This window comes from Ferrimonas sediminum (assembly GCF_900100175.1).
In the GTDB taxonomy this organism is placed as follows: domain Bacteria; phylum Pseudomonadota; class Gammaproteobacteria; order Enterobacterales; family Shewanellaceae; genus Ferrimonas; species Ferrimonas sediminum.
Genome location: NZ_FNEM01000002.1, coordinates 57,672 through 173,014 on the forward strand (window position 1 = coordinate 57,672; position 115,343 = coordinate 173,014).

Here is a 115,343-nt window from a genome sequence, read left to right on the forward strand (position 1 = left end):
AGGCCCATCAGGCCTTCGATCCACAGGGGCGCCTCAACGACCCCAAACTGGTGGAGTTGGTGCAAAGCCAGATGCGCAGCCTCAAGCAGATGGTCCATATCTGAGACACGAAAAGCGGGGGCGCCCCCGCTTACTGGCCCTGTCGGCCGGTTGACTGATTAAAGCTCAGGTGCAGGGAGCCGATGACGCCCACCTGTTGCTGCAGACTCTGGCTGCAGGCCTCCACCTGTTCAGTGGCTTCCAGGTTGCCGACGGTCAGCTCCTGAATCTCCGACAGACTGGTGGAGATCTCAGTCACCGCCTGGCGCTGCTGCACCGCCGCCGTGGCGTTTTGCCCGGCCAGGTTGTAAACCAGGTCGATATGGCGGTTAATCTGCTCTATCCCCGCGGCACTGGCGTCCGCGGCTTTGGCACAGCTGTCCGCCAGTTGATGATTGTGCTGCATCTTTTCCACCCACTGTCTCAGGGTCGAGTGCATCCCCTCAATGTTGCTGGTGATCCGGGTGGTGGCTTGCTGAGTGCGGTTGGACAACGCCCGCACCTCATCGGCCACCACCGCAAAGCCCCGCCCCTGCTCTCCGGCCCGGGCGGCCTCGATGGCTGCATTCAGGGCCAACAGATTGGTTTGCTCTGCAATGCCGTCGATCTCATTCATGGCGATGGCCACCCTCTCCGCTTCGCCATGCAAGGCCGAGGCGTGGGTTGCCGCCGCTTCCACCTCCCGGGCCAGATCGACAATCTTGTCACGACTATCGACCATGCCGGTCTGAGCCGCCCGGCAATACTGCCGTGACAGCTCGGTGCTGGCCGCCGATTCCTCGGCACAGGCGGCGATCTCGGTGACCGACACATTCATCTGCTCCACCGCCGTGGCGATCTGATCCAGGCGGGTGTGTTCCTGCTGCACCCCGCCTTTGGCCTGCTCGCTCAGGGCCACCAGGGTATTGGACATGGCATCCAGCTGCCCGGCGGCATCACGGGTTCGCCCCAGTACGCCGGTCATCCTGGCTTGGGTGATCTGCAACTGAAAATCCAGAATGCTGCTGCTGCCATGACCGCAAAACAGGTAACGGCTGATGCTGTCGTACTCCTGTTTCAGCGCCTCCAGCTGAGCCGGGACCCGAAACGCTTCATCAAAAAACAGCGCCAGCATCGACACCACCATCAGCAGGCCACACAGCACCACCCAGGGCTGGAACAACCAGGCCACACCGGCAAACCCCAGGGTCAGAATGACACCGCTGAGCCAGCGTTTCTGAGTCAGAGTCAGGTGGCGCGAAAGGGGTTTGCCCGCCGACAGGCGTCGATACAGGGCCGTAGCACGCTTCTTGAGGTTGGTGCTGGTAGCCCGTCGTACCGACTGATACCCCACCACCTGGCCATGCTCAAAGATCGGCGTTACAAAGGCATCGACCCAGTAGTAGCGACCATCTTTGGTACGGTTTTTAACTATCCCCCGCCAAGGCTGCTTGGCTTTCAGTTTGTCCCACAGCTCCCGAAACGCCTGCGGCGGCATGTCCGGATGGCGAACCAGATTATGATTGTGACCGATGAGCTCCTGCTCACTGAAGCCACTAATGTCGATAAAGGACTGATTAGCGTATGTAATAACACCACGTAAATCTGTGGTGGAGACCAACTCCTCTCCCTGAGGAACCACGACTTCTTGATTGACGACGGAACACTCTCGCCTCATGTGACCTACATCCTGTAGTTAATTATCCAATTTCCACTTAAGTCACACTTTACTCATTGCCAATCGATATCGCCATCTGTTAGGGCGGAAATCTTTTCCCGCCCAAGTATAAAAAGACATATTTATCAGTAATTTTATTCGGCTTTTTGGTGAAGGGAGTTCAAATCGTATGGGGTTTGCTGGTAGACGCAGTAATTGAGCCAGTTACTGATCAACAGGGCGCCGTGCGCGTGCCAGCGGGCATGGGGCGGCTGAGTCGGATCATCCTTGGGGTAGTAGTTTTTCGGTACCTGTGGTGTTCCGCCGCCGGCCCGGTCACGACGATACTCATCCTGCAACGTGGTGCGGGTGTACTCGGGATGGCCGGTAACAAACAGGTTGCGGTTGTCTTCACTGACAATCAGGTAGGCGCCGGCTTCATCGGACTCCGCCAGCACCCGCAACCGCTCGTGGGCCTTGAGTCTGTCCAGACTGACCTGAGCATAGCGCGAGTGTGGCACCCAAAACTCATCATCGAACCCCCTCAGCAACGGCACATGGCTGTGCACTCGCCGATGACGGAAGACTCCGGAGATCTTATCGTCCCGCAGATAGCGCTTTATGCCATACAGGTGATACAGGGCCGCGTGGGCCGCCCAGCACAAAAACAGCACCGAGGTGGCCCGCTGCTGCGACCACTGAATGATTTCACAGATCTCACTCCAGTAACTGACCTGCTCAAATTCGATGTTTCCCAGCGGCGCCCCGGTGATGATCAGACCATCGTAGTTGTTGTCCCGCACTTCATCGAAGTCACGGTAAAAGTCGTCCATGTGATCAATGGAGGTGTGCTTGGAAGGCTTGCGGTGAATCCGTAGCAACTCCACATCAACCTGCAGTGGCGAATTTCCCAGCAGCCGCAGTAACTGGGTTTCGGTTTCAATCTTATTGGGCATCAGGTTAAGGATCAGCAGCTTCAGCGGCCGAATATCCTGGGATTCGGCCCGCTCATCGGACATAACAAAGATATTCTCGCTGCGCAAAATCTCCGATGCAGGCAAACGACTGGGTATTCTGACTGGCATGGCACCTCTCCTCACTTGATACCCTGTTATACCAAGACATCTAGACGGCTACAACTCCAGACAGCCAAAAATTCGGTGCCGCTCCCCTTGCTGCCCGGTTTAGCCGCAGAAGCGGAAAGCAATAACTGCTATCATTCCGCTACTTAGATTGAAATGAAGGTCGCTATGAGCCAACTCTCCGCCATTATCGTCGGCGCCAACGCCGGCCTCAGCCAGATGCTGGCCCACAAACTGGCCAGTGAAGGGGTTCGATTGGGGCTGCTGGCCGCCGATCTCGATGCGCTGGCCCCGACACTGGACAAGCTGCCGGACAACACCCTGGCCAGGGAGATTAACATCTTCGATGCTGACGCCAGCCGGGCGGCACTGCAAAGCCTGTGGCAGCAGTTTGACGGGGTTCAACTGGTGATCATCAATACCGCCGCCTCCCATCAGGAGCTGGATCTGCCCTGGGCCGCCGACCGACAGGTACTGGAGGTCAACGTCACCGGCTTTACCGCCCTGGCCAACGCCGCCTTTGCCGAGTTCCGGGAGCAGAAATATGGCCAATTGGCTGCCATTACCTCCATCGCCGGTGAGCGGGGCGGTGCCAGCAGTGCTTTCCATGCCAGCAAGGCGTTTCAACAAAACTACCTGCAGGGGCTCAGGCTGCATGCCCAACGGCTCAAGCTGCCGATCACCATCAGTGATCTGCGCCTGGGGTTCATGGAGAAGATGCAAGCCCGGGGCAGTAAGGCCTGGGGCTCAAACCTCAACACCATGGCCACCCAGATCCTCAAAGATCTGAAGCGGGCCAGGCACACCAGCTACATCACCCGCCGCTGGCGACTGATCGCCTGGCTGGGACGATGGCTGCCGGAGTTCATCTACAATAAGCGCAAATACAAGTAACCCCCCCCAAAAAAAACGCCGGCACAGGCCGGCGTTGTTTATGGGGGGAAAGTGAAATCAGAACTTGTAACCCACGGACACCATGTAGACCCAGGGGTCGATATCGGTCTTGATCTTCACCGGGGCTCCTTCAAGCTTAAACTTCACGTCGGTCTGAATATCGATATACCAGACAGAGGCGTTCACCAGCCAGTTATTGTTGATTTCGTAATCGATTCCCACCTGTGCCGCCAGGCCCCAGGAGCTGGACAGATCCAGATCGGTCAGATCACCACCCAGATCGTTGGTGAACTCCTCATCCCAGAAGTAGGTGTAGTTGATACCGGCACCGATGTAGGGGCGGAGCTTGTCGCTGCCGAAGTAGTACTGGGCCATCACCGTCGGTGGCAGGTGAGTCACCTCGGCAATCTTGCCCAGTGGAGCCAGGCCAACATCATGCTTGAAGGGGCTGGCCGCCAGCACTTCGATGGCCCAGGCGTCGGTCAGCATGTAGGTGAAGTTCAGGCCCAGCTGATTGCTTTCATCAACTGTGAACTCACCTAAGTTGCCAGCGTAATCACCGGTGTCAACGTCCTGTGAGGACTCATTGGGATTTACTTGGGCCCAGCCGGCGCGAACAATAAAGTCGCCGGCTTCGCGGGCGGCAAAGGCGGGGGCAGACAGAGAAGCCAGAACCAGGGCGGCTACGAGGGTGTGTTTCATCATTATTCTCACTCCATGAAAACTCGGAAACCAAATTCATGCGGTTTCCCAACAAGTTGCGAAGGAATGTAACAACTAAGAGGTATAGATTTTTTGATCTAAAACAGACTTTGAACGGCTAATTTCTCCCTACCACTTTTTTTTGATCATGAAAAGCGACCGTTATCACCACGCAGCAACAAAAAAGGCACCGAAAGGTGCCTTGACGCAAAATTTGCGAATGTGGAAAACTCGCCTTGAACCGCAATCAGCGCAGCGCCTCCATGGTCACCGTGGCCACCTCTTCGCCATTGGTGATGACCGGATAGCGCTGATAAGTCTGCAGAACCAACTTGTCTTTAATTTTTAACATCGCCACCACCACATAATCGGCATCGTCATCGATGCTCTCTCTGGGCAGCTGAAACTTAAACAGCGCCGGCAGCTTGGCAACACTGAAGCGCTTTTGCGCCAGAATACTGCCAGGCACCTTGGCATCAATAATGGCCACGGTAATCACCGCTTCCTGTGGCAGAGTGCTTACCCCATTGGCCCCGGCCAGGCCCGCCACGCTCACCATCTCCCGGTGCTCCAGCTCAGGTCCGCTCACGGTAACGCAGCCATTCAACAGCAGCAGCAACACCGCAGTCAGCAAGGATTTATACATAAAAAAAGCTCCAGTTATCTGGAGCCTTTATACCAAATCTGCGCCACGGCGAACAGTCACCGGCGCCAGTCAAATCCCCTAGCCGGGCTGGCGGGCGCCGGCCACAGGCTGACGGGAGGCGAAGTAGGCCATGGTATCCACCACCACCTCTTTACGCAGCAACAGCAGCGCAATCAGGTTCGGCACCGCCATCAGGCCGTTAACCACGTCCGCCAGTAACCAGATCATATCCAGCTGCAACAGCCCCCCCACGGCCACCAGCGCCACAAAGCACCAGCGGTAGGGCAGCCGGGCGCGTTCGCCCCACAGGAACAGTACCGCCCGCTCGCCATAGTAGTTCCAGCCAAGAATGGTGGTAAAGGCGAAGAACAACAGCGCCAGGGTGATCACCTGCTGACCCACGGTGGCCGACAGACCGGAGGTAAAGGCCGATGAGGTCATGGCCGCTCCGGCCAGCTCCCCCTGCCAGGCGCCGGTCACGATCAGCGCCAGACCGGTCAGGGTACAGATGATAATGGTGTCGAAGAAGGTGCCGGTCATCGACACCAGTCCCTGCTCCACCGGCGAGTTGGTGCGGGCCGCCGCCGCGGCCATCGGCGCACTGCCCAGGCCGGATTCATTGGAAAAGACACCGCGGGCAATACCAAACTGGATCGCCATCATCACCGTGGCACCGGCAAAGCCGCCGCCCGCCGCCTGGGGGGTAAAGGCCGCTTCCACCACCAACGCCGCCGCCGCCGGCACCGCCTCCCAGTTCAATCCCAGCAGCATCACACAGGCGATGACGTAAAACACCGCCATGGAGGGCACCAGCGCGGTGGCCACCTTGGCAATGCGCTTCACGCCGCCGAGCGTCACCAGGGCCACCAGGATTGCCAACGCCGCCATGGAGAACCAGTCGGGAACGCTAAAGGCGATGCGGGCTCCGTCAACGATGGCGTTGACCTGCGGGAAAGTGCCGATACCGAAGAACGCCACCCCCAGGGTAAAGAAGGCAAACAGCTTTGCCAGCCAGACTTTTCCGGTGCCGTGGAGGATGTAATACATCGGTCCTCCCACCTGCTGGCCGCGCTCATCCTGACGACGGTATTTTACCGCCAGCATACACTCGGCGTACTTGGTGGCCATGCCGGCAAAACCGGCCATCCACATCCAGAACAGGGCGCCCGGGCCGCCGAGTTTGATGGCGGTGGCCACCCCGACGATGTTACCGGTACCTATGGTGGCGGCCAGGGCTGTACACAGGGCCGAGAAGCTGCTGATGTCGCCCTGGGCCTGATTCGGCTTCAGCATCAGTGAGATCGCCAGTGGCAGTTTTCGCACCTGCATCAACCGCAACTGGTAGGTAAAATAGCAGCCGGTTCCCACCAGCAGGATCAGCAAAGGCGGTCCCCATACCCAACTGCTTAGGGTGGACAGTGCGTGTTCGATTGTGTTCATTGATTGTCTTCCTCAGTGTGACATCTTAACTACACAGAGGAGAACCATGCCGGACAGACAGATCCGAAGATCCATCCTTTTGAAAGGAAAAAAATTGAGCAATGTCACCCTGTCCTTTTGCCTGAGCGTTTGACTCGCCACTACCCTAAGGGGTGTCGAGCTTGCGCCTTCGGCGTCCAAGTCAATGGATCTCTCCAGAGGCCCGTCCAGTAACAGTCCATATCGGCAGAAGCCGACGCCTGAAAGATTTACTTCTTCGGCGGACGCAGTGCGTCACTCTCCTATTACCTTCATCCGGGTTTCCACCCGCGAAGGTGGAACCGCATACGTTAGCAAAAAGCGCGCCGTTTAGGCGCGCTTTTTTGGTGATAACTGTCACACTATCAGGATTTTCGGTGCATCTGTCTAAGCAGCCCTTCCTGGGCCGAGGATGCCACCAGCTGCCCCTGCTGGTTGAAGATCTGGCCACGAACAAAGCCCCGGGAATTCATGGCGTTGGGGGAGTCGACGGCGTACAACAACCACTGATCGAACGCCACCGGGCGGTGGAACCACATCGAGTGATCAATGGTAGCCATCTTCAGTCCCGGGGTCAGATAGGACACCCCATGGGGCTGCGCCGCAGTCACCAGGAAATTCAGATCCGAGGCATACGCCAACAGGTGCTGGTGCAGGGACTGGCCGGCCGGCAACGGGCCATTGGCTTTCATCCACACATAGCGAACCGGCTCCCGGGGCTCCGGCTTCAGCGGATTGATGGGCTCCACCAATCGTATCTCGATGGCGGTATTGTTGAGATAGATCTCCAGCAACTGGTCCGGCACCTTACCCCGCATCGCCTCGGCCAGCTGAAACTGGTTCGGCAGCCCGTCGGGGCCCGCCACATCGGGCATGCCCGCCTGATGCTCAAACCCAGGCTCACTGTGATGAAAGGAGCCGGTCAGGTGGAAAATCGGCCGCCCATGCTGAATGGCGCTAACCCGACGGGTGCTGATGCTGCCGCCGTCGCGCATGTTTTCCACTTCGTAGATCACCGGCCGCTGCAGATCGCCGGCCCGAAGAAAATAGGAGTGAAACGAGTGCACCTGACGATCGTCGGCCACGGTCTGAGTGGCAGCCGCCAGAGCTTGCCCCAGCACCTGGCCACCAAACAGGTGACCAAACCCCAGATCCTGACTCTGACCTCGAAACAGGCCCTGCTCCAACTGCTCGAGGGTCATGATCTCCAGCAGGGTCTCCAGTGAATTGGACATTAATGCGTCTCTATTTTACCAATCAGCCGCCCATGGTACCCAAGGCTCAGGCCTTGGGCAACGGCGGTACAGAGACGTTTGAGGGTCTACCAGTTGAACAGATTGCGGATCCGATCCCGGAACGACGAGTAGGGGTTCACTACGGATTCACTCTTGAGCTCATCCCAGGCCAGACACAGCTCCTCCGGACGTTGGTTTTCCGGTCTCAGCTTGATGCCATGGGTTTCAACAGTCTTAGCCAGGGTAAAGTGACCGGCTGCCGCCGTGAGAGTCACCCCGTTCGGCGCCTGCGGGGACAGCAGATACAACAACCCGGGCACCACGGCACTGCTTTGCAACTGCTTCAGTTGGTCGGCGTCGTAGAAGGAGGACGCCATGCGGGTGGCGGCCGAGGTACACAGAGCGTTACAGCGAATGCCGTACTCCGTTGCCAAGTGAGACAGGGACAACATAAAGCCCCGGTTGGCCATCATGCTGGCACCAAATCCTCCCAGCTCGCGATCGCCATAGAGACCGGAAAAACCGCACCCCACGACAATGGCTCCTTTGGCCTTGATCAGTTCATCCATGGCCGCGTGAACCAAATTGACGGTACCAAAGTGATTCACCTCCATCATTCGCCGATAATCGCTGAGTTGGCTCTGTATCGATTGCTGAATCAAAATGCCCGCATTGGCCACCACCGCATTGACCCGGCCAAAATGCTTGACCGCCGCCTCTACCACCCCTTCCATGGCCTGATAGTCGGTGACATCGGCACAGATCGGCAGAGCCTCACCATCGAGGCTGTCGACCAGTGCCGCCACCTCCTCCACATAACTGGCGTCAACACCGGTACCATCGGCATCGCAGCCGTTGTCCACCAACACCAGCTTGGCGCCCCGTTCGGCCAGGGCGATGGCAAATGCCCGTCCCAACCCTCGGCCAGCCCCGGAGAGAATCACCACTTGTTCATCAAAACGGATTGAATTCATACACTTTCCATCCCTGAATTTCCAATCAACCCAAGTAACTCTCCTCGCCGGTTCTTAGTCGCTAAAGAAAGCACTCTCCATTTTAAAACAATGGTTTAATCCATATTTAATTGCCAGTATTAACTCCGCTTCGTTGCCCAATTCTTAACCCGGATCACAACCGAATAGGTTGAAAAGTGAAACTCCTCTCTTTCGCGGTACAATAATCGAGTCCTAACCATTTCCAGAGAAACAATGAACCTACAATATTGGATTTTGGCCATTCGGCCCCGTACCCTGCCGGCAGCCATCGGCCCCCTGCTGGTGGGCAATGTTCTGGCGGTGTACCACCAGGATTTTTCCTGGCTGGTGGCCATCGCGTCCATGGCCTGCGCGGTGCTGCTGCAGATCGGCGTCAACCTGGCCAACGACTATTTCGATTTTAAATCCGGCGTCGACACCGACGAACGCCTGGGCCCCACCCGGGTGACCCAACAGGGGCTGCTGTCTGCCACCTCGGTGCGCAATGGCATGATCCTGTCGCTGTCGCTGGCCACCCTCATCGGCCAATACCTGATTTTTGTCGGCGGCTGGCCCATCGCCGGGCTGGCGCTGTTCGCCCTGGCCGGTGCCCTGTGCTACTCCGGCGGACCCTATCCCCTGGCCTCCCACGGCCTCGGCGAGATTGCCGCCTACATCTACTTTGGCCTGGTGGCCGTGGTCGGCAGTTACTTCATTCAGACCGGTACCACCGACTCCAGCGCCTGGCTGTTAGCCAGCGCCGTCGGCCTGCTCAATGCCGCCATTATGCTGGTGAACAACACCCGCGATCGCAGCACCGACATCAAAGCCGGCAAGCGTACCCTGGCGGTACGACTGGGACTGGAGCGATCACAACTGCTGTACCAGATGCTGATTGCCAGCCCCTACCTGATGGTGACCCTGGGATGGCTGATGGGACTGCTGCCCGGAGCCACCGTGGCCGCCTGTGCCATCTCCATCCCCATGGCCAAGGCTCTGGCCTCCGAGTTTGCCCACACCCAGGGCGCTGCACTCAACCCCCTGCTGGGGCGCACGGCCAAACTGACAATGTTTTTCAGTGGCCTGGCGTCCGGTGGCCTGCTGATGGCACTGTAGCTCTCCACCACAGAAACGGAAAAAGCGGACCTCGAGTCCGCTTTTTTATTGCTGAGCATCAGTGATGAGTGTCACACTCAGGCCAGTTGCTGATACACTACGGGGGTCTAAAACCACAAATAAAAACATGCTGATGGAAGATATTAAACGCCCCCTGTACATCCCCTATGCCGGCCCGGTGCTGCTCGAAACCTCCCTGCTGAACAAAGGCTCCGCCTTTTCCGAGGAGGAGAGAGTGGCGTTCAACCTGGCAGGTCTGTTACCTGAAGCAATTGAAACCATTGAAGAACAAGCAGAGCGCGCCTACCTTCAGTTTCAGAGTTTCAGCAACGACATGGACAAACACATCTACCTGAGAAACATTCAGGACACCAATGAAACCCTGTTCTATCGATTGGTGAATAACCACATCACCGAGATGATGCCCATCATCTACACCCCAACGGTCGGCCAGGCTTGCGAGCAGTTTTCCAACATCTACCGCCGCGCCCGCGGCCTGATGGTCAGCTACCCCAACCGTCACCGCATCGATGACATCCTCAACAACGCCACCCGCCACAACGTTCGGGTGATCGTCATTACCGATGGCGAACGGATCCTGGGTCTGGGGGATCAGGGGATCGGCGGCATGGGAATCCCCATCGGCAAACTGTCGCTGTACACCTCCTGTGGCGGCATCAGTCCGGCCTACACCCTGCCTATCGTGCTGGACGTGGGTACCGACAACCCACAGCGCCTCAACGACCCCATGTACATGGGCTGGCGCAACAAACGCATCTCCGGCGACGAATACAACGAGTTTGTCGACGACGTCCTCAGTGCCGTTCAGCGACGCTGGCCCAACGCCCTGGTGCAGTTTGAGGATTTTGCCCAGAAAAACGCCATGCCGCTGCTGGAGCGCTACAAGGACAGACTGTGCTGCTTCAACGACGACATTCAGGGCACCGCGGCGGTGACCGTTGGGTCGCTGCTGGCCGCCTGCAAAGCCGCCGGCACCCAGCTCAAAGAACAGACCATCGCCTTTTTGGGCGCCGGATCCGCCGGTTGCGGCATCGCCGAGGCGATCATCGCCCAGATGGTATCCGAGGGACTGGAGGATCATCAGGCTCGGGAGAAGGTGCATATGGTCGACCGTTGGGGCCTGTTGCAGGACGGGATGCAAAACCTGCTGCCGTTCCAGCAGAAACTGACCCAGTGTCTGGAGAAGACCCAGTCCTGGTGCGGTGACAACGGTGCCGTGTCCCTGCTGGAGGTGATGGAGCATGCCAAGCCCACGGTGCTGATCGGCGTCAGCGGCGCCCCGGGCCTGTTCACCGAAGAGGTGATCAAAACCATGCACAAGCACTACCCCCGCCCCATCGTATTTCCGCTCTCCAACCCCACCAGCCGGGTGGAAGCGATTCCCGAGGACATTCTGCGCTGGACGCGGGGCCAGGCGCTGGTCGCCACCGGCAGCCCCTTCAACCCGGTAGAACTGGAGGGGGAAGTGTTCCCCATCGCCCAGTGCAACAACAGCTACATCTTCCCGGGCATCGGCCTGGGGGTACTGGCCTGCAACGCCGACCGGGTCACCGACGGCATGCTGATGGCCTCCAGCCGGGCCCTGGCCGAGTGCTCGCCTCTGGCCATCGACGGGGAAGGTGCGCTGCTGCCACCATTGGAGCAGATTCAGGAGGTCAGCAAACAGATCGCCTTTGCCGTCGCCCGTGCCGCCATGACCGACGGCGTCGCCAAGATGATCAAGAACGTCGACCTTAAGGACGCCATCGAACGTCAATTCTGGCAGCCTGAGTATCGCGACTACAAGCGCACCAGTTTCTGATCGACACGACCCAAAAAAGGGGCTCCCAGGAGCCCCTTTTTCATGCCTTCATCCGGTCAGGAAAGATCCAACACCGGCTGATGGGCGGTGGTCAGCCCCATCTGTGCCAACGCCTGGCCGATGACATTGAGGCTGTCCGGATCTTCAATGGTGGCTGGCGGCACCACGGTTTCGCCGTTGGCCAGCTTGCGCATGGTCCCCCTCAGAATCTTACCGGAGCGGGTCTTGGGCAGCTTCTCCACCACCGCCACCAGTTTAAAGGCCGCCACCGCGCCCACCTCGGCCCGGACCAGGGCCACCAGTTCGGTCTTGATACGCTCCAGATCGGTGTCCATCCCCTGTTTCAGCACCACCAGTCCCAGTGGCAACTGTCCCTTGAGAGTGTCCTTGACGCCAATCACCGCAGCCTCGGCGACGGCCCGGTGCTGTGCCAACACCTCCTCGAACCGGCCGGTGGAGAGTCGGTGTCCGGCAACATTGATGATGTCGTCCACCCGCCCCATCACATACAGATAGCCCTCCTCATCCATGTAGCCGGCATCGCCGGTCAGATAGTAGCCGGGGTACCGGCCCAGATAACCATCCCGGTACCGGTCATCGTTGTTCCACAGGGTCATCAAGGTACCCGGAGGCAGCGGCAACTTGATGGTCACCGCCCCGCTTTGACCGGCAGCCACAGGCTGACCCTGCTCATCCAGCACCTCCACCTGATAGCCGGGCACCGCCAGCGCCGGCGACCCCGGTTTGATTGGCAGTGGTGCCATTCCCAGCGGATTGGCACAGATCGGCCAGCCGGTCTCGGTTTGCCACCAGTGATCCACCACCGGCACCCGTAGCATCTCCGAGGCCCAGGTCAGGGTATCCGGATCGCAGCGCTCGCCGGCCAGGAACAGTGCCTGCAGGCTACCGATGTCTACTCCTTGCAGAAGACTGGCGGTCGCATCCACCCGCTTGATGGCCCGAATCGCCGTGGGCGCGGTGAAAAATGTCTTGACCCGGTATTGCTCGATCACTCGCCAGAAGGCGCCGGCATCCGGCGTCCCCACCGGCTTGCCTTCATACAGCAGCGTGGTCGCCCGGGCCAGCAGGGGTCCATAGACGATGTAGGAGTGACCCACCACCCAGCCCACATCCGAGGCCGCCCAGAACACATCACCGGCATCAATGTTGTAGATCTGCTTCATCGACCAGGCCAGGGCCACCGCGTGGCCGCCATTGTCCCGAACCACCCCCTTGGGTCGCCCCGTGGTGCCAGAGGTATAGAGAATGTAGAGCGGATCGCTGGCCGCCACCTCGACGCAAGGTGCCGGCTCGGCCTGCTCAACCAGTTGCTGCCAGTCCCTGTCCCCCTGTCGCTCCAGATCCGCCGGGCACTGAGGCCGCTGGAATACCACCGCGTACTCCACCCGGTGCTCGCACAGATCCAGTGCCTTGTCCAGCAGCGGCTTATAGGGAATCACCCCTGACGGTTCAATGCCACAGGAGGCCGACAGCACCAGCTTAGGCTTGGCATCGTCGATTCGGCTGGCCAGCTCCGGCGGCGCAAATCCGCCAAACACCACCGAATGCACCGCCCCCAGACGGGCACAGGCCAGCATGGCGTAGGCGGTTTCCGGAATCATCGGCATGTAGATCACCACCCGGTCGCCCTTGCCCACCCCGAGGTTGGCCATGGCCCCGGCCAGGGTGGCCACCCGCTGCTGCAGTTGCTCGTAGCTGATCGCCTCCTCGGTACCCGTTACCGGGCTGACGTACTGAATCGCCACCTGCTGACCGTGTCCCGCCTGCACGTGGCGATCGACGGCGTTGTAGCAGGTATTGAGACTGGCACCGGGAAACCAGCGATAGAGGGGGGCATCACGATCATCCAGCACCTGCTCCACCGGTTGCATCCATTCGATCTGAGTGGCCGCGTCAGCCCAGAACCCCTGAGGGTTCTGCCACGCTTGCTGCTGCATCTGCTTGACCTTATTTAACGGCATAGCGCCTCCATGGTCGGGATTGACTGGGTCAGGCTTTCAGTTGTAGCAGATGACGGCCCGTGGCCCCATTCGACCATCGGCTAACTTACGCTGAGACCGCAACCCAAACTTTACCTTTACGTAAACTTCCTATATGGTGACTTTAAGCTAGAAGAGACCGATATCAAGATGACAGAAACTACTGACGTGACCTATTCCATCAGCGAGCTGGCTCGTGAATTTGACATCACCACCCGCAGCATCCGTTTCTACGAAGATCAGGGGCTGATCAGCCCCCGGCGCCGTGGCCAGACCCGCATCTACAGCCTGCAGGACAAAGTCCGGCTAAAGCTGATCCTGCGAGGCAAACGTCTGGGTTTCTCCCTGGCGGAAACCGGCCGGCTGTTCGATCTGTACGACGCCGACAAGAACAGCGGCACTCAACTGCACACCATGCTGGAGCTGATCGAAACCAAGAAAGCGGATCTTCAACAGCAGATGGATGACATTAAGGTGGTGATGATGGAACTCAGCTCCGCCGAACAGCAATGCAAGCAAGCACTGCAAGAGCTCACCGCCGAACTACAATAACAGGCGGGCTCTCTTTTGTGGCCGGAGTGCCACCAGTCTTGCTGCCCAAAAGGAACCAAGGGGAGAAGATATGAGCCTTTACCAATCCAGCTTCAATTATGGCTTGGGAGAAACACTGGAGATGCTGCGGGATTCGGTCCGGGATTTTGCCCAGGCCGAGATTGCACCGCTGGCCGCAGACATCGACCGCAACAACAGCTTTCCCAATGAGCTGTGGTCCAAAATGGGCGACATGGGACTGCTGGGAATCACCGTGGCCGAAGAGTATGGCGGCGTCAACATGGGCTACCTGGCCCACGCCATTGCCATGGAGGAGATCTCCCGGGCCAGTGCCTCGGTCGGCCTCTCCTACGGCGCCCACTCCAACCTGTGCGTGAACCAGATCCACTGCAACGGCAGCCACGAACAGAAAGCCAAATACCTGCCGAAACTGGTCAGCGGCGAACACATCGGCGCCCTGGCCATGAGCGAACCCAATGCCGGCTCCGACGTGGTGTCCATGAAGCTCAGCGCCCGCCTCGAGGGCGATCACTACCTCCTCAATGGCACCAAAATGTGGATCACCAACGGTCCCGACGCCGATACCTACGTGATCTACGCCAAAACCGACACCAGCGCCGGCGCCAAAGGCATGACCGCCTTTATCGTCGAACGTGGCTTTGCCGGCTTCAGCCAGGCCCAGAAACTGGACAAGCTGGGCATGCGCGGCTCCAACACCTGTGAACTGGTGTTTCAGGACACTCCGGTTCCGATAGAGAACGTCCTTGGCGGAGTCGGCAATGGCGCCAAAGTACTGATGAGCGGACTGGACTACGAACGGGTAGTGCTGGCCGCCGGCCCGCTGGGGATCATGGCCGCCTGCCTGGATCAGGTGGTGCCCTACATCCATCAGCGCGAGCAGTTTGGCCAGGCCATCGGCCAGTTTCAGCTGGTGCAGGGCAAGGTCGCCGACATGTACACCCGCAGCAACGCCGCCCGCGCCTACGTCTACAGCGTCGCCCAGGCCTGCGACCGCGGCGAGACCACCCGCAAAGACGCTGCCGGAGCCATTCTCTATAGCGCCGAGTTGGCTACCCAGCTGGCTCTGGATGCCATTCAGTTGCTCGGGGGCAACGGCTACATCAACGAGTACGCCACCGGGCGCCTGCTTCGGGATGCCAAGCTGTATGAGATAGGTGCCGGTACCTCCGAGATTCGCCGCTTCCTGATCGGCCGTGAACTGTTTACCGAAACCGCCTAACGCACGCTCAGGCGGGGCCCGCCCCGCCCGTTAAAGGACTGACAACCGTGACCATACTCCGTTCCAGCATTAACCGGCAGGAGCCGGGCTTTATGGCCCGGCGCGATGCCATGGCCGACTTGGTGGCCGACCTGACCGCCACACTCGACGCCATCGTTCCCGGCGGCAACGACCGGGCCCGCAGCAAACACCTGGCCCAGGGTAAACTGCTGCCACGGCAGCGGGTCGAGCTGCTGCTCGATCCCGGCGCCCCGTTCCTGGAGCTCAGCCAGCTGGCCGCCCACCAATGCTACGACGACGTCGTGCCCGCCGCCGGCGTCATTGCCGGCATCGGCCGGGTCAGCGGCATCGAATGCATGATCGTCGCCAACGACGCCACCGTAAAAGGAGGCACCTACTACCCGCTGACGGTAAAAAAACACCTTCGGGCACAGGAGATTGCCGAGAAATGCCATCTGCCCTGCATCTACCTGGTGGAATCCGGCGGCGCCTTCCTGCCGCGACAGGATGAGGTGTTCCCGGACAAAGACCACTTTGGCCGCATCTTCTTTAATCAGGCCAACATGTCTGCCAAGGGGATTCCACAGATCGCCGTGGTACTGGGCCTGTGTACCGCCGGTGGCGCCTACATGCCGGCCATGGCGGATGAGTCGATCATCGTCAAGGAACAGGGCACCATCTTCCTCGGTGGACCGCCACTGGTCAAAGCCGCCACCGGCGAAGAGGTCAGCGCCGAAGAGCTGGGCGGCGGCGCCGTCCACACCCAGATCTCCGGAGTGGCTGACCACCTGGCCGATAACGACGAGCACGCCCTGCAGCTGGCCCGCCAGGCGGTGGCCCGCCTTAATCACCACCGCGCGCAGCCGCTGGTGGACGCCGATATTCGCCCGCCCCGCTATCCCGCCGACGACCTGTACGGCATCGTCGGCAGTAACTTGAAGCAGCCGTTCGAGGTACGCGAAGTGATCGCCCGGCTGGTGGACGACTCCGATTTCGACGAATTTAAAGCCGGTTACGGCGCCACCCTGGTGTGCGGTTTTGCCCGCTTCTATGGCCAGCCGGTGGGAATTTTGGCCAACAACGGCATCCTGTTCTCGGAATCGGCGCTCAAAGGCGCCCACTTCATTGAGCTGTGCTGCCAGCGCAACATCCCGTTGCTGTTTCTGCAGAACATCACCGGCTTCATGGTGGGCAAAAAATACGAACACGAAGGCATTGCCAAGCACGGCGCCAAGCTGGTGACCGCCGTCTCCTGCGCTCGGGTACCGAAGTTTACCGTGGTGATCGGCGGCAGTTATGGTGCCGGTAACTATGGCATGTGCGGCCGCGCCTACGACCCGACCATGATGTGGATGTGGCCCAACTCCCGCATTTCGGTGATGGGCGGCGAGCAGGCGGCCAACGTGCTGGCCCAGGTCAAAACCGACGCCCTGGCCCGCAAAGGCCAGAGCTGGAGTGAAGATGAGCAGCAGAGGTTCAAACACCCCATCGTCGAGCAGTATGAACAGCAGGGGCACCCCTATTACGCCAGCGCCCGGCTGTGGGACGACGGCATCATCGACCCAGCCCAAACCCGCGAGGTGGTGGGGCTGGCCCTGACTGCGGCGATGAATGCGCCCACCGAAGCGACCCGCTTCGGCGTCTTCCGCATGTAAGGAGAATGAAATGACCTTTCAATTCATTACCCTGACCCAGAGCGACGGCGTTGCCCGCCTGACCCTGAACCGGCCGGACAAGCACAATGCCTTCGGCGACACCATGATTGGTGAAATCAATCAGGCGCTGGCCGAGCTGACCCGCCAGCCGCCCACCCTGCTGGTGCTGGCCGCCAACGGCAAGCACTTCTCCGCCGGCGCCGACCTGGCGTGGATGAAAAGCCAGGCGGCCATGGATCAGGCCAGTAACCTCAGCGACGCCCGTGAACTGGCCAGACTGATGCATACCCTGGATCGCTTTCCGGCACCGACCCTGGCACTGGTTGACGGGGCCGCCTTCGGTGGCGCCCTCGGCCTTATCGCCTGCTGCGACATCGCCCTGGCCAGTCCCCGAGCCCGCTTCTGCCTGTCGGAGGTCAAGCTCGGGCTGATCCCGGCGGTGATCAGCCCGTTCGTGGCCCGGGCCATTGGCCAGCGTCAGTCGCGGCGCTACATGTTGTCCGCCGAAACCTTCGATGCCAACACCGCCCGGCAGATCGGGCTGGTGCATGAGGTGTGTGAAGAGTTGACCAGCAGCAGCGAGCACCTGATCGCCACCCTGACCGGCAACGGCCCCAAGGCGATGCAAGCCTGTAAGTCCCTGCTGCACACCATAGAGCAGCACCCTTTTGACGACGCGTTGCTGTCATTGACCGCCGACGCCATTGCCCAAATCCGGGTGTCCCCGGAAGGCCAGGAAGGCCTGCAGGCGTTTTTCGACAAGCGCCCGCCCCTCTGGCAAGGAGAATCCTAATGTTAACCAAGGTCCTGATCGCCAACCGCGGCGAGATCGCCTGCCGCATCATTCGAACCTGCCAGGCTCTGGGCATCCGCACCGTCGCCGTCTACTCCGACGCCGACCGCAACGCCCAGCATGTCAAGATGGCCGATGAGGCGTTTCTGCTCGGCCCGGCGGCGGCCACCGAGTCTTACCTGCTGGGCGACAAGATTGTCGCCCTCGCCAACCTGGCGGGCGTCGATGGCATTCACCCCGGCTACGGCTTCCTGTCCGAGAACCCGGGGTTTGCCCGCGCCTGCGCCGACGCCGGCATCGCCTTTATCGGCCCCAATACCGAGGCCATCGAGCAGATGGGCTCCAAAAGCGCCGCCAAGGTGATCATGGAGCGGGCCGGTGTGCCGATGCTGCCGGGTTACCATGGTGACGACCAGAGTGATCAGAGGCTGATCGCAGAGGCAACCAAAATCGGCTATCCGCTGCTGGTCAAGGCCGCCTTCGGCGGCGGCGGCAAAGGGATGCGCATCGTCGAACAGGCCGATCAGCTGACCGCCGCCCTGGCCACCGCCCGCCGTGAAGCCCAAAGCGCCTTTGGCAATGACATGCTGCTGCTGGAGCGCTTCCTGGCATCGCCGAGGCACGTGGAGGTACAGGTGTTTGCCGATGGCCACGGCCACTGCGTCTACCTGTCGGACCGGGACTGCTCCATTCAGCGGCGCCACCAGAAAGTGGTGGAAGAGGCGCCGGCCCCCGGGCTGTCCGATGCCCTGCGCCGGCAGATGGGTGAGGCCGCTGTGAAAGCCGCCGAGGCCATCGACTACCTGGGTGCCGGCACGGTGGAGTTCCTACTCGACAACCAGGGGCGTTTCTACTTCATGGAGATGAACACCCGCCTGCAGGTGGAACACCCGGTGACGGAGATGGTCACCGGCCAGGATCTGGTGCACTGGCAGTTGCTGGTGGCATCGGGCCAACCGCTACCGCTGACCCAGCAGCAGATTGAGATTCGAGGCCACAGTCTGGAGGTTCGACTCTATGCCGAGGATCCGCAGCGGGAATTTCTTCCGGCCACCGGCACCCTGACCCGGTTTGCGGTGCCGGACGCACTGCGTTTGGACAGCGGGGTGGTGGAGGGCGACGAGATCAGCCCTCACTATGACCCGATGATCGCCAAGCTGATCACCTTCGGCGACACCCGCACCCAGGCGATTCAGCAGATGAGCCGCGGCCTGCAGCAAACCCAGGTAGCCGGAGTGATCAGCAACCTGGCGTTTCTGGGACGCATCATCAACCATCCCCAGTTTCAGGCGGCCGACCTCGACACCCGCTTTATCGATACCCACTACGCTCAGTTGACCGGTGCCGATGATCTGCGCCACGTGGCGGCCATCGCCGCGGCACTGGTGATCGGTCAGCCCGGCTGCCGCCGCACTCCCTGGCACTCCGCTGCCGGCTTCAGGCTCAACCAGAGCCCGGTAATGCACCATCACCTCGAGGACGATCACGGCGAACGCTACCCACTGCTGATCAAAGGCCACTGGCCGGCATTGACCGTTCAGCTCAACGACGTCGAGTACCAGGCGGTCATCGGCATCGATGACGGTCAACTGAGTCTGGAGCTGGACGGCCACCTGTGCCACTGGCCGTTTCAGCGCTGCGGCGAGTCGGTGACCCTGTTCCTGCCACAAGGCCCGCTGAGGTTCGATGCCGTCAGTCATCAGGGCAGTGACGGCGAAGACAGCGGTGAAGACGCCTTGAAAGCCCCCATGAACGGTACCGTAGTCACCCTGCTGTGCGAGCTGGAGCAAACCGTCGAGGCCGGTCAGCCGCTGCTGGTGATGGAAGCGATGAAGATGGAATACACCATCACCGCCCCCTACGCCGGCCAGGTACTGGCACTGCCCTATGGGCCGGGACAACAGGTGAATGACGGCACTGCCCTGGTGACACTGGAAGCCCTGGAGGAGTCATGAGCCAAGCCACCATCGTCGAAGTCGGGCCCCGGGATGGCCTGCAGAATGAAACCAGCGTCACCCTGGCACAGCGCATCGCCCTGGTCGATGCCCTGTCCGGTACCGGCCTCAGCCAGATAGAAGCCGGCAGTTTTGTCTCCCCTAAGTGGGTACCTCAGATGGCCGACGCCGATCAGCTGTTTGCCCGGATCCAGCGGCGCCCCGGGGTTCGCTACAGCGCCCTGACCCCAAACCTTAAAGGGTTTGACGCGGCGCAGCAGGCGGGCGTAGACGGCGTGGCAGTGTTTGGTGCTGCCTCGGAGAGCTTCAGCCAACGCAACATCAACTGCTCCGTGACCGAGTCGCTGCTACGCTTCGAGCCGGTGTTTGCCGCTGCCCGCGCCGCCGGACTGCCGGTCCGCGGCTACGTCTCCTGCGTGCTGGGGTGCCCCTACGAGGGCGACATCGACGTCGCCAAGGTGGCCGACGTAGCCGAGTCGCTCTACCAGATGGGCTGCTACGAGATCTCCTTGGGCGACACCATCGGCGTCGGCACTCCGGCCAAAGCCAAAGCCATGGTGAAGGCAGTGGCCGAACGGGTACCACCGTCGGCTCTGGCACTGCATTTCCATGACACCTACGGCCAGGCCCTGGCCAACGTCCTTGCCTGCCTGGATCTCGGCATCACCACCTTCGACAGCGCCGTAGCGGGGCTGGGCGGTTGCCCCTATGCCAAAGGCGCCAGCGGCAACCTGGCCACCGAGGATCTCCTCTACATGCTGCACGGACTCGGCATGGACACCGGCGTTAACCTGGGTGCGGTCATTGCCGCCGGTGCCACCATCTGCCGCCAATTGAACAAGGTCCCCTCCAGCAAGGTCGCCCAGGCCTGGCTCGCCAACCATGAGGAGCAACCGGTATGAGCACCGCAACCCCAATCTGGCAACCCAGCCAGAGCCAAATCGATGCCAGCCAGATGGAACGGTTTCGCCACTACGTCAATGACAGCCTGGCGCTGACCCTGAGCGATTACGAGCAGTTGCATCGCTGGAGTACCGACCACCCGGATCAGTTCTGGCAGACGTTCTGGCAGTTCGCCGAGGTGATCGGCACCCCAGGGCAACGCCTGCTGCTAAACGGTGATAAGATGCCGGGCGCCCGCTTTTTCCCGGACGCCCGGCTCAATTTTACCGAAAACCTACTCCGCTACCGGGACGACCGCATCGCCCTGGTGTTTCGCGACGAGGCCGCCAACCGGGTCGCCCTGTCCTACAACGAGCTGTATCACGAAGTGGCCCGTCTGGCCCACCACCTGCGCCATCTGGGCGTGGTAGCCGGCGACCGGGTGGCCGCCTTTATGCCCAACCGCATCGAAACTGTGGTCACCATGCTGGCCGCTGCCAGTCTGGGCGCCACCTTCAGCTCCTGTTCACCAGACTTCGGCTTCAACGGCGTCCTCGACCGCTTCGGTCAGATTCAACCCAAGGTGCTGGTGGCCGCCAATGGCTACCGCTACAACGGCAAGGTCATCGACTGCAGCGATAAGATCGCCCAGATCGCCGACGCCATCGATTCGCTGCAACAGGTGGTGGTGGTTCCGGCCTTTGATGCGGTTGCCCAGGTTCACCACTCACTGGCCATTGGCTGGCAACAGGCCCTGGATAACCCGGCCCGAAGCCTCTCATTTACCCCGCTGCCGTTTGACCACCCCCTGTACGTGTTGTACTCCTCCGGCACCACCGGCCAACCCAAATGCATCGTCCACGGTGCCGGCGGCACCCTGTTACAGCACCTCAAGGAGCTGCGGCTGCATACCGACATTCAGCGCCACGATGTGCTGTTCTATTTCACCACCTGTGGCTGGATGATGTGGAACTGGCTGGTCTCCGGATTGGCCACCGGCGCCACCCTGGTGCTGTATGATGGCAGCCCGTTTGCCCCCGGCCCCGAGGTGCTGTGGCAGCTGGCCGAGCAGGAGGAGGTATCGGTATTCGGAACCAGCGCCAAGTACATCGCCGCCTTGGAGAAAGCCGGCTACCGGCCTGCGGAACACCATCGCCTTGCCCAGATCAAGGGGCTGCTGTCCACCGGATCGCCCCTGGCCCACGAAGGCTTTGATTTTGTGTATCGACACATCAATCCGGATCTGTGCCTGAGTTCGATCTCCGGTGGCACCGACATCGTCTCCTGCTTTGCCCTGGGCAACCCCATTAAGCCGGTCTACCGCGGCCAGTTGCAATGCCCCGGACTGGGAATGAAGGTGGAGGTCTTTAACGAACAGGGCCAGCCGTTGCAACAACAAAAAGGAGAGCTGGTGTGTACCGCCCCCTTCGTGTCCATGCCCATCGGCTTCTGGGGCGATGACGACGGCAGCAAATACCACAACGCCTATTTTGACCGCTTCGACAACGTCTGGGCTCATGGTGACTACGCCGAAACCACCGCCGAAGGCGGGCTGATCATCCATGGCCGCAGCGATGCGGTACTCAACCCGGGCGGGGTGCGGATCGGCACCGCCGAGATCTACCGTCAGGTCGAAAAGGTGACGGCGGTGCAGGAGAGCCTGGCGATCGGTCAACAGTGGCAGGATGACGTGCGAGTGGTGCTGTTCGTGGTACTGAAACCCGGTAGTGAGCTGACCGAAGCGCTGCGTCAGCAGATTCGCACCACCATTCGCGCCAACACCACGCCGAGACACGTACCGGCCAAAATCATTCAGGTCCAGGATCTGCCAAAAACCCTGTCCGGCAAACTGGTGGAACTGGCGGTGAGAAAAGTGATTCACGGTCAGGCCGTCACCAATACCGATGCACTGGCCAACCCTGAATCTTTGCAACAATTTGAGCACCTGCCAGATCTCCAGTGTTAACGCAAAAAATCCAGTCACAACCGTATTTTCACATATGTGGCTGGATTTTTACCCTCTTTTTCAGCATCTTAGACTTTAAAAAACCTCCAAATTGCTCGGTAAAAGCGAGCAATCCAACCATTACTTAAAACGCGATATTAATAAAAAAACCTTATAAAGCCCCTCTTAAATCAAACAGTTAGACCATCGAAGAAAAAGTGTGAACTGCCACCTAAGCCCCACTATTGCACCTACTCGCTCATGCATGTTAGATTCCGCGGCCAGATGAATGTCTAAAACTTGACTAAGATTTATTAATATAATGAATTTAGTCAGCGTAAGTTGGAAAGTACTATGCCAGTGTTAATGCGTGACTTTGATTCGATTGATATCCGACTGCTCATAGTGTTCCGCGCAGTGGTTTTTACCGGTAGCTTAAGCAAAGCCGCTCGGAAACTGTCCGTAACGCCTAGTGCCGTCAGTCAATCCCTGTCAAAACTAAGTAAATACTTCAGCCACCCACTGTTCACCCGGACCAGCAATGGACTGGAACCCACCGATTTCGCAATGGAGCTGTACGGCTACGTTAACTCAGCACTGGATCTGTTGCAGGACGGCGTTGAAAGCCTGAGCGATTTCGATCCAGCCAACAGCAAACGCCGCTTTCGTATCTCGGCCAACCACATTCTTGACCTGATCATTCTTCACCCTCTGGCCCGTCACATCGAGTCCTTTAACAGTCAACTCAAGGTGTCGGTCAATAACCTGGTGGAAGAGGAGTCGAAGATCATCGACAGCCTGCAGATCGACAACAACGATCTGTGCCTGGTGGCGATGAAGATCGATATGAAGAGCATCATCCAGGAGAAAGTGCTGGACGAAGAGATGGTGGTCCTGGGCTGTAAATCCAACCCGTTGACCAAAGAGGTCATCGACATGGACACCTTCCTGGCCCAGCGTCATTGCCGCTACGCCGTTGGCCAGATCGGCTACAAGATGGGCAATGCCATGAACATGGGTTACGTCGACGAACGGGAGGTGTTCCTGGACACCAATAACCCCTTCAACGCCATGATGATGACCCAGGGCACCGACAGCCTGGTAACCATCTCCCGCTGGTTATGGGAAAAGTATGCCAGCCAGTTCGAACTGGCGGAAATCCAGACCAGCTTCGAGATTCCCACGGTGCCGCTGTATCTGACCTATCTGAAGAAGATGGAAGACAGCAAGGCCAATCGCTGGTTGCGCGACCAGGTCAAACAAACCCTGGCCTCACTGCGATAACACCGATTTGCAGGAATGGATTCCTGCCCCCTCCCCCAAGTTCGCCCCCTTTTTCTGCCAGGCAAAAAAAAGCCGGCAAACACCGGCAAACCCACACTGCGCTAACAATCAAAACTGCTTTAAATTTAGCAGCGGTTCACCAGCTTGCAATATTCGGGTCTTTTTTCAGTCGGGCGCGCCCCATCGACTCGATGCGGCCCTCGCCACTCATTTGTCTACACTCAGTCCCACGCCAGCTCACGGTAATGGGTCCGGCACATGGAGACGTAACTGTCGTTACCGCCAATCTGAACCTGATCGCCACTGCGTACCGGCTTGCCGCCTTCGTCCAGACGAACCACCATATTGGCCTTACGACCGCAGTGGCAGATGGTCTTGAGCTCAACCAGTTTATCGGCCCAGGCCAGCAGGTACTGGGCACCTTCAAACAGCTCCCCCTGGAAATCGGTACGCAGCCCGTAACAGAGCACCGGAATGTCCATTTTATCGACCAGGTAGGTCAGTTGACGGACCTGGCTTTTAGTCAGGAACTGGCACTCATCCACCAACAGACAGTTGACCGCATTGGACTCATTCTCCTGCAGCACCATCTGGATAAGATCATCCTGTTTGCGGTAGATAAGGGCATCGGACGACAGACCGATACGCGAGGTCACTTTTCCCTGGCCATAGCGGTCATCCAGACCCGCGGTCATCACCAGCACCTGCATGCCCCGTTCGCGGTAGTTATACGCCGATTGCAGCAAAGATGTGGATTTTCCAGCATTCATTGCCGAATAATAAAAATAGAGTTGAGCCAAAATTGATCCCCCAGTAAACGCTGAGGCAAGTCTACCGAAAAGCCAGGATCTGAGCCAGAGTGACGCGACAAAAAGTGGCGGCCGCCAACACAAACCGGGCCCCTTGCGGGGCCCGGCTTTCAGGGGATCGGGATTAGCGTCGACACAGCTGTTTCAGCAGCAGTACCACCAGCACCAAACCCAGGGTTGCGGTGGCAAAGCCGGCCATCACCGACCCGGTGAGTCCCAGCACCAGGTAACCGGCCAGCGAAATCAGCGCGGTCAGCACCGCATAGGGCAACTGAGTGGTCACGTGGTCGATGTGGTGACAACCAGCCCCGGTGGATGACAGGATGGTGGTGTCTGAGATCGGCGAACAGTGATCGCCGAATACCGCACCGGCCAGCACCGATGACAGCATCGGCAGCATCAGCGCCAGATCCACCGCTTCCGCCATATTGGCCGCGATGGGCAACATGATGGCAAAGGTGCCCCAACTGGTTCCGGTCGCAAAGGCAGCAAAACCGCTAAGCAGAAACAGCAACGCCGGCAGCCCCCAGGCAGGCAGGTTGCCCTGGGCCAGGGTCGCCATAAACTCACCGGTCTTCATGTCACTGATCACCCCGGCAATGGTCCAGGCAAACAGCAGAATATAGATGGCCGGCAGCATCGACTTAATGCCACTGAGCACCGCTTTGGCCATATAGGCCGCTGGCACACCTTGGCGCAAGCCAAACAGCAGGGTAAATCCAACACCGCCCAGACCAGAGAAGAACAGGGACCACGCCACATCGGTGTTTTCAAACGCTCCGATAATGGAAAATGCTTTACTGTCGGCCGCCAGAACCTGGTTGCCGGAAAACAGCATCAGCGATACCGTCAGCGCAATCAGGAAGCCGATCGGAGCCACCAGGCCAGCCACTCGTCCATTGTCAGCCTCGGGCAGATCCAGCTCTTCTCCGGCCGGTACCCCTTTGGCTTCGTCCCACAACTGGCCATTGCGAGCCCGCGTCTCCGCGTCCGCCATGGCACCGAAATCCAGGCCAAAATAGACCACCGCCAGCAGCAGGGCAAAGGCAAAGATGGCGTAGAAGTTCATCGGAACCATCTGCATAAAAGCGCTCAAATAGCCGATGTCGGTCATACCGTGGGTGGTGAGCAGGCCGCCAATCAGGGCAATGATGTAAGCCCCCCAGGAGGAGATGGGCGAGATTACGCAGATGGGTGCCGACGTCGAATCGATGCAGTAGGCCAGCTTTTCCCGAGACACCTGATAATGGTCGGTTACCGGTCGGGCCACCGATCCCACCACCAGGGTATTGAAGTAGTCATCAATGAAGATCACCACACCCAGCGCCATGGTCATCAACTTGGCATCACGACCGCAACGAATGCGATGGCGAGCCCAATCGGCAAAGGCGCGGGTGGCACCAGAGACCGAAATCATTGCAGTCATAATCCCCAGCAAAACCAGGAAGCCGAGAGTATAGAGATTCCAGCTGTTGAGGGCCCCGTCATCCCAGACCAGGGAGAGGGCCCGGGAGCCGAGCTCAGACGCGCCGTCAGCCACAGAGAAATCCACCAGCATCAGAATGCCAATGGCAATACCTAAACCCAGGGAAAGCAGAACTTTTCGGCTGGCGATTGCCATGCCAATGGCTACCACGGGGGGCAGCAGCGAGAGTGCCGAATCGGCGTAATTAATTAAAGCCATCGTAATGTAATCGTCATTATTAGCGATGGAGGCAACTGACACGGCCAACAGCCGTGGGGGGACTAGCAAAAAGCGAGAGATCCACCTTCCATTCAGTAGCGCTCCATAGTAAATCATCTTCCCAACATCCGGTTGGAATTTACTATGGCAGTGTTACTCCTGTTAAGAGTAACCCCAGCGCGCAGGGATGATGCCCAGCACACTTCGGCATCGACTCCTTTAGGCCGGCGTCGTCGGGTATCAACCTCGACCGGCTTACTGATAGGCGATGCGCCTCTACCTTATCGGTACTCGCATTCAAAGATGCGAAGGCGGCATTCTAACTGCAAGTGCCCCTCACTTGACCAGCAGACGCCGCCACATTGTGAGTTATGTCACAGTTATAGCAGTTCCGTGAGCTTAGGGATAGCGTCAAACAGATCCGCTTCCAGGCCATAATCCGCTACCTGGAAAATCGGCGCATCCGGATCCTTGTTGATCGCCACGATCACCTTGGACTCCTTCATGCCAGCCAGATGCTGAATCGCACCGGAGATGCCTACGGCGATGTACAGTTCGGGTGCCACGATTTTACCGGTTTGTCCCACCTGCAAATCGTTGGCCACGTACCCGGCATCCACCGCCGCACGCGACGCGCCGATGGCGCCGCCCAGCTTGTCTGCCAGGGCTTCTATCAGGGCAAAATTCTCGCCACTGCCGAGACCACGACCACCGGAAATCACCACCCGTGCGGCCCCGAGTTCGGGACGCTCTGACTGCACTAACTCTTCACCGATAAATTGGCTCAGGCGGGTTTCCTTGACGCTGTCCACGGCCTCAACCTCAACCGGCGCCTGGGAAGCTGCCGCATCAAATGCACTGGTTCGAATGGTCGCTACCTTGACGGCATCCAAGCTCTGTACCGTCGCCAGGGCATTACCGGCATAGATGGGCCGAACAAAGGTATCCTCAGACTCGATGGCAATAACATCGGAGTGTTGAGCCACATCCAGCAGCGCCGCCACCCGGGGCAGCGTATCTTTGCCCTTGGCGCTGGCTGCCGCCAGAATGTGGCTGTAGCCTCCAGCCAACTCGACCACCAGATCTGCCATGGATTCAGCCAGTTGATGGGAATAGCACTCATGATCCGCCAGCAACACCTTGGTGACACCGGCCAGTTGCGCCGCCTGCCCGGCGGCCTCAGCAACATCACTGCCCGCCACCAGTACATGAATCTCCTGACCTAGCTGAGTCGCCGCACCCACGACTTTGGCACACTCGGCACCCAGGCCCTGCTTGTCCAGCTCTGCAATAATAAGGATCGCCATTAGACCACCTTCGCTTCATTTTTCAGCTTCTCAACCAGCTCTTCAACCGAGCCCACCATGATGCCGCCACTGCGTTCCGCCGGGGCCGTTACCTTTAATACCCGCTGATGGGCTCCCAACTGCAACTCAAAGTCCGCCACGGAGACGGTTTCCAAAGGCTTACGCTTGGCCTTCATAATATTCGGCAGTGATGCATAACGCGGTTCATTCAGGCGCAAGTCCGCCGACACTACCGCCGGCAGCTTGACACTCAGGGTCTGGATGCCACCGTCAATCTCCCGGGCTACGGTCACCTGGTCGCCCTCGACTTCAATACCGGAGGCAAAGGTTGCCTGCCCCATACCAGTCAGTGCCGCCGTCATCTGAGCCGTCTGGTTGTTGTCTCCGTCGATGGATTGCTTACCAAACAGCACCAGATCCGGCTTTTCCTTTTCGATAATGGCTTTTAATACCTTGGCAACAGAGATGGGCGCCAACTCTTCATCGTGCTCCACCAAAATACCGCGGTCTGCTCCCAGAGCCATGGCAGTACGCAATTGCTCCTGAGCCACTTTAGGACCGATGGACACGGCAATAATCTCATCGGCCTGGCCTTTCTCCTTAAGCCTTACCGCCTCCTCGACGGCGATCTCGCAGAAAGGGTTGATCGCCATCTTCAGGTTAGCCAACTCCACTGCTGACTCATCAGCAGCGACTCTCACCTTGACATAGGGATCGACCACTCGCTTGATCGGAACCAGAATCTTCATAGTACGTCCTTTGTTTAGCGCCAGAATCGACTTTGCATAACATTGCCCCCACTCTAATTACTGTTAACGTAAACGTCAACATTGTAAGGGGGGTTGGTAGAGAGAAAATGAACAGAAGCTGAACCATTGACATCGAATCACATTTTTTTCAATGACACGGAACTCTTGAATAAGGTAAATGTCTGCAAAGTTATCGATATATCATCTTAGTAATGGATAATTAATTGCCTTATTTACGAGACAACTATATTTGCCCATGCTAATCTAAACACTGTTAAATTTGCACACTTGATAATTAGGTTGAATCCACGATGGCTGATTTCTTAGAAATTTTGACTCACGGTCGCCGCTTAAAGGCTCAAGTTAAAGAGCTGGAGCTGGATGAGCTGAAAGACGTAATCGCTAAACTGCAGAAAATTGCAGACGAGCGCGAAGCTGAAGCAGAGGAAGAAATTGCTGCTCAAGCCGAACGCCTGGCTAAAATTGAAGCAATTCGCAAGCAACTTGCAGAAGATGGAATTAGCGTTGATGAGCTAAACGCGCTCGAAAGTGCTTCTCCACGTCGCAAGCGTGCACCACGCCCAGCTAAATACAAGATTGTTGTTGATGGCGAAACCCTGACTTGGACCGGCCAAGGCCGTACTCCAAAAGCCATCAAAGAGAAACTGGATCAAGGTCACTCTCTGGAAGAGTTTCTGATTTAAGATTTAGTTACAAAGTTTCGCAAAACGGCTGCCATTGGCAGCCGTTTTTTTATGCCTGCTTGCCAGGGACGAATTGCAGCCCCATCGACGCAAGGATAATGGATTCGATTCAGGGATAAAAATAAAAGGATTTAGGAATGCCTCTGCCCGCCGTCCGTTTGCGTTGTCGGCTTCTGTTTCAGGTCCTCACCTGCGCCGCCAGTCTGCCAGTAATTGCCGGCCCCACCCAACCCGTCAGCCCTATCGCTGCAGTCACAGGCCACTACCGGGCCTTTACCCATGCCACCCTGATTCCCGCACCAGGCCAGCAACTCGAAGATGCAACCCTGGTGATCAAGGATGGAAAAATTGTTTTTAATCAGAAAGTAACGAGGTTCCAGCAGGCGCCATGGAGATCCATTCCAAAGGAAAAACACCTCCCCAGGCTTTATTGACCCCGATACCGATGTTGGGCAACAGTGGCAGTATTCCCGCTGCCAAGCGTCTGGGCCTCACTATAATGCCGAACAACCCGGTGCCAGAGTAAATAACCGAGCCATCCACGCTGAAATGAACTAGGCAGATCATCTCAACTTTGATCATAAACGCGTTCAGGATTGGCATAATAATGGCTTCACTTCGGTACAAACCGGCAATCTCGATGGCTTATTCCTGCGGTGAGTGCCACGGTATCCCTCATCGACCTTCATTCTGAAAGCAGTATCTATGCCATCGAAGGTGCTCTCCTGATGTCATTTGACAAGGGAAGTTCGGAACAAGAATACCCGAACTCACTCATGGGCAGTATTGCACTTATTCGACAAACCTTAAAAGACGCACAGTGGTATCCACAGTAATCCAAAAATTCGATACCTCAGTTATCGTTAAACCTGAATCAATCCTTTACCAAACTGTTACAGTTTAACAATCAACGAATCATATTTGACCCAGGACAAGGAAACAACGCCTCCCGCGCCCTGAAGCTATTGCAACCCTTTCATCCCTAGCCGGTACTTGTGGACAATGGCTTAGAGTTTGAACGTCTGAAGTCACTAAAACACACTCAGCTTACCCTGCCGTTAACCCTGGCGAGAAAGCCACCTTTGGACGCCTGGCTGGATATTAGTCTTAAACAGCTTCGTCATTGAGAACGCAGCCCTGGTAATCTTGCGACGGTCGCCGCGGCCAATATTCCCTTTGCCATCACCCAGACCGGAATCGACCCGGAAGAGTTTTGGAATCGAATCACCCTGGCGGTGGAGTATGGGTTGCCTAAATCCGCCGCCTTGGCGGCCGTAACGACCTTCGCCGCCCAATATGCCGCCGCCCACGGCCTGGGCGCTGACCGTGCTCTGGAAGCGATCACTCTGACACCGACCAAAATTCTAGGACTGTCGGAGATGGGGGCACTAGATACCGGGTTTAGGGCCAACCAGGTGATCGGCGATGGCGACCTGCTGGACGAGGGCCAGAGCCGGGTCACCACGGTGCTGATCGACGGCCGCCAGATCGATCTGGATAATCGCCATAAACAGCTGTACCAAAAGTACCAGAATAACCCCGCCCACTGAGGGTCCGGGCCACCGGCTCACTCGCCCGGCGGCCCCTTTGTGGTACACTTCGGTCAACTCTATACTCGGATATCTCCCATGTTTTCATTGACCTCGTGGCACCGATGGGCCCTAGTACTGCCGCTGCTCGGCGGCTGCAGCAGCCAGTTCCAGTTTTCATCCAACCTCGACAGCGATGCCGTCGATGAGTACTTCAAACCAGGCAAGGTGCGGGTCTATCAGGGCAATACGCCTCCCGCCGCTCAGCGGGATCTGGGCCTGCTGGAGGCCACCAGCTGTCAGGCCGATGGCAATGCCGTTCCCGCCAGCGAAGCCGATGCCCGTACCCAGTTGCGCAGGCTGGCGGCGGATCAGGGAGCCAACGCCATCTGGATCAGCCAGTGCATCGAGCTCAGTGCCGATAAGCATTGCCAGCACTCCATCGTCTGTTACGCCCGCGCCCTGGTGGTTCATGAAGATTGAGATGACACCGGTGGCCCTGTGCCACTCCCCCTACAAACAGAAGTTTGCCATTCCCCGACAACCCCGGCTGGTGCCGGCGGCCGTGGGGCGCCTGATGCTTCAGGGGGAGTGCAACACCGCCGATGTGCTGCGGGGCATCGAGCAGTTTGATTATCTGTGGCTGATCTTCAGCTTCCATCAAAACCTTCACCAGGGTTGGAAACCGACGGTACGCCCGCCACGCCTTGGCGGCAACGAACGCATGGGCGTGTTTGCCACCCGGGCCACATTCCGCCCTAATGGCCTGGGGATGTCGGCGGTCAAGCTGCGAGGCGTCGGCTGCGATCAGGGCCAACACTATCTGGAGGTAGAGGGCATCGATCTGCTGGACGGCACGCCGATCTATGACATCAAACCCTACGTGCCCTACTCCGATGCCCTCCCCGATGCCTGTGGCGGGTTTGCCCAGCAGGCCCCGGAGCCGATGGCCGTCAGCCTCAGTGACACCGCCCGGCAGCAGATGGACGACGCTGAGCGTCGCCAGCCTGGATTCCGGCAACTGGCGGAGCAGGTATTGGCTCAAGATCCCCGCCCCGGTTATCACAAAGACGACAGCGACCGCGAATACGGCGTACAGCTGCACCAGTTTGACCTGCGCTGGCGGGTGATCAACGGCGTCAATCACATCATTGCGGTGGTGGCGCTGCCCGAGCATGACTGATCGCTACCGCCAGCAGCACAAGCAGCGGCTGAACTGGATGCCCTGGCTTTACTACCGTCTTAAGGAGAAACACCTGCAGTGGGCCCGCCCCTGGCAGCAACAACGGCAGCAGGCGCTAATGGCCGTAGAGACGGTTCGCTTCGGAGCAGACTGCTTTGTGGCGGAGGAGTGTGCCCTGTTTGCCGAACCGGGCCGCGACATCGTCATCGGCGATCGCTGCATGCTGGCCAGCAACAGCTTTCTCCACGGCCCGCTGCAGCTTGGCAATGAGGTTAGCATCAATCATGGGTGCAGCCTCGATGGCGGCCGGGCCGGGATTCGCATCGGCGATCAGACCCGCATCGCCCACGACGTGTCCATCTATGCCTTTAATCACGGCATGGATCTGGATAAACCCCTGTATCAACAAGGCATCAGCTCCAAGGGGGTGGTCATCGGTAAAGATGTCTGGGTCGGCGCCAGGGTGTGCATTGTTGACGGCGTTACCATCGGCGACCACGCCATCATCGGTATGGGCTCGGTGGTCACCAAGGATGTACCGGCCTACGCCAAGGTGGCTGGCAATCCTGCCCGCCTCATCGGCGACCGCCGGGACCCCTGAGCCCCTAAGGCGAAATGACCTTGGGTGTAGGAGTTTAGCCCGCCCCGAAAGGCATCGCGAGTTGCGTTAGCGCCGCCGGTTTGAACCTCCTCTGCTCACCTTGGCTTCACACGCAGGTAAGCGCTGGTGCCAAATCTTCATCAAAGGTCAACACGCCCTACGGCTACCCCAGCATCAGATCCCCATGCTGTTCGTTGTGGTAGGCGATGCGGTTGCGTCCCTGACTCTTGGCTTTGTACAGCGCCTTGTCCGCCAGCTCAAAAAAATGCTCCGGCGTCTGATCCACTTCTGGAACCAGCGTCGCCACACCGATGCTGATGGTGACGTAACTGCCGATGTCGGAGCCCTCATGGGGAATCCCCAGGGCTTCCACCATCGCTCGCAGGCTGTCGGCAAATTTCACCGCCTTGCGGCCGGTTTCCGGTAACACCGCCGCAAACTCCTCGCCGCCATAACGTGCCAGCAGATCCCGCGGTCGATTCAACTGGCTGGCCAGCATACGGGCAATCTTTTTCAGTACCCGATCCCCGGCCAGGTGGCCGTAACGATCGTTATAGGACTTAAACAGATCCACATCGATGACAAACAGGGTAATGGGCTTGCTGGTTCGCCGGGCACTCTCCCACTCCTGACTGAGCCAGGTATCAAACTGGCGGCGGTTGGCCACCTGGGTCAGGCCGTCGGTGAGGCTCTGGCGGGTCAGTTGCTGATTGACCCGGTTCAACTCCTCGGTGCGGGACCGAACCAACTCCTCCACCTCTCGGTTGCGCCGGCGCATCTGCCACATGAACACCCCGGATGCCAGGGCGGCCAGGGCGCCACCGACCCCCACCAGGTAGGGGGTCAGGCTGCGTTTACTGGAGAAGAATGCAGGATTGGCCAGGGCTTCCAGTCGCCACTCGCGTCCGGCCAGGTCGGCGTAGACAAATCGCTTGCTGCGCTCGCCAATCACCGAAGGGTGAGGCTCGGCACCCAGCAGCAAGATGCTGGTATCGCCGCTGTCGTCCCAGATCTGATACTCGAGGTTGGCCCGGTGACCATCGAGCACCAGGTCATGGAGCATCTCCTCCACCTGAAACACCCCCAGCAGGTAGCCCTTCAATAACTTTTCCCGGCTGGTCATCGTCAGCGGCAGACTGTGGTAAATCGGCACCACCGCCATCACCACCTTCCCCAACTCGGAATCCAGGTTCATGGCCGTTAATGATGGATTGGCGCTGTTCATCGCCTGATCGAGGGCTGCGGTCACCTCGGGCTGGCGGGACATGTCCATGCCGAAGCGACTCTCATTGCCGGTAAAAGGGCGCACGAAATAGACTGGGTAATAGCGATCTCTTTGGCCGGCGGCTACCGGTTGCCCCTGCACCTTGTCGGTAAAGGTAAAGGCCGGGTAACGATCCTGCATCGCCGCCTCGAAGGCGCCGCGCTCGCTCGCTTTCACCCGGGGAAGCCACTCCAGAGCCTTGATCTCACGATGGCGGGCCAGGATGCCGTCGGCCACCATGGCAAACTCCTGCTCGGTGACCTCATCGGAGCCCTGGTACAGGGTCGACAGGTGGTTCATCACCGACAGCGACGAATCGATGCGCCATTTGATCAGCCGCGCCTGGTTGGTGGCAAAATAGTCAAAGTCGCGCTCCAGGGATTGCTGCTCGGTCTGATACAGCTTAAACGCCAGCCAGGAGGTCGACAGCACCCCAACCAGCACCACCGCCACGATGTCCCACCGCCCTTTGCTCATCCGTCCTCGCACCGCCACTGAAAGTTGTTAACAATTATTCCATATAAAACAAATGATCATAAGCTTAGATTCGCCAATATCATGGAATCACCCGTCAGTATAAGGTGGTCGCGACGATGACAGAGACGAAAATAACCGGATAATCTGCCGCAACCACGCCGTGCCATTAGACTTGCGCCACAGGCCTGATAGAATATTGGCTTCATTTTTTTGCACGGATTTTATTGATGAGAACCAGCCGTTACCTGGTCTCCACTCTCAGAGAGACCCCATCAGACGCCGAGATCATCAGCCACCAGCTGATGCTGCGCGCCGGTATGATTCGCAAACTGGCTTCCGGACTGTACACCTGGTTGCCCACTGGACTGAAGGTCCTGAAGAAAGTGGAGAACATCGTCCGCGAAGAGATGAATCGCGCCGGTGCGGTAGAAACCCTGATGCCAATGGTTCAACCTGCGGATCTGTGGCAGGAAACCGGCCGCTGGGACGACATGGGACCGGAACTGTTGCGCATCAAAGACCGTCATCACCGTGACTTCGTACTGGGCCCGACCCACGAAGAGGTGATCACCGACATCGTTCGCAATGAGGTGAAATCCTATAAGCAGTTGCCCCTGAACCTGTATCAGATTCAGACCAAATTCCGTGACGAAGTCCGCCCCCGCTTCGGGGTGATGCGCTCCCGGGAGTTCCTGATGAAAGACGCCTACTCTTTCCATCTGGATCAGGCCACCATGGACGACACCTATCACGCCATGCACAAGGCCTACTGCAACATCCTGGAACGCATGGGGCTGGAGTTCCGCCCGGTACTGGCGGACACCGGCGCCATCGGTGGCGCCCTGAGCCACGAGTTTCAGGTACTGGCTTCCAGCGGCGAAGATGCCGTGGTGTTCTCCACCGGCAGTGACTACGCCGCCAACATCGAAAAAGCGGAAGCACTGGCTCTGGGCGAGCGCGGTGACGCCGGTGCCGAGATGACCCTGGTAGACACCCCGAACGCCAAAACCATCGACCAGCTGGTGGAGCAGTTTGATCTGGCCATCGACAAAACCGTCAAGACCCTGATCGTTCACGCCAGCGACAGCTGCGATCACGATCTGGTGGCACTGATGGTACGTGGCGATCACGAACTCAATGAAGTGAAAGCGGAAAAGCTGGCCGAAGTGGCCACCCCGCTTCAGTTTGCCAGCGAAGAGGAGATTCGCAATGCCATCGGTGCCGGGCCAGGCTCCCTGGGCCCCGTTGGCCTCAAGCTGCCACTGATTGTTGATCGCTCCGTAGCCACCCTGAATGACTTCGGCGCCGGTGCCAACATCGACGACAAGCACCATTTCAACATCAACTGGGAGCGGGACGTGGCCCTGCCCCGGGTTGAGGATCTGCGTAACGTGGTGGAAGGCGACGCCAGTCCATGCGGTCAAGGGACGCTGAAGATTGCCCGAGGCATCGAAGTGGGTCACATCTTCCAGCTGGGCACCAAGTACTCCGAATCCATGAAGGCCACCGTGCTGGATGAAAACGGCAAGGCCCAGCCGCTGATCATGGGCTGTTATGGTGTCGGTGTCTCCCGTATCGTAGCGGCGGCCATCGAGCAGAACCACGACGAACGAGGCATCATCTGGCCGGCGGCCATTGCGCCATTCCAGGTGGTGATTGTGCCGATGAACATGCACAAATCCCATCGGGTTCAGGAAGCCGCCGCCAAGGTCTATGATGAGCTGCAGGCGGCCGGTGTGGACGTGCTGTTTGATGACCGTAAAGAACGTCCAGGCGTGATGTTTGCCGACGCCGAACTGATGGGCATCCCCTACAGCATCGTTATCGGCGAGCGTGGCATCGATGCCGGCTGTTTCGAGCTGAAAGTGCGTGCCGACGGCAGCAAGGAGGAGGTCGCCATCGACGGCATCGTCGACGCCCTCAACCGCAAGCTGAACGGTTAAACTCGGCAGTACCGCAGCAAAAAGGGTTGGCCATGGCCAACCCTTTTTTTATCCCGGTTCGTATCGATTCGTCGAAACGCCGTTACGTCGGCGCCCGCACGGCGCGGCCCACCCCGTCTATCAGTTCATCAAGCACGACATCCAGATCCACCCCCTGCATACACTGGCGAGGGCTGCAGATCAGCCGAATCAAACCGTCATGCATGGCATTAAACAGCAGGAACGCGGTGCTGACCGACATGCCCGGGTACAACTTACCCCGATCGTACGCCATCTGCAGCGCCTGCTGCATGTGGCAGTCCTCCTGGCTGTGTAGCTCATCCAATTTTCCGCTGAGCTCCGGCACCATCTCCGCCTGCCGATACAACATCATCACCTGACGCATATTGGACTCTCGGGTCAACTCATGCCAAAAGGAGCGACTGGCCTTAAGCAGGCACTCCAACGGATCCACACCCTCATCGGCCATGCTGCGCCATAACCGCTCCATTTCCGGGGAGATGGAGCGTTCAAACAATGCGTGTAGCATCGCCGCCTTGTCCTCAAAGTGCCAATAGATGGCGCCGCGTGTCATACCACAGGCGGACGCGATCTGCGCCAGCGTGGTCTTCGCGACCCCGTTCTCGCTAAACAGCTTAAGCGCCGCATCCAGCAACAGCTGGCGGGTCTTTTCGGCTTCGGCTTTGGTCTTTCTGGCCATTGGATTTCCAGGGTTAATGCCTGTCGCTCGCCAGACAATCTGACAACCAGGCTAATAGAAATATCACTCCCGCCCCGATGATCAGGTAGCTGACGGGATTGTACGCGACGAACGCTGTCATGGTGATTACTCAATTACATGCAAGGATGTTTGTATAGTCGAACATTATACATACAGCCAAGTTTGTATCAAGCCGATTCGACGCTGAACTATACTTATCTCGTTGCGCCATCATATTAATCCCATTGCCTTTATCAGCTAATAAACGGCGACGATGATGGTATGGGGCGCTCGCCGACAACATGGGCCGAGTCACAGGGACGATACACGATCACAATGAACTCCAAACCGGATCATGGCCAGTGGGCCTTGCAACTCAGTGGCGGCGGTGGACGTGCAGCCTATCAGATAGGGGTACTCAAGGCGATAGCCAACTTCTACCCCCGCAACCATGGCCTGCCGTTTCCGATTCTGTGCGGCACCTCCGCCGGGGCCATCAACGCCACGACTCTGGCCTGCTACGCCGGGGCTTTTCATAAAGGGGTGCGCAAGCTCGAGTGGATCTGGCGCAACTTCACCAGCAGCAAGGTCTACCACGCCCAACTGTGGCCGTTGGGCCGCTATCTGCTGCACCAGGTGCTGCACCGAAAAGACCCTCAGCAGCCGCCGAGCCTGCTCAATAACGCCCCATTGCAGACACTTCTTGAGCAAGTGCTGCCGCTGGAAAAGATAGACCGCCATATTGATGCCGGCCGCCTCAAGGCGTTAACCGTGGCCGCCTCCAGCTATCATCACCCCTGTTGCGTCAACTTCTTTCAGGGGCAGCCCAACCTGGCTCCGTGGCAACGATTCCGGCGCCGGGGGGTTGCCGCCAGCATCGGCATTCACCACCTGATGGCCTCGGCGGCGATTCCGCTGGTGTTTCCCTCCGTCGCCATCGACGGCGAACATTACGGCGACGGTGCCGTGCACCAACTGTCACCGCTGAGTGCCCCGATTCACCTGGGAGCGGATCGTATCTTTATCATCAACCTCGAGAGTCCGGGCAACCCCGCTCCCCAGCACAATCCGCCCAACAGCGGTTTGATTACCGGCCACCTATTGGATGCGGTGTTCTCCGACGCCCTCAACTCGGACCTGGAGCGCATCGCCCGCATCAACGCCTCGTTGGCGCTGATCCCACCGGAACGGAGGGTGATGCAGCCACTGAAAACCGTCGAAACCATGACCATTAAGCCATCAAAGAACCTGGATGCCATCGCCCTGCGTCACTACGGGTCACTGCCCCGGGGCGTGCGGTCGTTGTTGAAGGTGATTGGGGTGGACGATCAGAGTGAGTCCAGCCTGCTGAGCTATCTGATGTTTGAAGCGGGGTATTGTCAGGAGTTGATCGAATTGGGCTTTAACGATGCCAACGACAAGCAGCGGCAGCTGAAGCTGTTTTTCGATCTCGATGATCACGGCCCTTCCAGCAGGGCCCGCTCCGCCAGCTCAACCTGATGAGGGGTACCCAGCAGCAGCAGGGTGTCACCGTGGGCCAACCGGGTGGTGGGCACGAAGGAGAGCGCTTCACCGTCTCGCTTAATGCCGTCTAGCTTGACCCGCCAATGATTCAGCGGCAGCTCCACCACAAAGTGCCCCACCGCCCAGGCATTGGGGCTGAGGGTCACTGCATGCAGCAGTTCCCGCCCCGGGGTCAGATCCTCCCCCCCAAAGAAGCCATGCAGGATTCGGTAGCGATCCCGCCGCTCTCGCTCAATGCGCAGTAAAATTCTCGGCAGCGGCACCCCCAGCTGATACAGCACCTGACTGACCAGCATCAGGCTGCCCTCCAGGCTCTCCGGAATCACCTGATCCGCCCCAGCCAGCTCCAGCGCCTCCAGGGTGGAGTCGTCCCGGGTTCGCACCAGGGTGCGGATAGAAGGCGCCAACCCCTTGATGCAGTCCAGCAGATTGAAAATGTCACGACGATTATCAAAGGTCACCACCACCAGTCTGGCGTGGGGCAGGCCGACGTCTTTGAGAATCGCCTGGCGGCGGCCGTCACCAAACACCACCGGCTCTCCCCCTGTCCGGGCTTCCCGTACCCGAATCGGATCCAGATCCACCGCCACAAAGGGCATCTTTTCCCGTTTTAAAAACCGGGCAATGGTCTGCCCAACCCGGCCATAGCCCAGCAGCACCACGTGATCGCGGGTCACCAGCTCCGGCTGCGGCGGCTCGTCTCCCCGCCACTGCTCCCGTTGGCCCAGCACCTGCTTGGCCAGCTCCAGGCAGCGATCCACCAGAGTCGGGGTCAATGCCATGGAGAAGATGCCGGTCATCACCAGCAGGTTGGCCAGATCCCGCTCCAGCACCTGCCACTTCACCGCCAGGGCAATCAGCACGAAGCTGAACTCTCCCACCTGGGCCAGGCAGATGCCGGTGGCCAGAGCGTCTTTCGCCTTCTCTCCGGATAGGCCGGCCAGGGCCCAGATGATGGCGGCTTTGGACAGCATTACCGTCAACACCAACGCCAATAACAGCGGCAGCTGGGCCCACAGCAGCGACAGATCCAGCAACATTCCCACCGACACAAAGAACAGCCCCATCAGCAGATCCCGAAACGGCCGAATGTCCGCCTCCAGCTGCTGACGATACTGGCTCTCCCCCAGCAGCATGCCCGCCAGAAAGGCCCCCAGGGTCATGGACAGCCCCAATGACAGGGTCACAAATCCGGTGGCCAGGGCCACCGCCAGGGTAGTCAGTACAAACAGCTCATCGGAACGGGAACGGGCCACCTCATCAAAAATCTTCGGCAGCAGGAAGCCTCCCAGCCCCAGCAGCATCACGAAGGCGCCAGCGCCCTTCAGCAGGGCCCAGGACAGCTCCATCGCCAGCACCGCGCCGCTGCTGTCGGAGCCGAGCAGCGGAATGACGATCAACAGGGGGATCACCGCCAGATCCTGGAACAGCAGAATGCTGACCGACAGCTCACCATGGCGACGGTTAATCCAGCCGCGCTCATCCAGCTGCTTCAGGACGATGGCGGTGGAGGAGAGGGCAATGGCGCCGCCACAGACGAAGGCGGCCCGCACGTCCAGGCCCAGTAGCCAGGACAGCAACGAGGTACACAGCAGGGTAATCAGCACCTGAGCACTGCCCAGGCCAAACACGCGGGCCCGCATAGCCCACAATCGCGGCAGGGAAAACTCCAGCCCCAGGGAGAACATCAGGAACACGATGCCGATCTCCGCCACCAGCGCGATTTGGCCGCTCTCCAGCCAGTTAAAGCCCTGGCTGCCCGCCAGACCTCCGGTCACCAACCAGGCCAGGATGACCGGCAGACGCAGGCGCCGGGTCACCACCAGTGAGCCGATGGCCACCAGCGCCAGTAACAGAATGGGGATCAGAGAACCGTGTTCCATTGGCAGTGCGTTTCCTCCTGAAAGCGTACTCGTATCGATTGCGGAGCTGCGACCGCTCAGTCTTGTCGAACCGGCAGCAACCCTTCGCCAGCGGATACCAGAGCATCGCGCTCCAGCCAGTAACCCAGTGCCGCGACCAACTGCTCACCAAAGAACAGCATCGGGATGCGGCCGCGTACCCAGGGCGGTACACCCAGCTCCTGCCACACCTTTTTCAGCGGGCGCGAGCCGCTGCGCAGGTGAGGGCGGACTCTCAGGGTTCCCAGCAGGTCGTAGCGAATGGTGACCGCTTCCCCCGCTTTCGGTAGCCGCAAACGTTCGCCGCTGCAGGCCGCCTCCAGGCACCAGTGTTCACCATTGGACATCTGCTGCCGGACCCGGGGGATCATCATCTCGGTTTGCAGCTGTGGCCCCTCATCCTCGGCCACCAGGTACACGCCGTCACGGTAGCGACGCAGCCAGTGCAGCCCCACCTTCAGCTGCGGCTGCGCATCCTCGCGGGCCAGCCAGAACTGGGCGATCTGTTGCAGTTGCACCTGGGAAGGCATTACCAGGTTATGCCGTCGTAACCAATACCTTACCAGATTGTTGCGCCGCGGCGCAGACAAAAGACTCAGGCCCTCGATCGCCAGCCCGTCCGCCGCCAGACTGAGCCGGCTCAGATCCTCGGCGGCCATCTCATCGCACAGGCTCTGCTGTTCACCGCAGAGCTGGGCGCTGCGGGCTACCGCGTTGTTGAACCCGGGCCAGCGTTCGGTCAGCAGAGGCAGGATTCGGTGGCGCAAGAAATTGCGATCGAAACGCACATCGGTGTTGCTGTCGTCCTCGATGTGCACCAACCCCAGCTCCTGGGCCGCCAGCTCCACCTCGGCGCGACTGTGCCCGAGCAGGGGCCGCAGCAAGGTGGCACCGGCGAACGGCTGGCTGGGCAGCATGCCTGCCAGACCCAGCGGGCCACTGCCCCGCTTCAGGGCCAGCAGCAGCGTCTCGGCCTGATCGTCCTTGTGCTGGGCCGTGAGCAGCAGGTCACCGGGCTGCAGCAGACTGTCCAGGGCTTGATAGCGGGCGCTGCGGGCTGCGGCTTCCAGGCTGATGCGACGGCCCTGCTCCACCGTCACCCTGGCCACCGTCAGCGGCAGGCCATACAACTCAGCTCGGCGCTGGCAGTGCTCGGCCCAGGCATCGGCGTGGTCAGAGAGGCCATGGTGTACGTGAATCAGCAGAAAAGGGCGGGCAGGAAATTGCGGCCTCAGACGGGCCAGGATACTGGCAAGCAGTTCAGAATCAATGCCGCCGCTGTAGGCGAGTACCACGCGGCGGGCATTGTCCAGCTGGGCCGACAGGGCGGCCCTGACACTGGATTCAAGCTGGTTTAACGACAATAACCGTACTCCATCAACCGGTCGTAACGTTGTTCCAGCAGAGTATCCACATCCAGAGTATTCAACAAGTTCAAATCAGTAAGAATTTGATCTTTCAGATTACGGGCCATGCCGTCGATGTCACGGTGAGCACCGCCCTTAGGCTCCGGCACCACCTTGTCCACCAGTTCCAGCTCATGCAAACGCTCGGCGGTGATGCCCATGGCTTCCGCCGCTTTCGGCGCTTCGGCGGCGTCTTTCCACAAAATGGAGGCACAACCCTCGGGCGAGATCACCGAGTAGGTGGAGTACTGCAGCATGTTAACCCGGTCGCCGACGCCGATGGCCAGCGCGCCACCGGAGCCCCCCTCACCCACCACGGTGCAGATCACCGGCACCTTGAGGCCGGCCATCACTTTCAGGTTGCGAGCGATGGCTTCACTCTGGCCGCGCTCCTCGGCGCCCACTCCCGGGTAAGCCCCCGGAGTATCGATGAAGGTGATGATCGGCATCTTGAAGCGCTCGGCCATCTCCATCAGGCGCAGCGCCTTGCGGTACCCTTCCGGGCGGGGCATACCGAAGTTACGCCGCACCTTCTCTTTGGTATCCCGGCCTTTCTGGTGGCCAATCACCATTACCGGCATACCGTCGAGACGGGCGGTGCCGCCGATGATGGCCGGATCGTCGGCGTAGGCGCGGTCACCGCACAACTCATCAAACTCGGTGAAGATGCGATCGATGTAATCCTGGGTATAGGGGCGCTGCGGATGGCGAGCCATCTGTGCCACCTGCCAGGCACCAAGGTCGGAGAACACCTTGGTAATCAGGTTTTCACGCTTCTCTTCCAGTTGCTGAATCTCATCTTGCAGATCCATATCCAGCTGGCTGTTGCGGCTGACGTTCTTCAGCTCGTCGATCTTTGCCTGTAGCTCGGCTATCGGCTGTTCAAAATCCAAAAAATCCAGGCTCATAGTCTGATCACCTAAAGGTGCCTGCTGGCACTCATCAATATGTCATTGTTACTTTATCCGAACCGAACAGCGTTGCCAGTTGCAACAACAGCTCATCGTCCGGGCGTACCTGCCAGTCTTGTCCCAACTGCAGGGTGCCGCTGGCATCGGGTCGGTTAAATCGAATCTGTACCGGGCAACTGCCGGAGCGGTATTCCTCCAGCAGCGCTTTAATCTTGGTCAGTTTAGTGTCATCCAGGCTGTCGGAATCCAACTCCAGGCTGACGCCCTTGGCCCACTTCTCCCTCGCCTGACTGATGTCCAGCACCTCTTTGGCAGACATTTTATTGCCACCGCTGAAATCATCAAAGCTGACCTCTCCCTCGACAATCAGGATCTTATCTTTTACCAGCAGATCTTGGTACTTTTCCACCCCTTCTGCAAACATCATCACTTCGAGGCGGCCGCTTTTGTCATCCAGGGTCAAAATGCCCATCTTGCTGCCGCGCTTGGTGATCATCACCCGGGCGGCGATCACCAATCCGGCCACCCTGGTACTTTTACCGCGACCGGTAGGCACCACATCTTTAAGGCGACCGGAAGTCCAGCCTCTGAGCTCTTTCAGGTACTGGTTGATGGGGTGGCCGGTCAGGTACAGCCCCAGGGTCTCCCGCTCGCCGTCCAGCCAGATCTTTTCCGGGAAGTGGGGCACAGAGACAAAGGCCTGATCCGCCGCGCCGGGCTCCGGCGTCAGGCTGCCGAACAGGTCGTCCATCCCCTGGGCCTGGTTGCGGGCATTCTGCCCCGCCGCTTTCGCAGCCTGATCCAGGGTCGCCATCATCGCCGCCCGGTGCGGCCCGAGGTTGTCCATCGCCCCCGCCATGATCAGCTTCTCGATGGTGCGCTTGTTGACCTTCTTCAGGTCGACCCGGTTACAGAAATCAAACAGGTCACGGAACGGTCCGCCACTGTCCCGGGCCGCCAGAATTTCATCCACCGGCCCTTCACCTACCCCTTTGATGGCGCCGATGCCGTACACAATCTCTTCGTTGGCGTTGACGTTGAACTTGAACAAGCCCATGTTGACGTCCGGCGGCAGCAGGGTCAGCCCCATGCGTTCGCACTCGTCCACCAGGGTCACCACCTTATCGGTGTTGTCCATATCCGCCGACATCACCGCCGCCATAAAGTAAGACGGGTAGTGACGCTTCATCCACAGGGTCTGGTAGGACACCAGGGCGTAGGCGGCCGAGTGGGATTTGTTGAAGCCGTACCCGGCGAATTTCTCCACCAGGTCGAAGATCTTCATCGCCAGGTCGCCGTCGACACCGTTGTTTTCGGCCCCTTCGCGGAAGGTGCCCCGCTGCTTGGCCATCTCCTCGGGCTTCTTCTTACCCATGGCCCGACGCAGCATGTCGGCGCCGCCCAGAGTGTAGCCCGCCAGTACCTGGGCAATCTGCATCACCTGCTCCTGGTACAGGATGATGCCGTAGGTGGGCTCCAGGATCTCCTTCAACGACTCGTGCTGGTACTCCGCATCCGGGTAGGACACCTCTTCCCGGCCGTGCTTACGGTCAATGAAGTTGTCCACCATCCCCGACTGCAAAGGGCCGGGCCGGAACAGGGCCACCAGGGCGATCATGTCTTCGAAACAGTCCGGGCGTAGCCGCTTAATCAGGTCCTTCATGCCGCGGGATTCCAGCTGGAACACCGCCGTGGTCTCCGACCGCTGCAGCATGTCGAACGACGGCTGATCATCCAGAGGAATGCTCTCGATGCGGATCGGCGTCTCCCCTTTGGCCTCCAGCGCCGGGTTGGCCATGTCCAGCGCCCACTGGATGATGGTCAGGGTCCGCAGGCCCAGGAAGTCAAACTTCACCAGGCCGGCGGTTTCCACGTCGTTTTTATCGAACTGGGTGACCGGGTTGCCACCGGTGTCATCGCAATACAAGGGGGCGAAATCGGTAATGGTGGTGGGGGCGATCACCACCCCGCCGGCGTGCTTACCGGCGTTTCGAGTACAGCCTTCCAACTTACGGGCGATGTCGATGAGGTTTTTCACCTCCTCGTCGCGATCGTAGATCTCCGGCAGCGCCGGCTCCTCTTTAAACGCCTTGGCCAGGGTCATGCCCGGATCCGGCGGAATCAGTTTGGAGATGCGATCCACGAAGCCATAGGGGTGCCCCAGCACCCGGCCCACATCCCGAATCACCGCCTTGGCCGCCATGGTGCCGAAGGTGATAATCTGCGATACCGCATCGCGGCCATACAGCTCGGCGGTGTGGTCGATCACCTCATCCCGGCGATCCATGCAGAAGTCGACATCGAAATCGGGCATCGACACCCGCTCCGGGTTCAGGAACCGTTCGAACAGCAGATCGTATTCCAGCGGATCCAGGTCGGTAATCTTCAACGCATAGGCCACCAGGGAACCGGCACCGGAACCCCGCCCCGGGCCCACCGGAATGTTGTTGTCCTTAGACCACTGGATAAACTCCATCACGATCAGGAAGTAACCGGGGAAGCCCATGTTGTTGATCACTTCCAGCTCGATCTTCAGCCGGTCGTCGTACTCCGGTCGCCTCTGCAGACGCTCGGCCTCGTCGGGGAACAGGAACTCAAGCCGCTGCTCCAGCCCCTCCTCCGACACCTTAATCAGGAAATCTTCAATCTTCAGATCGCCGGTGGGGAAGTCCGGCAGAAAGTACTCGCCCAAGCGCACGGTCACGTTACAGCGCTTGGCGATCTCGACGGTGTTGTCCAGCGCCTCGGGAATGTCGCTGAACAGCTCGGCCATCTCGTCGGCACTGCGCAGGTACTGCTCCCGCGAGTACAGCCGCGGCCGCCGGCTGTCATCCAGGGTAAAGCCATCGTGGATACAGACCCGGATTTCGTGTTCATCGAAATCTTCCGGATCCAGGAACACCACTTCGTTAGTGGCCACCACCGGCAGGCCGGTGTTGTCCGCCAGTTCGACCGCCCGGTGCAGATAGGTCTCTTCGCCGCTGCGGCCGGTGCGGACCAGCTCCAGATAGTAGCGTTCGGCAAAATGCTGCTGATAAAAAGCCAGCAAGCCATCCACCACCTGCTGGTTACCCTTGGTCAGGGCCTGGCCTACATCACCGTCTTTGGCGCCGGAGAGAATGATCAGCCCCTTGGCGTGCTCCGCCAACCAGTCCCGATCCAACACCGGTCGATGGTTGACGTGGCCACGCAGGTAGGCTTTGGAGATCAACAGGGTCAGGTTTTTGTAGCCGTCATTGTCCATGGCCAGCACCGTCAGCCGACACTGCATGTCATCCAGCTCGGGACAGATCTGCCAGAAGTCGGCGCCAATCAGAGGCTTGATGCCGTTTTTATGGCTGCCGCCATAAAACTTCACCAGGCCACAGAGGTTGGTCTGATCCGTCAGGGCCAGCGCCGGCATCCCCATCTCCGCTGCCCGGCTGAGAATGGGACCGACTTTCTGCATGCCGTCGACCATGGAGAAGTCGGAATGGACCCGCAGGTGAATAAAGCGTGGTTCGGCCATGGTGTGTGTTTACTCCAGACCCAGTGCGCGTCGCACTGGTTTAAAGCTGGTTCGATGAAAAGGCGTAGCGCCCAGGGCGGCCAACTGCTCAAGGTGTACCTTGGTGGGGTACCCCTTGTGCTGGGCAAACCCGTACTGGGGATACTGGCGATCCAGCGCCAGCATCTCGCCGTCTCTGACCACCTTGGCCAGAATGGACGCGGCACTGATGGCCGGCTCCTTGTCGTCGCCCTTGATCAGGGCTTCCGCCGCCAGGCCACCAAAATCCGGGCAGCGATTGCCGTCCACCCGCACCAGGGTCGGCGTCAACGCCAATCCGGCCACCGCTCGCTGCATCGCCAGCATGGTGGCATGGAGAATGTTCAACTGGTCAATTTCAGCCACACTGGCACGGCCAACGTGCCAGGCCAGTGCCTTCTCCTGAATCTCAATAAACAGCGCGTTGCGCTTTTTCTCGGACAGTTTTTTCGAATCCCGAAGTCCCTCGATGGGGTTGCCGGGATCGAGAATCACCGCGGCGGTGACCACGTCGCCCACCAGCGGACCGCGGCCAACTTCATCGACGCCGGCAATGTACTCAATCATGATCGGCTCCAATCAGCTTCAATACCGCCTTGGCCGCCTGCTCCGAGGCATCCAGGCGCAGTTCGGTGTGCATGGCGGTGAAGGTGTCCAGCAACTCGCGATTGTCGCCCTCCAGATAGCCCCGCACCAGATCGGCCAGCTGCGGGCCGGTGCAGTCTTGCTGAATCAGCTCCGGCACCAGATCCCGCCCGGCCAGCAAGTTCGGCAGGCTGAAACGATCGATGTTCATCAACCGCTGGGCGATGCGGTAGGTCAGCGGCGCCAACTTGTAGGCCACCACCATCGGCCGCTTCACCAGCATCGCTTCCAGAGTTGCGGTGCCGGACGCCAGCAGAATCACGTCACTGGCGGCCATCACCGTACGCGACTGTCCCTCAACCAGGGTCAGTTCCAGCTCCGGTGCCAGCTCCGCCTTCAGGGCTTCGAACTGTTGCCGGCGCGCCTCGTTGGCCAACGGCACCACGATCTCCAGTTGCGGGTGCGACTGCCGCAGCAATCGGGCCGCCTCCAGAAACGGCGCACTGAGCCGCTTCATCTCTCCGCCTCGGCTGCCGGGCAACAGCGCCAGCACCTGAGCCTTGGCATCCAGCCCCAGCACCTGCCGGGCCTGGCCCTGATCGCTAACCAGGGGGATCTCATCCGCCAGTGTGTGGCCGACAAAGTGACAGGGAACCTGATACTGGTCGTAAAACGCCTTTTCAAACGGCAGCAGCGACAGCACCAGATTGGTGGCCTTGGCGATCTTAAAGATCCGCTTAGGCCGCCAAGCCCACACCGACGGGCTGACGTAGTGCACCGTAGGAATGCCCGCCGCCTTCAGCGGCGCCTCGATACGCAGGTTGAAGTCCGGCGCATCGACGCCGATGTACACGTCGGGCCGACGCTCGAGCACGGTGTCGATGACGGTCTTTTTAATTCCCATCAGCTTGGGCAGGCTCCCCAACACCTCCACCAGCCCCATCACCGACAGATCTTCGATGTCCGCCAGGTTATCGATGCCGATGGCCTGCATCTTGGGGCCGCCGATGCCAACAAAACGGGCATCAGGATGACGCCGGCGAATGGCTTTCATCAGGCCGGCACCTAAAATATCGCCGGAGAGTTCCCCGGCGACAATGGCTATGGTCAGTTGGCTCAATCAACCACCCTCATCGAACGATGCCACGACTGGATTGCTCAACGAAGTCCGCCATAAAGGCCACCTCGGGAAAGCGTTCCGCCAGTTCCCGCAGCTGAGGCAGGGCCTCGGCTGTGGTCAAGCTGCTGCGATACAGCAGTTTGTAGGCCTTGCGAATGGCGGCGATGGCCTCTTTACTGAAGCCACGACGCTTCAACCCTTCGCTGTTGATGCCACGGGGCACGGCACTCTGACCGGAGGCCATCACATAGGGTGGCACATCCTGCAACACCAAAGAACAGCCAGCGGTGAAGGCGTGGGCACCAATCTTAACGAACTGGTGCACACCGGTCATACCGCCGAGAATGGCGTTATCACCCACATGCACGTGACCGGCAATGGAGGCGTTGTTGGCCATAATGACGTTGTCGCCGACCACACAGTCGTGGGCCACGTGGGTGTAGGCCATAAACAGGTTGCCGGAACCGATTTTGGTCAGCCCCTGATCCTGAACCGTACCGCGGTGAACGGTGCAACATTCGCGGAATACGTTGTTATCGCCAATCTCCAGACGGGTTTGCTCTCCAGCGAACTTCTTGTCCTGGCACTCCTCACCAATGGACGCAAACTGGAAAATCTTGTTGCCCTTACCGATGCTGGTAGGGCCTTTGATCACCACATTGGCGCTCACCCAGGTATCGTCGCCGATGCTGACGCCCGGGCCGATGTAACTGAATGGACCAATGGTGACATTTTCACCGATGCTGGCATCGGGATGAACAATCGCCTGAGAATCGATCACGATATTAAGCCTCTCGCTTGGCGCACATCAGGTCTGCGGTACAGACAACTTTACCATCCACTTTCGCCTGAGCGGCGTAGAAGCCGATGCCGCGACGATCTTTGATGAACTCGATGTGCAGATCCAGAGTATCCCCCGGCACTACCGGCTTCTTGAAGCGGGCGTTGTCGATGCCGGCAAACAGATACAGCTCATTCTCTTTCTTGCCGTAGGTCTTAAAGGCCAGAATGGCGGACGCCTGGGCCAAAGCCTCGAGGATCAGCACGCCGGGCATAATCGGAGCTGCGGGGAAGTGACCCGGGAAAAAGGGTTCGTTGTAGGTCACGTTCTTACGGGCGTGCATCGATTCACCCGGAACGAAATCCAGCACCCGGTCCACCAGCATAAAGGGGTGGCGATGAGGTAGGTATTGGAGGATTTCATTGACCTCCATGGAGTTTAATTGCTCAGACAAAGTCGTCTCCAAAAACGGTTATTGATCCTGCTCGGTATCCGGCAGCTGTTTTTCCAACTCGCGCAGGCGCTGATGCATGGCATCCAGCTGACGCATGCGCACCGAGTTGCGACGCCAGGACTTGTTGTCCTGAATGGGCGAACCGGAGGAGTAGACACCGGCTTCACGCAGGCCCTTACTCACCCGGGACATCCCGGTAATCTGTACGCCATCGGCCAGCTCAATGTGACCGGCAATGGCGGAGTTGCCACCGATGATGCAGTGGCGGCCAATCTTGGTGCTGCCAGCAACCACCGAACAACCGGCGATGGCAGTATGGGCACCAATGATGTCGTTGTGGGCGATCTGACACAGGTTGTCGATGATCACCCCATCCTCGATCACGGTGTCGTCGATGGCGCCGCGGTCGATAGAGGTGTTGGATCCAATCTCAACCCGGTTGCCGATACGTACACTGCCGACCTGAGGAATCTTGATCCACTGGCCACCTTCGTTGGCGTAACCAAAGCCGTCGGAGCCGATCACCGCACCGGAGTGGATGATGCAATCCTGGCCCAGCTCGATGCCGTGATAGAGGGTGACGTTGGCCCACAGGCGGGTGCCCTCACCGATGCGGGCCCCCCGTCCGACGACCGAACCGGCGCCAATCTGAACGTTATCGCCAATAACCGCATCGGCTTCAATCACCGCATTGGCCGCCACGGTGACATTGGCGCCGAGGCGGGCACTGGCATCGATCACCGCCGACGGGTGAACGCAGTCCGCAGCCATCGGTGTGGTGTCCAGAATCTGGGCGATTCGGGCGAAGCAGACGTAGGGGTTGGCGGCGATCAGCGCGTCGCCGGCGTAACTCTCACTGTCAGCCTCAGACAAAATCACCGCCCCGGCGGCGGTGTGGTCTAACTGCTTACGATACTTGCGGTTGGCGAGAAAGGAGATGTGATCCGGGCCGGCATTGTCCAAGGTGGCCACCCGGGCCACCTTTTTGTCGCCGTCCCCTTTAACGGTAGCGCCGGCCAGTGAGGCCAGCTCCGTCAGGGTTTTGCTTGTCATACTGTTAGTTGCCTTTACCTACGGCTTCGACCACTTTGGCGGAGATGTCGGCGGCGTCATTGACGTATACCGCGGCGCCGCGCTGAAGGATGATGTCAAACTTTTCCGCTTCAGCAACGCTGTTGATGGCAGTTTGCACCTTCATCAGCAGCTTCTGCTGCTCTTCGTTCTGACGCTTCTTCATGTCTTCCTGCAGCGCCTTGCCTTTCAGCTGGTAGTCTGCATTCAGGCTTTCCAGCTGACGGCTCAGTTCGGTCTTCTGCTCATTGGTCATGATCAGGGCGTCTTTCTGCTGCTTTTCAGCCAGCGTCTTCAGCTCGGTCTCGATCTTACGTACCGCCGCCACACGCTCGGAGAATTCGTTCTGCAGCCCCTGCATCATCGCTTCCGCCTGAGGCAACTGCGCCATAATGGCACGCATGTCCAGCACACCAATCTTCTCTGCCCAGGCCGAAGGTGCCATTACTGCCATCATCAGGGCAACTGTCATTAACTTCTTCAAGTTTCTATCCTCTGTTTTTTATACCAGTGCCATCGGGCATCGGGTTTAGAAAGTTCGACCAATATTAAAGGAGAACACTTCGTTGTCATCCCCTTCGTACTCTTTGATCGGCTTGGCCAGGCTGAACACCATGGGACCCATTGGAGACAACCACTGTACGGACAAACCGGCCGACGCCCGAATGCGCATCGGATCGGAGTAATCCTGAATCTTTTCGAATTCTGACTGCGGCAGCACCCGGTAGCTTTCGTAATCAAATTCGGTATCCCATACGTTACCGGCATCGACAAAGAAACTGGTCCGCACCGAGTTCTTGTACGACTCATCCAGGAACGGGGTCGGCACGATCAGCTCGGCACTCAGAGTGGCGATGCCGTTACCACCGATGGAACTGCCTGTATCGACAGCTACGGTATCAGGATCACCCGGCAAATTACAGCCTCCGAAGCCGCCGTTCGGATCCGGAATACACGGGGTACCGTCACCGGTCAGGTAGAAGGCGCGGGGGCCAACGGAGTTAGTCTTAAAGCCACGCAGGATGGTGGAGCCACCGGCGTAGAAGTTTTCCCAGAATGGCAGAATGTTATCCTGGCCTTTGTACTGACCATAGCCGTTACCATAGCCCAGCTTACCGCGGGTCAGGAACACCCAATCGTGAGTCCGGTCGAGCGGGAAGTAGAAACTGGTGTCAAAGCTGACCTTGAAGTACTGGATGTCGCTACCGGGAATGGTGGCCTTACCAAAGAACTTCTGGTTGTTACCCGAGGTCGGGAAGGTGCCCCGGTTCAGGGTGCTGCGGGTCCAGTTTCCGTTCACTTCGTAGTTGTTGAACGCAATCTTGCTGCCGGAGTTACTGGCATCGCCATAGATGTTATAGAACTTGATCACCTGCTGATACGGCGACACTTCCGACAGTTCATTATGGCGATAGAACAGGCCCAGCCCCAGTCGGTTGTACTCGTTCAACGGCCAGGACAGATCGAAGCCGGCGCCATAGGAGTTGTTCTTATAGGACTCCAGGTAGTACTCATCGGCGTCAAATTCGGACCAGTAGATGCTGCCCCCCAGACTGACGCCGTCCTTGGTAAAGTACGGGTCACGATAGGAGAAGTTGACGTCTTTCTGATAGGAGTTGTTGTTGAGGTTGATGCCGACGCTGTTACCGGTGCCCATGAAGTTACTCTGAGACACACCCAACTGCAGACTCAGCTTACTCTCCGTGCCGTAACCGACACCGAAGTTAAAGGAACCGGAGGGCTGCTCTTTCACCTTGAAGGCCACGTCCACCAGATCATCGCTGCCCGGTACCGGCGTGGTTTCAGTCTCCACCGTCTCAAAGAAGCCCAGACGATTCAAACGCTCCTTCGACAGCTCCACAGAGCGACTATTGAGCCAGGCGCCTTCCATCTGACGCATCTCCCGGCGCAGCACCTCGTCCTTGGTAACGGTGTTACCCGCAAAGCTGACGCTACGAACGTAGATCCGCTTACCAGGATCGATGTTGATGTTGAGTGTGACCTCTTTGGTCTCTTCATTCACCTCGGGGTAGGTGCTCACTCTGGGGTAGGCGTAGCCATAGCGACCGAGGAATTTACCGATCAACTCCTCGGTGAAAGTCACTTCGCCACCGTTGTACATCTCACCGGTTTCAATCGGAACCAGCTTATTCAGCAGCTCCTCTTTACCCAGCAGCTCACCGGTCAGGTTGATGTCCTTAACCGTATACTGCTCACCCTCGTCGACGTTGATGGTGACATAGAGTCCGGTTTTATCCGGCGTCATCGCCACCTGGGTGGAATCGATCTTGAATTTCAGGTAGCCGCGATCGTTGTAGTAGGAGGTCAGGGACTCCAGATCCCCTTCCAGCTTCTGTTTCTGATAGCGACGATCACCAAAGAAGTCCCACCAGGCCACGTAGTCGGTCAGCTCCAGCAAGCCAATCAGCTCATCGTCCGGGTAAACGGTGTTACCGACGATGTTGATCTGATGAATGTCGGCAGCGTCACCTTCGGTGAATTTCAGCTTCAGCTCGACCCGGTTACGGGGCAGCGTAACGATCTGTGCGTCTACCTTGGCGTTGTATTTACCGACGCTGTAGTAGAAGTCCTGCAGACCCGACTCAATCTCGGTCAGCAGGGTACGGTCCAGAGGCTCGCCGGTCTTGATACCGGAGCCGTCCAGGCTCTCCTGCAGCTGCTCGTCTTTGATGTCTTTGTTGCCCTCAAATACGATGCTGGAGATGGTCGGCCGCTCTTTTACCGTCACCATCAGCACATCGCCGTCACGGGAGACCGAGATATCCTCGAAGTTATCAGAGGCGTACAGCGCCTTGATGGCCCGTTGCAAACTGACCGAATCAATCTGATCCCCCACATTAATGGGCAGATTCAGCAACGCAGCACCCAGGGCTACCCGCTGTAGTCCCTCAACTTTAATATCTTCAACCACAAAGGCATCAAAGCCTGCAGCGTGCCCTTGTGCCGTGATGGCCGCACCGATGAATACCATCGATGCCATAATTTTATTCAGTCTCATAGACGAAGATTCTTATTATTCCTTGGGCCTACAGTCGTGCTACGTCATTGACGATAGCGATAATCATCAGCATCAACACCAGCGCCGAGCCAATGCGATAGCCAAAATCTTGAATTCTTTCCGGTACCGGCTTGCCAGTCAGCACTTCCACTGCGAAATACAGCAGATGGCCACCGTCGAGGACAGGGAGGGGCAACAGGTTGATGATGCCAAGGTTTACACTGATCAGTGCCAGAAAACCGAGAAAATACACCAAACCGTATCCCGCCGAGCTGCCGGCGCCCTGGGCAATGGATATCGGGCCACTTAGGTTACTCACCGCAAGGTCGCCCGTAAACAACTTACCAATGGTTTTTACCGTCAACTCCACCAGTTGTCCGGTTCTCTGCAGCGCCGGCATCACAGAATCCAGCACGCCGTAACTCAAATCGATGCGGTATGCCTCAGGCCAGGGCTCGGCCAGGGGCGAAACGCCAATCTTCCCCACCAGCTTGCCGTCCGCGCCCGGCTCCCCTCTGGGCACTACGGTAATCTCCAGGCTGTTGAACTGACGTTGCAGTGTCAACACCACCGGCGTACCGGCGTTGGCTTCCACCAGGGATACCAGTTGCGGCCAGTCCCGGTAGGGTTCGCCATTGATGGCCATCAACTTGTCGCCAACCCGAACACCGGCCTCAAAGGCGGCGCCCTCTTCGGTCACCAGTGCCAGTTCATTGCTGATTGCCGGGCGCCAGGGCATCATCCCCAGGCTGACAAACAGTGGCTCCTTGTCCGGCTGAACCTGCCAATCTCGTAAATCCAGCTCGACGGTGCGACTGCGGCCGCTGTTTCCGTCTTCGACGGTCAGGCTCAGTTCATCATTGCCGATGTACTCTACCAAGGCCAGGTTGACCGCTTCCCAGTCGACGGTGGCGCGATCCCCGACCCGGGTGATGACGCTGGTGGGGGCGATCTGCGCCTCGGCGGCGATAGACTGGGGGGCAACCTCGCCAATAACCGGGCGTACCGTGGGTACGCCGATCAGAAACATTAGATAGAAGGCAAGGATAGCGAAAGCGAAGTTAGCCAACGGGCCGGCGGCCACAATGGCAATCCGCTGCCACACGGTCTTGGCATTGAACGCCTGCGATTGCATCGACGCCGGCACCTCGTCGACCCGGCCGTCCAGCATCTTGACGTAGCCCCCGAGCGGAATCAACGCCAAGGTGTATTCGGTACCGTCCTTGCCAATACGTCGCAGCAGGGTCTTGCCGAAGCCAATGGAAAATCGTTCCACTTTGACGCCACAGCGCCGGGCAACCCAAAAGTGGCCATATTCGTGAACGGTAATCAGAATTCCCAAGGCGACTACAAACGCCCCGAGACTCCATAAGAACTGCAGCATTACACTCCCCTGGCTATCCAGCCGTCGGCCTGGGCTCTGGTTTGAGAATCCAAAGCACTCAACGCGGCCAGATCCGTAAGTGGGCTTAAATCCGCCTGTTCGAGGCAAAATCTATTGACCCGGGCGATATCCGTAAATTTAATCTGCCCCCGAAGAAAGGCGGCTACCGCCTGTTCATTGGCGGCATTGACCACCGTGGTCGCTTCCTGGCCATGATTGCAGGCATCCATGGCCAGTTTCAGACAGGGATACCGTTGAAAATCGGGCTCTTCAAAGGTTAATTGTCCGACCTTAAAGAAATCTAAAGGTTCCACACCGCTGGCAATTCGGTCGGGGTAGGACAGGCTATGGGCAATGGGAGTACGCATATCCGGCTGGCCCATCTGAGCCAGCACCGAGCCATCGTGGTACTGCACCATGGAGTGGATGACGCTCTGAGGGTGAATCACCACCTGAATCTGCGACGGCGCCGCATTGAACAGCCAGCGGGCCTCAATGTACTCCAGACCCTTGTTCATCATCGATGCCGAATCCACCGAGATCTTCTGCCCCATGCTCCAGTTAGGATGGGCACAGGCCTCGGCTGGAGTGATGGCGTCGAAACTGCTCAGTTCGCGAGTCCGGAACGGGCCGCCTGAGCCGGTCAGCAACAGATGGGACACGCCATTACCAGCCAGATCGCAATAGCCCAGCTGCTGTTGCACCCCTTCCGGCAGGCTTTGGAAGATGGCGTTGTGTTCGCTGTCCACCGGCAGCAGGGTTGCGCCATGCTCACGGACGGCGTCCATAAACAGCCGCCCGGAGACCACCAGGGCCTCTTTATTGGCCAGCAATATGCGCTTGCCTTTGCGCACCGCCGCCAGGGTGGAGTTCAGACCGGCGGCACCGACGATGGCCGCCATCACCACGTCGACGGAATCGAGCTCGGCCACATCGGTAAGCGCCTGCTCACCGGCCAGAACTTCTGTGCCTGATCGGCCCTTGAGGCCCTCTGCCAGCTGTTGCGCCGCCTGAGGATCCACCATCACCGCCACCGCAGGCTGAAACTCCTGACACAGTGCCAACATCGATTGCCAGTTGCTGTGGGCGGTCAGCACCTCAATCTGAAACTGGTCAGGGTGTCTGCGAACCACATCCAGAGTGCTAGTGCCAATGGAGCCGGTGGCCCCGAACAGCGCAATATTTTGCATTAACTACATCCACCAATACAGGTACAGCAAGGCAAACACCGGCATCGCGGCGGTGATGCTGTCGATACGGTCAAGGATACCACCATGACCGGGAAGAAGTCGGCCGCTATCCTTAATATTGGCGCTGCGCTTGAACATACTCTCGGACAGATCCCCCAATGCCGAAGCCAGCGCCGTGACCAGCACCACCGCCAGTACAGGCATAAAGCCGTTATTGGGTAACCACAGCCAACCCGCAATGGCGAGCAATACGCACACCAGCAAGCCACCCAGCAGCCCCTCAATGGTCTTCCCTGGGCTCACGTGGGGGGCCAGTTTGTGTTTGCCAAAGGCTCGGCCAAAGAAATAGGCCCCGGTATCGGCGCCCCAGACAATCAGGAACACGGCCAGCACCAGGTAGGAGCCAAACAGCGGGTCGTCGCCCTGGTTGAGACTGTGCAGCACCATCATCGCCACGAAGGCCGGTATCAGCGTCAGCTGACCAAACACCGCCTTGAGCACCATGGAGTGATGCCACATCCGAACCGAGCGCACGTAGGTCACCACCAGCCCCAGGGCCACCAGCCACCACAGGCCGCCCGCCTGCAGGATGATCTCCGCCAGCGGATGCAGCTGCTGCTGATTCCACATCAGATCCACGGGCATAATGAAGGTCAGTGCCGCCAGCAGCACGGCGATAGACAGGGTGAAACTCACCTGGACCAGACGGTCACCGGGTTGAATGAAGCTGCCCCACTCCTTGGCAGCCAGCAGCATCACCAATGCGATGGCGATGGCAAAGCCACCAACCGGAAGAAGAAAAATTGCGGCCAGTGCTGCGGGAAGCAGCAGGATGGCAGTTAACACTCGTTGCTTAAGCAAAAAACTAACCTCTTGGGGTATTTTAATTTTGTTATTGAGCCTCGACCTGGGCACTGGTCTGCCCAAAACGACGCTGTCGACCGGCGAACTCGTTCAGGCAGTCATCCAGTGCCTGCTCACCGAAATCGGGCCACAATACCGGACTGAACACCAGTTCGGCATACGCAGCCTGCCACAGAATGAAGTTGCTGATGCGATGCTCACCGCCGGTACGCACCAGCAGATCCACCTCTGGCAGATCTGACATGGTCAGTTGCCGGGCGATGGTGTCCTCGTCGATCTGCTCCACATCCAACTCGCCGCGGCTGGCCGCCAGGGCAATTTTCTGAGTCGCCTGCAGCATGTCCCAGCGGCCACCGTAATTGGCGGCCACGTTCAGCACCAACCCCTGGCAGTCGGCGGTCATCGCCTCCGCCTTGCGGATACGCTGCTGCAGCTCTGGACTAAAAGCCTCGGTATGCCCAACGACTTTGAGGCGCACATCGTTGTTGCGAAGCAACTTTACCTCACGGGACAGCACCGTCATAAACAGCCGCATCAATAATGCGACCTCACGCTCCGGACGACGCCAGTTTTCACTGGAAAACGCGAACAAGGTCAACGCCTTGATACCATGTTTTCGACACACCCGTACCGCTTCACGTACCGCCTTCACCCCAGCCCGATGTCCGGAGACCCGGGGACGGCCTTTGGCCTCGGCCCAGCGGCCATTGCCATCCATGATGATAGCAATATGCTGCGGGAGTGGCATACCGGATGCCGGGCTTGTCGAATCACTACTGACGAGCATGGGAAGAAAGTCCTGACCATTAAAAACAGAAACGCCGCGTAGTATATCCAAACGCGGCGTCAAATCGCTAGCAAACTAAGGCGTTTGCTTAGATCTCCATCAGCTCGGCTTCTTTCTCAGCCAGCACTGCATCAACCATTTTCACGTACTTGTCGGTCAATTTCTGGATTTCGTCTTCGCCTTTGCGGGCATCGTCTTCACCGATCTCTTTTTCCTTCTCCAGATCCTTGATGTCGGAGTTGGCGTCACGGCGAATGTTACGAATGGCCACTTTACCGTTTTCGGCTTCGCCACGAACCACTTTCACCAGGTCTTTACGACGCTCTTCGGTCAGTGGTGGCAGCGGGATGCGAATGGTGGCGCCGGCGGAGTTGGGGTTCAGGCCCAAGTCGGATGCCATGATCGCCTTCTCTACCGCCTGAATCATGGTGCGGTCGAATACGGTTACCGCCAGGGTGCGGGAATCTTCAGTGGCCACGTTGGCCACCTGCTTCAGTGGCGTATCGGCACCATAGTAGGAAACTACGATGGTGTCCAGCAGGCTTGGGTGGGCGCGGCCGGTACGAACCTTAGCCATCTGGCTGCGGCAGGCTTCTACGCTCTTTTCCATACGCACTTCTGCGTCTTTCTTAATGTCGTTAATCACGGTGAACTTCCTTACGGTGTCAACTCAGTGTCAATCTTACAGATTGTTGGTGATCAGGGTGCCGTTGGCTTCCCCCATCACGGCCCGGCGCAGTGCACCTGGCTCGTTCATATTAAAGACCATCAAAGGCAGGTTATGGTCGCGAGCCAGGGTAAAGGCCGACAGGTCCATAACTTTCAGTTCTTTTTCGAGAACTTCGTTGTAGGTGATTTTATCATACTTCACTGCGTCCGGATTAGTAACCGGATCATCGGAGTAAACACCATCTACTTTTGTGCCCTTGAGTACCACATCGGCCTCGATCTCAATGCCACGCAGGCAGCAAGCGGAATCGGTGGTAAAAAATGGGTTGCCGGTACCTGCGGAGAAAATCACCACCCGGCCTTGCTTGAGCAGGCTGATGGCCTCGGCCCAGTTGTAGTTGTCGCACACGCCGTTGAGGGGAATGGCAGACATCAGTCTGGCGTTCACATACGCACGGTGCAGGGCATCACGCATCGCCAGGCCGTTCATCACGGTCGCTAACATGCCCATGTGATCGCCCACTACCCGGTTCATGCCCGCTTTCGCCAGGCCTTCACCACGGAACAGGTTACCGCCGCCAATAACCAATCCAACTTGAATCCCCAGTTCGACCAACTCTTTGATCTCTTGGGCCATACGGTCTAGTACTCTGGCGTCGATGCCAAAGCCTTCTTCGCCTTGGAGTGCTTCGCCACTCAATTTCAACAAAATGCGTCGGAAAGCTGGTTTTGGATTGGTGCTCATTTTCTGTGTCCTGAATGCTAAAAGACCGCGACAATTCGCCGCGGTCTGTATCAAAGGTTATCGGGCCTTAGGCCTTTTTGGCTGCTTCGATTTGAGCCGCTACTTCTGCAGCGAAATCTTCTTCAGCTTTCTCGATACCTTCACCGACTTCCAGACGTACGAAAGTGGTTACGTCAGCGCCGGCGTCTTTCAGCAGCTTGCCAACGTTCATGGATGGGTCCTTAACGAAAGGCTGACCAGTCAGAGAGATCTCACCGGTAAACTTCTTCATACGGCCTTCAACCATCTTCTCGGCAATCTCTTGAGGCTTACCGGAGTTAACCGCGATCTCAACCTGGATGCGGCGCTCGTTGGCCACAACGTCGGCATCAACGTCTTCAGGCTTAACGAACTGTGGGTTGGACGCTGCAACGTGCATTGCAATGTCTTTCGCCAGGGCTTCGTCGCCGCCGTTCAGGGCTGCAACCACACCAATTTTACCACCGTGGATGTAAGCACCCAGGTTAGCGCCTTCAACCAGAACAACACGACGTACGTTCATGTTCTCGCCGATTTTGGCTACCAGGTTAGCACGGGTAACTTCAACGGTGTTGCCGTCCAGCTCAGCCGCGTTCAGCGCATCGATGTTGTCGATTTTGCCGGCCAGAGCAACGTCTGCAACCTTGTTAGCAAAAGCCAGGAAGTTTTCGTCGCGAGCTACGAAGTCAGTTTCGCAGTTAACTTCAACCATTGCCGCCAGACCGTCATTGCTCTTAACAATGATCACACCTTCAGCAGCGATACGGCCGGCTTTCTTAGCAGCTTTAGCTTGACCGGACTTACGCATGTTCTCGATGGCCAGCTCGATGTCGCCGTTGGTTTCTACCAGGGCTTTCTTACAATCCATCATGCCAGCGCCAGTGCGCTCGCGCAGCTCTTTAACCAGGGCAGCGGTAATTGCCATGTCCAATTCCTCTATGACTTGCGTCTTAAATGCGTAAAAAAACAGGGGCCACGAGGGCCCCTGTTAACCAATATCTGTTGGTTAATAAGGGGCGAGTAAACTCACGCCTTATTATGCTTATTCAGCTTCTACGAAACCGTCTTGCTCAGCTTGAACAGCCAGGTCTTGGTTACGACCTTCGGTAACAGCTTCAGCAACAGCGTTAGTGTACAGCTGGATAGCACGGATAGCATCGTCGTTACCAGGAACAACGTAGTCGATGCCGTCTGGGTTGGAGTTGGTATCAACGATAGCAACCACTGGGATGCCCAGGTTGTTGGCTTCTTTAATGGCGATGTGCTCGTGCTCGGCGTCGATCAGGAAGATCGCGTCAGGCAGGCCGCCCATGTTCTTGATACCGCCCAGAGACTTCTCCAGCTTAACCATTTCACGGGTGCGCATCAGCGCTTCCTTCTTGGTCAGCTTTTCGAAGGTACCGTCTTGGCTCTGAGCTTCCAGATCCTTCAGACGTTTGATGGACTGACGAACGGTTTTCCAGTTGGTCAGCATGCCGCCCAGCCAGCGGTGGTCTACGTAGAACTGGTCACACTTCTGAGCAGATTCTTTAACGCTCTGACCTGCAGCGCGCTTGGTACCAACAAACAGGATTTTACCTTTCTTAGAAGCAACGTTGCCCAGGAAAGCCAGAGCATCGTTCATCATAGGAACGGTAGATTCCAGGTTGATGATGTGAACCTTGTTACGAGCGCCGAAGATGAAAGGCTTCATCTTAGGGTTCCAGTAACGGGTTTGGTGACCGAAGTGCACACCGGCCTTCAGCATGTCGCGCATGGATACAGTTGCCATGATATTCCTCAATAATAGTTCGGGGTTAAGCCTCCACGCATCCCATGACCCGACCCCGAGGGGCACCCCGGACCATGTGCCGATACGTGTGTGGTTTAATAACAAATTAACGATATAATAGGCGCCATTGTTCGCGTGGCGACCCAAAGGCCATTCAGCCCGGGTTCCATCACGACTCAACAGAGCCGGCGCGCTTTATACCATACTGAGCAACAAAGCTCAACTTAAGTGTGTGCCACGCCACCGAGTTTTCGATAGAAGAGTAGACCAATGAGCATCGTTATTAAAACCCCGGAAGAGATCGAAAAAATGCGCGTCGCAGGCAAACTGGCGGCCGATGTACTGGAGATGATCGCCCCCCATGTGCAGAAGGGCACCAGCACCGCAGAACTGGATGAGATCTGCCACCAATACATCACCGACGTGCAAGGTGCGATTCCGGCCCCTCTGGATTATCATGGCTACCCTAAGGCCACCTGTATCTCGGTTAACGAGGTGGTGTGCCACGGCATTCCGTCGCATAAGAAACTGAAAGAGGGTGACATCGTCAACATCGACATCACCGTCATCAAAGACGGCTACCACGGCGACACCTCGAAGATGTTCATCGTCGGCCAGACGCCACTGCGCAACAAAAAGCTGGTGCAGGTTGCCCAGGACTCGTTGTACGCCGCCATTCGTCAGGTTCGCCCCGGGCTGTGCATGAGCGAGATCGGTGCTGTCATTCAGCCCATCGCCGAAAAAGAGGGCTTCTCCGTGGTCCGCGATTACTGTGGCCATGGCATCGGTGCCAAGTTCCACGAAGAGCCGCAGATTCTGCACTACCGCAACCGCGCCAAGCTGACCCTGCAGGCGGGCATGTGCTTTACCATCGAGCCGATGATCAATGCCGGCGATTACCGCTGCAAACTGAACAAAAAAGACGGCTGGACAGTGACCACCAAAGACGGCCAGCCTTCCGCCCAGTGGGAGCACACCCTGCTGGTGACCGAAGATGGCGTCGAAGTACTGACCCTGCGCAGTGACGAAACACTGGAGCGGGCGATCTCCCACGGCTAACTGGCCCTCACCCTGGGCCCGCTCCGTGCGGGCCCGGCTTATCATCAGGACACCACACCGGCATGAAGCCCGACAACACCGCTCTCACTCCCGCCAATATCCGTCAGCAGCTGCAGCGGCAGCGTGAACAGTTGCAGCAGCAGTTTGCCCAGGGTGACGCCATTGGCGTGCTGCTGGCCGAACGCTCGCACCAGATCGACACCCTGCTGCAGCAGCTGTGGCAACAATGCCAACTGGATCCGTGCCAGACCGCGCTGGTTGCCGTCGGCGGCTACGGCCGTGGCGAGCTGCACCCGCACTCCGACATCGATCTGCTGGTACTGACCACCGAGCAGTGTGAACAGACCACCGAAGGCGCCATCGGCACCCTGCTGACGACCCTGTGGGACAGCAAGCTGGATGTGGGCCACTCAGTCCGGTCGGTGGAGCAGACTTTTGAGCAGGCCTGCGGCGACGTCACCATCGCCACCAACCTGCTGGAATCCCGCTTCCTGTGTGGCGATGTGGCCCTGTATCAGCAGCTGCAGCAACGGCTGGCCGACACCGGTTTCTGGCCCATTTCCGATTTCTACCTGGCCAAGCGGGATGAACAGCGTAGCCGGCACGCCAAGTCCTCGGGATTCGACCTGGAACCCAACATCAAGGCCTGCCCCGGTGGGCTGCGGGACATCCAGACCATCACCTGGGTGGCGATGCGTCACTTTAACGCCTCCTGCATGGCCGACCTGGTGTCCCATGGCTTCCTGGCCCGTGAGGAGCTGGAGGAGCTCAACACCTGCCGCGACTTCCTGTGGCGGCTGCGCTTTGCCCTGCATCTGGCCGCCGGCCGGCCAGAGGATCGACTGCTGTTCGATCATCAGCCCAAGGTCGCCCAGCTGCTGGGCTACACCCAGGGCACCCAGTTGCCGGTAGAGCAGATGATGAAACGCTACTACCGCACCATTCGGGCGGTGCGGGAACTGAACCAGATGCTGCTGCAGCTGTTCAAGGGCGAGATGCTGCCACACCTGGCCAACCGTGATGACCCGGTCAATCTGGACGACGATTTCTGCCGCATGGGGCGCTACATCTCCGTGCGTCACGAGGGGGTGTTTGAGCAACCGGACAAAATTCTCACCCTGTTCAGCCACTGCGCCCGAGATGGGGAGATTGAGGTGGTCGCCGCCCCAACCCTGCGGCTACTGCGTAACGCCCGCCGACGCCAAAAACAGCCCCTGAGTGAGCGCCCGGATTGCCGCAGCCAATTTATGGCAATCCTGCGACACGCCAACGGCATCAAGGCACTGTCACTGATGCACCGCCACGGCATCCTCGGCACCTACCTCAAGGCCTGGCAGCAGATCGTCGGCCAGATGCAGTTCGACCTGTTCCACGCCTACACCGTCGACGAACACACCCACCGACTGCTGCAGTTCATCGACCGCTTCGCCGACCCGGCCCACAAAGAGATCTTCCCCCTGGGCAGTGTGCTGATCGATCAGCTGCCAAAGAAGGGGCTGTTGGTGTTGGCGGCGATTTTCCACGACATCGCCAAAGGCCGCGGCGGCGATCACAGCGAGCTGGGCGCCGCCGATACCCTGCAGTTCTGCCAGCTGCACAACCTCAATGACCACGACGGCCGCCTGGTGGCCTGGCTGGTGCAAAACCATCTGCTGATGTCGGTCACCGCCCAACGCCGCGACATCAATGACCCCGAGGTGATTCAAACCTTTGCCGAAGCGGTCAGTGACACCACCCGCCTCGGCTATCTGTACTGCCTGACCGTGGCCGACATCTGCGCCACCAATGACAACCTGTGGAACAGCTGGAAGGGATCGTTGCTCAGGCAGCTGTACCAGAGTACCCGCGGCATGCTGCTCAACGGCCTGGAAAAGCCGGTGGACACCCGGGCCCGCATTCGCGAGCACCAGAACAAGGCCCTGTACCAGCTGTCCAAGCTGGGATTTGTGGAAGCGGACGTCACACCATTGTGGCACCGCTTCTCCGCCGACTACTTCCTCAGGTTCAGTCCGCTGCAGGTGTGCAACCACACCCAGGCCCTGCTGGAGCGCAAGGATGAGCAACCTCTGGTGACCATGGCCGAGCACGAAAGCAGTGCCGGCACCGAGCTGTTTGTCTACTGTCGGGACCGTCCCGGCCTGTTTGCCACCGTGATGGCGGTGCTCGACGGCAAGAACGTCATCGTTCATGACGCGCAGATTTTCACCTCCAAAGATGGCTACGCCCTCGACAGTTTCGTGATTCTCGAGCAGGACGGAAGCCGGGTGGTGCACCCATCACGCATCAACAGCATCCGCAATAGCCTGACCCGTATGTTGCTATCACCAACTCCGGCAAAAGTAAGACAACGGCCATTGCCAAGGCGTATGCGACAGTTTAAGGTTCGTACGCAGGTGAATTTTCTTCCCGGCAAGCGCAAACAGGGTTCCATGGTCGAGATCATCACCCTGGATTCCCCTGGCTTGCTGGCACGAATTGGCCAGGTGGTGGATCAGTGCCGGTTCACCATCCACTCCGCCAAAATCACCACCGTCGGGGAGAAAGCCGAAGATCTGTTTATGCTGGCCAATGATGACGGCTTGCCGTTGACACCGGATCAGCAAAACCAGTTCCGGGACTCCCTTACCCTGGCACTAACCACCGAATAAATTCAGAGGATATATTTCATGACCGAGTTGCAACAACGTATCGAGGCCGCCTTCGAGCAGCGCGCCGACATCACACCAGCCAATGCCGATGCCGGCCTGGTCAAGGATGTCAAAATCGCCCTGGAGATGCTGGATAAAGGCCAGGCACGGGTTGCAGAGAAACGGGACGGTCAGTGGGTGGTCAATGAGTGGCTGAAGAAAGCGGTGTTGCTCTCTTTCCGCCTGTTCGACAACCAGGTGATGGAGGGGGGTGAAACCCGCTACTTTGACAAGGTGCCGATGAAGTTCGCCGACTACGATGACGCCCGCTTCCGCGAAGAGAGCATTCGCGTGGTACCGCCTGCCACGGTTCGCCAGGGTGCCTTCATCGGTCGCAACACCGTGCTGATGCCCTCCTACGTCAACATCGGCGCCTACGTCGACTCCGGCACCATGGTGGATACCTGGGCCACAGTCGGCTCCTGTGCCCAGATTGGTAAGAACGTGCACCTGTCCGGTGGCGTCGGTATTGGCGGCGTTCTGGAGCCCCTGCAGGCCAGCCCCACCATCATCGAGGATAACTGCTTCATCGGCGCCCGCTCTGAAGTGGTGGAAGGGGTGATCGTTGAGGAAGGTTCGGTGATCTCCATGGGGGTGTACCTGGGCCAGAGCACCCGTATCTACGATCGTGAGACCGGCGAAGTGCATTACGGCCGGGTTCCGGCAGGCTCGGTGGTGGTGTCCGGCACCCTGCCCTCCTCCGACGGTTCATGCAACCTGTATGCCGCCATCATCGTGAAGAAGGTTGATGCCAAAACCCGCAGCAAAGTGGGGATCAACGAACTGCTTCGCAGCGCCGAGTAAGGGCGCCCTTGAGGCGGTAGGGCTGTCGTGAATGAAGTCGCGCCAACTCCTTGGCCGGAATGACATCCTCACTCCCCGGCCAGGATTGAAGAGGGGCTGGCGCCCTGCAAAAACCGGCAACAGCAAGTAACCGTCAGCCATCAGCGCCACGGTCAAAATCAACAGGCCCTGACAAAAGTCCGCTCCGGCGGACTTTTCTGTTTCATTCCAGAAACACTTTTATTTAAAAATAGTAAGTCAAATTAACCGCCTTTCTATAGCAGCCGTGGTTTCAGTGGTCTCAGACACACCTGTTTACCCTTTGTAACAGTGGAGACATGCTTGAGGCACCATGCTTAAAGCGAACTCCCCCCCTCTGTACTAATCGCGTGTGACTGAGTGACACAGGAGAGATCGATAATGAAAGCCCTGACTCTAACCGCAGTAACCCTGGCCGCCAGCCTGGCGATTCCCGCCCAGGCTGCCATGACCTCCGCCATGGAGCAATCCCTGATCGCCACCTGCAAGGCGTCGCTGACCGACAGCAAATTACGGTTCAACAAAACCATGAAGGTGTACCGGGTTAACCCTTACCGGGTACTGGACAAGCTGGTCTGTAATGGTGAAGACATCGCAACATTCGCTGAAAATCACGGCGCGTCAAACAACGCCGACTACATCCGTGATCGTTTCCTGCCTGGGCGGGTGACCATTCAGGATATCGCCATGCACTCCAACCATCTCGAAGTCTGGTTCGAACAGTAACCCCAGGGGGCGGTTTCAAGCTCCCCATGGCACAAGCCACCTTTTGGGTGGCTTGTCTCTATCTGAGCAACTCCTGCATTTCGCCACGCAATTTTTCCGCCTTGGGCCCAAAGACGACCTGAACCCCGTCGCCGATCACCACCACCCCTTTAGCCCCCAGGCTACGCAACACCGCTTCACGCACCTTACCGGCCTGATGGACGCTGACCCGTAGCCGGGTCAAGCAGGCATCCAGGTCACGAATGTTGTCCCCGCCCCCCAGCGCCGTCAGCACCTGCTCGGCCTGGAACCGCTCCATGTGCTGCTGGGGTGTGCGCCCGGGGGTCGGCAGGTTAAAACGAAGAATGGCAAATCGAAACAGGGTGTAATACCCCACCGCGTACAGGCAACCCAGTATCCAGAACCACCCCCCATTGCGAGACAGATGATAAAACAGACTGAAATCCAGCAGTCCCTGGGAAAACACCAGGCCATGGTGAAAATCCACCGAAATCACCAGCACATAGGCCAGGCCCGTCATCACAGCATGGATCAGGTACAACAGGGGGGCCACAAACAGAAAGGCAAACTCCACCGGCTCGGTAACCCCGGTGATGGCGCAGGTCAGCGCCGCCGACAGCATGACGCCGGCGGTCTGGGCCCGCTGTTTGCGATCGGCACAGCGCCAGATAGCCAGTGCCGCTGCCGGCAGTCCCCACACCTTAACCAGATAACCTCCGGCCAGATGACCGGCATTGGGGTCTCCGGCCAGGAAGCGGCCGACTTCTCCCTGAATCAGGTAGCCCCCCGGAGTATTGAAACTGCCCACTTCGTAAAAAAACGGCAAGTTCCAGATGTGGTGCAACCCCAGCGGAATCAGCAATCGCTCCACCAGGCCATAGAGGCTCCAGGCCAGCATCGGCTGCTGATACACCACCCAGTTGGAGAAGTGATCCAGCACCAGGGTCATCCAGGGCCACAGACTGGCCAGCACCAGCCCCAGACAGATGGCCGCCAGCACATTGGCCAGGGGCACCAGGCGACGGCCGGAAAAGAACCCAAGAAACTCAGGCAAATCAACCCGGTAACAGCGACGGTAGACCCAGGCGGTCAGACCGCCACTGAGCACACCTCCGAGCACCCCGGTGTTGAGTGTCGGCAGTCCCAAAATGGTGCTGGTTTCCCAGCCATAGTACTGGGCCAGCGCCGACATGGTGGCCAGCATCACCCCGTAGCCGATCACCGCAGACACCGATGCCGAGCCATCCTGGTAGCAAAAGGACAGGGCGATGGCGATGGCGAACAACAGTGGCAACAGATTGAAGATGATGGTGCCGGTTTGCAGCAACAGGCTTTGCACCACTGGATGAAACCAGCCCATGGGGCTGGTTCCCAGGCCCAACAACAGGCCTGCCGCCGGCAGCACCGCCACCGGCACCATCAGGGCCTTACCGACCCGTTGCAATCCTCGGAACCAGGAGAAGGTCATAGCGCTCCACTCAGGCCTGGGACAACGCCAACGTCAGCGCCGCCTGCCAGGTGTCCACCCAAGCCACGGCGGCATGTTCCGGCTCGAAGGTGTCACAGGCATCAATGGTCAACATGTCACCGATACGCGACGCGGTCAGCTGCTGCAGCAGGGCATCAAACTTCCGGCCTCCGCCACAGAAGGTGTCGCCATAGCTGGAATCCCCCAGGGCAATGACCCCGTAATGAAGATGAGGGATCAGTGGAAACCGGTCATTAAGAGAGGTAAACAGAGGCAGGATGTTGTCCGGCAAATCGCCGCTGCCGGTGGTGGAGGTGATCACCAGCCAGGCGTCACCGTCCTCGGCCAGCAGCTCATCGGCACTCTGGGCAGTGCTGATGCTGGCCGCGTGCCCCTGTGCCATCAGGGTCTGGCACACCTGCTCTGCGGTATACTCAGCACCACCATAGACAGAACCAACCAATACGCTAATCTTAGCCATTCCCAAACACCCTGTTAACGACTTGATAAATTCACATTTCCACCTTACTGTAAGGACCGTAAAGGCGCAACAACCGCTAACTCGGAGGCAGGATGCAGTACCGTCAGCGAACACGCCGGCTACACCATAAGGTCCACATCAAGCGGCAACGGGTGCGCCGCATCAGTTACTTTACCCAAAGCCATACTGAAGACTCGCTTCAGCTCCCTAAGGCGGCACCGTCACGATTCAACAGCTGATAATCAGACTGATGCTGTGACCAGCCAAACGCCTCAAACAGCTGCAACCACTCTACTTCCAGCTCAGTTTCCAGAGCCACCACCTCCTGCGTCACCGGATGGGTAAAGGAGAGCGTTTTGGCAATCAGCCACAGCCTCTGCAGCCCGAAGTGATCCCGATAAAATTTGTTATGGCGGCCGTCACCGTGGCTGGTGTCACCGATGATGGGGTGGCGCAGGTGGGCCATGTGCCGACGTAACTGATGCTTACGCCCGGTCAAGGGCTTCATCTCCACCAGTGAGTAGCGACAACTGTCGTAACGCCCCACCGGGAACGGCAGTTCCACTCGGTTCAGCGGCCGATAATCGGTGATCGCCTCCTGGGCCTCTTTGTCCTGACTGGCCCGGGAGTCGGCAATCTTATCCAGCTCCTCTTTCAACGGGTAGTCGAGATGACCCGCCTCATCAACGTAACCCCGCACCAACGCCAGGTAGCGTTTATCGATGCCACGCTCGGCAAACTGTGGCTGCATCACCCGAGCCACCTCCGCCGACTTGGCAAAGATCAGAATTCCGGAAGTCGGCCGATCCAACCGATGCAATGGAAATACGTGGCAACCGACCATATCCCGCACCATCTGCATGGCAAACTCGGTCTCTTTGCGCGCCAGGTAGCTGCGATGCACCAGCAGCCCTGAAGGCTTGTGCACGGCCACGATGTGCTCGTCTTCAAACAAAATGTTAATCATGGAGTTCCGCTGAATCTGCTGTTAAAAACCACGCTCACCACAGAGCGGCGGTAAAAGGTACCAGATTTCGCCGGCTTTGGCCTCTGCGGCTTTTGCCCGGACGTGGGCAACACTCCACCACCGATGCCCCCGCGGGTGGTGGTATCGAAGCTGCGACGGACAACGGTGAGAGCTGAGTCACACTGGATAAACTCGGACCTCGAAAAATAGAGCATTTACTCTATATTTATTAAAAAATTGATGTAAGACAAGAAAACGGAGTCTATTAAGGCGTAGTTTAAATATGAAGCATTGGTGGTTTGATAACTGAATAAGTCGATATAAAGGTTAGCGTAACGAAATTATATTAGTGATATTTAAGCAATCACCTTTCTGGCCTTGCCGGGAAAAAATACAATAGTTAAATTCGATAGGTTGACTGTCGCAGGTAACTCTGTGCCCACAATTTATTTAATCTAAAAGTATTCAGCACTCTATTCTGAATACCCGCTTGTGGATGACGTACAGGGCCATCACCAGGCCAGCATCAATTATTATAAATGGAGATAGTGTATTATGGGTTTCTTTTACGAAGTCCCTGGACTCATGGGCTGGGCCATCGGCCTGGGCGTACTCATCGCCCTGATGGCTTTCAATGAATTCGGTCGTACCACCATGTGGGGCGGCATCCTGCTGTACCTGATCATGCCCATCGGACTGACCATATTTGTATGGCCTACCACCGCCGCACCGGGTAACGAATACGGCACCGGCAACTGGTTCAACTGGGTAAAAACCTATTCTGCTCTGGCCGGATGCCTTGGATTTATGGCAATACGCTACAGTCCAAAATTAGCAAAAAACAAATATGCTCTGGCATTCCCAGCCTTTATTCTTGCGTTAAATATTTTTGAAGCTTGTCTGCGTGACTTCCAGGTATACAGTTATGGAGCCTGGGATGGACAAGTTATCGATAACCTATGGTTAATGTCCGGTTCATGGAACATCATGAATGGCATCGCCGGCCTGCTTAATATCATCACCATCTGCGGCTGGACCGGCATTATGATCTCCAAGGACAAATCAAAAGATATGGTTTGGCCCGATATGATCTGGCCTTGGATCATCGCCTACGACCTGTGGAATTTTGCCTACACCTACAACTGCATTACTGATCACTCATTCTATTGCGGCGTCATCTTATTACTGTCCTGCACCATTCCGGCCTTCTTCATCAAGAAAGGCGCCTGGCTGCAACACCGTGCCGCCACCCTGGCGCTGTGGATCATGTTTGTGATGTCCGTGCCCTCCTTCGCGGATCGCATTGCACCGGTACCGGCCACCCGGGATCCTGACGCCTTCTTCGCCGCCAGCTTCGTCGCCCTGGCCGCCAACGTGGCGCTGTTTGTCTACCAGTTCTACAAGATTCGCAAGCACAAACTGAACCCGCTGAAAGACGAGATCTTCTCCGATACCGCCCCATACAAGCTGGTGGTTGAAGAGAATCGATAGTTCATCACCCTGCAATACCCTTAATCGGCACGGTATGGCGACGCCATACCGTGCCTTTTTTAGGCACTTCAGAGATTCAGCGGCGGCCATCTGCCGAGCTGAGCACCGCATCCAGCTGGGCAATGGCCGCCACCAGTGCCGGCTGAGCATCACCGAACGTCTCTTCGGCCATCGGTGCCACCGACACCCGGGTCGGCAATGGCTGGCCAGCCTCCAGCAGCGCCTGCAGCTTGGGCAGGTAGATAAACTGCAACCATTGCGGTAGAGACAGGGTATCAACGGCGAAGGGCTGGGTACTGGCCAGCGCTTCCGCAGACACCGGCGTCTTCTGCCACAGCTGCGCTTGCTGCAGGGCCTGTTGCAATCTCAGCAGCCCGTGCTGCACCTCATTCTCGCGGCTCATCTCTCACTCCAGGGGAACAAATGGGGCCAAATCATACCATCGGGACAGCCTTGGCCCTATAATACGCGGCTAGTTTGCACAGCGATTCGTGCCTCAGACAAGCGACAATCAATGACCATGGAAAACATCAATACTCTGCATCAGTTCCTGCAAGCCGCCGGAGTTCAGTATCAGGTCTTCGATATGGGCCGCCGCGTCACGCCCATCGATCCCATCGAGTTTGCGCAGATCGAAGCGATGACCACCCCCTACCCCTACCCCAGAAACGGCCACGCCTGGCTGGGTATCCTGTTCTGGAATCCGCAAGAGTCGCAGGAGCACTTTATCTGGTTCCTGAAGTTGCCGGTGGACGAGCAGGGGCTGCTCAACCCCGCCGCCCGCAGCCAGTTTTTGCAAACCGTAGTGGACGGGCTGGGACGGGACCCTACCGCCCCAATGACCGAAACGCAGCAAGAGGGGCTCAAAAGCAACCCCTTCATCTTTGCACCGGGTCAGGAAAAACTGGCGGTGTTCCACGCCCGAGTAAACCTGCAACTGGCCCGGCCGGCCTCCATCTATTTTGAGCACTGCCAAAGTTACCTCAAGGGACAGATGGGCTGGGACAACTGGCAACAGGTCGGGCTACAGGGGCTGGCTGATATTCTGGCCCGGCTCACCGAGTCGCAAGCCAGGCAGGAACTGCCCGTCGCCATCGGTCAGATGCCACCACAGCCACTGGCTGCACTGGCCTCGGTGGCAGAGAACTTTCCCTGTGGCGATGAGATGGCCGCCGCCTGGCTGCAATTGATGCAGGAGGGGAGCAATGATGCCATCAACCAGATGGCATTGCGGGGCCTGGCGGGCGCCGACAAGGCGTTGGCCAAAGCCATCGATCTGGCTCTGCCCCACGCCAGCGCCGATACCCTGGTGGTGATCGCCGCTCGTTGCTGGGGCCCCCTGTCCCAACCGCAGCGCATGATGGCCTATTTGGAACGACTGGCGACCGAGGACAAAGAACTGTTCATTGCCCTTTACTCAGACCTGGTTTCCATGCCAAGTTTACGGCAACAGGTATTGACCGCCATTCGCACCCCTCAGCGTTCGACGCAGTTGGCTGCCGCCATCGGTCATCTCATGCAACTAGTCAGGACCTAACCAATGCTAAATCTCACCGATCTCATTCTCGGACTGCTGGTCTGCGGCATTGCGGCCGTGTTCTGGCAGCTCAGGCAGATCTCTGAAATTGCGGAATTTCACGTAAAACGGGTGTGCCAGAAGCGGCGACTGCAGTGGGTCAGCACCGCTCGGGTTCAGGCCAGACTCGGCTTCATCCCGGGCCAGGGGCTGGGATGGAATACCCGCTATCAATGCGAGTTTTCTACCGATGGCATCAACCGCCTGCACGCCATTGTGGTGCTCAGTGGCAAAAAACTGAAAGATGTCGAGATGCCCCTGTACCCGGAACCGGAGTGGCAGCAAGCCCCGGAAAGCAAGGGACGCATCGGTGGGTGCGGCGGCGGCGGCGGTGCCAGCAGTTGCTCCCCCCGATCCGGAGGCTGCTCCAGCGGCTGCAAGTAACACCCTGTTGCACAGACAAACCACCGCCCGCGGTGGTTTTTTATTGCCGTAACGCCCAGTCGTAACTAAGGCGGCGGCACGCCGCGAGCCGAACCACCCCACCGGTGGACACAAAAAAGCCTGGCGTCAGGGCCAGGCTGTTTGTGACTTGCCGGTGTTCACACCCACAAGCAGAAATAGAACGGGGCGCCACGAGTGCGCCCCTAGATATTACACGCTAAGCAATCCTGCTATAATTGGTGCTCCCTGCATCATCCTTGCGTACTGCTGCTTCCTGCGATCTTCCTTGCGCTGATCCTTCAGCTTCCCTGTACTACTGTACTGTCATCCTTAACACGATAACATCCTGTTATCGAACTCATCTCCATCCTGGAGGTGTCCTGTTCCATCCATGGGAATCTGCAATCCTGGCAGAGTAAGCGCCCTTCTCAAGTCTCACCATCCTAGTGATGTCTGATCCGTTTGCTTTCACCGAACTCGTGTATGGCAACCTCCTGTCACGCATCACTAATTCAGTTCCTAGCCGTTTCCCTTGGCACAACTAAAGTCTACTCAGATCACAGAACTAAACAAGGCATTTTCGCACCATACCAAAGCCGAAAATCACGATTACAGATTTCGAAAGTCTGGCCAGAAACAAATAAAAATCAAACACCTACAAAAAAACACCCGTTCAAACCCAGGCATCGCTCGCCCTATTCTCCTACACGCTTGTAAGAGATCTCGCACAAAGGCGATCAGCAAGACCGGGCTAATTCACCCTGACTCTCTTTAGTGCAATACATTAATTGGCCAGTTACGTCGGCCACCGTCACTTTCTGAAGTCGCTTAAAGCCTTTTTGTTCAAATAGACTTTCATGTTCCTGCTGGGACACAAATACCGCCAATCCATCCACCTCATGATCGGCCATCAATTCGGTCAGCGACTGAACCAACTGCGCCCCCAAGCCTTTGCGCTGATACTGTGGGTGAACCGCAATGAGCTGCAACAACCAATAGTTATCGGTCGGTAGCAGCCGCTTCAATTCGTCTTCACGCTCAATCCAGTTGCGGGTCGGAGCCCACCCCGTACCAAGCGCCATTTTCAGGCGCCAATACCAGTAGCGGCTCTCGCCCTGGGGGTACTCTTTATCCACCACACAGGCGACCCCCACCAGCACATCTTCAAGATAAAACCCAATCACCTTCTGCTGATGGTGCCACAGCTCATTCAACTCTTCGCGCATGGCGGCCCGCAGCTTCTGGCCGTAGCTTTGTCGGCCAAAGGCCTGCTGAAAAAACAGGTCATCGTGGTAGGCGTTATACAACAGTGACGCCGCCACCCTTAACTCTTCCGCCGTCAGATACACCGCTTTAACGGTGTTCACTTGCTCACCCGGCATCCATCCTCTCCCAACAAATGCACCATCGTTCACCTTGGCCCCTACTCCGAACAATGCCCTGACAGGCCACGCCTCGAATCGTCGACTCCAGGACAGGAGTAAAGAGCACCTATGACTCTACTAGTTATAAACTTCCCTTTGATAACACAAGATGAGGGATTCGGATACCCCAACCAAAGCACGAGTGAGTGCGGGTGACGACAATTTAGCGGGCCGATGCTCCCCGCAGGCGGTTTTTGCCAGCTACACTTCATCCCAGAGCGATTGCCGGAGCCGTTGACCATGGACACCACTCAAGCCACCCTGCCCCACCTGTTTGAGCAACTGGGACTGCCCAGCAGCGAGCAGGCCATCAACCAGTTTATTCAGTCCCATCCCCTGAACCAAGCGACGCCACTGGAGCGGGCACCGTTCTGGACCGCCGCCCAGTCGAGCTTTTTGAGTGAGGAGCGCCATCGCGATGCCCAGTGGAGTGAGGTGATCGATACCCTGGATACCCTGTTGCACAAATAGCGTCGCACAACGACAGGCGCCGGCACAGGGCCGGCGCAACTTAGGAGTAACGGACGCCGCTCAGATGGCGTTTTGGTAAGCCTTGTCCCCCCAACCCACCACCTTGCCCTGCTCCAGCACGACCGCGGTGCACTCCTCTTTGGTGGTCTTGCCATCCCCCTTGGTGCGGTGGGTGCGATAGAACAACACCTGCACGTCCTTATCGTCCTGACGGTAGAACTCGTTGAATTCGGCCGTCCCCAACAGCGCCACCACCTGGTCAACACTCATGCCGGGGCTCAGCTGTGACAGCTTCTTACGATTCTCTGTCTCCAGCTTTTTCCAGTGACTGCTGGAGTCACTGTCCCAGCTGTCGGATTCCCAGCCGTCACCGCCAACGGCCACCACACAACCACTCAAACCGAACGCCGCCGCCACAACCATGGGCAACAAAACTTTAGATTGCATCTCTGTCTCCTTGAGGAATGATCATTACCACGGGAGAAAAGCAAGTCCTTTGCCAACTATTTAACCCTTTGAAATTATTTAACTAATGAATATTAACTTGTGAAGGAGTGAGAAAATCCGCCACACTGTTGGCTAAAACCACTAACAGTTAGGCTGACCCCAAACACTCAGGAGGCCCTTATGGATACCCAGATACAACAGGCGCTTAGCCGCCTTCATCACCAGGGGCAAACGGTGTCTCTGGCCACCCTTAAAGGCCAGTTGAGCAGCAACTACCCGATGCCGGTATTGATTCAGGCGGTCAAGCAATACAAGCAGAGTCCGGCGACGGTGCTGGAACTGCCACTTGAGGCCGCCAACAACACCCCGACTGCCGAAGAGGACGATCGCCTCGCCCGGCTGGAACGCCAGATCGAGGCGCTGACCGCCCGAATCGAACATCTGGAAGCCAAGCAGCGCTAACTCAGGGGGTGGCGCTGTAACCAACGGCCGTAGTGGATCAGGCCGGCGGTAGTCGCCAGCCCCACAGCCGCCATCAGATACCACACCATGCCCACCTGGCCGGAGTGATACAGCTGCTCGGTCAGTACTCCCGCACTGAGCCCGGTCTGCTGCTGCAGATGCTGGAAGTACTCCCCCTGGGGAATGGCACCCAGTTGCGCCGTCGTCATGCCGTGCTGAGCCAACGCCTCCCGCGCCAGCGTCTCTTTGGCGCCCCAGGCATCGTAGACCCGTGGACCGATGATCGACTCCGCCACCCAGCCGATACCGTAGGGCAGCTCCTTAAACCCCAAGTACATCGCTTTTTTGTCATCCGGAGCCAGATTGCCAATGAACTTGGAGGAGGTGGGGCTGGCCAGCATCTCACCGGAGGAGAACACCAGCACCGCCAGCACAATGATCCAGGCGTACGTCGACAGCCCCAGGGTCAGCAGCCCCAGCGAACACAGCAAGGTGCCAATCACCAACGACGGTACCGTGCCGATGCGGCCGGCCACCGCCGCGTACAGGAAGCACACCAACATGATCATGCCGAAGTTGATGTTCATGATCCCCTCCGGCAGTACCGCCAGGGTCGCGGGGTCGATGGCCAACACGGCCTGCATCACCGCCCCCGGCTCACGGTCACCAAACAGGCCGGTGACCAGGGTGCGCGTGTCGACCCAGTCACGAATGTACACCGGCAGAACATCGAACAGGGCCATGAACATAAACCAGAAGCCGGAAAACAGCAGGGTGTAACGCATCAGGTGCGGTTGACGAATCTCCCTCCAGGCACTGCGCCACATGCCACTCTGATGCGACACCGCGCGCCGCTGCGCTTTGCCCGGCTCTCGGTAGGTCAGCAGCAACAGGAAATTCAGGCTGATGATGGCTGCACAGGCAAAAAACAGTTTGTCCCAGGCCAGGATGCGCATCTGCGCCGCCAGAATCGGCCCCAACCAGCCGCCAATATTGACCATCTGATAAAACAGTCCCCAGGCCATGGCGGAGTTCTCCCGGGTTGAGCACTTGACCAGGGTGCCCTGAATACCGGGCTTAAAGATGCCAGTGCCAAATGCCAGGGTCGCCGCTCCCAGCAAAAATCCCCAGAACGACGGAAACAGCGCCATGATCAGGTAGGCGCCAATCTTAATTACCGTCGACAGGGCGATGGTTTCCTTGTAGCCGATGCGATCGGCGGTGGCGCCGAAGAACACCGGCACAAAGGACTGAAACAGGGCCCAGGCCAGCAAAATCCAGCTGAAGTCGGTCATGGTCAGGCCCAGCCCCCCCATCGATTGGGCATCGGTGGCGTAGATGCTGGCGGTGGTCTTAACACCATAGAAGGCCAGTCGCTCCACCAGCTCCATGCCGCCGACCACCCAGAAGACATAGCCTAGACTGGCAATGGCAGCGCCGATCCCCAGTTTACTGGCATCGTTCCAGCCACTTGTAGAGGGTTGGGTCATCCTTGAACACTCATAATTTATGAATAAAGTATACAACCTACCGATCGCGCCCTTCAGGTACAAGCTTGCCGTCACCGCCAGCGCCGTTATAATGGCCGCCCCAACCCAACCGGAGTCCCTCATGTACTTGGTAGAACTGCGTTTCGAATGCTTTGATGACACCACCCTGTCTCAGGTGGAGTACGCCATCAATCAGCTGGTGGAAGCCTGGCGTGCCAATGGCCAGATCCTGGGGAAAGAGTTCCCGGTGATGCAGAACCAGGCCGAGTTTCGGCTGCGGGCCCTGTGCCCGGAAGAGGACAGCCTGCACCCGAGATTTCACTCCGACTGGGTCAAGCAGCGGCTGGATAAGCTGGCCGATGCCAGCCTGACCCGCCCCCGTCTCAAGGTGCTGGGGCGCGACATCAACAGCGAAGCCAGCTCACCGGTGCTGCCCAGCAACTGGCAACTGCTGTACACCACCTACGTTCACACCTGCTCACCGCTTCGGGATGGTGAGACCATGATGCCGGTGCCCCTGTACCGGTTGCCGGCGACCTTTAATGGCGACCATAAGGCATTGATTAAATGGCAGAGTGAATGGCAAGCCTGTGATGAGCTGCAGATGGCCGGCAGTGGTGCGGTCGAGTTTGCCGCCCTGGACGAGATCACCCAGGTGGACAGTGCCCTGTTTCGCCGCGGCTGGGATCTGCGTGGCCGCATCGAGTACCTGACCCAGGTACCGACCTATTACTACCTGTACCGGGTCGGCGGTGCCACCCTGGCCGAGGAGAAGGTGCGCCCCTGCCCTCGCTGTGGCAACCCGGACTGGTACCTGGGCGAAACCATTCACGACCTGTTTCACTTCGTTTGCCACGATTGCCGTCTGGTGTCCAACCTGTCCTGGGACCTGATCTGAACCGGCATTGGACTAAAGTCTAAAGGCGAAAACCGCCAATCCTTCCATACTGGCGGTTCGGCTTCGGCAAACGAAGCCTTTCTACTCCCAATCAAAGAGCTTTCGGCGCGGCCGAAGCCCGGGCCGTTTCAGGGCTCCAACGTCTTTGTGCTGTGTCGTCTCCCGCGCCGTCACTCTCGCCACCCGACGCGAAGGAGACGCACCATGATCTATGCCAAACCCGGCAGCAACGATGCCCTGTTCAACTTTAAGCCACGCTACGCCAACTTCATCGGTGGCCAGTGGGTCGAGCCCAGCCAGGGCCGCTATTTTGCCAACACCAGTCCGGTGGACGGCTCCACCATCTGCGACATCCCCCAGTCCTGCGCCGCCGACGTTGAACTGGCTTTGGACGCCGCCCATCAGGCACAGCCCCTATGGGGCGCCACCCCGGCGGCCGAACGGGCCAACCTGCTGCTGAAGATTGCCGACCGCATTGAGGCCTACAGCCAAACGCTGGCTCTGGTGGAAACCTGGGACAACGGCAAACCGATTCGCGAAACCCTGGCCGCCGATCTGCCGCTGTGCGTGGATCACTTCCGCTACTTCGCCGGCGCCCTGCGCGCCCAGGAGGGCAGCATCGGTCAACTGGATCCCAACACCAGTGCCTACCACTATCACGAGCCCATCGGCGTGGTGGGCCAGATCATCCCCTGGAACTTTCCGCTGCTGATGGCAGCCTGGAAACTGGCACCGGCCCTGGCCGCAGGCTGCTGCGTGGTACTCAAACCCGCCGAACAGACCCCGGCCAGCATCCTGGTGCTGATGGAAACCCTGCAGGACTTGCTGCCCGCCGGCATCATCAACGTGGTGAACGGTTACGGTCACGAGGCCGGCCAGGCTCTGGCCAGCTCGAAACGGATCCGCAAACTGGCCTTCACCGGCTCCACCGAGGTCGGCCGCCACATCATGCATCAGGGCGCCGACAACCTGATTCCGGTGACCCTGGAGCTGGGGGGCAAATCCCCCAACATCTACTTCGAAGACATTCTGGATCAGGACGAGGCCTACATCGACAAGTGCGTCGAAGGGCTGCTGCTGGGCTTTTTCAACCAGGGGGAAGTCTGTACCTGCCCGTCGCGGGCGCTGGTGCATGAGTCCATCTACGACCGGTTTATTGAACGGGTGATCGAACGGGCCAAAACCATCAAACAGGGCAACCCACTGGACACCGACACCCAGGTGGGCGCCCAGGCCTCTCAGGAACAGTTCGATAAAATCATGAGTTACATGGAGGTGGCCCGGGCCGAAGGCGCCGAGTTCCTGATCGGCGGCCAGGCCAGCCAGCCTTCGGGGGTGGAGTCCGGCTTCTACGTGCAACCGACCCTGCTCAAGGGCCACAACGGCATGCGGGTGTTTCAGGAGGAGATCTTCGGCCCGACCCTGGGGATCACCACCTTCAGAGACGAAGCCGAGGCACTGGCCATCGCCAACGACACCAGCTACGGCCTGGGCGCCGGCATCTGGACCATGAACCAGAACCGCGCCTTTCGGGTCGGCCGCGCCATCGAAGCCGGCCGGGTGTGGGTCAACTGCTACCATCTCTACCCTGCCCACGCCGCCTTTGGCGGCTATAAGCAATCCGGCATGGGACGGGAGACCCATAAGATGGCCCTTGGCAACTACCAGCAAACCAAAAACCTGCTGGTGAGCTACGATCCCAACCCGCTGGGCTTCTTCTAACCCCTAAAAAAAACGGCCTCGCGAGAGGCCGTTCCTACTACTACCCGGAAAGTGCCGGGCCTCACTGCGCTAAGGGGTTAGGTTCATAGAGGTGGAAATGAAAAGACCATCAGGCAACTCCACCTCAACAGAGAAAGTACCTCCCTCCGGCCCAACGACAAGTCCGGCTCCGTACCAACCGGTGCCACAGGTACTGCGATTATCCGCACGAACCACGTCATCCTCATCTACATGGTAGATAGGCACATTGGTGCTCCGCTGGGTAAAGCTGCTCTGACCCACAACTTCCACATTTCCGTCTGTTTCAAACTTCACTGTGGTGCCGTATGGCACAGGGTTAAAGGTACCATAGGGCGCATCGGGGAAACCGCCATTCTCCGCTACGTCAAAGACGCAGACAGCCACCTTGCCACCGGCAGGAGCAGTTGCCATCCAAGGCGTATCGGTTTCATCATTCCAACAATCAAACCATCCCTCTAGCCCATCATTATCACCATCGACCCCAAGCTCATCGAAGTGGCAGAAATAGACTTCCGGTCTCGCTCCGGACATCACAATCACGCCGGACACATTCAGATCCACCAGTTCCCGACTGCAATCGCCGCTGCTCAGGGGCTCCCCCTGGCACAGCAGGCCGTTGTAGTGGCCGTCGCCACCGTCCCATAGGCCATTCCCGCTGCGGTCAATAAATGACTCAAGGGAAGCAACGCCACTACCATCATCGTGGCTGCCACTTTCGTTGATATCGAAATAGGCCTCGTGCTCATCAATGCCGTCCCACTCGCCCTGATCGTAGAAGCCGTTGCCGTTGGCATCGTCAAAGGACTCCTCTCCCTCGATCCAGGCCGTTACGGTTACTCGACCATCATCAGGACGAGGGTCCTGTGAAACCCAGTCCACATTACAGATGCCATTTTCAGTCAGACAGTTGGCTCCCACAGCGCCGCCTTCGGTCACTACAGAGATGGCGGTACCGTCCGGCACCGGGTTGTTAAAGTGATCGGCGGCATAAACATTGATGCCAACCCGCACCCCGTTATAACGCCACGCCTGGGGGTTAAGTACCGAGAAACTGATGTCGAAGCTGTTCTTATCAGGCAACCCGGTTCCGACTCGCAGCTCCTGGGACACCGCCACGATCAGAGGATCACTGTCCACCACTTCGGCCTTGACCCGAAACGGACCGGGCAGATTCTTGGAGGTCAGGGCAACGGAGACCTTACCCTCGCTGTTGCTCCTGGCTAACAGGGTATTCAGGGAGAACCGGTCACCGCCACTGGCTGGAGCAAAGGCGATGTCCACCCCCTGCTTGGGCTGGCCGTTCTGATCCAGTACCTGGAACACCAGAGTGGTAGTACGCACACCGCCTGTGCCTTCCAGCTGCAGGTAGTCGGGAGTGGCAGAAAGATACTGGATGCTGGCGATGGGCACCGACGCCAGGGGCACGGTAACGCTGTCGGTGGCGGTGCTGCTGCCCAGGCTCAGGGTGGCGGTTATCTGATCCTGCTGCTCACAACCGGTGGAGCGGTAGGTGGCCACCGCCTCGCCGTCCTGGGACAGCACCTGCTCATCGATCTCCGCTTCGCCGCTCAAGGCACAGGCCGATGAGAAGGAGACCGGCAACGGCTCCAGGTAGGGCTGGCCATTGACCGTCAGTGATGCGGTCACTGCCAGGGTGGAGCCATCGGAGAGAATCTGGCCATCGACCAGACTGGTGGTCAGACTCAGCCCCACCTCTATGGCGTTGATCTGGGCGTACATCTGCGCAGCGGCATCGGCATAGCTGGCGGTGATGGCCACCACCCCCTCATCGTTGTCAGCTTGCAGCCGCAGCAGGGCGTTGCCGTCGCTGTCGGTCAGTACCCGACCATCGGCGGGAATCAGGCTGCCCTTATCGGAGTAGACGGTCACCAACTCACCCTGGACATTGGCACCATCGCGTTTGGCACTGAGCTGCAGCACAGCCGCCTTCTGGGCATCAAAACGGGTCTGCTGCGTACAACCATCCAAGGTGTCGGCATAGGGGTCTGGACAACTCCACATACTCATCGTCAGGGAGTGGGCGGCGAAGGTAATGTCATTGCCACTGCCGCCATCGTTGTCGTCCCCGCCATCGGGCCGCCACTGCTCCGGCGGCACCGATTGATCCCGTTGATCCAGGCTGCCATCACCGCCGCACCCAACAGTCATCCCAAATGCACAAAAAAGGAAAACAAAGACCCACAAACCCGTTTGTTTCATCAGAAACACCCACTTAATCCATTAAAGGTGCTCTTTCTATAGTTCAGAGTCGTTCAATTATCAAATTCCAGCCTATTTAATGGCTTAGTATTGGCATTTCATTGTCTGCAGTTGCGCACGTACGACAATTACCTACTAATTTATAGACCTGGGATTAAACCAACACCCAATGCAGAAAATCCCAAACAAATAGACAGTCTAAACCCCTCGGGTAAGCACCATGAGTTTGTTCTCAGACAATTGAAGAGCCTAGGTAATCGGGCAGTGACTGGACCACAGAGTCAAAAACACAAACTGGAATAAAAAAGAGCAACCAATACTCGAAACCGAAGTGATTGCCCCCCCCATTATCGGTGTCGACCAATGGGTCAATCGCTTACCGCCGAGGCTCCGATGGTAAAAACCGGGGCAGCCACTCCTCTTAAAACGGGCAGAAAACGGCATTTGAAAGGGCGGTCACATCGGCGCAGGTCAGAATCAAGTCCACGTCCAACAGGCGCCTTTAAGCGACACCGCTTTCTCGCCATGCGCCGGGTTAACGGCGACCAGTAAGGTCCCCCAGCATCGCCTTAAGCCGGGCCCAGAACCCTGGCCGCGGAGGCGGCAGCGGAGCCGGTTCAGGCATCATCACTCTGGGAGCAATCTGGCCCAACAGCTCAGACAGGTTGTCCGCCAGCTTCTGGTGCGGCTCCTGCCCCGGAACCTCCAGCCACAGGCTGCCGTCGGCATTGTCCATCACCACCATGGCATCCGACTGCTCCATCACCCCCACAAACCAGGTCGCCGGTTGCTTGAGGCGCTTTTTCATCAACGCGTGACCCACCAGATTCTCCTGCAGAAAGGCAAAATCATCCTGGTTCCAGGGCTGCAGCAATTCACCACAGCCAAAGTCGGCATCAAACTGCAGGTTGCCGCCGTAGAAGTGACCATAGAACGCCTGCAGATCCGGGTGTACCGGCAACTCCAATGCCGGCTCCAGGTTGGAAAACGCTCCCAGCGGTTGCTGAGGCACCGCCTGCCAGTGCTGGCCCAACTCATGCTCAGAGACGGCCGCTGGCCCGGCTTCATCGCGGTCGGTTACCGGCAACTGGCCGTGAGTAGACTGCCAGGCGTGGCGAAAACGGTCGAAAAACTGCTCTAAAGCGGCACTGTGGTTCATAGATTCCGGGTCACTGGGGTAGAATAGAGGATTATTGTGCCACGAATCGGAAACGTTATGACAGATCATCACGATCCCTACCAAGGGGCCGACGCCCTGTCGGGATTAACTCTGGGCCAGCAAACCCAGTATCAGGACCAGTACGCCCCAGAGCTGTTGCAAGGGGTGCCAAGGCAACTGAACCGTGATGCCATCGGCCTGGGCGATGCCCTGCCCTTCACTGGCGCCGACATCTGGACCGGTTTCGAACTGTCCTGGCTCAATGCCAAGGGCAAGCCCATGGTGGCCATCGCCCATTTTGCCCTACCGGTCAGCTCCGCCAATCTGGTGGAGTCCAAGTCGTTCAAGCTGTACCTCAACAGCTTCAACCAGACCCGCTTCGACAGCGTCGACGCGGTGCGCGACGCCCTGGCCAGAGATTTGAGTCAGTGCGCCCAGGGCGAAGTGTCGGTGAACATCGTCCTGCCCGATGCCTTTGCCGCCGAACCTCTGGTGGAATTGGAGGGCGAGCTGATCGACGATCTGGACATCAGCATCGACGACTACCAGTTTAATCCGGATTACCTCAGTGGCGCCGCCGGTGACGACGTAGTGGAAGAAACCCTGCGATCCAATCTGCTGAAATCCAACTGCCTGATCACCTCGCAGCCGGACTGGGGCAGCGTCCAGATTCGCTACAAAGGCGGCCGCATCGACCGGGAAAAGCTGCTGCGTTACCTGATCAGCTTTCGCCGCCACAACGAGTTCCACGAGCAGTGTGTAGAGCGAATCTTCATGGACCTGAAACGCTATTGTGGTTGCCAGCAACTGACGGTGTACGCGCGCTATACCCGTCGCGGCGGCCTCGACATTAACCCGTTCCGCAGCGACTTTGAAGCCCTGCCAGCCAACCACCGTCTGGCCCGCCAGTAAGCGGCAATAGCCACACGTTGGCAATGGTTATTTTATAATCAAATTTGCATCCGCAGGCGGGCATTCTGTAGAATGCCCGCCGCCCTGAAGAGCTATAGGAATACCATGTTTAAGCCAGAACTGCTGTCCCCTGCGGGAACCCTGAAGAATATGCGCTACGCGTTTGCCTACGGTGCCGACGCGGTGTACGCCGGTCAGCCCCGCTACAGCCTGCGAGTGCGCAACAACGATTTCAACCTGGACAATCTGGCGACCGGCATCGACGAAGCCCACGCCCAGGGCAAGAAGCTGTACGTGGTTTCCAACATCGCTCCTCATAACAGCAAGCTCAAGACCTACCTGCGCGACATCGACCCCGTGATGCAGATGAAGCCAGATGCGCTGATTATGTCCGATCCCGGGCTGATCATGATGGTCAAAGACGCCTACCCGGATCAGCCGATTCACCTGTCGGTACAGGCCAACGCCATCAACTGGGCCAGCGTCAAATTCTGGCAGCGCCAGGGCATTGAGCGGGTGATCCTGTCGCGGGAACTGTCCCTGGACGAGATTGAAGAGATCCGCATGCAGTGTCCGGAGATGGAGCTGGAGGTGTTTGTTCACGGCGCCCTGTGTATGGCCTACTCCGGCCGTTGCCTGCTGTCCGGTTACATCAACAAGCGTGACCCCAACCAGGGCACCTGCACCAACGCCTGCCGCTGGAACTACAACGTTCACGAAGCCAAAGAGAACGAAGCCGGCGACGTAGTAGCGGTAAACCCGCAAACCGACGCCAGCCAGCCACAAATCGTGCAGCCAACCCTGGGCGCCGGTGCCCCCAGCGATCAGATCGTGCTGCTGCAGGAGGGCAACCGCCCCGGTGAGTACATGCCTGCCTTTGAAGACGAGCATGGCACCTACATCATGAACTCCAAGGATCTGCGTGCCATTCAGCACGTGGAGCGCCTGAGCAAAATGGGCGTGCACTCGCTGAAGATCGAGGGCCGCACCAAGAGCTTCTACTACGTCGCCCGTACCGCGCAACTGTACCGCAAGGCGATTGATGACGCCGCCGCCGGCCGCCCGTTCGACCCCAACCTGATGCTGTCGTTGGAGTCCCTGGCCCACCGTGGCTACACCGAAGGCTTCCTGCGTCGTCACACCCACGACGAGTACCAGAATTACGATTACGGCTACTCGGTGTCCGAGAAGCAGCAGTTTGTCGGCGAGTTCACCGGCGAGCGCAACGCCCAGGGTCTGGCGGAAGTGCTGGTGAAAAACCGCTTCGAGATTGGCAACAGCGTCGAGTTGATGACCCCACAGGGCAATCTCAACCTCAATCTGGAGCACATCGAAAACCGCAAAGGCGAAACCATGGACGTGGCGCCGGGTAACGGCCACACCGTGTACCTGCCGCTGCCGGAAGAGATCGATCTGGGCCATGCCATCCTGATGCGCAACCTGGACGAGGGGCAGACCACCCGTAACCCCATTAAACCGGCCTGAACCCGCGCTGATTAGGCAATCAAAAGGGCACCCCGGGGTGCCCTTTTTGCTTCGGGCTGACTCACAACTAAACTTATGGTAAAGTCGCCGCCCTCTCTCGTAATCGGACCGGAACCATCATGGCGTTAATCATCCTCGACAGCTGCATCAACTGCGACATGTGTGAACCTGAGTGTCCCAATCAGGCCATCACCATGGGTGAGGAGATCTACGAGATTGACCCGGATCGCTGTACCGAATGTGTGGGCCATTACGACAAGGCCACCTGCGTCAGCGTCTGCCCCATCGATTGCATCGACCCGGATCCTGAGCATCAGGAAGACGAGGCCACCCTGATGGCCAAATACCTGATCCTGACCGGCAAGGCCTGAGCACTCAGCCGAACGGCCCTTTCAGCAGCCGGCGACACCAGGGCAGCAGCGACTCCGGCAATGGCGGCAGCAAGCTGACCCGACCCAGCAAGGCTTTCAGCTCCATCGCCAGTTCGGTTTCACCGCTCATCTCCAGCTGTCGCTGAAAAAACAGGCCATCCGCATCCCCCTGGCCAAAAGCCAGAAACGTAAAGGCGCTGAGGCTGCCGTCGAGCAGGGCGTCTTCACTGCCATCGGCCCAGTCAATCTGCCAGGCACCAGCCGTCAACCCCAAAGACACCGCCATCGGCATCCCCCGCAGTTGAATGGCGATCCGTTTGCCTTCCAGAAAATTGAGTTCTCCCTGACGCAGCAAGGCATCGAAACGCAGCTTCAGCACCTGCTGCAACACCAGGGCGATGGGGGTAAGAGGGGGGGTAAAGTGGGGCAGAGAGTGTGTCACCTAAGCATCCGTCATTAGGTCAAAAAACGCATTGTAATTAAGATCTTCATCACAATCAGTGTTCAGGATCAAAGTCTGGTTTCCGGTTTCCGGTAAATTGGCAAAATCCACAAATTCAGTCGAGTTTAAGACATGGAACTTCTGGCTCCGGTCGCCAATCTGGCGGCCCTGGACAACGCCCTGGACGCGGGCGCCGACGCGGTCTACGTCGGCCTGAAAAACGACACCAATGCCCGCAGCTTTGCTGGCATCAACTTCACCGCCGACGAGCTGCAACAGGCCAGCGAACGCTGTCACCAACGCGGCAAGGTGCTGATGGTGGCCATCAACACCTTCCCCCAACCGGGCCAGGAACAGCGCTGGCAGCAAGCGGTGTGCACCGCCGCCGAAGCCGGGGCCGACGCCTTGATCATGGCCGACCCCGGTCTGCTGGCCTTCGCCGCCTGCCACTATCCGGACACCGAGCGCCATCTGTCGGTGCAAGCCAGTGCCGCCAACCTGCCGACCCTGAAACTGTTTCACGAGCAGTTTGGCATCACCCGGGCGGTGTTACCCCGGGTACTGGACATCGACACCGTGGAGGCGATTTGTGCCGACAGCCCGGTGGAGATTGAGGTGTTTGCCGGAGGCAGCCTGTGCGTCATGGCAGAGGGCCGCTGCCAGCTGTCCCACTACGCCAGCGGCCACTCCCCCAACTCCGGCGGCGCCTGCTCTCCCGGTGCGCTGGTGAGCTGGGAGACGCAAAACCACAGCCGCGACGTGCGCCTCAATGGCCACCTGCTGGATCGGGTCGCCCCCAATGAACCCGGCGGCTACCCGACGGTATGCAAAGGCCAGTTTGTGGTCGACGGCAAAGCCCTCTACCCCATCTCCCGTCCCTGTTCCCTGTCCACCCTACCGCTGCTGCCCCGCTTTGGCCGGGCCGGCGTCGCCGCCCTGAAACTGGAGGGGCGCCAACGCAGCCCCTACTACACCCGTCAGGTCACCCAGATCTGGCGTCAGGCCATCGACCGCTGGCGCCACGACCCGGATGGCTATCGCAGCGATCCCCACTGGCAGGGACAATTGAAGCAACTGGCGGAAGGGAGCCTGATCACCACCGGCGCCTACCTCGGCAGCTGGCACTGATAAGGAGCATCGATGAAACTGTCATTAACCCTGAACAGCTGGCCGCTGAGCCGCCAACAGCAGCAACGGCAACTGGAGCAGCTCAACCAGTTGAGCGTCGACCGGGTCTACCTGGGGGAAACCGTGTGTGAAAAGCGCGACCGGCCTGCGCTGCGCAGCCTGCTGGAGTACGCCGAGGTCGCCAGCCACAGTGGCAAGCAGGTGGTGCTGTCGACCCTGAATCTGATCAACGGCCCGAGGGAACTGAAGCTGCTGCAACAGATCTGCCATCAAACCGAGTGTTTGGTGGAGGCCAGTGACCTGACCGCCGTGCAGCTGATGGCGGAGCAGAAACGGCCGTTTCTGGCCAGCGCCAACCTCAATCTGTACAACCTCGACAGCCTGAGGTGGATGCAAAGCCTGGGCGCCATCGGTTTTACCCCGCCCATCGACATCAGCGATGACAACGCCGCGGTGCTGATCGCCCAGGCCCGGGAGGCACTGATTACCCCCTTGTCGGCGGAGATGATCGGCTTCGGCTGGCCGGTACTGGCGGTCTCAGCCCGCTGTGCCACCGCCCGGATTCAGGGGCGCAACAAAGCCCACTGCGACAAAATCTGCCAACAGCGGTCACTGCCGCTGGCCTCCACTTTGGAGGGCCAGGAGATGCTGCACATCAACGGGCCTCAGACCCACGGCGCCATCCCGGTTGACCGGCTCGACGCCATCCATTATTGGCAACAACAGGGAGTGGAGTGGATGCGCCTGGTGCCCGGGCCCGGCCTGGACGCCGATTGGCTAACCCAACTTAGTGAGGATCTGGCCGCTGCGGCTCCGCTTCGCCGTCACGAAATACCAGTACCAACGCATAAAACAACCACAGGGTAACGGAAACCAGCAGCAACCACCCCAGCAGGGCCGGCCACCAGATCAGTGGCCGCTCGGCCCCAAACAAACCGAAGGGGTAGCGATCCTGCAACACCAGCATGGCGTCGTCTCGAAACAGCAGATTGGAGGCAAACAGCGCCGCCGCCACCGCCGGTACCACCCCCCAGCGCGGGGGTTTGTCCACCAGGATAGAGCGGCAATAAAACAGGGCGCAGAGAATGGTCATGGCGTAAAACGCCATCATCGCCTTGGAGTGTAGGGCGCCGACGTTGACCGGAAACAACCCACAGCCGGACAAGCACAGGCTCAGCAACACCCCGCACACCAGCAGTGGAGATCGAAAGCTTCTGTTGATTAGCCAGTTACTGAAGATAAAAGACAAGGTCAGCGCCAAGCCGCCGAAAAACAGCCCGCCATTCACCAGCACCGCCAGAGGCGAGGTGCCGTAACGCCCCAGCTCAGACAGGCTGTGATTCAGGAAACTGAACGATTCGCCACTCTCCCCCTGGTACACCAGCGCGGCAATCAAAGAGGGCAACAGCAGCAGAGCCAGGGCGGCAATGCCGATGCGATTAGTCAGTCGAACCAGTGGACGGTGCTGAAATTTCATACTTTTTCCGCTTTGCGCAATGCTGCACAGTGTACCTGCTCCGAGGAATGGAGCAAACCGCGGCGGCGCAGTCTGACCCCGCACCGCCGGGAAGGAAGGGTTTACTGACGCACGGTGTAGTCGCCGACACCCAGCCACTTGTAGGTGGTCAGCGCCTCCAACCCCATGGGGCCACGAGCATGCAGCTTCTGGGTGCTGACCGCCACTTCCGCACCCAAACCAAACTGACTGCCATCGGTAAAGCGGGTGCTGGCATTGATGTACACCGCCGCCGAGTTGATACAGGCCGCAAAGTAGTGGGCCACCGCCATGTCGGCGGTCAAAATCGATTCAGAGTGATCACTGGAGTGGGCCCGAATGTGGTCAATGGCCTGCTCGACATCGTCCACTACCTTAATGCCCAGGGTCAGGGACAACCACTCACGGTCATAATCGCCCTCTTCGGCGGGCGCCGCCTCAATCAGCGCCGCGGTGCGGGCGCAGCCCAGCAGCTTCACCCCCTGGGGGGCCAGTCGCGCCTGCAACGCTGGCAACAGAGTCCCGGCCACATCAGCGTGCACCAGCAGGGTATCGAGAGCGTTGCACACCGTCGGCCGCTGAACCTTGGCGTTTTCAATCACCGCCAGCGCCTTGTCCAGATCGGCGCTGACATCCACATACAGGTGGCAGATGCCGATGCCACCGGTAATCACCGGTATGGTGGCCTGCTCTTTACACAGCTGATGCAGGCCGGCGCCGCCGCGGGGAATGATCATGTCCACGTAACGATCCAGCTTCAGCAGTTGGGCTACCAGGGCCCGATCCGGGTTGTCAATAAGGCCGATGGCTGCCTGGGGCAGGTTATGCTCAGCCAGGGCCCGGTGAATCACCGCCACCAGCGCCAGGTTACTGCGCCGGGTCTCCTTGCCCCCTCGCAAAATCGCGGCGTTACCGGTTTTCAGCGCCAACACCGCGATGTCGATGGTGACATTGGGCCGCGCTTCGTAGATCACCCCGACCACGCCCAGGGGGATGCGGCGGCGGCTCAGGCGCATGCCGTTATCCAACAGCTTGCTGTCGATGTCCTCGCCCACAGGATCCGCCAGGCCGATGACGGTCTGAATGTCACTGCAGATCGCCTCCAGTCGCTGCGGCGTCAGCAGCAGTCGGTCCAGCATGGCGTCGTCCAGTCCGGCGTCGCGGGCATCGGCCAGATCCTGGCCATTGGCTGCCAGAATCTCCTCCTGAGCGGCACCGATGCCATCGATGATGCTGGTCAGCAGGGCGTCTTTCTGGGGGCGGCGCAGCGACATCAGGGCAAAACTGGCCTGGCGGGCCGCCTGGCCCAGATTACTCAATTCGTTATTACTCATAGAATCACCAAATCATTGCGATGCACCGCCACGGTGCCGTAACTGAAGCCAAGGTGCTGCTCAATCTGATCCGAGTGGCAGCCCAGAATCTTGGCCAGGCTGGCGCCATCGTAACGGGCAATGCCACGGCCGATGATGCGGCCGCTGTGGTTGCAGATGTCGATGGTGGCGCCACGCTGAAAAGATCCGCTCAATGCCACAATTCCCTTGGGCAATAAGCTGGATCCCTTATCCACCAAGGCACGCACCGCCCCCTCATCGACGGTCACCGAACCGGCACTGGAGGGTGCCGCCAGCAACCACTGCTTGCGGGCATCCAAGGGCTGGGCATCGGCGCAGAAACGGGTACCGACCGACTCACCCAGCACCAGTCGCTCGATCACCCCTTCGCTGTGGCCGGCGGCGATCGCCACCGGAATCCCGGCCCGCTGAGCCACATCGGCGGCTTGCAGCTTGGTGGCCATGCCTCCGGTGCCCAGGTTGGAGCCACTGCCACCGGCCAGCTTTCGCAGCTCGTCGGTGATGCGATTTACCTCGGAAATCAACTCGGCCTGGGGGTTGGAGCGGGGATCGGCGGTAAACAGCCCCTGCTGGTCGGTCAGCAGGATCAGTTTATCGGCGTCCGCCAGCATCGCCACCAGCGCCGACAGGTTGTCGTTATCCCCCACCTTGATCTCGGCCGTGGCCACGGCGTCGTTCTCGTTGACGATGGGCACAATGCCAAAATTAAGCAGTGCATGCAGGGTGTCTTTGGCGTTGAGGTAGCGCTCCCGATCGTCGAGATCGGCCCGGGTCAGCAACATCTGTCCCACGTGCATGCCATAGAGGTTAAACAGGTGTTCCCACTGTTGAATCAGATGACTCTGCCCTACCGCCGCCAACATCTGTTTGCTGGCCACGTTATTGGGCAGACTCGGCTGTCCCAGATGCTCCCGCCCTGCGGCGATGGCACCGGAAGTGACCAGTATCACCTCGCAGCCGCCGCGTTTCAGGCGAGCCATCTGGCGCACCAGTTCAACCATGTGGGCCCGATCCAGACACTCCCCCCCAGAGGTAAGGACACTGGTTCCAAGCTTAACCACCACGCGTTTATAGGACGTTGATAAAGAAGACATCGTACTGACAGTTAAAGACACATCTCTCCTTTATAACCCAGGGCTCCTCAAAGCACATCTTAAAAACGCAAAAAGGCGCCCCTAAAAGGGACGCCCATCACGACTCGTTGCTTTTTTATACGACTTGCTTATAGGAAGGCGTATTTCAGGATAAAGGCGATCGCCAGAACGGCCACTGCGGGGTTCAGAGCCCGGAACCGGCCGGTCATCAGTTTCAGTGCCGCATAGCTGATGAAGCCCACGGCGATGCCGTGAGAGATGGAGTAGCTCAACAGCATCACCAGGGTGGTCAGTACCACCGGCGCCGCTTCGGTCAAGTCTTCCCAGTCTACGCCCACCAGGCCGGACATCATCAGGATGGCGACGTACAGCAGGGCTCCGGTAGTGGCATAGGCAGGCACCATCCCCGCCAGAGGTGAGAACAGCAGGCAGGCACAGAACAGCAAGCCCACGACCACCGCAGTGAGACCGGTCCGGCCGCCAGAGGCGACACCGGCGGTGCTTTCCACGTAACTGGTGGTGGTGGAGGTTCCCAGCATGGCGCCGGCAATGGTGGCGCTGGAGTCGGCAAACAGCGCCTTGCTCAGGCGAGGCAACTTGCCCTGATCGTCAAGCATGTTACCGCGCTGCGCCACCGCAATCAGAGTACCGGAGGTATCAAACAGATCCACAAACAGGAAGGCAAACACCACAGACAGCATGCCCACCTCCATGGCGCCGGCCAAGTCCATCTGCATCAGGGTCGGCATGATGGACGGCGGCGGGGACATGATGCCGGTAAACTCCTGCTTACCAAACACCAGCGCCAACACGGTGACCGCCAGAATGCTGATCAGTACCGCCGCCTTGAGGCGGAAATGAACCAGGGTAATCACCAGCAGGAAGCTGAGCATCGCCATGATGCTTTCGAAGCGGGTGACATCCCCCAAAGACACCAGAGTCGCCGGATTATCGACGATGATCCCTGCACTTTGCAGGCCGATAAACGCCAGAAACAGGCCGATGCCCGCAGCAATACCCAGTCGCAGCGACATGGGAATCGCGTTAACGATCCACTCACGAACCTTGATGACCGACAGCAGCAGGAAGCACAGACCGGACAGGAATACCGCCCCCAGGGCTGTCTGCCAGGAGTAGCCCATCTGACCGACGACCACAAAGGTGAAGAATGCGTTCAGGCCCATCCCGGGTGCCAGAGCGATAGGGTAGTTGGCCACAAAGCCCATAATGAAACAACCGATGGCAGCTGCCAGACAGGTGGCCACAAATACGGCCCCTTGGTCCATTCCGGCAATGGCCAGCATCGATGGGTTTACGAAGATGATATAAGCCATCGCCAGGAAGGTCGTCAGTCCGGCGATCACCTCTTGGCGCGCGCTGGTACCGTTGGCCTTCAGCTTGAAGAGCTTTTCCAACATAGGATGTCCTAATTTTTTAGTATTTTATAATTTGAGTACAGAGTCGCACTGCCTGGGGCAGTTGCGGCGCAATTATGCGGATTTCGCCACATTTCAGCAAGCAAAAGGCCAAAATGATGGCAAAACTGTTATGAAAATGCTCAGGAATGTGATCGGGATTAGCGCAGTAAATCTCAGGCCGCCGACGACGGATACCGCCGACATGAACGATCTCGGGCCCGTTTTAAGGAACAGCGCCATGAAAAAGGGATAAAAAAACGCCGGCAACAAGGTTGCCGGCGTCAAGGATGACAAAGTCGGACCGTACAACCATCGGCGAATCCCGCCAATGGCACAGATGGGGTCTAAAACAAGTAACTGATGAAATTACAAGGGGTGAAGCTTAGCGAACGTAATAGATTGCGGTCGCGTTCCAGCCGGCGGATGACCAGCTGCCATACAGGTTAACGGTGTAACCAAATTGGGTGTTCATAATGTATGCTCCGATAGTTGCTAACACTGATTCGATAGTGGTGCAGTTCCTTGGCACAGCGACTCGGTTCCCTGGAGATACGGTTGCCTCGGCAGAGTGAGGCAGAATAACGGCGTGGCCGTTACGGTTTCTCTTAGCGAGCGAAGTAGATCGCGGTGGCATTCCAGCTCATGTTGGACCAGCTGCCGTGAAGAGAAACGTTGTAAGCGAATGAGTAGTTCATTGTGTATGCTCCGATAGATTGCTAACACTGATTAAATAGTGGTGCGGTTCCTTGGCACAGCGACTCGGTTCCCTGGAGATACTGTTGCCTCACCGAAGTGAGGCGGGTAACGGTGTCCGTTACCGTCCTTCTTAGCGAGCGAAGTAGATCGCAGTCGCGTTCCAGCTCATGTTTGACCAGCTGCCGTGAAGGGAAACGTTGTAACCAAATGGGTAGTTCATAATTGTTCTCCGATAAAAATGCTAACACCTAGTGAAAGTGGTGCAGTTCCTTGGCACAGCTTGCTCAGTTCCTTGGAGAAACTTTTGCCTCAACCCTTTGAGGCAAGAAAACCAATCTGGTTTTACTAGGGGGAGTTGCCTCCCGACAGTTGCTATAATACCGTTTTGTAATTTTATTACAAGTTTTTCTGTGAATTAATTTAAAAAAACCGACATTCCTGAAAGTTTATTACATGATAACCAATATGAATGGACCTGGTGCGCGTGATGCAATTCACAAACCACACCGGAACCACCACATCACCCGCAGAACAAGCCCAGCGCACCGATCAAGATCACAGTTTGAACTCCGTTCGCTACAGGCTGACGGTCGACTGTCGGTGTTGAGAGAAACATCGAGGCAGAAACCGCCGTTACCGTGACTCCGGCGCCCATGCCCCAGCACCGACGCATTCACAGAAAGGACAGTCCAGGGTTACCGATTTGAACAAACGGCACTGCGTCCGGAGCCCCATGGGCAACAGGCAGGAGCCGGGCCCCTGCCTGGGTGATCGAGTTACAGCTCGGACATCATCGCCAGCAGCGTGGTCAGCGGCCGGGCCGTGGGCTTGCCGTACAGCGGATTACTGGCTTCCACGGCACTGGAGGCGATATCCACATGCAGATAGGGGATCGGCTTGTCGCTAGCCAGGTGGTATTGATCCAGGCCCGAGGCCTGAAGCAGAAACGCCAATGGGAACTGGTGGCCACGACTGATGTTGACCGACGCCCCGTTGTTGGACGACAGCAGGTCTTCCGACTCGCTGCGAGGGGCTACCTGAGCAAAATCTTCCCGCCTCAGGGTCGACAGCTCCACGGGTTCGGCCCAGCGTTCACCCAGTTGTTGCATCACCCGCCCTAACTGGCCGCGACGGGCTACGCTGTTCTCCACCACTCCGGTATAAGGACCATACGCCCGGCCCACATGACCGGTCAGGGTGGCCAAAGAAAACACTCTGGGGTTGACCGCCTTCTCGGCGTCCTCGCGCAGGTGCGACAGCAGATCCGCCAGCACCAGCCTCCCTTCAGCATCGGTGTTGCCAATGCGAACCCGGGCACCGGCATGGCCGGTGATGATTTCATCGGGCACAAAGGCGTCACTGCCGATGCTGTTGCGGACCAGACCCATCTCGGCGATGATGCGAATCCCGCGCGGGCGCAACATCGCCACCGTCTTCATAAAGCCAGCGGTAGCCGCCGCCCCACCTTTATCCCGACTCATACCCGCCATGGAACCGCCCACCTTCAAGTCGGCGCCACCGGTATCGTAGGTCACCCCTTTTCCTGCTATCAGCCAAGTCTGATGAATCTCTCCCTCGGGGCAGTACTCTACCCGCACCACCCGGGCACTGTGACGCGCCACGGCAAAACTGCTGCGGGCCACGGCACTGAGCAGGGGGTAATCCCGCACCAGTTGCTCAGCATCATCAATGATAGAGACATCCAACGGATCCTCCTCAAACAGGGCCAGACAATAATCCGCAAACGCCGGCGGTGCCATCTGTTCGGGATCGCCCCCACACAGATCCCTGGCCGCCACCCGCCCCTGTTCGAGCGCAGTCAGCCGGTCCACATCCTGGCCGTCCACCAGACCGACCCGAACCTGGGTGGCATCCTCCACATCCGGATTCAGGTACAGCCCCTGACCGCAACCCAGGGCCGCGACATCGGCGCCATGCAGGTAGCGGGCATCGGCGTCCGGTCCATCCACCAGCAACAGGACATTGCGGGCACCGGCGCGGTAAGCCATCTTGATGCCGGTTTCTGCCGCTTCATAGAAACGTCGGACATCCTCATAGTCACTGTCCAGATCGCCGGTGGGCGACAACACCAGTCTGCCACCGGCCAACCCCGGAGCCAGCAACAGGGTCGCCTCGTTGCCGATGCGTTGATCCACCGACGCCGCATGCTGAATCAACTGGGCCACCTCAGGCCAGTCGGCCAGCACAAATCGATCGCTGACCACCAATACCGCGTCCCAGGGGGACTGACCAAACAGCGCATCCCGCTGCTGTGTACTGAATGTTACCTGTGCCATAACGTTGTGTTTCCTTTATAAATCCCTTCCTGGCCATGATAGCAACTCCCCGGGTCCTTCGCCCGCCAGAGAGGGTGTCAACCTGAGCTGCCAATTGGCCACGACCGCTCCCGGCGGCCCACAGCGGATGTGGTACACTGCCCCGACCATTTTTTTCGGCGAATACAGGAGTAATTGCTTGTGCAGTCACTGAGTTCCTTGAGCCCACAACCATTGTGGCGCTGGTTTGAAACCATCTGCTCCATCCCACACCCCTCCAAACATGAGATTGCACTGCGCAATCACATTGAGAGCTGGGCAAAACAAAAAGGGTTGACCACCCAAATCGACAACGTGGGCAACCTGATCATCTCCAAGGCTGCTACCGCAGGCATGGAGAACCGCAAAGGAGTCATTCTGCAGGCCCATCTGGACATGGTGCCGCAAAAAAACGCCGATACCGATCACGACTTCACCCGCGACCCGATTCAAGCCCGCATCGACGGCGACTGGGTCACGGCCACCGGCACCACCCTGGGTGCCGACAACGGCATCGGCATGGCGTCGGCCCTGGCGGTTCTGGAAGCCGATGACCTGCAGCACGGTCCACTGGAAGTACTGCTGACCATCGATGAAGAGGCGGGCATGACCGGTGCCTTCGGTCTGGAAGGCGGCGTCCTCAGCGGAGAGATCCTGATCAACACCGACTCCGAAGAGGAGGGGGAGGTGTACATGGGCTGTGCCGGTGGTGTCGATGCCGCCCTGACCGTGGCGACTCCCCGTGAAGCCGCCCCGGCGGATCTGCACAGTTTTGACATCGCCCTAACCGGACTCAAGGGCGGCCACTCCGGCTGCGACATCCACCTGGGACGAGGCAACGCCAACAAACTGCTGGCCCGTTTTTTGTTTGGACACGCCGACGAACTGGAGCTGCGCCTGTCCAGCATCAACGGCGGCACTCTGCGCAACGCCATCACCCGTGAAGCCTGGATGTCGGTGCAACTGCCGGCGACCAAGGTCGACCTGCTGGAGCAGCGCATCAGCCAATACCGGGCGATTCTGCAAAACGAACTGGCCGCCACCGAGCCCGGCCTGGCTCTGACCCTGCAGGCGTCCGACAAAGCCGGGCAGGTGTTCGATGCCGCCGCTCAGGCCAAGCTGATTGCCCTGATGCACGCCGCGCCCAATGGCGTGATCCGCATGAGCGACGAGTTTGATGGCGTGGTGGAAACCTCGCTGAACATGGGGGTTGTCACCACCGGTGACGATCACGTCGAGATCCTGTGCCTGATCCGCTCCACCATCGACAGTGGCCGGTCCATGGTGGAAAACATGCTCAAAGCCCTGGGCCAGTTGGCCGGCGCTGAGCTGGTGCTGTCCGGCGCCTACCCCGGCTGGAAACCCGACGCCAGCTCCCCCATCATGACCGTGGTACGGGAAACCTATCAGGGCAAGTTCGGTACCCTGCCCAACATCATGGTGATTCACGCCGGTCTGGAGTGTGGTTTGTTTAAGAAGCCTTATCCAAACCTCGACATGGTCTCCATCGGCCCGACCATCCGTTTCCCGCACTCACCGGACGAGAAAGTGGAGATCGCCACAGTGGACAAGTACTGGCAACTGCTGACCGAAGTGCTGAAGGCGATTCCCGCCAAATAACCCGGCACCCATTAAAAAGCCGTCCCGTTGGACGGCTTTTTTCTGCCCGACGGTGTCAGATCAAACCTTTCTTTTTCACCGCGGGCTTGTTGTGCTCCAACACCAGCATCTCCACTAGGTCGCCAGGCGCCTCGCGGCAGCTTTGCAGCAACGCCTCTTGTCGCTGAGTCTCGCAGGCGTTGACAATTTCGAGGCCCTTATCCTTGCCAAACCGACGCATCAGATACCCCATGGCGTTGTCTTCGGCGTAACTGAGCAGCACCTTCACCTTATCGGCGTTGCCCTGATCCTGATAATAGATCACCGTGCGGCAAAAGGTTTTGTCGCCAATGTACTGAGTGAAATAGTCGGAATCCCGCATCGGTTTTTGCTGGTAGAAGCCATACCCGAGGCCGTAACAGACCCCCACCACCAGCGTCAACAGACTCGCCGACACCAACAGTTGTTTCGCTAAGGTTCTCATCCTTAACCTCCTTCCTATCGCCGGTGGATTGCTGGTCACCGACTGATGGTAGGCGCTGGATTGCCTGCTGGCAGAAAGGGAGCAACGCCGTACCCGAAACCAGGCCAAGATGTGTTGTGTGGGGATACTGCTTGTAACACGCCTGGTGTTCCCGCTTCACCAACACCTCTGGCTCAATGGCATCATACGGGTGTTTTCAGGAAGCTCACTACCAGATTAGGCTGTTGTTTAATTGAGCGTTTTGACAAAGATCAAAAAAATTATAGCGGCAGGGTCAACTGTTTCAGTGTCCGGGCATCCGCCAGCTCCACCTGAATCCCCACCAAACGAACCGCCCGGCCTCCGCCGCGGTTGAAAGCGATGGTCAGTAGAGCCTCAAACAGCCCTGGATTCAGCTGCTGGCTCTGCTGGGACACCGTGGTCAGCTCGAAGTCGGAAAACTTCAGTTTTACCGTCTGGCCCTTAATGCTGCGCTGGCTCTTGGCCAGCCGCCGCCGCAGTTCAGGCACCAGGGTCTGCAACTGGGCCAGGCAGGCGTCCACTGTCGGCAGGTCTTTGGCCAGGGTGGTCTCCACCCCCACCGACTTACGGATGCGACTGGGCTCGACCGGTCGCTCATCCAGTCCCTGGCAACGCTGCCACAGCACCGGGCCAAATTTACCCAGCATCTGCTCCAGCTCCACCGCCGTTAACGCCAGCACGTCTTTGCCACAGCTCAGCCCCAACCGCTGCAACCGCTCACTGGTCTTGGGTCCAACACCGGGAATCCGCTTCAGCGGCAGCCGCGCAGCAAACTCGGCGGCCTGCTCAGGGGCCACCACCATCTGGCCGTTGGGCTTGTTTTCGTCCGAAGCCACCTTGGCAAGAAACTTATTGGGCGCCACACCGGCAGAGGCGGTGAGGCCGGTCGCGGCATAGATGTCGGCCCGAATCGCTTCGGCCATGCGGGTGGCACTGCCCTGGCAATGGGGCTTGCCGGTCACATCCAGAAAGGCCTCGTCCAGGGACAGGGGCTCAACCAGTTCGGTGTATTGGCGAAAGATGGCATGAATCTGCTGTGAAACCGCCTTGTAGACCTCCATGCGATGAGGCACCAACACCAGATCCGGGCACAGTTGCTGAGCCTTGTGGGTCGGCATCGCCGAACGCACCCCAAAGGCGCGCGCCTGATAGTTGCAGGTGGCGATCACTCCGCGGCCCGAGGCCTGACCGCCCACCGCAATGGGCTTATCCCGCAGCGACGGGTTGTCCCGCATCTCCACGGCGGCATAGAAACAATCCATGTCGATGTGAATGATCTTACGCTGCATCCGGCCAACACCTGTATATAAAACCAGTACCAGAATATCAGCTTATTATTGCGATGCCAATGGGCTCAGGCCACGCAGATCAAGGTGATACCCATCCTGACCAGCGGCCAAGTGAAAAATGGCTGCAGGCTGGGGTTTCTACTGACGAATGACGGGACAGGCGCAAACACCTGGCATAAAAAAGGCCACCTCTGAGGTGGCCTGATTGCCCCAGGCTTAGGGTCAGACCTGGTAGCGATCCAGGCCGCTGGCCAACTGATGCCCCCCTTCGGACAACTGTTCCAGATTGCGTTCCAGCTGGTCGCCGCGGGCCACCGCGTCGTCGGACAGCTCATGCACCCGTGACACAGTGGTGGCGATCGCCTCCGCCACCCGCGCCTGCTGGGAGATGGCCTGGGTCATCTCCTGTACCTGGTGCTCAATCCGGCCCACCTCGGCACCGGCCTCGGTCAGGGTGTCGACAATCTGCTGATTGCTGACCTGGCTTTGATCCACCTGCAGGCAGCTGGCTTCCATGGCCTTCTCCGCTTCGATGCTGGATTGCTGCAAGGTGGCAATGATGGCCTGAATGTTGGCGGTAGAATCCTGGGTTTTCGATGCCAGGGTCCGCACCTCATCCGCCACCACCGCAAACCCCCGCCCCTGCTCACCGGCCCGGGCGGCTTCGATGGCGGCATTGAGGGCCAGCAGATTAGTCTGCTCGGCGATGGTGCGGATCACATCCAGCACCTCACCAATCTGATCGGCATTTTGCCGCAATCTGGACACCACTCCACTGGCATCCCCGACCTGGGCCGACAGCTGCGCCAGGGCCTGCTTGCCCTGTTCAACCGCTTTACCGGCCTGGCGCATCTGCGCCGTCACCTGTTGCGCATGCTCGGTAACGGTATCGGCACTGCGGGCCATCTCGGCACTGGTCTGGGCCATCTCGTTGGTGGCCGCCGAGGCCTGTTCCACCTCCCCCTTTTGCGCCGACATCGACGCCAGGGTCTGACCCCAGATGTCGGTGGCCACCTCGCTGCTGCGGGACACCGATCGGGTCAGCTCCTTGCTTTGATTCACCAGCAGGTGCACCCGCTCGGCAAACAGGTTAAACGCCCGCCCCAGCTGCCCCAGCTCATCGTCCCGGCTGACCTCGATGCGACTGCTGAGATCACCGTCCCCCTGGGCAATCTCCTCCATCGCCCGCACCAATTGCCGAATCTGGGTCTTGAGCGGCAACAGCAGCAGCCACACCACGGCCGACACCAGCAGGGTCAGCAATACCGAGGCCAGTCCTGTCGACCAGGCCTCACGGGTTACTTGGACGTCCACCACCTGCGCCGGCAACATGAATCCCAACCGCCAATGCATCTGCGGATAATCGCTGTCCACCGGCTGCCACTGCACCCGCTGGGGCTGCCCCTGCCAGCGAACCGAGGCCATGCCGCTGGGTTGACTCATCAGCTGACGAGACAGATCGGCAAAACCACGGGCGTCGGAAAACTGACTGTCCACCTCCGCCAGCAGCGATCCGGGCGGGAAGCGATCGGAGAACGCCGGGAAGAACACCAGCTTGCCCTGCTCCGTCATCAGGAACGCCTGACCCTGTTGCTGGTACTTAATTTTGGACAGCAGTGAATCGCCGATGGTGGTGATCAAAATGTCCATGCCGCCAATTCCTAAGAATCGGCCGTCGTGGTCATAGACGGTGCGCTTTACCGTCGCCGATACCGAACCGTCGTTGGCGTCCACCGCCGGATCGGTTACATAAAGGCGATCTTTCCCAATGGCCTCTCCCCACCAGGGGCGCTTGTTGGTGTAATAGTTGGGATCGTCGGAGTAGCGGCCATTGAGGTCGAAATACTCATGGGTGAGATTGCTGCCAAAGAACAGGCTCTTGATGGCCGGATCCTGATCGGAAAAAAAGCGAAAATAATCGGTCACTTCATGGTAGTCGCCATTGCCCTGCAGTGAGCCGCCACGTTGATCGTAGTCGCGAAAGAAGCGCTTTATCTGCGGGCTGGAAAACGCCGCGTGAATCACCTGGCCCTTGGCCTCGAAAAAAGCGGCAATGGCACTGGCCTGCTCCGATACCAGTTGATCCACTTGCTGCCCCACCTGCTCGCGGGCCTGTTGCCGGCTCTGGTTGACCTGATAGACGGTCACCAACGTCAAAATTAAAAACAGCGAGCCTCCGATGGAAGCCACCAGCTGCCGAGTGAGCGATGCCCTAAACCAATTCATCCTTGATCCCCAATTCGTCCATCTCTTATCGTTATCGGCAAACATTACCGTCGCTAAACATCATACCGGATGCAGGCACCAATGGAGGATCGGCGACCGAAACACGATATTGCTCTGCCCCTGGCGAATAACTCGATACAAACATCGCAAAATCAATCACTCCCACCCATTAGAGCAACGAAAATCGAGACCGGAATACGACATCTGTCGGTCGATTTTGACGGTGGCGCCCGCCGTGTCGGCACAAAAAACGGGCCCGGTATGACTACCGGGCCCGCGTTAGGGCAAGAGTGTCTGACAATCAGATGATGCGCTGCTCCATCAGTTGCTGACGGCGACTCTCCTGCGCCATTTTGGCTTTACGCTTATCGCAAGGTTCGGGGCAATCGCAGGCTTTGTCGACGCCGACACTGCCCAGTCCACCGCAGGAGCCACTGATGGTCTTACGCTTAAACACGTACCCGACCGCCATAATGGCCACAACGCTCAACATAATCACAAAGGTGGCAATAAAGGTGTTCATGATGCTTGCTCCTTGGAATCCAGATAGGCCTTGAACGCCTTGCTGTAATGCACCAGGTACTGGCCGTCAGTCCGCTCTATCAACATTACCGCTAACCCGGTGCGCTCGGCAAGGGCCAAGCCCTTATCCACGCCCATCACCATCAACGCCGTCGCCAGGCCGTCGGCGGTCATGCAACTGTCGGTGATCACCGTGGCCGATACCAGGTGGTGGGCCACCGGCCGTCCGGTCGCCGGATCAATCAGGTGTGAAAACTGCACCCCGTCCTGCTCAAAGAAGTTGCGGTAGTCGCCGGAGGTGGCCACCGACATGTTGCCCGGCTCGATCACCGTAAACACATCTCGACCGGCGGGATCCGGCCGCTCGATAGCCACCCGCCAGGGCTGCCCCTGCACTTTATGACCTTTGACCCGCAGTTCGCCGCCCACCTCGACCAGGTAGTTGTGAATGCCACGCCCTTCCAGTACCTCGGCCACCACATCGACGCCATAGCCTTTGGCAATGGAAGAGAGATCCACCTTCAGGCTCGGTTCGGTCTTAAACAACCAGCGCCCCTTCATGGACAGCTTGTCATGACCGATGGTGCCCTTGACCCGGGCGATCTGGGCGTTGGAGGGCGCGGTTTCGATATGGCCGTCGGGACCAAAGCCCCACAGGTTCACCAGCGGCCCCACGGTCACGTCCAGGGCGCCGTCGGTGAGGTCGGTGAGCCGTTTGGCCTCGGTCAGTACCTTGGCAAACTCCGTGCTGATCTCCATGCCGCCAACCCGCTCCATGCGGTTAAAACGACTGACCTCCGAACTCCGCTTCCAGGTGGACATGGAGCGATTGACCTGACCCAGCCTCAGATCGATCTCGCCCTGAAGCAGCAAGGGATCCACCGGTTCGTCGGTATCAACCCAGCTGATGTGGTAAGTGGTCCCCATGGTGTGCCCGGATACGGACTCCACCTGAGGCGTCGTGGGTGTGCATCCAGAAACAAAGATGGCCAGCCCGACAAGGGCCAGCCATAGATGCTTATAGGCTCGATACTGCATGAAGCCTCGCTAGTTTAGCCACCGAAATCATCCAGCAGGATGTTTTCGTCTTCAACGCCCAGATCTTTGAGCATGTTGATCACCGCAGCGTTCATCACCGGTGGACCACACATATAGAACTCGCAATCTTCAGGGGCGTCATGGTTCTTCAGGTAATGCTCAAACAGCACGTTGTGAATGAAACCAGTGTAGCCGTCCCAGTTGTCCTCAGGCTGAGGATCAGACAGGGCCACATGCCACTCGAAGTTATCATTCTCGGCCGCCAGACCATCGAAATCTTCGGTATAGAACATCTCACGCTTGGAGCGGGCGCCATACCAGAAGCTGATTTTACGATCGCTGCCCAGACGCTTCAACTGGTCAAAGATGTGCGAACGCATCGGAGCCATACCGGCACCACCGCCGATAAACACCATCTCGTTCTTGGTTTCCTTGGCAAAGAACTCACCGAACGGCCCGGAGATGGTCACCTTGTCACCGGCCTTCAGGCTCCAGATGTAGGAGGACATCTTACCGCAGGGCAGGCTCAGGTTGTTTGGCGGCGGCGTCGCGATCCGCACGTTCAACATGATGATGCCTTCCTCTTCCGGGTAGTTGGCCATGGAGTAGGCACGAACGGTCTCGTCGTCCACCTTGGACTCCAGATTGAAGAAGCCAAAACGCTCCCAATCGGCCCGGTACTCTTCCGGTATGTCGAAATCGGCGTACTTCACATGGTGAGCCGGAGCTTCGATCTGAATGTAACCACCGGCGCGAAACGGTACCGACTCGCCATGGGGAATCTTCAGTTTCAGCTCTTTAATGAAAGTGGCCTTGTTATCGTTGGAGATAACTTCGCATTCCCACTTCTTGATGCCAAACACCTCTTCGGGCAGTTCGATATCCATGTCGTTCTTCACTGCCACCTGGCAGGCCAGGCGACAACCCTCGCGGGCTTCACGCTTTGAGATGTGATCCAGCTCTGTTGGCAGAATTTCACCACCGCCTTCGTGAATTTTCACCCGGCACTGGCCGCAGGAGCCACCACCACCACAGGCTGAGGAAACGAAGATGCCGTTACCCGCCAGGGCACCCAGCAGTTTGTCGCCGGCGCCGGTGGTGATGGTCTTATCTTCATCGTTATTGATCTTAATGCTGATGTCACCGGAGGAGACCAGCTTGGATTTGGCGAACAAAATCACCAGCACCAGCACAGTCACAATCGCGGTAAACATCGTTACGCCGAGTACAATTTCCATCGACACGTCCTTTTACTTCCTATTCTCGGTGCCGCTTACAGCGACACTCCGGAAAATGACATAAAGCCCAGGGCCATCAGGCCAGCGGTAACGAAAGTGATGCCCAGACCACGAAGTCCTTCCGGTACGTCGGAGTACTTCATCTTTTCGCGGATGCCGGCCAACAGCACCAGCGCCATGGCCCAGCCCACGCCGGCGCCCAGGCCGAAGACCACGGATTCAATGTGGCCATATTCGCGGTTGGCCATGAACGATACGGCACCGAAAATGGCACAGTTCACCGTAATCAGCGGCAGGAAGATACCCAGGGCGTTGTACAGCGGCGGAAAGAACTTATCCAGAATCATCTCCAGGATTTGCACCAGGGCCGCGATCACACCGATAAAGGTGATGAAGCTCAGGAAGCTGAGATCCGAGTCGCCCAATCCCGCCCAGGAAAGCGCTCCTGGCTTCAGAATATACTGAAAAATAAGCTGGTTGACTGGCACCGCCAGGGTCAACACCACAATGACGGCCACACCCAGGCCCATGGCGGTTTTGACTTTCTTGGACACCGCCAGGAAGGTACACATCCCCAGGAAGAAGGACAGCGCCATGTTTTCAATAAAGATCGCCCGCACCAACAGGCTGATGTAATGTTCCATATCTTGTCCTTACTCCTTAGGTTCGACCTGTTCCGGACGTGCGGTCCGAATGCCCCAGATAATGAAGCCAATCAGGAAGAACGCGCTTGGAGGCAGCAACAGCAGGCCGTTAGGCACGTACCAACCACCGTCGGTCACCTTGCTTAAAATCTCAACCCCAAACAGGGAGCCGTTACCAAACAGCTCTCGTACGAAGCCGATGGCCATCAGCACCGCCGAGTAACCCAGGCCGTTACCGATGCCGTCGAGGAAACTGGGCAGCGGCGGGCTCTTCATGGCGAACGCTTCGGCGCGGCCCATCACGATGCAGTTGGTAATGATCAGGCCAACGAATACCGTCAACTGCTTGGCAACCTCGTAGGCGTAGGCCTTGAGTACCTGGTCCACCACGATCACCAACGAGGCGATAACCGTCATCTGTACGATGATCCGCACGCTATTGGGAATGTGGTGGCGCAGCATCGAGATGAACAGGTTGGAGAAGGCACACACCGTCGTCAGGGCGATGGACATCACCAGGGCCGTTTCCAGCTTGGAGGTGATCGCCAGGGCAGAGCAGATGCCCAGTACGTTCAGTGCAATGGGGTTATTGGCAAGCACCGGCCCCAGGACAATGTCCTTCATGGATTTCTCAGCCATCAGAGAACGCCTCCTTTACGAGCGTTGGCAATAAAGGGACCAAAGCCCTCCTCACCCAGCCAGAAGTCCAGGGTGTACTGGACACCGTTGGCGGTCAACGTGGCTCCGGACAGGGCGTCGATGTCGTGTTGTTTGTCTGTGGGCATTTTGGTGACGCGGATCTTGAGCTCGCCCTGCTCGCCAAACAGCTTCTTGCCAGGCCACAGCGCCTTCCACTTGGGGTTCTGGACTTCACCGCCCAGTCCCGGAGTTTCGCCGCTGTCACTGAAGTCGTAGTAGACCATCGCCTTGACGGTATTCATGTCCGGTTCCAGTGCCAGGAAGGCGTACATGGTGGACCACAGGCCGTAGCCGTGCACCGGCAGAATCACACTGTCCAGTTCGCCGTTGTCGTCTTTCACCAGGTACACCAGTGCCTGGTTGGCACGGCGCTTGATGGATGCGACATCGTTGGCCGGCACCATGGAACTGGCGGTGTCTCGGGCAGCCTTGCGCTGGTTAAAACGTGCGGGTTCGATGCTGGAGTCAAATTCACCGGAGTTCAGGTCAACCACCCTGGCTTCGATGTACTGGTTGTACACCGATTCCACATCGCCATTGACCTTGTCCAGCAGACCGGCGGCTTCCAGGATGTACTTCTGGGTATCCTGGGCCTTGTTCTTCTCCTGCAGCGGCTTCAGAGCCACTGCGGCAGTAGAGACCACCAGGGAACACACCAGACACAGGCCGATAACCACGGCCAGGGTCTTGCCAAAACTGTCGTTGTTGTTAGCCATTGCGCGCCAGCCTCCGCTTGATGTTGGATTGAACCACGAAGTGGTCGAACAAAGGTGCCCACAGGTTGGCAAACAGGATTGCCAGCATCATGCCTTCAGGGAAGGCCGGGTTCACCACGCGGATAAGCACCACCATCACCCCAATCAGGATGCCGTAGGCCCATTTGCCCCTCTCGGTAAAGGAGGCGGAAACCGGATCGGTGGCCATAAAGAACATGCCGAAGGCGAAGCCACCCAGAACCAGATGCCAGGTCCAGGGAACGTTGAACATCGGGTTGGAGTCGGAGCCAATCAGGTTGAACAGCGACGACATGGCGATCATGCCCACCATGGTGCCCATGACGATGCGCCAGGAGGCGATGCGGGCGTAGATGATCACCAGCCCACCCAGGGCCAGAGCCAGGGTCGAGGTCTCACCGACACTGCCGCCAATAAAGCCGTAGAAGGAGTCCCACCAGGCGGCATCGCCGAAGGCATCAAACCAGCCGTAATCGGCAAAGCTCTTGGCACCAGAGGCGGCCTGACTCAGGTAGGTGGCCCCGGTGTAGCCGTCAACGGCACGCCAGATGGAGTCACCGGACATGTTGAGCGGATAGGCGAAGAACAGGAACGCCCGCCCCGCCAGCGCCGGGTTCATGAAGTTACGGCCGGTGCCGCCAAACAGCTCTTTGGCCACCACCACACCGAAGGTGATCCCCAGCGCCACCTGCCACAACGGAATGGTGGCGGGCAGAATCAGCGCGTACAGCACCGAGGTAACGAAGAAGCCTTCGTTAATCTCATGCTTGCGCACACTGGCAAACACCACTTCCCAGAAGCCCCCCACCGCGAAGGTGGTCAGGTAGATGGGCAGGAAGAAGCAGGCACCATACAGCATCAGGCCGCCGATGCCGGTGGTGGCGTTTAGCTGGCCACCCAGCATCTCAAACAAACCGACCTGCCACATGGCGGGCAGGCTGAAGCCTTCGGCCATGGCCAACTGCGCCTGCAGACCCACGTTGTACATACCGAAGAACATGGCCGGGAAGGTACACAGCCACACAGTGATCATGATCCGCTTCAGATCGATGTTGTCACGGACGTGGGTGCCACCCTTGGTGGTATGACCCGGGGTGTACAGAATGGTCGCCGCCGCTTCATACAGGGCATACCACTTCTCATACTTGCCGCCTTTTTCGAATTGCGGCTCAATTTGCTCGATAAAGTTCTTCAGACCCATCAGCCTTCCCTCTCGATGATCTCAAGACAGCGACGCAGTTCGACTCCATAGTCGTACTTGCCCGGGCACACGAAGGTGCACAGGGCCAGATCTTCTTCGTCCAATTCCAGACAGCCCAATGATTGAGCGTTGTCGGTGTCTTTGGCGATCAGATCACGCAGCAGAATGGTGGGCAGAATGTCCAGAGGCATCACCCGTTCATAGTTACCCAGCGGCACCATGGCCCGCTTGGAACCACCGGTGCTGGTGTTCATGTTGAACAGCTTGCCCTTGCTCAGGTGAGCCAGGAATGCACGGGTGAGGGAGAACTTATCGCCGCCTGGCATCAGCCAGCCGAACAGATCTTTGCTGTCCCCCTCTTCCAGCACGGTCACCTGCTGGTGAAAGCGCCCGAGGAAGCCGTGAGACCCTGTGCCGGTATGACCGGATAACACCGAGCCGGAGATCACCCGGTGATGGGAGTTGGACAACTCACCGTCGGTCAACTGTGCCAGGTCGGCACCCATAAGAGTTTTGAGCAGCCGAGGCTTGCTGACCACCGGACCGGCAAGAGAGACCACCCGCTGGCAGTCCAGTTCACCGGTAGTGAACAGGGTGCCGATGGCAATCACATCCTGATAGCCGATGTGCCACACACTGCGAGCCATGTTGGCCGGCAACAAGTGGTGGATATGGGTGCCCGCCAGACCCGCCGGATGTGGCCCCTTAAACTGGGTCATCTGCAGGTGATCGTTGTCACCCACATCCAGCGTGGTTTCACCGGTATTAAGGTACAGCTTGCCGTCGGTCAGCTTGCCCAGCACCGTCAGGCCATGACAAAACGCATCGAAAGCTTCGGCTATCACCACCATGGGATCCGCAGCCAACGGATTGGTGTCGATGGCCGTCACAAAGATGCCGGCAGGGGCACTGTCCAATGCGGGAGTCTTACTGAACGGGCGGGTACGAAGCGCGGTCCACAAGCCACTGTCCACCAGGTTGCTCTGCACCCGGTTACGACTCAGCTGATTCAACTCTTCGACGGAGTAGTGGGGGAAGCGAATGCCCTCGTCGCCATCAATATCGATGACTACGGATTGCAATACGCGTTTGGCCCCTCGGTTGATGGCACTGACCGTGCCACAGGCAGGAGAGGTAAACTTAACGCCCGGGTTCTTTTTGTCCTCAAAAAGTACCTGGCCGCGCTTAACCCGCTCACCCTCTTTGATATGCATGGTGGGGCGCATACCGTGGTATTCTTCTCCAAGGAGCGCAACCCGAGTGACCGATGGTCCCTCAAAAACATTTTGCTCCGGACTCCCTTCAATGGGGAGATCCAATCCTTTCTTTATTGTAATCATACTCATTTGCACTGCTGTCTGGGACTTCGTCTTTTCACCTACGAACGGTTGAAAAGAGGAATTCATGTTGACGTCGTTAGCAATTCACCAACCAGACATGAACCGCCGCATAAAAATGACTATTAGTGAGATCCATGTCACGCTGACTCGGGCGGAATCATACCCCAATCGTGCCTATACTGCTACGAAAATCACCAAAGAAAAGATCGATTGCTGCGATTAATGCCGTTTTATTAACAAAAAGCGCTTAAACACGCGAAAAGCAGGTGAAATATATTACTAACTGGGTTCACCTCTCATGATTAGCGTGACATTTCCACCCCTAATTGCGACCGAATTTCAGTCATATATTTTTCCGATTTTACTGCATAAAAGTCCCGACTTGAGTTACAGGGGCAGATTCGAGTAGAGTCGGCACACCGCAATTACATCGATAACACAGGGACAACAGGTGCAACAGCTGGATAAATACAAAGACAACGACCTGACCGAGGTCAAGCAGCTGGGGTTATGGGCCTCCATCGCTGGACTGGGCTACATCTTCTGGCTGGTAGGAGGCATGGAGATCATCGAACGCCTGGCCTACTACGGGGTCAAGGCCACCGCCGGCATCTACGCCAGCGACCCGGTATCCAAGGGGGGGCTGGGGATCACCATGACCGATTACGGGGTGATCATGTTCATCTTCGCCCTGACTCAGACGACGGTGCCCATCGTCACCGGCGGCCTGTCTGACCGCCTTGGCTACAAAGAAACCATTGCCCTGTCGACACTGGTGAAGATTGGCGCCTATCTGATCATGGCATTTTTCCCTAGTTTTCTGGGCTTTACCCTGGGCGCCATGACTCTCGCCTTCGGTACCGGCATCTTTAAGCCTGGCATTCAGGGCACCATGGTGAAAGCGGTGCCCAGAGAGTCCACCACCATGGCCTGGGGCATCTTCTACCAGTTGGTGAATATCGGTGGCTTCCTCGGCCCGTTGGTGGCGGTTCAGCTGCGCCAGCTGTCCTGGGATCACCTGTTTTTCGCCTGTGCCGCCATTATCTCGCTGAACTTCCTGTTTCTGTTAATGTACACCGAACCGGATAAGCAGGAGCGTCTGGCCCGCAAACAGGCGGTGAAGGCCGGTGAGCTTAAGCAGCAGGCGTTGTGGAAAGAGTCCCTGAGAGAGATCCGAAAACCACTGGTATTCGGCTATATGTTTGCCTTCTCCGGCTTCTGGTTCATGTTTAACGCCATGTTTGATGTACTGCCGGTGCACATCAAGGAGTGGGTTGACACCAGTACCATCGTCACCGATCTGTTTGGTGCCGGCGGCACCCAGAACCCGTTCTGGATCGGCCTGCTGGGGCTGAACCACGAAGGCACCCGGGTGATGCCGGACTTCCTGATGAGCGTCAACTCAGTGATGATCGCCACCTGCTGCTTCCTGGTGGCCGCAGGCACCGCCAAGTTCCGCATCATGAGCTCCATGCTGGCCGGCGCCCTGTTCTGCACCGGCGCCATGCTGGTGGTGGGCTTTACCCCCGGTGCCTGGTTTATGATCATCGCCATCATGGTATTCAGCCTCGGCGAGATGCTGCTCAGCCCCAAAAAGGGCGAATTCATGGGTAACATCGCCCCGGCAGATAAAAAGGCGATGTATCTGGGCTTCGTAATGCTGCCCCAAGGGATCGGCTGGACCCTGGAGGGCTTTATTGCCCCCTGGCTGTACGATATGTTTGCCTCTAAAGACCGGCTGTCGCGGGATTACCTGGGTGAACTGGGCATGGCCACCGACCGGATTCAGGGCATTCCCCAGGGTGAGGCGTTCGACCGGCTGGTCAGCTTTGCCAACACCACACCGGAACTGATGACCCAGACCCTGTATCAGGCCAACAACATCGGCCTGGCCTGGTACATCATCGCCACCGTAGGCGCCATTTCGGCGGTGGGCATCTATATCTACGCCAAGATGGTATTCCGCATTCAAAAGGCGGCCAACTAGGCTGTAGACAGACCATCAAAAAGGGGAGCCTGTGGCTCCCCTTTTTCATTGCCCGCTGTCGGTTACAGTCTAGACAACTGCTCGTCAGTCAAGGTGATGTCACTGTTCCTGTTTACCCCGACGCCGCGCTTAATGATGTCGCTGGCAATGGCCTTGGCCTGCTCCAGCGAGTGCATCTCATAGGTACCACACTGGTACTCATTCAGCTCCGGAATCTGCGACTGCGACTGCACCGCCAACACATCCTCCATGCTTGCCAGCCAGGCGTCCGCCACCTGCGACTCCTTCGGTGTTCCCACCAGACTCATGTAGAAGCCGGTGCGACACCCCATGGGCGAAATGTCGATGATCTCCACCCCGTCACCGTTGAGGTGATCCCGCATAAAGCCGGCAAACAGGTGCTCCAGCGTGTGAATCCCTCTTTCTGACAGGATCTCGGCATTGGGCAGGCAGAAGCGCAAGTCGAATACCGTGATGGTATCGCCTTTAGGGGTCGCCATGGTTTTCGCCACCCGCACTGCGGGCGCTTCCATACGAGTATGATCAACGGTAAAACTGTCTAGCAGTGGCATTGGACCATTTCCTTCTATACGTCTAAACGGCTATACGTAAACCATACTCCGACCCTGTACCGAGATCAATCCTGCTCAATCGGCCCACGGGCCTGGTTATACGCCTCTTCACTGATTTTATGATACCGCCGTACCCCCTGATAGAAATTGCGGTAGCTGTCATAGACCTTTTTCATCTGGGCATCGGAGGCAGCCTGCTCGGCAACCACCTGCGCCGACGCCAGGCGCAGCGCTTCCAGTACATCGTCGGGAAAGCGGCGCAGCTGTACGCCGTGATCCTGCACCAGCGCATGCAGGGCATCGATGTTGCGCATGGTGTACTCATCCAACATATCCTGATTCACCGCCTGGGAGGCGCTGACTACGATGGCCTGCAGATCCGCCGGCAGGGCATCGTAGGCCTTCTGGTTAACGATGAACTCCAGCGTGGTCCCCGGTTCATGCCAACCCGGGTAGTAGTAATAGGTAGCCGCCTTATGCAACCCGAACGCCAGGTCGTTGTAGGGCCCCACCCACTCGGTAGCATCGATGGCTCCGGTCTGCAGGGCAGTGAACAACTCCCGCCCCGGCAACGTCACCGGCACGCCGCCGAGTCGGGCCAGCACTTCGCCTCCCAGGCCCGGCAGCCGCATCTTCAGGCCTTTAAAGTCCTCCAGAGAGTTGATCTCCTTGTTGAACCAGCCTCCCATCTGCACCCCGGTGTTGCCGCCGGCCAATGGCTTAATGCCAAAGGGGGCGTACACCTCATGCCACAGCGCCATGCCACCGCCGTAACTAAGCCAGCTGTTCATCTCCTGGGCGTTCATGCCAAAAGGCAATGTGGAGAAAAACTGCGCCGCCGGCACCTTGCCCTTCCAGTAGTAAGCGGCGCTGTGGCCCATCTCTGCCGTACCCTGGCTGACCGCATCAAACACCTCGAAGGCAGGCAGCAGATCGCCGGCACCGTAGACGGTGATGGTTAACCGGCCGTTAGACATCTGATTGACCCGCTCGGCAAATCGCTCCGGCGCCATCCCCAGGCCAGGAAAATTCTTCGGCCAGGAGGTAACCAGCTTCCATTGGTGGAGCTGCTGCGGCTGGGCCGCTACCTCCTGGTCCTGAGGTTTGGAACAGCCCAGCAGGGCCAGAGTAAGCAGTGCAGTAACAAGGACGCGCATTGAGATCCTCCCCCGAACGACGCCGCCACAGGCGGTCGATATGTTGTTGTTGATTGTGTTTAATTATTAACCATATATTTGAGACGGCAACCAGGTAGCCAGAGATGGCCACAATGCCAGCGCCAGCATCATCAGCAGTTGCAGTGCAATAAAGGGCATCACCCCGCGATACAGGCTGAGGCTGTCCAACTGGGGCGGCGCCACCCCACGCAGGTAAAACAGCGCAAATCCAAACGGCGGGGTCAGGAACGAGGTCTGCAGATTCAGTGCCAGCATGATCCCCAGCCACACCGGATCCAGCCCCATCATCATCAGGGTCGGCGCCACCAGCGGAACCACCACAAAGGTGATCTCGATAAAATCCAAAATGAACCCCAGTAGAAACACCAGCAGCATCACCACCAGGGTGGCTCCGATCACCCCGCCAGGCAGGTTGGACAGCAACTCATGAATCAGGATTTCTCCCCCCAGGCCGCGAAACACCAGCGAGAACAGTGACGCTCCGATCAGGATCAAGAACACCATCGCCGTAATACGGACGGTTTCCTGCAGCGCCCCCGCCAACACCGCAACACTGAGACTGCTACGAAACCGGGCCAGCACCAGGGCGCCGAACGCCCCGACCGCCGCGGCTTCGGTGGGGGTGGCCAGCCCCAGTAAAATCGACCCCAGCACCAGTACGATCAGCACCAGCGGTGGCAGCAACGCCAGCAACAACTGCCGCAGAGCCCCGGATTCAGCCGCCTCATGACCGGCGGCAAAATGCTCGGGCCGGCGCCACGACAGCCATAGGGTGTAGACGATGTAGAGGGTTACCAGCAGCAACCCGGGAATCAGTGCTCCGGCAAACAAATCTCCCACCGACACCGTCCGGGGACTAAACACACCGGCCTTCAGTTGCGCCTGCTGAAACGCCGACGACAACACGTCCCCCAGCAGCACCAGGGCGATGGAGGGCGGAATGATCTGCCCCAGGGTGCCGGTTGCACAGATGGCACCGGCACTGAATGCCGGATCGTAGCCACGCCTGAGCATGGCCGGTAGTGACATCAGTCCCATGGTCACCACGGTGGCCCCGACAATGCCGGTGCTGGCCGCCAGTAGCGCCCCCACCAGCATCACCGAGATCGCCAGTCCGGCCCTCATCCGTCCGAACAGCTGTGCCATGGCCCCCAGCAGTTGCTCCGCCAGCCGTGAACGCTCCAGTATCACCCCCATCAGCACAAACAGCGGCACCGCCAGCAGCGTCTGGTTGTTGATAATGCCAAACAGACGGTTGGGTATGGCGGTAACAAACGCCCAGTCAAACACCCCGGCGGCGCTGCCAACCAGGGCAAACCATAGGGCGGTCCCCGCCAGGGCAAAGGCCACCGGAATGCCGCTCATCAGCACCAGGCACACCACGGCAAACAGCAGCAGTGCCATCATGATGACGTCCTCAGCTGCCTGAGATTACGCAGAACCTCCACCAGCGCCTGCAGCCCCAGAGTCAGGCACAGCATCAGCAACAGCGATTTTTGCAGATAGACGCCAGGCAGGCCGCCCACCTCCCCCGAGCCCTCCAAACGTGACCAGGAGGCGCTGACGTAGGGCCAGCTCAGTACCCAGATGGCCACCAGAGCCGGCAACAGAAACAGCAGCAGGCCGGCCAGGTCCACCCAGGCTTGGCGACGAGGAGAGAAGTTGCGGTAGAAGATATCGACCCGGACATGGCCCTGATGCTTCAACGTAAACGCGGCCCCGAGGGTAAAAGCAGCGCCGTGCAGGTAGAGCACCGCCTCCTGCAAAGCGATGGAACCAATTTCAAGGCCGTAGCGTAGTCCCACCACGACAATGGCACACAACAGCATCACCAGGGTCATCCAGCCACACAGCCGGCCCAGGTGTTCACTGAAGGCATCCCCCCATTCGATCCATCTCTGCACCCTGCCCTCCTTTTGCTTGTTGACCGGACACCGCCGAGCCTCAAAAGTTAACACCTTGATAACAAAAAGCGAGCGGGATTGCGAATAAACCGGTGGCGAGTTCGGCCGGGGGAGGGAGGGGGCAACCAGGCTGCCAACGGCGGCAGCCTCAATTCAATCGGTTCGGGATCAGCTCAGCGAGCCGGTGCAGCCCGGTGTGCGCGGAGCCTGTTGCTGCTGTTGCCACTCGTCCGGGGTATAGGTGTGCAGGGCCAGGGCGTGCAGACCGGCATCAAACTGAGGCTGCAGCAAGCCGTTGACGGTACGGTGACGGGTCAGCAGCCGCTGCCCCTCAAACTCGGCACTGACCACAATCAACTTAAAGTGGGTTTCACTGTCTTTGGGGGTGCGGTGCATGTAGCTTTCGTTGATCACCTCGAGGTGAACCGGTGACAGTGCTTCGCTCACTGTGGTTTCGATGGCCTGTTGAATCGACATTAGGGGTACTCCATGGCGTCTGAGTGTGTGCCTTGGGCCACTTATACCCTGCCGAGTGGGTGAACTCAACCGTACCGCCGGCAGGGGCATCGGGGTCAGTGCCAGAATCCGGGAATGATGTAACGGAAGGTCAGGCTGATGCGCTCCTGCTCTACCCGCTTTCGGGCGGGAAGTTGGTGCTTGCACTGGCGCTGGGCCAGGGGCAACAGCTGCAGCAAGCTGCCGTGAGGCATGGTGAAATCCTGCTGCTGATGATCCTGACTGCGCAGCTGCAACGGCCGTCCGGCCCCGAGGGAGACGATGGCCACTTGGGGCTGCTGGCCCATCTCGGGCTCGTTGTCGCTGTGCCAGCCCATTTTATCGTCACCGCTGCGATAGCGATTGGCGAGCACGGCATTAAATCGGGTACCGCAGTGCTGCGACACATTGAACATCAGTGCATTGAGCCAGGATGGCAGAGGCTGGGGTTTAAGCAGGGTGCCGGAGTAACGGTAATCGCACCGGTGTTCGCCCAGCCAGCACTGCATACGCGGGATCTGATGACGCCGGCCGAACACCTGCACACTGGGCTGCTCCCAGGGCAACGCCAGGCACCGCTCAAACAACTGGTCGCTCTGCTCCCGGGTCAGAAACTGTGGCCAGTAGCGGGCCAGTTCGCTGTCTTTCAGGTACAACCGCTGCGGCATCTGGGCCTGATCAAGTATCATATGTCACCGTATTCCTTTACCGGTTTGGCTAGGCCGCCGACGAACGAACCCGGGTATAGAGGTTCATCTCCTGGGCCAGCACCAGGCTCATGGCCAGGTTTCTGGCGGTGCGTTCTACATTGGCCCGTGCCTGATCCAGGGCCTGTTGTAAGGGCACCGACGCCGGCACCACCGGGAACACCGCATCGATGCCATGCTCCAGCACCACGTC

Annotated in this window: 104 protein-coding genes, 1 pseudogene and 3 riboswitches (2 of these 108 cut by a window edge); of the genes and pseudogenes, 39 read left to right on the top strand and 66 right to left on the bottom strand. The window is 58.6% G+C overall.

Annotated elements, in window-relative coordinates:
* Window positions 1-104, top strand: partial view of an NADPH-dependent FMN reductase gene (locus BLT77_RS02555; RefSeq protein ID WP_090361544.1) — the 3' end only. It extends 442 nt beyond the left edge of the window; 104 of the gene's 546 nt are visible here — the last part of the coding sequence; the start codon falls outside the window, past its left edge; the stop codon is at window positions 102-104.
* 26 nt (window positions 105-130) lie between these two features.
* On the opposite strand, the gene BLT77_RS02560 is transcribed toward BLT77_RS02555, so the two are convergent.
* Entirely contained in the window at window positions 131-1,696 is a 1,566-nt protein-coding gene (locus tag BLT77_RS02560; protein ID WP_090361546.1) for a methyl-accepting chemotaxis protein, read from the bottom strand.
* A 134-nt stretch (window positions 1,697-1,830) separates the two neighbouring features.
* The gene (gene metA, locus BLT77_RS02565) at window positions 1,831-2,760 is read right to left on the bottom strand and encodes a homoserine O-acetyltransferase MetA (RefSeq protein ID WP_090361548.1); all 930 of its coding nucleotides are present in this window, start codon (window positions 2,758-2,760) and stop codon (window positions 1,831-1,833) included.
* 165 nt (window positions 2,761-2,925) lie between these two features.
* On the opposite strand from metA, the gene BLT77_RS02570 reads away from it, so the two are divergent.
* On the top strand, window positions 2,926-3,651 hold the full coding sequence (locus tag BLT77_RS02570) for an SDR family NAD(P)-dependent oxidoreductase (RefSeq protein ID WP_090361550.1): 726 nt from the start codon (window positions 2,926-2,928) through the stop codon (window positions 3,649-3,651).
* 57 nt (window positions 3,652-3,708) lie between these two features.
* Here the strand turns inward: BLT77_RS02570 and ompW are convergent, their stop codons facing one another.
* The 5 genes from ompW to BLT77_RS02595 form a co-directional block, all read right to left on the bottom strand.
* On the bottom strand, window positions 3,709-4,356 hold the full coding sequence (gene ompW / locus BLT77_RS02575) for an outer membrane protein OmpW (protein WP_090361552.1): 648 nt from the start codon (window positions 4,354-4,356) through the stop codon (window positions 3,709-3,711).
* Between the two features lie 244 nt (window positions 4,357-4,600).
* On the bottom strand, window positions 4,601-4,999 hold the full coding sequence (locus BLT77_RS02580) for a YbaY family lipoprotein (RefSeq protein ID WP_090361554.1): 399 nt from the start codon (window positions 4,997-4,999) through the stop codon (window positions 4,601-4,603).
* A gap of 78 nt (window positions 5,000-5,077) precedes the next feature.
* Entirely contained in the window at window positions 5,078-6,439 is a 1,362-nt protein-coding gene (locus tag BLT77_RS02585; RefSeq protein WP_090361556.1) for an alanine/glycine:cation symporter family protein, read from the bottom strand.
* 107 nt (window positions 6,440-6,546) lie between these two features.
* A riboswitch (glycine riboswitch) is annotated at window positions 6,547-6,639 on the bottom strand.
* A 3-nt stretch (window positions 6,640-6,642) separates the two neighbouring features.
* Window positions 6,643-6,733, bottom strand: a riboswitch (glycine riboswitch).
* Window positions 6,734-6,822: 89 nt separating this feature from the next.
* Window positions 6,823-7,692 (bottom strand): acyl-CoA thioesterase domain-containing protein, encoded by an 870-nt coding sequence (locus BLT77_RS02590; protein ID WP_090361559.1) that lies wholly within the window; start codon window positions 7,690-7,692, stop codon window positions 6,823-6,825.
* Window positions 7,693-7,778: 86 nt separating this feature from the next.
* Complete coding sequence (locus BLT77_RS02595; protein WP_090361562.1) at window positions 7,779-8,666, bottom strand: SDR family NAD(P)-dependent oxidoreductase; 888 nt, start codon at window positions 8,664-8,666, stop codon at window positions 7,779-7,781.
* 234 nt (window positions 8,667-8,900) lie between these two features.
* On the opposite strand from BLT77_RS02595, the gene BLT77_RS02600 reads away from it, so the two are divergent.
* Together BLT77_RS02600 and BLT77_RS02605 are read left to right on the top strand one after the other, a co-directional pair.
* Entirely contained in the window at window positions 8,901-9,782 is an 882-nt protein-coding gene (locus tag BLT77_RS02600; protein ID WP_090361565.1) for a 1,4-dihydroxy-2-naphthoate polyprenyltransferase, read from the top strand.
* Between the two features lie 133 nt (window positions 9,783-9,915).
* Entirely contained in the window at window positions 9,916-11,604 is a 1,689-nt protein-coding gene (locus tag BLT77_RS02605) for an NAD-dependent malic enzyme (protein WP_090362631.1), read from the top strand.
* Between the two features lie 56 nt (window positions 11,605-11,660).
* Here BLT77_RS02605 and BLT77_RS02610 read toward each other — a convergent pair whose 3' ends face one another.
* Window positions 11,661-13,586: a propionyl-CoA synthetase gene (locus BLT77_RS02610; protein WP_090361568.1), complete on the bottom strand. Its 1,926-nt coding sequence runs from the start codon at window positions 13,584-13,586 to the stop codon at window positions 11,661-11,663.
* 168 nt (window positions 13,587-13,754) lie between these two features.
* Here BLT77_RS02610 and BLT77_RS02615 point away from each other — a divergent pair, with 168 nt between their 5' ends.
* The 9 genes and pseudogenes from BLT77_RS02615 to BLT77_RS02650 all read left to right on the top strand — a co-directional run bounded on the left by BLT77_RS02615 (window position 13,755) and on the right by BLT77_RS02650 (window position 23,910).
* A complete protein-coding gene (locus BLT77_RS02615; RefSeq protein ID WP_090361572.1) occupies window positions 13,755-14,156 on the top strand; it encodes a MerR family transcriptional regulator in 402 nt (133 codons plus the stop codon).
* Between the two features lie 70 nt (window positions 14,157-14,226).
* Complete coding sequence (locus BLT77_RS02620) at window positions 14,227-15,396, top strand: isovaleryl-CoA dehydrogenase (protein ID WP_090361575.1); 1,170 nt, start codon at window positions 14,227-14,229, stop codon at window positions 15,394-15,396.
* Window positions 15,397-15,443: 47 nt separating this feature from the next.
* On the top strand, window positions 15,444-17,051 hold the full coding sequence (locus BLT77_RS02625; RefSeq protein ID WP_090361578.1) for a carboxyl transferase domain-containing protein: 1,608 nt from the start codon (window positions 15,444-15,446) through the stop codon (window positions 17,049-17,051).
* A gap of 10 nt (window positions 17,052-17,061) precedes the next feature.
* On the top strand, window positions 17,062-17,844 hold the full coding sequence (locus BLT77_RS02630) for an enoyl-CoA hydratase-related protein (protein WP_090361581.1): 783 nt from the start codon (window positions 17,062-17,064) through the stop codon (window positions 17,842-17,844).
* Window positions 17,844-19,799, top strand: coding sequence for an acetyl/propionyl/methylcrotonyl-CoA carboxylase subunit alpha (locus BLT77_RS02635; RefSeq protein ID WP_090361584.1), 1,956 nt, complete (start codon window positions 17,844-17,846; stop codon window positions 19,797-19,799). The genes BLT77_RS02630 and BLT77_RS02635 overlap by 1 nt, the downstream gene beginning before the upstream one ends.
* Window positions 19,796-20,701 (top strand): hydroxymethylglutaryl-CoA lyase, encoded by a 906-nt coding sequence (locus BLT77_RS02640; protein ID WP_090361587.1) that lies wholly within the window; start codon window positions 19,796-19,798, stop codon window positions 20,699-20,701. The genes BLT77_RS02635 and BLT77_RS02640 overlap by 4 nt, the downstream gene beginning before the upstream one ends.
* Window positions 20,698-22,647 (top strand): acetoacetate--CoA ligase, encoded by a 1,950-nt coding sequence (locus tag BLT77_RS02645; RefSeq protein ID WP_090361590.1) that lies wholly within the window; start codon window positions 20,698-20,700, stop codon window positions 22,645-22,647. Before BLT77_RS02640 ends, BLT77_RS02645 begins: the two co-directional genes overlap by 4 nt.
* A 345-nt stretch (window positions 22,648-22,992) precedes the next feature.
* Window positions 22,993-23,181 (top strand): annotated as a pseudogene (locus BLT77_RS20640) (LysR family transcriptional regulator); the annotation flags it as partial.
* A gap of 12 nt (window positions 23,182-23,193) precedes the next feature.
* On the top strand, window positions 23,194-23,910 hold the full coding sequence (locus BLT77_RS02650; protein WP_245709847.1) for a LysR substrate-binding domain-containing protein: 717 nt from the start codon (window positions 23,194-23,196) through the stop codon (window positions 23,908-23,910).
* 221 nt (window positions 23,911-24,131) lie between these two features.
* Here BLT77_RS02650 and BLT77_RS02655 read toward each other — a convergent pair whose 3' ends face one another.
* The 4 genes from BLT77_RS02655 to BLT77_RS02670 form a co-directional block, all read right to left on the bottom strand.
* The gene (locus tag BLT77_RS02655; RefSeq protein ID WP_090361596.1) at window positions 24,132-24,710 is read right to left on the bottom strand and encodes a thymidine kinase; all 579 of its coding nucleotides are present in this window, start codon (window positions 24,708-24,710) and stop codon (window positions 24,132-24,134) included.
* Window positions 24,711-24,843: 133 nt separating this feature from the next.
* Window positions 24,844-26,403 (bottom strand): Na+/H+ antiporter NhaC family protein, encoded by a 1,560-nt coding sequence (locus BLT77_RS02660; protein WP_090361598.1) that lies wholly within the window; start codon window positions 26,401-26,403, stop codon window positions 24,844-24,846.
* Between the two features lie 88 nt (window positions 26,404-26,491).
* Window positions 26,492-26,690, bottom strand: a riboswitch (Lysine riboswitch).
* A 93-nt stretch (window positions 26,691-26,783) separates the two neighbouring features.
* Window positions 26,784-27,710: an electron transfer flavoprotein subunit alpha/FixB family protein gene (locus BLT77_RS02665; RefSeq protein ID WP_090361601.1), complete on the bottom strand. Its 927-nt coding sequence runs from the start codon at window positions 27,708-27,710 to the stop codon at window positions 26,784-26,786.
* Window positions 27,710-28,459: an electron transfer flavoprotein subunit beta/FixA family protein gene (locus BLT77_RS02670; RefSeq protein WP_090361603.1), complete on the bottom strand. Its 750-nt coding sequence runs from the start codon at window positions 28,457-28,459 to the stop codon at window positions 27,710-27,712. Before BLT77_RS02670 ends, BLT77_RS02665 begins: the two co-directional genes overlap by 1 nt.
* A gap of 311 nt (window positions 28,460-28,770) precedes the next feature.
* On the opposite strand from BLT77_RS02670, the gene BLT77_RS02675 reads away from it, so the two are divergent.
* The 6 genes from BLT77_RS02675 (at window position 28,771) to BLT77_RS02700 (ending at window position 32,476) form a co-directional block, all read left to right on the top strand.
* Entirely contained in the window at window positions 28,771-29,163 is a 393-nt protein-coding gene (locus BLT77_RS02675; RefSeq protein ID WP_028112049.1) for an H-NS histone family protein, read from the top strand.
* 137 nt (window positions 29,164-29,300) lie between these two features.
* Entirely contained in the window at window positions 29,301-29,597 is a 297-nt protein-coding gene (locus BLT77_RS02680; protein ID WP_090361605.1) for a hypothetical protein, read from the top strand.
* 813 nt (window positions 29,598-30,410) lie between these two features.
* Entirely contained in the window at window positions 30,411-30,713 is a 303-nt protein-coding gene (locus tag BLT77_RS02685; protein WP_090361608.1) for an amidohydrolase family protein, read from the top strand.
* Between the two features lie 78 nt (window positions 30,714-30,791).
* A complete protein-coding gene (rcsF, locus tag BLT77_RS02690) occupies window positions 30,792-31,175 on the top strand; it encodes an Rcs stress response system protein RcsF (RefSeq protein ID WP_090361611.1) in 384 nt (127 codons plus the stop codon).
* Window positions 31,165-31,875, top strand: a complete 711-nt coding sequence (gene tsaA / locus BLT77_RS02695) for a tRNA (N6-threonylcarbamoyladenosine(37)-N6)-methyltransferase TrmO (RefSeq protein ID WP_090361614.1) — start codon at window positions 31,165-31,167, stop codon at window positions 31,873-31,875. The genes rcsF and tsaA overlap by 11 nt, the downstream gene beginning before the upstream one ends.
* The gene (locus BLT77_RS02700; protein ID WP_090361617.1) at window positions 31,868-32,476 is read left to right on the top strand and encodes an acyltransferase; all 609 of its coding nucleotides are present in this window, start codon (window positions 31,868-31,870) and stop codon (window positions 32,474-32,476) included. Before tsaA ends, BLT77_RS02700 begins: the two co-directional genes overlap by 8 nt.
* A 163-nt stretch (window positions 32,477-32,639) precedes the next feature.
* Here BLT77_RS02700 and BLT77_RS02705 read toward each other — a convergent pair whose 3' ends face one another.
* A complete protein-coding gene (locus BLT77_RS02705; RefSeq protein WP_090361620.1) occupies window positions 32,640-34,217 on the bottom strand; it encodes a CHASE domain-containing protein in 1,578 nt (525 codons plus the stop codon).
* A gap of 227 nt (window positions 34,218-34,444) precedes the next feature.
* Here BLT77_RS02705 and BLT77_RS02710 point away from each other — a divergent pair, with 227 nt between their 5' ends.
* Window positions 34,445-36,160: a proline--tRNA ligase gene (locus tag BLT77_RS02710; RefSeq protein ID WP_090361624.1), complete on the top strand. Its 1,716-nt coding sequence runs from the start codon at window positions 34,445-34,447 to the stop codon at window positions 36,158-36,160.
* A gap of 82 nt (window positions 36,161-36,242) precedes the next feature.
* Here BLT77_RS02710 and BLT77_RS02715 read toward each other — a convergent pair whose 3' ends face one another.
* Window positions 36,243-36,860, bottom strand: coding sequence for a TetR family transcriptional regulator (locus tag BLT77_RS02715; RefSeq protein WP_090361627.1), 618 nt, complete (start codon window positions 36,858-36,860; stop codon window positions 36,243-36,245).
* Window positions 36,861-37,196: 336 nt separating this feature from the next.
* On the opposite strand from BLT77_RS02715, the gene BLT77_RS02720 reads away from it, so the two are divergent.
* The gene (locus BLT77_RS02720; protein WP_090361630.1) at window positions 37,197-38,360 is read left to right on the top strand and encodes a patatin-like phospholipase family protein; all 1,164 of its coding nucleotides are present in this window, start codon (window positions 37,197-37,199) and stop codon (window positions 38,358-38,360) included.
* Here BLT77_RS02720 and BLT77_RS02725 read toward each other — a convergent pair.
* The 19 genes from BLT77_RS02725 to rpsB form a co-directional block, all read right to left on the bottom strand.
* Window positions 38,318-40,267 (bottom strand): monovalent cation:proton antiporter family protein, encoded by a 1,950-nt coding sequence (locus BLT77_RS02725; RefSeq protein WP_090361632.1) that lies wholly within the window; start codon window positions 40,265-40,267, stop codon window positions 38,318-38,320. The genes BLT77_RS02720 and BLT77_RS02725 overlap by 43 nt on opposite strands.
* Before the next feature lie 56 nt (window positions 40,268-40,323).
* Window positions 40,324-41,649 (bottom strand): tRNA lysidine(34) synthetase TilS, encoded by a 1,326-nt coding sequence (gene tilS, locus BLT77_RS02730; protein ID WP_090361634.1) that lies wholly within the window; start codon window positions 41,647-41,649, stop codon window positions 40,324-40,326.
* Entirely contained in the window at window positions 41,640-42,599 is a 960-nt protein-coding gene (accA, locus tag BLT77_RS02735) for an acetyl-CoA carboxylase carboxyl transferase subunit alpha (RefSeq protein ID WP_090361637.1), read from the bottom strand. The genes tilS and accA overlap by 10 nt, the downstream gene beginning before the upstream one ends.
* A gap of 34 nt (window positions 42,600-42,633) precedes the next feature.
* Entirely contained in the window at window positions 42,634-46,110 is a 3,477-nt protein-coding gene (dnaE, locus tag BLT77_RS02740) for a DNA polymerase III subunit alpha (RefSeq protein ID WP_090361639.1), read from the bottom strand.
* A gap of 9 nt (window positions 46,111-46,119) precedes the next feature.
* A complete protein-coding gene (gene rnhB / locus BLT77_RS02745; protein ID WP_090361642.1) occupies window positions 46,120-46,695 on the bottom strand; it encodes a ribonuclease HII in 576 nt (191 codons plus the stop codon).
* Window positions 46,688-47,833: a lipid-A-disaccharide synthase gene (gene lpxB, locus BLT77_RS02750; protein ID WP_090361646.1), complete on the bottom strand. Its 1,146-nt coding sequence runs from the start codon at window positions 47,831-47,833 to the stop codon at window positions 46,688-46,690. The genes rnhB and lpxB overlap by 8 nt, the downstream gene beginning before the upstream one ends.
* A 10-nt stretch (window positions 47,834-47,843) precedes the next feature.
* Window positions 47,844-48,614, bottom strand: a complete 771-nt coding sequence (lpxA, locus tag BLT77_RS02755; protein ID WP_090361649.1) for an acyl-ACP--UDP-N-acetylglucosamine O-acyltransferase — start codon at window positions 48,612-48,614, stop codon at window positions 47,844-47,846.
* Window positions 48,615-48,618: 4 nt separating this feature from the next.
* On the bottom strand, window positions 48,619-49,068 hold the full coding sequence (gene fabZ, locus BLT77_RS02760) for a 3-hydroxyacyl-ACP dehydratase FabZ (RefSeq protein ID WP_090361651.1): 450 nt from the start codon (window positions 49,066-49,068) through the stop codon (window positions 48,619-48,621).
* A gap of 18 nt (window positions 49,069-49,086) precedes the next feature.
* The gene (lpxD, locus tag BLT77_RS02765; protein WP_090361654.1) at window positions 49,087-50,121 is read right to left on the bottom strand and encodes a UDP-3-O-(3-hydroxymyristoyl)glucosamine N-acyltransferase; all 1,035 of its coding nucleotides are present in this window, start codon (window positions 50,119-50,121) and stop codon (window positions 49,087-49,089) included.
* A gap of 4 nt (window positions 50,122-50,125) precedes the next feature.
* The gene (locus tag BLT77_RS02770; RefSeq protein WP_090361658.1) at window positions 50,126-50,611 is read right to left on the bottom strand and encodes an OmpH/Skp family outer membrane protein; all 486 of its coding nucleotides are present in this window, start codon (window positions 50,609-50,611) and stop codon (window positions 50,126-50,128) included.
* A 57-nt stretch (window positions 50,612-50,668) separates the two neighbouring features.
* Window positions 50,669-53,158: an outer membrane protein assembly factor BamA gene (gene bamA / locus BLT77_RS02775; protein WP_090361661.1), complete on the bottom strand. Its 2,490-nt coding sequence runs from the start codon at window positions 53,156-53,158 to the stop codon at window positions 50,669-50,671.
* A 28-nt stretch (window positions 53,159-53,186) separates the two neighbouring features.
* Window positions 53,187-54,542 (bottom strand): sigma E protease regulator RseP, encoded by a 1,356-nt coding sequence (rseP, locus tag BLT77_RS02780; protein WP_090361664.1) that lies wholly within the window; start codon window positions 54,540-54,542, stop codon window positions 53,187-53,189.
* Entirely contained in the window at window positions 54,542-55,732 is a 1,191-nt protein-coding gene (gene ispC / locus BLT77_RS02785) for a 1-deoxy-D-xylulose-5-phosphate reductoisomerase (protein WP_090361667.1), read from the bottom strand. Before ispC ends, rseP begins: the two co-directional genes overlap by 1 nt.
* Before the next feature lie 3 nt (window positions 55,733-55,735).
* Window positions 55,736-56,593, bottom strand: coding sequence for a phosphatidate cytidylyltransferase (locus tag BLT77_RS02790; RefSeq protein WP_090361670.1), 858 nt, complete (start codon window positions 56,591-56,593; stop codon window positions 55,736-55,738).
* 31 nt (window positions 56,594-56,624) lie between these two features.
* Complete coding sequence (gene uppS / locus BLT77_RS02795; protein WP_090361673.1) at window positions 56,625-57,344, bottom strand: polyprenyl diphosphate synthase; 720 nt, start codon at window positions 57,342-57,344, stop codon at window positions 56,625-56,627.
* Window positions 57,345-57,471: 127 nt separating this feature from the next.
* Window positions 57,472-58,029: a ribosome recycling factor gene (gene frr / locus BLT77_RS02800; RefSeq protein ID WP_090361676.1), complete on the bottom strand. Its 558-nt coding sequence runs from the start codon at window positions 58,027-58,029 to the stop codon at window positions 57,472-57,474.
* Window positions 58,030-58,065: 36 nt separating this feature from the next.
* A complete protein-coding gene (gene pyrH / locus BLT77_RS02805) occupies window positions 58,066-58,797 on the bottom strand; it encodes a UMP kinase (RefSeq protein WP_090361679.1) in 732 nt (243 codons plus the stop codon).
* A 67-nt stretch (window positions 58,798-58,864) separates the two neighbouring features.
* Complete coding sequence (gene tsf, locus BLT77_RS02810; protein WP_090361681.1) at window positions 58,865-59,740, bottom strand: translation elongation factor Ts; 876 nt, start codon at window positions 59,738-59,740, stop codon at window positions 58,865-58,867.
* Between the two features lie 117 nt (window positions 59,741-59,857).
* Window positions 59,858-60,586 carry a 30S ribosomal protein S2 gene (gene rpsB, locus BLT77_RS02815; RefSeq protein WP_090361684.1) on the bottom strand — a complete coding sequence of 243 codons (729 nt, stop codon included), beginning with the start codon at window positions 60,584-60,586 and terminating at the stop codon, window positions 59,858-59,860.
* A 270-nt stretch (window positions 60,587-60,856) separates the two neighbouring features.
* Between rpsB and map the strand changes: the two genes are divergently transcribed.
* From map to BLT77_RS02835, 4 genes are all read left to right on the top strand, one after another.
* Window positions 60,857-61,645 (top strand): type I methionyl aminopeptidase, encoded by a 789-nt coding sequence (gene map / locus BLT77_RS02820; protein WP_090361687.1) that lies wholly within the window; start codon window positions 60,857-60,859, stop codon window positions 61,643-61,645.
* 62 nt (window positions 61,646-61,707) lie between these two features.
* Window positions 61,708-64,293 (top strand): [protein-PII] uridylyltransferase, encoded by a 2,586-nt coding sequence (glnD, locus tag BLT77_RS02825; RefSeq protein ID WP_090361690.1) that lies wholly within the window; start codon window positions 61,708-61,710, stop codon window positions 64,291-64,293.
* Window positions 64,294-64,311: 18 nt separating this feature from the next.
* Window positions 64,312-65,136, top strand: coding sequence for a 2,3,4,5-tetrahydropyridine-2,6-dicarboxylate N-succinyltransferase (gene dapD, locus BLT77_RS02830; RefSeq protein ID WP_090361693.1), 825 nt, complete (start codon window positions 64,312-64,314; stop codon window positions 65,134-65,136).
* A gap of 399 nt (window positions 65,137-65,535) precedes the next feature.
* Window positions 65,536-65,880, top strand: coding sequence for a DUF3718 domain-containing protein (locus BLT77_RS02835; protein WP_090361696.1), 345 nt, complete (start codon window positions 65,536-65,538; stop codon window positions 65,878-65,880).
* A 58-nt stretch (window positions 65,881-65,938) separates the two neighbouring features.
* Here BLT77_RS02835 and BLT77_RS02840 read toward each other — a convergent pair whose 3' ends face one another.
* The 3 genes from BLT77_RS02840 to truC form a co-directional block, all read right to left on the bottom strand.
* Window positions 65,939-67,348 (bottom strand): PTS transporter subunit EIIC, encoded by a 1,410-nt coding sequence (locus BLT77_RS02840; RefSeq protein ID WP_090361699.1) that lies wholly within the window; start codon window positions 67,346-67,348, stop codon window positions 65,939-65,941.
* Between the two features lie 10 nt (window positions 67,349-67,358).
* A complete protein-coding gene (locus BLT77_RS02845; protein WP_090361702.1) occupies window positions 67,359-67,829 on the bottom strand; it encodes a flavodoxin in 471 nt (156 codons plus the stop codon).
* Between the two features lie 199 nt (window positions 67,830-68,028).
* Window positions 68,029-68,796 (bottom strand): tRNA pseudouridine(65) synthase TruC, encoded by a 768-nt coding sequence (gene truC / locus BLT77_RS02850; RefSeq protein ID WP_090361705.1) that lies wholly within the window; start codon window positions 68,794-68,796, stop codon window positions 68,029-68,031.
* A 555-nt stretch (window positions 68,797-69,351) separates the two neighbouring features.
* Here truC and BLT77_RS02855 point away from each other — a divergent pair.
* Complete coding sequence (locus tag BLT77_RS02855; protein WP_090361708.1) at window positions 69,352-70,287, top strand: DUF5692 family protein; 936 nt, start codon at window positions 69,352-69,354, stop codon at window positions 70,285-70,287.
* Between the two features lie 76 nt (window positions 70,288-70,363).
* On the opposite strand, the gene BLT77_RS02860 is transcribed toward BLT77_RS02855, so the two are convergent.
* Complete coding sequence (locus BLT77_RS02860; RefSeq protein WP_090361712.1) at window positions 70,364-70,690, bottom strand: YqcC family protein; 327 nt, start codon at window positions 70,688-70,690, stop codon at window positions 70,364-70,366.
* A gap of 111 nt (window positions 70,691-70,801) precedes the next feature.
* On the opposite strand from BLT77_RS02860, the gene BLT77_RS02865 reads away from it, so the two are divergent.
* Together BLT77_RS02865 and BLT77_RS02870 are read left to right on the top strand one after the other, a co-directional pair.
* Complete coding sequence (locus BLT77_RS02865) at window positions 70,802-71,824, top strand: DUF3549 family protein (RefSeq protein ID WP_090361715.1); 1,023 nt, start codon at window positions 70,802-70,804, stop codon at window positions 71,822-71,824.
* A 3-nt stretch (window positions 71,825-71,827) separates the two neighbouring features.
* Window positions 71,828-72,247, top strand: a complete 420-nt coding sequence (locus BLT77_RS02870) for a DUF3301 domain-containing protein (protein WP_028112085.1) — start codon at window positions 71,828-71,830, stop codon at window positions 72,245-72,247.
* 737 nt (window positions 72,248-72,984) lie between these two features.
* Here BLT77_RS02870 and BLT77_RS02875 read toward each other — a convergent pair.
* Window positions 72,985-73,629 carry a GNAT family N-acetyltransferase gene (locus BLT77_RS02875; protein ID WP_090361722.1) on the bottom strand — a complete coding sequence of 215 codons (645 nt, stop codon included), beginning with the start codon at window positions 73,627-73,629 and terminating at the stop codon, window positions 72,985-72,987.
* Window positions 73,630-73,911: 282 nt separating this feature from the next.
* Here BLT77_RS02875 and BLT77_RS02880 point away from each other — a divergent pair, with 282 nt between their 5' ends.
* Entirely contained in the window at window positions 73,912-74,142 is a 231-nt protein-coding gene (locus tag BLT77_RS02880; RefSeq protein ID WP_090361725.1) for a DUF2789 domain-containing protein, read from the top strand.
* A 60-nt stretch (window positions 74,143-74,202) separates the two neighbouring features.
* On the opposite strand, the gene BLT77_RS02885 is transcribed toward BLT77_RS02880, so the two are convergent.
* Complete coding sequence (locus BLT77_RS02885) at window positions 74,203-74,589, bottom strand: DUF3192 domain-containing protein (RefSeq protein ID WP_090361729.1); 387 nt, start codon at window positions 74,587-74,589, stop codon at window positions 74,203-74,205.
* Between the two features lie 180 nt (window positions 74,590-74,769).
* Here BLT77_RS02885 and BLT77_RS02890 point away from each other — a divergent pair, with 180 nt between their 5' ends.
* Window positions 74,770-75,051: a lipase chaperone gene (locus BLT77_RS02890; protein WP_090361732.1), complete on the top strand. Its 282-nt coding sequence runs from the start codon at window positions 74,770-74,772 to the stop codon at window positions 75,049-75,051.
* Here BLT77_RS02890 and BLT77_RS02895 read toward each other — a convergent pair.
* On the bottom strand, window positions 75,048-76,541 hold the full coding sequence (locus tag BLT77_RS02895) for an MFS transporter (RefSeq protein ID WP_090361735.1): 1,494 nt from the start codon (window positions 76,539-76,541) through the stop codon (window positions 75,048-75,050). The two genes, BLT77_RS02890 and BLT77_RS02895, sit on opposite strands and share 4 nt — an antisense overlap.
* A 121-nt stretch (window positions 76,542-76,662) precedes the next feature.
* On the opposite strand from BLT77_RS02895, the gene BLT77_RS02900 reads away from it, so the two are divergent.
* Window positions 76,663-77,439, top strand: a complete 777-nt coding sequence (locus BLT77_RS02900; RefSeq protein WP_090361739.1) for a Zn-ribbon-containing protein — start codon at window positions 76,663-76,665, stop codon at window positions 77,437-77,439.
* 204 nt (window positions 77,440-77,643) lie between these two features.
* Window positions 77,644-79,161: an aldehyde dehydrogenase family protein gene (locus BLT77_RS02905; protein WP_090361741.1), complete on the top strand. Its 1,518-nt coding sequence runs from the start codon at window positions 77,644-77,646 to the stop codon at window positions 79,159-79,161.
* Between the two features lie 69 nt (window positions 79,162-79,230).
* On the opposite strand, the gene BLT77_RS02910 is transcribed toward BLT77_RS02905, so the two are convergent.
* Both BLT77_RS02910 and syd read right to left on the bottom strand, forming a co-directional pair.
* On the bottom strand, window positions 79,231-81,351 hold the full coding sequence (locus BLT77_RS02910; protein ID WP_143026543.1) for an Ig-like domain-containing protein: 2,121 nt from the start codon (window positions 81,349-81,351) through the stop codon (window positions 79,231-79,233).
* A gap of 586 nt (window positions 81,352-81,937) precedes the next feature.
* On the bottom strand, window positions 81,938-82,561 hold the full coding sequence (gene syd, locus BLT77_RS02915) for a SecY-interacting protein (protein ID WP_176819169.1): 624 nt from the start codon (window positions 82,559-82,561) through the stop codon (window positions 81,938-81,940).
* A 57-nt stretch (window positions 82,562-82,618) separates the two neighbouring features.
* Here syd and queF point away from each other — a divergent pair, with 57 nt between their 5' ends.
* The 3 genes from queF (at window position 82,619) to BLT77_RS02930 (ending at window position 85,329) form a co-directional block, all read left to right on the top strand.
* Window positions 82,619-83,473 carry an NADPH-dependent 7-cyano-7-deazaguanine reductase QueF gene (gene queF / locus BLT77_RS02920; protein ID WP_090361750.1) on the top strand — a complete coding sequence of 285 codons (855 nt, stop codon included), beginning with the start codon at window positions 82,619-82,621 and terminating at the stop codon, window positions 83,471-83,473.
* 105 nt (window positions 83,474-83,578) lie between these two features.
* Complete coding sequence (gene trhP / locus BLT77_RS02925) at window positions 83,579-84,958, top strand: prephenate-dependent tRNA uridine(34) hydroxylase TrhP (protein WP_090361753.1); 1,380 nt, start codon at window positions 83,579-83,581, stop codon at window positions 84,956-84,958.
* 119 nt (window positions 84,959-85,077) lie between these two features.
* A complete protein-coding gene (locus BLT77_RS02930) occupies window positions 85,078-85,329 on the top strand; it encodes a YfhL family 4Fe-4S dicluster ferredoxin (protein WP_090361756.1) in 252 nt (83 codons plus the stop codon).
* A 4-nt stretch (window positions 85,330-85,333) separates the two neighbouring features.
* Here BLT77_RS02930 and ubiT read toward each other — a convergent pair whose 3' ends face one another.
* The gene (ubiT, locus tag BLT77_RS02935) at window positions 85,334-85,771 is read right to left on the bottom strand and encodes a ubiquinone anaerobic biosynthesis accessory factor UbiT (RefSeq protein WP_090361759.1); all 438 of its coding nucleotides are present in this window, start codon (window positions 85,769-85,771) and stop codon (window positions 85,334-85,336) included.
* 132 nt (window positions 85,772-85,903) lie between these two features.
* Here ubiT and ubiU point away from each other — a divergent pair, with 132 nt between their 5' ends.
* Window positions 85,904-86,899: a ubiquinone anaerobic biosynthesis protein UbiU gene (ubiU, locus tag BLT77_RS02940; protein ID WP_090361762.1), complete on the top strand. Its 996-nt coding sequence runs from the start codon at window positions 85,904-85,906 to the stop codon at window positions 86,897-86,899.
* A 12-nt stretch (window positions 86,900-86,911) separates the two neighbouring features.
* Window positions 86,912-87,766, top strand: coding sequence for a U32 family peptidase (locus BLT77_RS02945; RefSeq protein ID WP_090361764.1), 855 nt, complete (start codon window positions 86,912-86,914; stop codon window positions 87,764-87,766).
* Here BLT77_RS02945 and BLT77_RS02950 read toward each other — a convergent pair.
* The 5 genes from BLT77_RS02950 to BLT77_RS02970 form a co-directional block, all read right to left on the bottom strand.
* On the bottom strand, window positions 87,687-88,376 hold the full coding sequence (locus BLT77_RS02950) for a hypothetical protein (protein ID WP_090361767.1): 690 nt from the start codon (window positions 88,374-88,376) through the stop codon (window positions 87,687-87,689). The genes BLT77_RS02945 and BLT77_RS02950 overlap by 80 nt on opposite strands.
* Window positions 88,377-88,477: 101 nt before the next feature.
* Window positions 88,478-89,728: a glutamate-5-semialdehyde dehydrogenase gene (locus tag BLT77_RS02955; protein WP_090361770.1), complete on the bottom strand. Its 1,251-nt coding sequence runs from the start codon at window positions 89,726-89,728 to the stop codon at window positions 88,478-88,480.
* Window positions 89,725-90,843: a glutamate 5-kinase gene (gene proB / locus BLT77_RS02960; protein WP_090361772.1), complete on the bottom strand. Its 1,119-nt coding sequence runs from the start codon at window positions 90,841-90,843 to the stop codon at window positions 89,725-89,727. Before proB ends, BLT77_RS02955 begins: the two co-directional genes overlap by 4 nt.
* A 128-nt stretch (window positions 90,844-90,971) precedes the next feature.
* Window positions 90,972-92,261: an NCS2 family permease gene (locus tag BLT77_RS02965; protein ID WP_090361775.1), complete on the bottom strand. Its 1,290-nt coding sequence runs from the start codon at window positions 92,259-92,261 to the stop codon at window positions 90,972-90,974.
* Window positions 92,262-93,733: 1,472 nt separating this feature from the next.
* The gene (locus tag BLT77_RS02970) at window positions 93,734-95,254 is read right to left on the bottom strand and encodes a M17 family metallopeptidase (protein WP_090361779.1); all 1,521 of its coding nucleotides are present in this window, start codon (window positions 95,252-95,254) and stop codon (window positions 93,734-93,736) included.
* Between the two features lie 180 nt (window positions 95,255-95,434).
* On the opposite strand from BLT77_RS02970, the gene BLT77_RS02975 reads away from it, so the two are divergent.
* Entirely contained in the window at window positions 95,435-96,892 is a 1,458-nt protein-coding gene (locus BLT77_RS02975; RefSeq protein WP_090361782.1) for an aminoacyl-histidine dipeptidase, read from the top strand.
* A 55-nt stretch (window positions 96,893-96,947) separates the two neighbouring features.
* On the opposite strand, the gene BLT77_RS02980 is transcribed toward BLT77_RS02975, so the two are convergent.
* The 11 genes from BLT77_RS02980 to BLT77_RS03030 form a co-directional block, all read right to left on the bottom strand.
* The gene (locus BLT77_RS02980; RefSeq protein WP_090361785.1) at window positions 96,948-97,355 is read right to left on the bottom strand and encodes a hypothetical protein; all 408 of its coding nucleotides are present in this window, start codon (window positions 97,353-97,355) and stop codon (window positions 96,948-96,950) included.
* 260 nt (window positions 97,356-97,615) lie between these two features.
* A complete protein-coding gene (gene dinB, locus BLT77_RS02985) occupies window positions 97,616-98,665 on the bottom strand; it encodes a DNA polymerase IV (RefSeq protein WP_090361789.1) in 1,050 nt (349 codons plus the stop codon).
* Between the two features lie 222 nt (window positions 98,666-98,887).
* Window positions 98,888-100,891 carry a methyl-accepting chemotaxis protein gene (locus BLT77_RS02990; protein WP_090361792.1) on the bottom strand — a complete coding sequence of 668 codons (2,004 nt, stop codon included), beginning with the start codon at window positions 100,889-100,891 and terminating at the stop codon, window positions 98,888-98,890.
* Window positions 100,892-101,192: 301 nt separating this feature from the next.
* Window positions 101,193-101,414: a (Na+)-NQR maturation NqrM gene (gene nqrM / locus BLT77_RS02995; RefSeq protein ID WP_090361796.1), complete on the bottom strand. Its 222-nt coding sequence runs from the start codon at window positions 101,412-101,414 to the stop codon at window positions 101,193-101,195.
* A complete protein-coding gene (locus tag BLT77_RS03000) occupies window positions 101,411-102,451 on the bottom strand; it encodes an FAD:protein FMN transferase (RefSeq protein ID WP_090361799.1) in 1,041 nt (346 codons plus the stop codon). The genes nqrM and BLT77_RS03000 overlap by 4 nt, the downstream gene beginning before the upstream one ends.
* Window positions 102,452-102,465: 14 nt before the next feature.
* Window positions 102,466-103,689, bottom strand: coding sequence for an NADH:ubiquinone reductase (Na(+)-transporting) subunit F (gene nqrF / locus BLT77_RS03005; protein ID WP_090361803.1), 1,224 nt, complete (start codon window positions 103,687-103,689; stop codon window positions 102,466-102,468).
* A 35-nt stretch (window positions 103,690-103,724) separates the two neighbouring features.
* Window positions 103,725-104,333 (bottom strand): NADH:ubiquinone reductase (Na(+)-transporting) subunit E, encoded by a 609-nt coding sequence (gene nqrE, locus BLT77_RS03010; RefSeq protein ID WP_090361806.1) that lies wholly within the window; start codon window positions 104,331-104,333, stop codon window positions 103,725-103,727.
* Window positions 104,334-104,342: 9 nt separating this feature from the next.
* Window positions 104,343-104,972, bottom strand: a complete 630-nt coding sequence (locus BLT77_RS03015) for an NADH:ubiquinone reductase (Na(+)-transporting) subunit D (RefSeq protein ID WP_090361809.1) — start codon at window positions 104,970-104,972, stop codon at window positions 104,343-104,345.
* Window positions 104,972-105,748, bottom strand: coding sequence for a Na(+)-translocating NADH-quinone reductase subunit C (locus BLT77_RS03020; RefSeq protein WP_090361812.1), 777 nt, complete (start codon window positions 105,746-105,748; stop codon window positions 104,972-104,974). The genes BLT77_RS03015 and BLT77_RS03020 overlap by 1 nt, the downstream gene beginning before the upstream one ends.
* Window positions 105,741-106,967, bottom strand: coding sequence for an NADH:ubiquinone reductase (Na(+)-transporting) subunit B (locus BLT77_RS03025; protein WP_090361815.1), 1,227 nt, complete (start codon window positions 106,965-106,967; stop codon window positions 105,741-105,743). Before BLT77_RS03025 ends, BLT77_RS03020 begins: the two co-directional genes overlap by 8 nt.
* The gene (locus tag BLT77_RS03030; RefSeq protein ID WP_090361818.1) at window positions 106,967-108,307 is read right to left on the bottom strand and encodes a Na(+)-translocating NADH-quinone reductase subunit A; all 1,341 of its coding nucleotides are present in this window, start codon (window positions 108,305-108,307) and stop codon (window positions 106,967-106,969) included. Before BLT77_RS03030 ends, BLT77_RS03025 begins: the two co-directional genes overlap by 1 nt.
* Window positions 108,308-108,758: 451 nt before the next feature.
* Here BLT77_RS03030 and BLT77_RS03035 point away from each other — a divergent pair, with 451 nt between their 5' ends.
* Entirely contained in the window at window positions 108,759-110,294 is a 1,536-nt protein-coding gene (locus BLT77_RS03035; RefSeq protein ID WP_245709848.1) for an MFS transporter, read from the top strand.
* Window positions 110,295-110,356: 62 nt separating this feature from the next.
* Here BLT77_RS03035 and luxS read toward each other — a convergent pair whose 3' ends face one another.
* The 7 genes from luxS to BLT77_RS03070 form a co-directional block, all read right to left on the bottom strand.
* Window positions 110,357-110,866: an S-ribosylhomocysteine lyase gene (gene luxS / locus BLT77_RS03040; RefSeq protein WP_090361821.1), complete on the bottom strand. Its 510-nt coding sequence runs from the start codon at window positions 110,864-110,866 to the stop codon at window positions 110,357-110,359.
* 65 nt (window positions 110,867-110,931) lie between these two features.
* Window positions 110,932-112,023 carry a TRAP transporter substrate-binding protein gene (locus tag BLT77_RS03045; RefSeq protein ID WP_090361822.1) on the bottom strand — a complete coding sequence of 364 codons (1,092 nt, stop codon included), beginning with the start codon at window positions 112,021-112,023 and terminating at the stop codon, window positions 110,932-110,934.
* A 66-nt stretch (window positions 112,024-112,089) separates the two neighbouring features.
* On the bottom strand, window positions 112,090-113,451 hold the full coding sequence (locus BLT77_RS03050; protein WP_090361827.1) for a TRAP transporter large permease: 1,362 nt from the start codon (window positions 113,449-113,451) through the stop codon (window positions 112,090-112,092).
* Window positions 113,448-113,948, bottom strand: a complete 501-nt coding sequence (locus tag BLT77_RS03055; protein ID WP_245709849.1) for a TRAP transporter small permease subunit — start codon at window positions 113,946-113,948, stop codon at window positions 113,448-113,450. Before BLT77_RS03055 ends, BLT77_RS03050 begins: the two co-directional genes overlap by 4 nt.
* Before the next feature lie 168 nt (window positions 113,949-114,116).
* Window positions 114,117-114,425: a BolA family protein gene (locus BLT77_RS03060; protein ID WP_090361830.1), complete on the bottom strand. Its 309-nt coding sequence runs from the start codon at window positions 114,423-114,425 to the stop codon at window positions 114,117-114,119.
* 95 nt (window positions 114,426-114,520) lie between these two features.
* A complete protein-coding gene (locus BLT77_RS03065) occupies window positions 114,521-115,132 on the bottom strand; it encodes an alpha-ketoglutarate-dependent dioxygenase AlkB family protein (protein ID WP_090361833.1) in 612 nt (203 codons plus the stop codon).
* A gap of 28 nt (window positions 115,133-115,160) precedes the next feature.
* Window positions 115,161-115,343: the 3' end of a glycerate kinase gene (locus tag BLT77_RS03070; protein WP_090361836.1), read on the bottom strand. Its footprint extends 990 nt past the window's final position; the window shows 183 of its 1,173 coding nt (coding positions 991-1,173); the start codon falls outside the window, past its right edge — the gene reads right to left on this strand; the stop codon is at window positions 115,161-115,163.

Excerpts from the sequence above, each read along its gene's own strand:
- BLT77_RS02560 (WP_090361546.1), bottom strand. The coding sequence starts at position 1,696 with ATGAGGCGAGAGTGTTCCGTCGTCAATCAAGAAGTCGTGGTTCCTCAG.
- metA (WP_090361548.1), bottom strand. The coding sequence starts at position 2,760 with ATGCCAGTCAGAATACCCAGTCGTTTGCCTGCATCGGAGATTTTGCGC.
- BLT77_RS02570 (WP_090361550.1), top strand. The coding sequence starts at position 2,926 with ATGAGCCAACTCTCCGCCATTATCGTCGGCGCCAACGCCGGCCTCAGC.
- ompW (WP_090361552.1), bottom strand. The coding sequence starts at position 4,356 with ATGATGAAACACACCCTCGTAGCCGCCCTGGTTCTGGCTTCTCTGTCT.
- BLT77_RS02580 (WP_090361554.1), bottom strand. The coding sequence starts at position 4,999 with ATGTATAAATCCTTGCTGACTGCGGTGTTGCTGCTGCTGTTGAATGGC.
- BLT77_RS02585 (WP_090361556.1), bottom strand. The coding sequence starts at position 6,439 with ATGAACACAATCGAACACGCACTGTCCACCCTAAGCAGTTGGGTATGG.
- BLT77_RS02590 (WP_090361559.1), bottom strand. The coding sequence starts at position 7,692 with ATGTCCAATTCACTGGAGACCCTGCTGGAGATCATGACCCTCGAGCAG.
- BLT77_RS02595 (WP_090361562.1), bottom strand. The coding sequence starts at position 8,666 with ATGAATTCAATCCGTTTTGATGAACAAGTGGTGATTCTCTCCGGGGCT.
- BLT77_RS02600 (WP_090361565.1), top strand. The coding sequence starts at position 8,901 with ATGAACCTACAATATTGGATTTTGGCCATTCGGCCCCGTACCCTGCCG.
- BLT77_RS02605 (WP_090362631.1), top strand. The coding sequence starts at position 9,916 with ATGGAAGATATTAAACGCCCCCTGTACATCCCCTATGCCGGCCCGGTG.
- BLT77_RS02610 (WP_090361568.1), bottom strand. The coding sequence starts at position 13,586 with ATGCCGTTAAATAAGGTCAAGCAGATGCAGCAGCAAGCGTGGCAGAAC.
- BLT77_RS02615 (WP_090361572.1), top strand. The coding sequence starts at position 13,755 with ATGACAGAAACTACTGACGTGACCTATTCCATCAGCGAGCTGGCTCGT.
- BLT77_RS02620 (WP_090361575.1), top strand. The coding sequence starts at position 14,227 with ATGAGCCTTTACCAATCCAGCTTCAATTATGGCTTGGGAGAAACACTG.
- BLT77_RS02630 (WP_090361581.1), top strand. The coding sequence starts at position 17,062 with ATGACCTTTCAATTCATTACCCTGACCCAGAGCGACGGCGTTGCCCGC.
- BLT77_RS02635 (WP_090361584.1), top strand. The coding sequence starts at position 17,844 with ATGTTAACCAAGGTCCTGATCGCCAACCGCGGCGAGATCGCCTGCCGC.
- BLT77_RS02640 (WP_090361587.1), top strand. The coding sequence starts at position 19,796 with ATGAGCCAAGCCACCATCGTCGAAGTCGGGCCCCGGGATGGCCTGCAG.
- BLT77_RS02645 (WP_090361590.1), top strand. The coding sequence starts at position 20,698 with ATGAGCACCGCAACCCCAATCTGGCAACCCAGCCAGAGCCAAATCGAT.
- BLT77_RS02650 (WP_245709847.1), top strand. The coding sequence starts at position 23,194 with ATGGAGCTGTACGGCTACGTTAACTCAGCACTGGATCTGTTGCAGGAC.
- BLT77_RS02660 (WP_090361598.1), bottom strand. The coding sequence starts at position 26,403 with ATGGCTTTAATTAATTACGCCGATTCGGCACTCTCGCTGCTGCCCCCC.
- BLT77_RS02665 (WP_090361601.1), bottom strand. The coding sequence starts at position 27,710 with ATGGCGATCCTTATTATTGCAGAGCTGGACAAGCAGGGCCTGGGTGCC.
- BLT77_RS02670 (WP_090361603.1), bottom strand. The coding sequence starts at position 28,459 with ATGAAGATTCTGGTTCCGATCAAGCGAGTGGTCGATCCCTATGTCAAG.
- BLT77_RS02675 (WP_028112049.1), top strand. The coding sequence starts at position 28,771 with ATGGCTGATTTCTTAGAAATTTTGACTCACGGTCGCCGCTTAAAGGCT.
- BLT77_RS02680 (WP_090361605.1), top strand. The coding sequence starts at position 29,301 with ATGCCTCTGCCCGCCGTCCGTTTGCGTTGTCGGCTTCTGTTTCAGGTC.
- rcsF (WP_090361611.1), top strand. The coding sequence starts at position 30,792 with ATGTTTTCATTGACCTCGTGGCACCGATGGGCCCTAGTACTGCCGCTG.
- tsaA (WP_090361614.1), top strand. The coding sequence starts at position 31,165 with ATGAAGATTGAGATGACACCGGTGGCCCTGTGCCACTCCCCCTACAAA.
- BLT77_RS02700 (WP_090361617.1), top strand. The coding sequence starts at position 31,868 with ATGACTGATCGCTACCGCCAGCAGCACAAGCAGCGGCTGAACTGGATG.
- BLT77_RS02705 (WP_090361620.1), bottom strand. The coding sequence starts at position 34,217 with ATGAGCAAAGGGCGGTGGGACATCGTGGCGGTGGTGCTGGTTGGGGTG.
- BLT77_RS02710 (WP_090361624.1), top strand. The coding sequence starts at position 34,445 with ATGAGAACCAGCCGTTACCTGGTCTCCACTCTCAGAGAGACCCCATCA.
- BLT77_RS02715 (WP_090361627.1), bottom strand. The coding sequence starts at position 36,860 with ATGGCCAGAAAGACCAAAGCCGAAGCCGAAAAGACCCGCCAGCTGTTG.
- BLT77_RS02720 (WP_090361630.1), top strand. The coding sequence starts at position 37,197 with ATGAACTCCAAACCGGATCATGGCCAGTGGGCCTTGCAACTCAGTGGC.
- BLT77_RS02725 (WP_090361632.1), bottom strand. The coding sequence starts at position 40,267 with ATGGAACACGGTTCTCTGATCCCCATTCTGTTACTGGCGCTGGTGGCC.
- accA (WP_090361637.1), bottom strand. The coding sequence starts at position 42,599 with ATGAGCCTGGATTTTTTGGATTTTGAACAGCCGATAGCCGAGCTACAG.
- dnaE (WP_090361639.1), bottom strand. The coding sequence starts at position 46,110 with ATGGCCGAACCACGCTTTATTCACCTGCGGGTCCATTCCGACTTCTCC.
- rnhB (WP_090361642.1), bottom strand. The coding sequence starts at position 46,695 with ATGATTGAGTACATTGCCGGCGTCGATGAAGTTGGCCGCGGTCCGCTG.
- lpxD (WP_090361654.1), bottom strand. The coding sequence starts at position 50,121 with ATGACAAGCAAAACCCTGACGGAGCTGGCCTCACTGGCCGGCGCTACC.
- BLT77_RS02770 (WP_090361658.1), bottom strand. The coding sequence starts at position 50,611 with ATGACAGTTGCCCTGATGATGGCAGTAATGGCACCTTCGGCCTGGGCA.
- bamA (WP_090361661.1), bottom strand. The coding sequence starts at position 53,158 with ATGAGACTGAATAAAATTATGGCATCGATGGTATTCATCGGTGCGGCC.
- rseP (WP_090361664.1), bottom strand. The coding sequence starts at position 54,542 with ATGCTGCAGTTCTTATGGAGTCTCGGGGCGTTTGTAGTCGCCTTGGGA.
- ispC (WP_090361667.1), bottom strand. The coding sequence starts at position 55,732 with ATGCAAAATATTGCGCTGTTCGGGGCCACCGGCTCCATTGGCACTAGC.
- uppS (WP_090361673.1), bottom strand. The coding sequence starts at position 57,344 with ATGCCACTCCCGCAGCATATTGCTATCATCATGGATGGCAATGGCCGC.
- pyrH (WP_090361679.1), bottom strand. The coding sequence starts at position 58,797 with ATGAGCACCAATCCAAAACCAGCTTTCCGACGCATTTTGTTGAAATTG.
- tsf (WP_090361681.1), bottom strand. The coding sequence starts at position 59,740 with ATGGCAATTACCGCTGCCCTGGTTAAAGAGCTGCGCGAGCGCACTGGC.
- rpsB (WP_090361684.1), bottom strand. The coding sequence starts at position 60,586 with ATGGCAACTGTATCCATGCGCGACATGCTGAAGGCCGGTGTGCACTTC.
- map (WP_090361687.1), top strand. The coding sequence starts at position 60,857 with ATGAGCATCGTTATTAAAACCCCGGAAGAGATCGAAAAAATGCGCGTC.
- glnD (WP_090361690.1), top strand. The coding sequence starts at position 61,708 with ATGAAGCCCGACAACACCGCTCTCACTCCCGCCAATATCCGTCAGCAG.
- dapD (WP_090361693.1), top strand. The coding sequence starts at position 64,312 with ATGACCGAGTTGCAACAACGTATCGAGGCCGCCTTCGAGCAGCGCGCC.
- BLT77_RS02835 (WP_090361696.1), top strand. The coding sequence starts at position 65,536 with ATGAAAGCCCTGACTCTAACCGCAGTAACCCTGGCCGCCAGCCTGGCG.
- BLT77_RS02840 (WP_090361699.1), bottom strand. The coding sequence starts at position 67,348 with ATGACCTTCTCCTGGTTCCGAGGATTGCAACGGGTCGGTAAGGCCCTG.
- BLT77_RS02845 (WP_090361702.1), bottom strand. The coding sequence starts at position 67,829 with ATGGCTAAGATTAGCGTATTGGTTGGTTCTGTCTATGGTGGTGCTGAG.
- truC (WP_090361705.1), bottom strand. The coding sequence starts at position 68,796 with ATGATTAACATTTTGTTTGAAGACGAGCACATCGTGGCCGTGCACAAG.
- BLT77_RS02855 (WP_090361708.1), top strand. The coding sequence starts at position 69,352 with ATGGGTTTCTTTTACGAAGTCCCTGGACTCATGGGCTGGGCCATCGGC.
- BLT77_RS02860 (WP_090361712.1), bottom strand. The coding sequence starts at position 70,690 with ATGAGCCGCGAGAATGAGGTGCAGCACGGGCTGCTGAGATTGCAACAG.
- BLT77_RS02865 (WP_090361715.1), top strand. The coding sequence starts at position 70,802 with ATGACCATGGAAAACATCAATACTCTGCATCAGTTCCTGCAAGCCGCC.
- BLT77_RS02870 (WP_028112085.1), top strand. The coding sequence starts at position 71,828 with ATGCTAAATCTCACCGATCTCATTCTCGGACTGCTGGTCTGCGGCATT.
- BLT77_RS02875 (WP_090361722.1), bottom strand. The coding sequence starts at position 73,629 with ATGCCGGGTGAGCAAGTGAACACCGTTAAAGCGGTGTATCTGACGGCG.
- BLT77_RS02880 (WP_090361725.1), top strand. The coding sequence starts at position 73,912 with ATGGACACCACTCAAGCCACCCTGCCCCACCTGTTTGAGCAACTGGGA.
- BLT77_RS02885 (WP_090361729.1), bottom strand. The coding sequence starts at position 74,589 with ATGCAATCTAAAGTTTTGTTGCCCATGGTTGTGGCGGCGGCGTTCGGT.
- BLT77_RS02890 (WP_090361732.1), top strand. The coding sequence starts at position 74,770 with ATGGATACCCAGATACAACAGGCGCTTAGCCGCCTTCATCACCAGGGG.
- BLT77_RS02895 (WP_090361735.1), bottom strand. The coding sequence starts at position 76,541 with ATGACCCAACCCTCTACAAGTGGCTGGAACGATGCCAGTAAACTGGGG.
- BLT77_RS02900 (WP_090361739.1), top strand. The coding sequence starts at position 76,663 with ATGTACTTGGTAGAACTGCGTTTCGAATGCTTTGATGACACCACCCTG.
- BLT77_RS02905 (WP_090361741.1), top strand. The coding sequence starts at position 77,644 with ATGATCTATGCCAAACCCGGCAGCAACGATGCCCTGTTCAACTTTAAG.
- BLT77_RS02910 (WP_143026543.1), bottom strand. The coding sequence starts at position 81,351 with ATGACTGTTGGGTGCGGCGGTGATGGCAGCCTGGATCAACGGGATCAA.
- syd (WP_176819169.1), bottom strand. The coding sequence starts at position 82,561 with ATGAACCACAGTGCCGCTTTAGAGCAGTTTTTCGACCGTTTTCGCCAC.
- queF (WP_090361750.1), top strand. The coding sequence starts at position 82,619 with ATGACAGATCATCACGATCCCTACCAAGGGGCCGACGCCCTGTCGGGA.
- trhP (WP_090361753.1), top strand. The coding sequence starts at position 83,579 with ATGTTTAAGCCAGAACTGCTGTCCCCTGCGGGAACCCTGAAGAATATG.
- BLT77_RS02930 (WP_090361756.1), top strand. The coding sequence starts at position 85,078 with ATGGCGTTAATCATCCTCGACAGCTGCATCAACTGCGACATGTGTGAA.
- ubiU (WP_090361762.1), top strand. The coding sequence starts at position 85,904 with ATGGAACTTCTGGCTCCGGTCGCCAATCTGGCGGCCCTGGACAACGCC.
- BLT77_RS02945 (WP_090361764.1), top strand. The coding sequence starts at position 86,912 with ATGAAACTGTCATTAACCCTGAACAGCTGGCCGCTGAGCCGCCAACAG.
- BLT77_RS02950 (WP_090361767.1), bottom strand. The coding sequence starts at position 88,376 with ATGAAATTTCAGCACCGTCCACTGGTTCGACTGACTAATCGCATCGGC.
- BLT77_RS02955 (WP_090361770.1), bottom strand. The coding sequence starts at position 89,728 with ATGAGTAATAACGAATTGAGTAATCTGGGCCAGGCGGCCCGCCAGGCC.
- proB (WP_090361772.1), bottom strand. The coding sequence starts at position 90,843 with ATGTCTTCTTTATCAACGTCCTATAAACGCGTGGTGGTTAAGCTTGGA.
- BLT77_RS02965 (WP_090361775.1), bottom strand. The coding sequence starts at position 92,261 with ATGTTGGAAAAGCTCTTCAAGCTGAAGGCCAACGGTACCAGCGCGCGC.
- BLT77_RS02970 (WP_090361779.1), bottom strand. The coding sequence starts at position 95,254 with ATGGCACAGGTAACATTCAGTACACAGCAGCGGGATGCGCTGTTTGGT.
- BLT77_RS02980 (WP_090361785.1), bottom strand. The coding sequence starts at position 97,355 with ATGAGAACCTTAGCGAAACAACTGTTGGTGTCGGCGAGTCTGTTGACG.
- dinB (WP_090361789.1), bottom strand. The coding sequence starts at position 98,665 with ATGCAGCGTAAGATCATTCACATCGACATGGATTGTTTCTATGCCGCC.
- BLT77_RS02990 (WP_090361792.1), bottom strand. The coding sequence starts at position 100,891 with ATGAATTGGTTTAGGGCATCGCTCACTCGGCAGCTGGTGGCTTCCATC.
- nqrM (WP_090361796.1), bottom strand. The coding sequence starts at position 101,414 with ATGAACACCTTTATTGCCACCTTTGTGATTATGTTGAGCGTTGTGGCC.
- BLT77_RS03000 (WP_090361799.1), bottom strand. The coding sequence starts at position 102,451 with ATGCAGTATCGAGCCTATAAGCATCTATGGCTGGCCCTTGTCGGGCTG.
- nqrF (WP_090361803.1), bottom strand. The coding sequence starts at position 103,689 with ATGGAAATTGTACTCGGCGTAACGATGTTTACCGCGATTGTGACTGTG.
- nqrE (WP_090361806.1), bottom strand. The coding sequence starts at position 104,333 with ATGGAACATTACATCAGCCTGTTGGTGCGGGCGATCTTTATTGAAAAC.
- BLT77_RS03015 (WP_090361809.1), bottom strand. The coding sequence starts at position 104,972 with ATGGCTGAGAAATCCATGAAGGACATTGTCCTGGGGCCGGTGCTTGCC.
- BLT77_RS03020 (WP_090361812.1), bottom strand. The coding sequence starts at position 105,748 with ATGGCTAACAACAACGACAGTTTTGGCAAGACCCTGGCCGTGGTTATC.
- BLT77_RS03025 (WP_090361815.1), bottom strand. The coding sequence starts at position 106,967 with ATGGGTCTGAAGAACTTTATCGAGCAAATTGAGCCGCAATTCGAAAAA.
- BLT77_RS03030 (WP_090361818.1), bottom strand. The coding sequence starts at position 108,307 with ATGATTACAATAAAGAAAGGATTGGATCTCCCCATTGAAGGGAGTCCG.
- luxS (WP_090361821.1), bottom strand. The coding sequence starts at position 110,866 with ATGCCACTGCTAGACAGTTTTACCGTTGATCATACTCGTATGGAAGCG.
- BLT77_RS03045 (WP_090361822.1), bottom strand. The coding sequence starts at position 112,023 with ATGCGCGTCCTTGTTACTGCACTGCTTACTCTGGCCCTGCTGGGCTGT.
- BLT77_RS03050 (WP_090361827.1), bottom strand. The coding sequence starts at position 113,451 with ATGATGGCACTGCTGCTGTTTGCCGTGGTGTGCCTGGTGCTGATGAGC.
- BLT77_RS03060 (WP_090361830.1), bottom strand. The coding sequence starts at position 114,425 with ATGTCGATTCAACAGGCCATCGAAACCACAGTGAGCGAAGCACTGTCA.
- BLT77_RS03065 (WP_090361833.1), bottom strand. The coding sequence starts at position 115,132 with ATGATACTTGATCAGGCCCAGATGCCGCAGCGGTTGTACCTGAAAGAC.